This is a genomic window from Streptosporangium heterodermiicola (assembly GCF_051390675.1).
Lineage (GTDB): Bacteria > Actinomycetota > Actinomycetes > Streptosporangiales > Streptosporangiaceae > Streptosporangium.
Map to the genome: position 1 here is coordinate 114151 of NZ_JBPJSR010000006.1, position 108327 is coordinate 222477.

Here is a 108327-nt window from a genome sequence, read left to right on the forward strand (position 1 = left end):
GCAGCAGCGTGTCGGGCTTGTAGCCCTGGTTCAGGTCGATGACCTTCGCCACGGCCAGCTCGACGTCGCGCAGCACAGTGGCGGACGTGCCGGACCACACCGCGCTGGCCGCCTGCGTCGCCGTGACGGCGGAGGCGACCGCCGCCAGGGCGATGGAGTCGACCTTGGAGATGATCGTGTTGACGACCTTGCGTAGGACGCGGTCAACCTCGTTGCCGGGGTTGGCGTTGCGCTTGATCTTCTCGTCGGTCAGCTGCGTCGCCTGCCCCCACTTGGAGACGGCGGCCAGGGCGGCGGTGCCTTCGGCGGTGACGTCGTGCGGGTACTCCGACCCAGGCGGCACGGCTTCGACGGGCCGGGTGTTGGTGATCGGCTCGGACACCTGGTAGAGGATGGCACCGCCGCTGGTGCGGTACCTCTGGGTCAGGATCTGGTCGCTGACGAACCGCAGGTCTTGGAAGGTGCGGAGGCGGCGGCTGATCTGGGCGGGCGACTGCAGCATCCGGTGGATGGTGAGCAGGTCTCCGGACAGGCCGGGAGGCGCCGGGGGGTAGACGGGCATTAGGTCAGGTCCTCTCGGTTACCAGGCCATCCAGCGGACCTTGTTGCCGTCCGTGGCGGTTGTCAGGGCGGTGCCGATGACCGCTCGGGCGGCGGTGATGTCAGCGGCGGCGTTTCCGGCGGCGGCGGCCAGGCTCTTGACCTTGCCGGTGGCACCGGCCTGTACCTGGTCCATCGCGGTGATGCCGCCGTCGGCGATGCTTTCGTGGATCACGCCGCGGGGGGTGTAGGTGACGCGGGCGCCGTTGGCGGCGTCGAAGGAGGCGACGCCGATGTAGGCGGCGGATCCGGCGGCGGCGGGGGCGACGGTGCCGTTGCCGGACACCGCGAGGAGCTGGCCGCCGGTGACGGTGGCGCTGGTGGTGGCAGGGACGGCGTCAGCGGGGGTGAAGACGGGGATGTAGTCGCTCATCAGGCGCTCCGTCCGGGGGTGGAGAACAGGCTGTCGATGTCGGCGTCGATGTCGCTGCCACCGGCAGGTTCGCCGCCGGGCTCGCCAATGTCGGCCAGGGGGACGAGGCCAGGCGCCAGGGAGGCGAGGACGTCCCGGGTGCCGTCGGGGTCGGCGGCCCAGGACTTCTGCCAGTGGTCACGGCGGGCGGGTGCGGTCTTACCCGCGCGGATGGCGTCCTCGATCGCGCGGTCGCGGTCCTCGGTGAGCTGCCGGGTGCGGGCGGCGACGCCCTGGGACGCCTGCTCGCGCAGCTCGTTCAGCACCGCCTCCTCGATGACGACGGTGCCCTCGGGCAGCGGCGCGGGCGCGGCGGCGACCGGCTCGACGGGGATGGTGGGTTCGGCGCGCTCGTTCAGCGCCTCGTCCACGGCGGCGAGGATGGTGGCCTCGTCAGCGTCGGCGCCCAGGCCGAGCCGCTCACGCAGGCCCTCGTCCAGAGCAGGCATAGTGGCCTCTCCTTCGGTTGGGGTGGGCCCCGCGGCCGGCTCGACCGGGGGAGTCTGTGGGGGCGTCGGGATGATCTCCGGCGCAGGCGGCACCACGATGGGTGGGGCCGCCGGGTCGGCGGGGGTGGCCGGGGTCGGCTCCGCAGGCTGGGCAGGTGGCGGCAGCGGGGTGGAGGCTTCCGGCCGGGACTCCGCGCGGGAGGCGAACACCACCGCAGACGACGCCGCCACCGGGGTCGAGTCGCCCTTGTCGACGTACTCGACGCGCACCTCGACGGCGTCGCCGAACGTCACGTCGTCGCCGTCCACGACGACCGGCACCCGGTACCGTTTGCCGGTCTCGTCGTCCATCGTGATCAGCTGCGGTGGCTCCACCTGCAACTCGGTGATCCACACCGACCACGGTGCGGCGTCGTAATACGCCCTGCGGACGTCCTCGGTGGTGACCCCGGCGGCGACCTCGGCCGGGCGCGGGTTGGGCATCGGAGCTCCCTTGCAATGGACGGAGACGGCGTGGCCGGGCTGGCCGGTGGAGGAGGCGGCGACGCCGTACAGGGCGGCGATGTCCTGCAGCGACTGCAGGGTGCCGACGCCGGGCGCGGTGACGCCGAGCAGCGCGACCGCGGTGAGCACGAACGGGTGCGTGTGGCCGAGCTGGCATTTGAAGTCGAAGACGCCCTCGATGCTGCGGTCCGGGTAAGCGGAGGGCAGGGCGGCGGCGAGCCAGCCGGGCATGCTCGCGTAGTCGCCGATGAGGGTGTTGCCGGAGTCGACCAGGCCCATGTTGTCGATCCAGCCGATGGCGGGTTCGCCGTCGAAGCGGGGGTCGGTGTGGCCCAGCTTCAGCACCGGCCTGCGGACGGCTGGGCAGTCGAGGGCGCCGACTGCGGAAGCGAGGTCGGCGGGGGCGAAGGTGACCCGCCCGGTGCTGATGTCCCACTGGCCAGCCTGGACGAGTTCGACGCCGGGGATGGTGGCGAGGGCGGGGAGGTCGGGCACGGCGAGGTTGGGCATCATGCCTCCTCTGGCCAGATCGCGATCACGATGCCGCGGCAGCGCAGCCGCCCGTCGCAGTCGATGAAGCCACCTGTGATGTAGGTGGCTTTCGCCTCGGCGAGGCTGTCGAACACGGTCCCGTCAAGATCAGAACAGGGCTTGCAGGTGTTCGTGTCGAGCACCTCTGAGCTGGCGTATTCGGCTTCCGGCGCCACGTCGAGCACGGCGAACCGGCCGTCCGACTGCGCCGCGCTGAGCGCCCCGCCGAGTTGCTCGCGCAGCCACGCATCCGACAGCCCAGCGAGGTGGTCGACCACCGCGGCGGCGACGTCCTCACCCGACGCATCCGCGGTCGCCCGCCGGATCGCCTCCCGCGCCCCGGCCCCGGCGAGCTGGGAGGCCAGCAGTGCGCCCAGTGCGCGGGCCAGGTCGAGCAGGTGAGACTCGTTGACGGGCGGCTGGTCAACCTCCACACCCTGGGATGCGGCCTCCCCCACCATCTGGGCGGACGACTGCTCGGCAACCGCGACCATGGCCGCGCCCAGCAGTTGGATCGCGGCGCCCGGGTCGAGCACCAGATTCGCGAGGGCGGCGAGGTCTCCGCCGGAAACGATGCCGCGGATCTGCTCGGCAAGGTCGTCCCGCCAGGCGGCGGACACCCCGGCCCAGTCGGCGAGGAGCTGGGTGAGGGCATCCGACCAGACGGCTTGGATGGCGTCCGGGTCCATGCCGGAGTCGGCTTCAACGAGGGTGAGCTGCCGGTGCCCGTCCTCCGATCCGGCGGCCCGCACCGACCGGCCACGGGCCCGCGTCTTGCGGGGGCGGGCCTGCACCGAGGCGGGGGGCGGTGGAGCGGCCGGGCGTTGCGGGAGCCGCCACGCGGTGCGCACGTACGCTTCCAGCTCCGGGTCTGGGGTGATCGCGCCGGACGCGATGAGCGCTTGCAGGGCTTCGGCGTTGACCTCGTGGCGTTGGCCGACGTCGGTGGCGATGATCCGCGGCGCGGGCTCGCCTTCCCCCCAGTTCAGGTCGACGCTGGGGACGGCGGCGCCGAGGGTGGCGGTGTCGGCGAGCTCGTCGGCGACGGCTTGGAGCGACAGGAAGAACAGCTCCAGCATCGACTCGCCGAGCGCCCGGGACCCGTTGCGGGTTTCCCCCAGGTCGAGCAGGCCGGCCAGGGCGGAGCGTGACATCTGCTGGTCGAGGTAGCGGACGAACTCCATCGCGTCCGGCGCCGACCCGGTCATACCGGTGATCGCCAGGCGGAAGCCGGGCGGCAAGCCGACGCCTGCGGTGTCGCCAGCGCGCATCGCCGAGGCGAGCCGCTGCGCTTCGGTCACTTGGGCGGGAGTCGCGCCTGCCGGGGCTTCAACGGAAGGGACCCCCATCCCGAAACGCCTGATCGAGGTGGCGTGCACCCTCCACACCTCGTGTTTGATCAACCAGGCCCCGTAGGAGGCGCGCAGAATCGACCGCCCGGTCCAGGAAGCGCCTTCCCGCTCGTGCGCGTACCACAGCAGCCGATCCGCGGGGATGGGCCCGCCCGCAGCGTGCTCCTGCGAGATGGACTTGAGGGTGCCGTCCCGGTTGATGTCGATCGCCCGCACCGTGTGCGGCAGCCGCTCCCCCAGGTTGACCAGGCGCGCTAGCCCGTCCCTGATCTCGTATCGGCGCTCAAACGGGGCGAACCCGTAGACGAGGCTGAGCAGGGCAAGGCGGACGTGCTCCGCCCACCGCACGCCGCGGCGACGGGCTGGGCCGGGCCGGTTGTCGGCGCCAAGGACCGGCAGGCCGAGGTCGTCGGCGACGAGCTGCACAACCTCGTCCCGACATCCGGCCGGGTCGACGGCCCAGGTGGCTCGGCGGATGGGGAGGGTGTAGGCGGCGAGGATAGCGGTGAGCTGCGGGTCGTGGCGCATCCGCGCGTACGTCTGCACCGACGTGGGCCACATCAGGTCGGGGATAATCTCCAGCAGGTCCGCGTACAGGTGGCCGAAGTATCCGGCGTCGAGGCTGCCGATGTCCCGGGTGGGGGCGTTAATCGCCATCGGCAGGCCCCTCTTCCTCGAATGCGGCGGCGGCCTCACGGAGGAAGGCGGCGACACGGCGGCGCAGCTCCGGCCCGTCCGTCTCAGCCGTTACGGGCAGGGACACCGATCCGTCTGGCGCCCGGGTGGCGGACGTCATCTTCACGGTGAGCGGCACTTCGATGCGGCCGATCTCGGCTTCGGACTCTCCGATGCGCAACACGACGGGCAGGGTGATCGGGGTCAGCTTGGCCATGCCGCTCACCCCCTGCTCTCAGTAGTCGACGCTCATGAAGTCCATGCCGCCTGCGCCGCCGGTCGCCGCGGCGTACGCCTGGCTGATCACCCCGTCATCCACAGGCGTACGGCGGGGGCCCGGCAGCGACGCAGTCTCCGCGGGCAGCCAGTGCGCTCCCGCCACCCGGGCGGCGTAAGCGACCACGTCCACGCAGTCGTCATGCACGCCGTTTGGGAAGGCCAGCAGCTCGTCCCGCCAATCGGCCACCTCGGGCATTCGGTCCAGCGGCGGGAACCACAGCCGCCCGGAGTCTGCGCGCGCGGTCGCCGGAAGGGCCCGGGTGACCTTGTCTGCGTCGGCGTGGAGTTCCTGCACCGGCACCCCGCCCTGGGCGGCCTCGTAGACGAGGGTCGTGCCGAACATGCGGGACTCGACGAACACCACGTCCGCCGACCAGCGCTCGCGCAGCCCCCGCACCGCAGGCCAGTGGCCGGCCGGGTCGAGGCGCTCCCGGATCCCGTCCAGCATGACCAGGTCGCCGGCCGGGCCGATCGCCCACACCGCAGCCGCCGTGTAGTCCGCCGACGTTTTCACGCTGGCGGCGAGGTCGACGGTGAGGAACTTCCAGCAGTCGCGCAGGTCCACGATGCGGTCGCCGAGCCGGAGCCGCTGCTCGCCGCCCGACACCCAGTGGCGCAGGCCGGCTCGTTTGAAGAGGCCGCCGTCGGCCGGCTGCGGGCGCTGCTGGTAGAGGGCAGCCCACACGTACTCGCCGACGTCCCGGCGGATCGCGGCCCAGTCCCGATCTCCGCGGGCGGAGGTCATCGGTTCGCCGATCCGGCGGCCGAGCGGGTCATCCTCGGACTCGGCGATGGCCGGGATCGAGACGACCCGCCAGCGCTCGGGGTTCTGCGCGAGCAGCCGCCCGCCGAGGTCGGCCTCGTGCCATCGAGTCTGGATTAGAACGACGCGCGCCCCTGGGCCAAGGCGAGGCACAGCGACAGCTTGCCAGAACCGCCAGGCGCGCTCCCGATAAACCGCCGACTGCGCCTGCTCCAAGTCCTTGATGGGGTCGTCTATGACCATGACGTCGATCGGCTTGCCGGTCAGCGCGCCGGCGACGCCAACACAGTAGACGCCGCCCTTTCGCCCCTCGATCTGCCACCGGCCAGCGGCCCGGGAGTCGGCACGCAGGCGTAGCCCAAGGTCGGTGGTCTCGTCGGCGCCGTCGAACGTCTGGGCATCGAGCTTGATGTCGCTGCCCCACCGGCGAGCCATCTCGTCGGCGTACGACACGATGCCGACCCGCAGGTCCGGGTTCTCGACCAGGAGCCACTCAACGAACCGGTGCGAGATCCGGACGCTCTTGCCCTCCTGCGGGGGCATGAACACCATGAGCCGGTCCTCACGCCCATCGGCGACCGCAATGAGTTCGTCGTCGATGAGGTCCAGCGCCGGGGTCTGCACGGTCGTCGGGTCGAGTTCGGCGGCCAGGGCGCCCGGGGTGGCCCACCGCCGGGTGCGGGGCTGGAAGCGGGCAGCTGCGATCTCCCACGGGGAAGGCGCTGTCACGGTCATGACAGCACGCCGACCGTGAGAAGCCCGGACCGGCGCACCGGTTTGCGGGTGCCTGCGGTGAGGCGGGTCCACACCACGTACTCGCCCGGCGTATAGGTGTGAGGCGTACCGGGGCCGATGTGGATGGACGCCCACCCAGTGGCGCCGTCCTCCCAGGCGGCGGCGATGTAGTCGCCGTCGACCGGCTCCGCCTCGGGGGACGTCCGGGAAATGATGGCGATGCCCGCTGGGAGACCAACCAAGCCAACCCCCCAGAACACACGGATGTCCTCGTTGCTGCTCGTGGGGATGTGCGCCACCCGGTCACCTCCCGACGTGTGGTGGGCCGGCAATCCAGTTGAGGGCGGGCGGGCTGACCGATCCCCAGACGAGGGTGGGCGGGCCGACCGAGGCGGGGATGTCGACCAGATCGAGCCCGCCGAGCGTCACCTGAGCAAAAGCCGCTGCGTGGCTGACGGTTCTCGCCGACACCACCCGGCGCGCTGTGGCCATGGCGGCTACCGCGAGGGCAGCCCGGCCGGTGGCCATGGCGGTCTTACCGGTGCAGCTGGCCGCCCAGGAGGCGGCGGTGGAGCTGGCAGAGGCGGCGGACACGTGTGCAGCGACCGCGCGGCCGTACGGCGCCGCATAGGCCCGCCCGCCGCCCGTGACGGTCTTCGCCGACACCGCGTGCCCGTACGGCGCCGCGCAGCACCAGGCGGACACGGCGCGGGCGATGATCTGCGAGTGGCAGGCGGAGAAGAGCCCCCAGCAGGCGCCCGTGACCGCGACACGTTTCGCCGCCGTGGCGCTGCTGCCCGCATGGGCTGGGCACACCGCCGTGACGCCGACGCGCTTGGCTGTGCCGCTCCCCGCCAGGGCGACGGCGTAGGCGTGCGCCGCCGCCGGACTGGTCTTGGCTGCGGTGGCGTAGGAGCCCGGCGAGGCGAAGCAGATGCCGGTCACCGTGGCCGGGGCGACCTTCCCTGCGGTCGCGTACGCCTGCGGGGCAGCCGCCGCCACTCCCGACGTGGTAACCGTCTTGGCTGCGGCCCCGTACGCGCCTGCGGCTGCGGTGCAAGACGCGGTGACCGCCCTGGCGCTGGCCTGCGAGTGGTGCGCCCACACCGCTGAGGAGGACGTCCCGGCTACGGGCACCGTCTTGCGGACCACGCCGGAGGAGAACGCCAGCGTGGACACGGCGCCGCTGCTGGCGGCCGACTTCGCCGCCACCGCGCGGGCGGTCGCGCTCGAGGTGGCGGCGCCTGCCGTGGTCACGTGCTTGGCGGTCACCGAAGACGCGGCGGACAGGAGTGTGGCCAGGCCGGATGCGCGGGCTGCCTTCGCCGCTATCGCCGTAACGTCCGCCGCAGCCGTGCTCGTCGCCGCTGCAGGGATGTTCTTGGATGCTGAGGCGCGGCCGGTCACGGCAGCAGAGCAGGTAGCGGTGACAGCGACGTGTTTGACGGCTGCGGCGGTCGCGGTGGGGGCGGCGTGAGACGTGCCGGTGGCGGTGGGGGCGGTGCTGGCGGCGGGGCCGATCCAGCCGACATCGCTGCTCGCGACGTCGTCGATGTTGAACGCGGAGACGCTTGCGGTGTTCGTCACCACGCCGACGCGCAACCTGGCCGGATTGGCGGCTCCGGTGTTGACGTTCGACACGGACAGGGTTTCGTCGGCGGTGGTGCCGTCGGGGCTGGTGACGTACAGCCGTGCGGACATGGCGCCGGTGGTGGTGCCGGCGGTCAAGCTGACCTCGATACGGCACCAGGCGCCTGCGGGGATCGTGGTTGTGCTGGTGCCGCCGAGGGTGCCGCCCCCGTACAGCATGCCAACGGTGCCGTTGGTGTTGATGCGGACCGTGCCCATGATGCCGTTCGAGCTGGACAGGATCCGCAGGATGCTCATCTGAGCGCCTGGGTTGCCGGTGCAACGGACGTAAGCGCGGTGCCACACGGTGGCGGCCGACACGCCGGACGTCCACGCCAGGTAGGCGGACCCGGACGCGGCGGTCGCGACCCGGGCGGAGACGGTGCCGTGCGCGGCGTACGCCGTGTCGTACTCCAGGGTGGCGCCGGAGTCGATAGTGACCGCGCCCCACGCGTCACCAGACGCCCCGCCGGAGTTGCCGGTGGAGATCGGGGTGGCGTCGACCCCGCCCTCGAAGGAGTTGCTGAGCGACGCCACTGACACCTCCCGGCGTGCAGGCGAACGTCACGGCGCAGAAGGAGCGGTGCAGAGGTCAGGGAGTACAGGAGACGTTCGCGAAGAGCCCGCCGGTGACGACGTTCAGACGCCAGTAGGAGGCGCCGTTCAAATGGAGCGCGTAGCTGCCCTGATGGCCGTCGTTGGTGAGCTGCGCTCCTGGGCCACCGCACAGCCAGATCGGGTCCTCGGCCGTACCCGAGACGCTCGCGGCCCAGTTCCCGTCGTACACGCCGTCCTGCAGGCTGATCACGTCGCCCGGCTGGGCGGCGGCCAGCGCCGCAGCGAGCTGGCCAGGCGTGGCCACGGTGACGGTCAGCGCCGGGCACTCCGAGTCCGCGCGAGCGGAACTCGGCGAGGTGACGGCGGAGACGATGAGCGCCAGTACGGCGGCGATGACAAGGCGGCGAACACGCGGCAGCAGCACGAAGGTCCTTCGGGGGTGTGGTGTGGTCGGCCAGGAGCAGGCGTCAGATGCCGGTGTTGTCGAGCACCAAGGCGCCGCCGTCGACGGTGATGGTGCCGGGCGCGCCGAACGATTCGGGGATGAGCTTCTGGAAGAAGACCTCGCCCTGGCCGGTCACGTTGACGGAGGCGCCGCCGAGGGTGAGGGACACGTCGAACGTGTCGGTCGTGCCGCTGACGACGTAGTAGATGGTGCCCTCGGCCAGTCCAGCGGGGAGGCTCTCGCTGAAGACGTTGAAGAGCATCACCCTGTCGCCGTCGACGAGGCCGTGGGCGGCGGACTGGATGGCGTCGGACGTGATGCCCGCCGCGTCGACCGTGCCGAACCCCTTCACCGTCGAGTTGATGGGGGCGTAGCCGCGGTAGTTGCCCGTGTTACCGGAGGAGGCGTTCCAGAAGGTGAGGAACGCGTATGAGCCTGCGGGGACGGGGATTGACAGGGAGGCGCTGTTAGCCTTCTGCTCGCTTGAGGCGGCGGCCCAGGTGACGGCCTGGCGGGCGTAGGATCCGCCGGTCGCCTCACCAGAGAGGGCGTTGGTGCTCGTACCGGGGTCCGTCACCGCGTGGACGCCGATGTGCGTTATCTGGGTTGCGGACTCGTCGAGAGCGTCGAGCATGACGTTCTTCGACGCGCTGTTGAACGGCATGAGGAACCTCCGGGCGGGGCGTGATGGGGAGCCGCCCGGCGGACGGCGACAAGGGTGAGGGGTTCAGCTGGCGTAGACGGTGCCGGGCTTCAGCACCGGAATCTCAGGCTCGGCAGTGATGCGCACCCACACCTGGTAGGTGATGCCTTTAGTGAGCGGCAGCAGCGTGCCGGAGCCGATGAGGATCATCGCCTTGAGCTGACCGCCCTCGGCGATCCACTCGGCAGGAAGCCAGTCGCCGGGGACGGGGTCTTGGCCAGCTGGCAGTAACGCCACCGCAACGGGCAGAGTCGCCAGGTCCGCCGGGCCTCCGATCGGCGGTTTCAGATACTCCTTGGACTGCCACGGCATCGTTATGGACGGGCCCACCACGCACCTCCCGTCGCTCAGAGGGTCGGGGGGCCGGACGACCAGCTGCGGTGCAGCGGCAGCGCGACCACGTCGCGGTCGCGGACCTCGGCGGCGCGGAGGCTGTCGGTGACGGTGACGTGGTCGGCGAGGCTCTTGGGGATGATCTCGATGTACGTCAGGCCGTCGGTGACCGTCACCGTGTCGGCCAGGCCGGCGGCGGCCGACACGGCGAGCGTCTCGGTGGCGGTGACCGTGTCGGTGAGTACCGGCGCGGGGACAACGGTCAGGTCGTCGGTGACGGTGGCGGTGTCGGCGAGGTCGATGGGGACGCCGCCGCCGAGACCGTCCAGCGCGGTGACCGTGTCGGTGAGCGGCACGGTGACGGTGACGGTGAGCGTGTCGGTGACCGTCACCGTGTCGACGAGCGAGATCTCCCGCTGCACGGTGAGCGTGTCGGTGACGGTGACGGTGTCAGAGAGGGTTCGCTCGGCGTCGCCCGACCGGGGAATGGTCCGGTCGCGGTAGCGGGCCATCAGTCGGGGGTGGTGACCGCCCACGGGTAGGACCGGCCGGTCCCCGCGGTCTGTTTGAGGGTAACGGTCGCCGTCTGCGGCACTGGCACCGGGAGGCTGATCTTGATGGGGATGTCCTGGGCTCCGACGAACGTGGCCAGGTAGACGACCCGCTCGGTGCCGCCGGACAGGACGTTGGCCTTGATGCGCAGCTCCAGCTCGTCGGCGGTGCCGGAGCCGTGCGACATGGCGTTGGTGTCGACGTGCAGGGTGAAGGTTTTCGCGCCGGTCAGCGTGGTTAGCGTGTGTTCGGTGCCGACGGTCGCGGACTGGGTGCCGGACGCGGTGATTGTCAACATGGCGCGCCCCTTCTCAGTAGGTGAACCCGTAGACGGCGACCTCGACCGGTGTTGCGACACTGCCGGTGGTTACCGCACACCGGGCAGCGAGTCGCACCCCGGCCGGAATGCCCATGGACAGCGGGTAGAAGTCCGGCGACATCGGCTGAACGTACTCGTTGGTGTCCACGGCAACCGAATGATCGGGGATGATCACCGTTTCGGATCCCGACCCGCCTACCGCGATGTCAACGGCGTAGCTGCCCGCCAGGTGGGTGCTGGTGCTGCCTTGCACCATCACCATCAGCGCGTGGATCGGCCGAGCTGTTGACGCGGTGAGCTGCGCCCAGCTGCCTTTGACGTTGGCGGTGCCGGACGGGGTGATCGTCGTGCCGCCGGAGGAGGCGGGCGCCGTGCCGTAAGACGTAATCCGACTCGGTATGGAAATCCCGGAGTCCGGTTCCGCCATGAACGCGGTAGCGGTTGTGGGGATGATCTGGCTCGTCAGCGCGGTGGCGATCCGGGCTCGCAGAGTGGCGCCAGCGGGAACGTGCAATGGGAAGCACAGTGAGGTGTTGAGGCGGTTTCCGCACACGATGTCGGCGGCGATGATCGTTTCGGACCCTGCGCCGCCGACGGCCAGGTCCATGATCATGGCGCGGTCTCCGGCTCCCAGACTGGAGGAGAGCACGCCGATGTTGATCCACCCGACGGGGGTTGGCAAGCCGGACAACAGGGTGAGGTACGACCCTTTGGTGTTGGCGGAGCCTGACGAGGCGAGGTTGACCTGTGAGCCGACGGCGACCCGTGTGGGGTACTGCGGGATGGGCCACTGCATGATGATCTATCCGAAGGAGATGTTGGCGGTGGCGGCCCATGTCTGCCCGTTCGCCTTGGATCCTTGGGCGATCGACGTTTTGTGGTTGAACAGGGTCGCGTTCACCGTGGCGCCGCTGGTGACGGTGGGGGCGCCGATGTCGACTCCGAATTCGTTCCAGGCATGGTTCGCGTCGCTGCCGCCGAACGTGGCCTTCAGGGTGAGGACGCCGCCGGAGACTTGCGGGTAGGTGGCGTCGAGGATCTGGAACCAGCGGTTCGAACTGCCTGCGGAGGCGGATAGGTCGGTGTCGCCGACGGCGGCGGTGCCGACCCCGTTGCCGACGCCGATGCGGGCGCTGGTGGCGACGATCGCCTGCCCGCCGCCCGCGGTGAGCAGGGAGGTGAGGCGGGTCAGTCCGGCGGTGGTGGCGAGGTTGCCGTGCACTTCGGTGGTCAGGTACGGCTGGACTCCGGCTCGGGCGAAGTCGGCGACAGTCGGTGCGACCAGGCCGCTGCGGCGTTGCACCCATGCGGTTTGGTCGGCGTCGAAGCGGTCGACCTTCCAGTGGGTGGTGGCCCGCACGGTGTCGTGGGCGGTGGGCATGTGGGGTCACCCTCCAAGCAGGTCGGGGCGGGGATCAGGTCAGAGGGTGATGATGGGCGGCAGGTCATGGGCAACCGTTGGGCAGACGCCAACGGTTGCCGCGCGGGCGCCTCAGGCCGCGTTGCGGTAGGCGTCACGCCGCTCTTCGCGAAGCCGGTCCCGTTCCTCAGGGGTGTCCGGGACGGGCTCCCCCCGGTGGATGTAGCCGTCGATGGCGGCGAGGTCGGCGTAGTCGTAGTAGACGGCGCGCCCCGGCCGGCCGAGCTGGCGGGCGTCGTAGCGGCGCGCCCACTGCCGGATGGTGATCGGGCTCTTGCCGAGGCGGGCGGCGGCGGCCTGCGCGGTGACGGGATCAGCGTCCTCGGGGTCGATGGTTCACCCCCTGGAAACGCGTAATGCCCTCCGCCTGGGGCGAGAGGGCATACGTGTTCTGCTGCGCAAAGTGTTACACAGGTCCGGATATTTCACCAGTCGGCTGTCATAGAACGACGGGCGTGCAGGTCAGCGCAGTTTCTCCGCCGGTACGCCGAGCGCGGGCAACCGGGCTGCGAGTTCCCGCTGCTGCGTCGGGGTGAGGCGGATGGCGAGGAGCCCGCGGGGGATGAGGATGACGTCGCCGCTGGGGCATGGGAGGACGTCGACGGGGAGGGGTTGGGTGTCGAGCATGATGCGCCCATTCTCCCAGGCAGCAGCAGGCCGTGAAGCCCTCAGCGTGGGGACTTCACGGCCTACATCATGTTCTTCCTATATCCCGATGCTCTTGGAGACGGCGTTGCCGGCGACGCCGAGGATGACGCTCCATCCGGTGGTTCCGAACCAGTCGGCAGTCTTCTTGAGGCGGCTGCGCTTCTCCTCGTCAGGTTCGGCTTCGGCGGCGGCATGGAGTTCGGCGATGATCTTCTTGGCGAGGGTTTCAGGGGTGGGCCAGGTGCCGACGGTGCGGCGAGCGTGGCCGGTGACGTCGTAGACGAGGCCGATTTCCCTGCGCGCTTGGCTCGATGTGTCGGTGAAGTCGAAGAAGGCGGGCTCCTCCTGGGAGAGCGCCCTGATGGCGCGCTGCACCTCCTCCTCGCCGATGCCGGTGCGCTCGACGATGGATCGCCATTCGACGCGGCCGTCGCCTTCGTCGGAGAGGGCGACGATGGCCTTGAGGACGGGGAAGTCCCGGTTTTCCCATGTCATAGGGGTATCTCCAGAGTTTCGTAGGGGGATGACCCGGAGGTCCCTTCCAGGGTGACAGCTCGACGCTCACGGATATTAATGCGCAGGTCAGAGCCGTGAAGCTCGTGGCGCGACTGGGGCTCGGCGGTGTCCGGCTACGTTCGCCGCTGCCCCTGCGGGTCGGCGAGGACGGCCTGGACTACGGCGGACACGAGGGCCTGGGCGAGCTGCGAGAGTACCGGTGCACGGTTTTCGTCGGCTGCCCCCTCTTCGGCCCCCGCCGGGGCCCGGCGGGGGCTTCTTCGCGGCCTACCTCTGGGTCGACATCTGACTGCAGGACCATCCGCCGACGTCTGCGAGTCGGATGCGCCACCATGCGCCGTCTCCGCCGGGCACGGTGGAGCCGGTGATCGGGTGCGCGTTCCGCAGGTGCAGGAATTCTGCCGGTTCAGGGTCGAGGCTGTCGTCGTTGGCGAGCAGGTCGGCCTGAGCCTTTTCGCGTCGCGCGGTGGCGTCCTGGCCCATGTGCTCGAAGATGATGTCGAACCCCTTGGTGTCAGGAGAGGTGAAGTTATGCGCCCTGTTGATCTGCTGGGCGACGTTACCGGCGAACTCCTCAGCGGAGATGAGTTCGCCAGTGATGAGCGTGCCGTTGACCATCAGGGTGATGCTGATCCCCGTCTTGATGTCGTCAACGGTGTCTACGAGGACCTGGAGAGTCCTATCTGGCTGTGACATGGGGGCAGGCTACAGATCGGGACCGACAGAATCCTCTCGATCGCGACGAAGGCGCGGGCGGCCTCCCACCAGAACTGGGCTCTCGTGCGGAGGAAGTTCCACGCCGTGTTCACCGCGCCTCCGCCATCTGCGCGTCCCGGCACGGCCCGCACACAGGGATGTTCACCTGGCCGACGGTGGGTGAGACCCGCACGAGTTTGTGGACGGCGGCGTGCTCGCAGATGCCTTGCTGAGGCTTGTGGGAGACCTGGCACCAGCAGTGGCAGGACGGCGGATCCGGCTCGATCTCGCCGCACTCGACGGCCTCGATGTACGCCCGCCCCTCGGGGCTGTTGGCGAAGTCGGCGAGGTCCTGCCAGATGGGCGACGCGGCGAGCGCCTGGGCGGTGCGGGCTATCTGCTCGGCGACGGGGCGGATTGCTTCCGTGAACGCCTGCATGCTGGCGGTGACCCGCTCGGCGAACGCTCGGACCGCTTCGGGGCTGGGCCGGGCGGCGTCGACGCGGCGTCGACGATCGCCGTGAGCCCGGGCAGCAGGTCGGGCTGTTTCGGCTCGTCGGCGGTCCACTCCATGGCGTCGGCGCTGCCGTGCCAGGTGATGACGTCGTCAATCGCGGCCAAGGTGTCGTCAGGGTTGGGCATGGCGGGCCATCTCCTCGTCGGCGACCGCCGCCAACGCGGCGGCTGCGGTGGACAGTTCAGCAAGCTTGTCGGCGGGCAGTTTCGCGACCGCCCGGCGGGCGGCGGCGAGGTCGCCCCGGTACATCCACCCCATCGCCTCCTGCGCCACGAGAACGTGGCCGACCTGGCCGAACGCTTCCGCCGCTTTCTCGGCAGCGGCACGGAGGTCTTTCGCCCACTGCGGGTCGTCGCCGCTCACCGGGTCTCCAGCTTGCCCTCAACCGCACGGGTGAGGCGGCGGGTGATGTGACCGCGCCGGGTCTTCCGCTGGGCGTCCGTCATCGGCTCCATCTCCCTGATTAGCCGGTCACGCTCGGCCTGAAGCGGTTGCCCCCACAGCAGTCGAGCCGCCTCCGCTACCTTTTCCAGCGGGACGCTGAGCCGCGCGGAGAGATCACGGTCGGCCTGGTCAGGTGCCGTGACCGCCTGAGCTGCTCGGCGGGCGCGGGCGGAGATTTCAGGGCCGCCCGGGACGGTTCCGGTGAACGTGTCGCGGAGCGCGCCGAGAGTCCAGGTGGCGTCCGGGCCGAGGCTCACCGGGCCGTCGCCGGAGAAGAGTTCCACCGTGGGAACGCCAAACGCCTGCGCCACCAGAGCAGCGGTACCAACGTCGATGGACTCCCGATGGCCTCCCTCGATCGCGGCGAGTTGGCTGCGCGTCCAGCGGACGCCGACGGCTTGGAGTCGTCGCGCGGTTTCGTGCTGGGTAAGGGCTGAGGCGCGGCGTAGCCGTCTGAGGTTCCCGCCGACGACATGGCCGAGCATGGGGGCTTCGCCGGTCACCGGACCGCCTCCAGCCGGTAGGTGTGTCCGCCGTCGGAGGCGATGATGTTCAGCTCGGGGCGGTGGGCGGCGACCTCGGCGCGGAGTTCGGCGGTGACCACGACTTCGCCGCCGAGCAGGTAGGTGAGGCAGACCAGGCCATCAGTCGCTTCGCGGAGTTCTTTCTCCAGGTAGGCGATGCGCGGGTTCGGGGCGGCGAAGCCCGGCGTCGGGCGGGTGTCGGTCACCTGGTCTCCAGTCTCTTGATGCCTGCGGTGAAGTTGACGCGGGCGCGGATGCGGGCCTGACCGGGTACTCCGGCGCGCATCGCTTCCTGCACGAACGCGGCCAACTCGTCGAGCGTCATGCCCTGCTTGCCGTCTTCGGCGTCGGCGCCGACGCTACGGGTGATCGTCATGATGCGTGCGCCTCCTGCTCTTCGGCCTGCTCGGCGAACTCCCGGTCATGCTCAGCCTGGCTCATGAGCTTCTCGCAGGACCCGCATTCGTAGTAGCCGTCGTCCTTCCGCCGGATCTGGCGTTCGGAGCAGCGGGGGCAGCGGATCGGGGAACGGCGGGCGGGCGGGTCCGACTTCGTCAGCGTGCGGAGGCGCCGCTGCCAGGCGAGGGTGGCGTGTCCGAACTCGACGGAGCCAGGGTGGGCGAGGATCAAATCCAACTCGTCGAGGAGGAACGCGATCGTCAGCCGGCGGGCCTGGCCTCCGCGGGTGCGTGGTGGCCGGTTCGGGTAGCGGCGGGCGGCCCGCCAGTGGTCTTCGACTTCGAGGAGGGTCCCGTAGAGCTCGTCGAGGGTGTCGGTGACTGGGCTGAGCGAGGGCGCGCTGGTTTTCAGGTGGAACCCGGTCTTGCCGTAGCGGGCGCCCGCATCGCGGTGGCCGTCGACCTCGGCTTGGGCTTGGGAGGCGAGGTCGTCGAGTTCGGCGAGCGCGGCGCGGATGCTTTTCACGCATCCGGGGTGCCAGATGGGGTCGCCGAGGTACGGCCGGATGGTGACCGGGGCGGGCGGGACCGGCGGGGCGGGGTGGAGGAGGGGGGTGTGCCAGGCGGCGAGCACGGCAGGGTAGGCGGCGCGGGCGGTCTCGTAGGCGGCGGTCGCTTGGTCGTAGGCGTCGACGGCGGCCCTGTACGGCTTCGAGCAGACGCCGGGGCAGGTGTGCGGGTGGTACGGCAAGGTCAGGCTCCCCCTGTGGTCGTGGCGGGCTGGTCGAGGTGGGTGCGGGTCACCGTGGCCCCGCGTCGTTGTTGCGGTTGTCGAGGACGCGCTGCCATGCGGCGGCGGCTTCCTCCCATTTCTGAGCTGCGTGATCCCAGAGGTCGGTGGCGCTGCCGGACGGCGAGGACGGCGAGGTGCTGCCGTGGTAGGCGGTGTTGAACTGGGCTTGGAGTTCGGCCATGCGCGTCTGCCACTCCGGGGTGTGTTGGATGCCGCACGCCTGTTCGGCGTTGTACTGGGCGAGGGTGTCGGACTCGGGGCGCCAACGCGGGTCCGAGGGGCGGTGCAGCCAGGCGGGGAGGCGGATCACGTCGGTTCCCCGTCCAGGAGGCGGATCAGCGCTTGCGCGATGAACTCCCGGGAGGCCGTCCGGGAGCCTTTCGCGATCTGGTTGGCGAACTCTCGGACGCGGGTGATGGTGGCTTCGGCTTCGAGGGCGTGACCGTTGGCGAGGCGCGCGGCGGTGGTCATCCGCTTCAGCTCTTCGCCCGCGCGGAGCCGGGCGACCTCGGCGCGGAGCTCGGCCAGTTCGGTGGTGGGGATGAGCGTGTGGTCGGTGCCGGGCGGCCCGGGGGTGGTGCGGGTGGTGTGGTGGCCGTGCTCGTCGACGGCGCGCCACTCGATGTCGTCGCTCATGCTCGTCTCCTGCGGCTGCGCTGGTGGTAGGCGGTTTTCACGCGGCGGGCGTGCGGGGATGTGCGGCGGAACAGCACCAGATGCCCGCACCAGGTGAGGCGGGCGGCGAAGATGATGGTGCGCGGGGTCGGCGGCCACACCATGAGCGGCGGGTCGGGTTCATCGAGGACGAGGTCGCACACGGTGGTGGCGCCGATCGCTGGCTGGTTCGGCCAGCTGGTGGACGCCGCCGCTCTGAGGGTGAGGTTGCACCCGGCGGTGGCGCCGATCACTTGCCAGCTCGCAAGCTCGTCGGGGTCGGTGCCAGGCGGGGCGATGCGGAGGACGCCGGGGCCGATGTTGATGATGCCGTTCACCCGGCACCCCCGTCCCGGCGTGCGGCGTCAGCGGCTTCCTCGCGCGGGTTGAACCGGACGACAAGCTCAGCGCCAGGCTTGAGCCGCACGAGGACGGATTCTTCGATCCACCTGACCTTGGCGGCGGTGAGGCCGTCCGGCGGCAGCGCGATGACGGCGACGCCGTACGCGCGGGAGCGGGGGGCGGCGCCGACGGCCAGCGGGTACGTCTCGGCCGGGTTGAGGCCGTGTTCGGTGACCAGTTCGGCGGCGAGGGTGCGGGCGGCGGGCAGGTGCTCGGCGATCACAAGGGTCGGCCCGGACGTGCCCGTGCTCTTCGTGCTGTCGGCGGCGATCCGTTCGGTGACGGTGAAGTGTTGGGGGAGGATGCGGCGGAACCCGTCGGCCTGGTCGATGATCATGGTGGGGTGTTCGTGGAGGCCCACGAGGGTGCCGGTCCAGGATCCGCCGTTGATGGTGCCGACGACTTCGACGGTTTTACCGAGGAGCGGGATCAGGTCAGGGCGGTTCATCGGGGCACCTCGTTTCCGGCAGGAGGGCTGATGCGGCGAAGCGCCCGATCGGTGAGTGCGGTGCTCGCGGCGAGGGCGCGGACAACGAGCCGCGCGACCTGCTCAGCGTGCGCGCCATCGATATCCCCGCTGATGGGGATCACGGTTCCGAGCTCCTGCTGGACGATGCGGCGGGCATTCTCCTTGCCTGCCAGCGTGCGGTCCCGCAGGTAGGAGTAGGAGCGCAAGGCGTCCACCATGCTCTCGGCCGCCTTCTCCGATGGGGCGGAGGCGGCGCCCAGGGCCGCGTGGAAGCCCTCTAACGCTGCGGCGAACGGGGAGGGTTTGGGGGCGGTCACGTCGTCTCCTCACTGTTGTGGTTGCGCGCCCCTGTGGCGCCCGTGGCGGGGTTCGTGGGGTGTTGCGGGTGTCCGGGGTTGGGGTTGGGCGGAGAAACGCTCACAACGGCGCGCGGCGTGTGGCGGGTGGGGTCGCACCGCCAGGACGCGGCGTAGCACTCGCCGTCGCCACCCACGACCCGGCCCGCGCACACCGGGCAGCCGCCGCACGGCACCCGAGGCGGTTCGAACCACGGGTTGCACCGCCAACACCGGGGCCCGCCGCACAGCTCGCAGACACCGGCCGGCTGACCGCAACCGCACTGCGGGGCGACGGCGAGCCCGTGCTCCGTGAGCGCGGCCAGCACCGTCTCCGTGATGGCGATCCGGCCGGTGAGCGGAATCCAATGGCCGGACGCCGACAGGGCCCGGTCGGCGGCGTTGTGGACGATCGCACGGGTCCGCTGCTCAGGCGTCACGGCCAGCCTCCGGGGCATCGAGGACGGCGAGGAGGAACCGTCCCGCGTCCGACAGCACCGTGTCCTGCGGGGTGTCCCCCCAGTCGTCCGCCGGGGCTCGGCGCGCCCATTCCTCAGCGTGTTGACGGACGCGGGCGACGGCCGCCTCAGCCTTCTCAGCGCGCTGGTGCGCGGCGAGGCCCTCGGATTCAGCGGCTGCGAGTCGCCCGTTCAGCGGAGCAAGGATCTCGTTGATGATCTCGGTGGCGTTCGCGCTGTCGCCCTTGATGAGGCCGCGCAACCAGTCAGCGTCGGACTCGGCGACGTGGGATCCGCCGGATGGTGCAACGTGCAGGGTGGCGGGTTGGCCGTCACCGTCCTTGGTGGGGGCGACGTAGACGCCCCACGACTTGGAGCGGGGCAGGTCGTGTCCGTCAGGGCAGTGCGGACAGGCGTCAGTCACGACTGGTCTCCTTTGACGGCGGGAGCGGCGTGTTCGCCGCGTTCGATGCGCCCGCACAGGATCCGCACGTCCTCGAACAAAGGGTCGTCCGACGCGGCGAAGTAGTGGCGGACCATGGCGGAGATGCGGGCGCGCTCGTCGGCACGGGCCTGCTCAACCTGCTGGCGGAGTGCCGCCATCTCCTCATCACGGACGGCGAGCACGGCGTCGGCGATGGCGTACGGGGTGGTGTACGCCCACGCGACCGCCGACGCGTACCGGTCGCGGAGCGCCCGCACCTCGGACGCGCCCGGCTTGGGGGTGTCCCGGCAGGTCGCGCAAGCGTGCGGGCACGCAGCGTCTCCCCGGGGGCGCGAGGCGGAAGCGCCCGAGAGGATCGCGGCCGGGCGCCCCGCGTCCCAGCCGAGGAGGCCCGCGACGGCGACCAGCGAACTCGGGCTGACCGGTGTCCCCGACTCGACACGCTGCCACGTGTTCGGCGAGATACCGGCCCGCCGACCAGCGTCCTCCTGCGTGGGGATGCCCAGTTCGCGGCGGCGGGCCCGTACGGCTCGGGCGAGGGCAGGCCAGTCGTCCCCGCGCCGACGGAGGTCGTCAGCCACGGCTCGACCCCCCGATCACTGGCTCTTCGGTGATCCACAGGTGGCCTTCGTCGTCGGGTTCTTCGCCGCGCTCGTGTACCGCCCAGGTGCGTGCGCTCTTGGTGCCGAGTGCGCTGGGGGTCTCCGTCGCTACCAGGTCGCCGCCGTGGATGTCGTGGCCACGGAGGATGTTCAGGGCGGCGTCGAGGCTGGCGGATACGGCGATGCGTTTGCGCCCGTCCACGGGGTTGTCGCTGAACCAGATCACTTCGGCGATGTACACGGCGTCAGCCACGTCGGCGACGATGCGGGCCCGCTCCTCCGCCCGCACCTGCTCGGCAATCGTCGGGAGTGCGGCGGCGAGCATGATGCGGATCGCGTCGTCGTGCCAGGGGATGCCGTGCTTCAACGTGATGGGGTAGACAGCGTCCACCCAGGCGGCGGGAATGTCGGCGGGCTCGGCCATCAGGTCTCCTTCGGGAAGGTGGTGCGGGCGATGCGGGCGGCGTCCTGTCCGGCGCGAACTCCAGGGAGTACCGACGTGACTGGGGCAGCCAGAGAGGGCAGCCCGGCCGGGCAGCAGGCGGCGATCCACCCGCCAGCCCCGTCCGTGCGGATCGGCGTGCCGGCCGGGTAGTAGTTGCCGCACCCTGAGCAGGCGTCGTCGACCCGGGCAGGCGCGGCCAGGTCGGCGCTGTTCGGCTCCCACATCTCCGGCCACCCACACCCAGGGCATGAGCGCTGGGTGTGGGTGAGGAGCATCTGCTCAGCCCACAGGGTGTGCGAAATGTAGGCGGCCGGGTGCACGGTGTGCCGGGCCGCGTTCGGACAGGCGGTGGCGGTCACTGTCCGCCTCCCGGCGTGCGGCTGTCGAGCCACCGCAGGATGGCGACAGCGTTGGACAGCACCAGGTCCTCACCAGCCTCCACCCGGGAGATCGTGGAGAAGCCGACGCCCATCTGCTTCGCGGCAGCACGCTGCGACAAGCCGCGCGCCCGCCGCGCCTCCCGGAGGAGAAGCGGCAGCGAGGCGAGCACCTCCGCCAACTCGGGGTACGGCGTGAGATCAGCCACGGCGCACCGCCCGCCGCGCGAGCCGGACGCGCACGACCGCCAGCAGCACCCCCGCCCAAGTACGAGCCCGCCCGGACGCCACCCGCTCACCGCCCCGGTACGCGACCCACTCCCACGGGCCGAAGCCGGACACCTCGACGGAGAGCCGGTGGCCTTGGAAGCCGAGCGGGGTGGCGGGGCTCCAGGTGCCGTCGTCGTTCTGCCGCGACGTGCGCGGCGCGGGCAGCCCGGCGGTTTCCTCCTCGAACTCGAAGTTCTCCACCGAGTGGCAGTCGTGGGCGCACGCCAGATCGGTGCAGCCCTGGCAGTTCTCGAACCGGCAGCGCGTCGAGATGAACTCGGTCATCGGTTCCTCCGTCGTCGGTAGTTCGTCTTGATGCGGCTCACCCGGGCCATCCGCGCCCGCCACACCTGGTCGTAGGCGACGCGTTCCGGCAACGTCAGGTGCTGGCCGTCCGCCCACCAGACGCGCGGATCATGCAGGTCACGTATGTGCGCGGCTTCCTCGTCGAGGGCGTCCCACCAGCACGGCAGGCACTCCGGGGCGCGGCACGGCGGAAGGTGGCGGGTGATCACGAGGCGGCACCCCCGGCGGGCGGCGTCAACGCGTTGGCGATCTCCAGCAGCACAGCGGCGTGGCAATAGTCCGGCCCCGGCCGGTCGGGTAGCGGACACCAACACGCCAAATCCCGGCCAGCCAGTTCACGGCGGATCTCGTCGAGGGACGGGTACGCGTCGCCGTATCGGCCGTTCAGCAGATCCCACTCGAAGAACTTCGTGGCGAACAGCCGCGCCGTCTCGATCAGCGCGTACGCCGGGCCACCGTTACGGTCCATCGGACTGCCATGCACCCGGAACATGACCTCGCCGCGCCGATCGCCAAGCTCGGGGGTGATGCGGACCGGGTTACCCCACCGCGACGGGCGGGACACGACGACCGCGCCCTCAGGTTTCCGCCAGCCCTTCGTACGGCGGAGCTGGACGCGCTTCGTCTCACGGTTGGCGGTCATCGTCCGTTGCTCCCGCCTTGGTCGAGGATCCGCAGCAGATCGTCCGCGTACTTGGCGGCGACGCCGTACGGGCTGCACCACTGCCGGAAGTCCTCGTCGAGGAACCGGCGGAACCGGGCCAGCGTTCCGGCATCCCCGCCCGCAGCCTCCGCTTTCAGACGGCCCGCCCGCTCCTGCAACGCGCGAGCGTGCTCCGTCGCCGCCAGCGCTTCAGCTTCCGCCGCCCGCACCTCCGCGCGCCGCACATCCCACTCAGCAGACGCCACCCGGGCCAGCAGACCCGCCGCCGCCTGCTCACCGTCAACCACATCAGCGAGCAGAACCGGCGGCTCCACACCCAGCGCAGCGGCGAGGCCAGCCAGGACGGTGAGGGTGGTGTTCTGCCTCCCAGCTTCCACGTTCGCGATTGACGGCCGGGTCAGCCCGCTGGCCGCCGCCAGATCCTCCTGCGACAGGCCACGGCCCGCGCGGAGCGCTCGGACGTTACGGTCGACCGTCAGCATCAGCGACTCAGCCACGGTCGGCCTCCAGTTTGGAGGCGTACCCGATGACCTGCTCGGCGAGGTCCGCCAGCTCGGCAACCTCGGACGCCGGGTGCGGCAGGCTCCCGGCCCGGCGGATCGCGGACTCCAACTGCTCGCCCGCGGCGCGGATCCCACCGGACGCGGCGGCTAGCCAGAGGCGGGAGATCGCCTGCGAGCCGTCAGGGGTGTCGTGGTCGGTTCGGGCCGCCGCCCGCGCCCTGCCCAAGATGACCGGTAGCCGCGCCGTCAACGCCTCCGCCTCCTCCCAGCGGGACTCCACCGGCCACCGGGCAGCGCCCCGCCCGGAAACCGCGGACCGGATGAGAGGCCGGACCTGCCTGCACAACTCCTCAACCAGGTTCAGGTCACGCTCCCGACCGGCCGGGCACCCGTCCAACGTCGGGTCGCTCGCGTACACGTCGGCAACCGCCCAGCACGCCTCCGCGACCGCGGCAAGCAACGGAACCCCGCGGGGCGGAGCACTGTAGACGGCCTGGTCGGCGGAAGCCCCGAGGCGGAGGAACGCGGCGGCGCGCGGCTCCCGGTTCACCGCTCACCCCCGGCGACCGCCTCAATCTGGGCGGGCACAATCCGCTCCAACCAGCCCGGCCAAGAGCGCCGCACCTGCTCGGCGTCACCACCGCCGCTCAACACCCCGAGGACGGAGGCGAGCAGCCCGTCCGCCGTACCCCGGATGACGTCGGCGAGCATCACCCCCTGCTGCTCCGCAAGACGGACCTGCTGCTCCGCGATCCCCATGTCATGACACACCTTCGCGAACCGGACACACCGGTCACGCTCCTGCGCCTCGAGAGCCGCCAACCCGCGCACCGCCTCACCGGTCGCGTAGATGCCGATGTCCTTCACCGCACCCCGGGTAACACCGACCAGGCCGGCGCCGTGGCCGACGTCTTCGCCGGGGGCCGCGAACTCTGCGTCGCCGTCCGGCCCGCCGTCGGGGTCCGAGCGGGCGCCCTGCGCTTCCTCCACCTGCCGGCGCAGCAACCCGGCGTACAAGTGCACCCGCGCCCACGACATCTGCAGCATGCCGAGCACCGCCTCCGTCGCCGACACCGTCGACTCGCCGTGCAGGGCGGACCAGGCCGACACGGCTTCGCCCTTCGCCTTCGCCACCTCCGCCCGCTGGCCGGCATGCATCCGGCAGGCGTCGATGCCCGCGATCGCGATGCCATGGCACACCGGGACCGTCTTGCCGCGTTTCGCGCACTCCCACCGTTCGTGCTGCTCGCACCAGCGGGCGCCGCCACGCGCGGGGTCGTTCTCTCGCATGGGGCCGGTCACACGGCACCTCCGGAGACTCGCGGGCCTGTAGTGGCCTGTGAGCCTTGCGAGACCCGGGGGGGGTCCTGGACTGTCGGGGAACCCTGTTCACCGCTCAGCGTCCGCTGTAGCCCCGTACACGGCGTGCGGAGCACGTACGGTTTCCCGCACTGCCCGCTCCGCACCGGCATGGTGGAGGCGGCGCTGTGCCAGTGGGTGCGGTCACACCACGGGCAGGTGACGACGAGCAGCCGGTCGCCAGCAGCCCGCGCGGTCGCCCACCGGGCGATGAGGCAGATCTCCACCTTCGCCCGGCGGACGGGTGGCCCGCAGACGACGGAGCACGGCACGCACAGCCCGTCGTCCTCGTCCCGGCCGCACACCAGGCAGCGGGGGTTGCAGACGCCGCGCAACGGGGCGGCGAGGCCGAGGGCGTGGAAGCGCTGCGCCTTCTTGAGCGGCGGCGGAGCAGCCTGGGCGGGGACCGCCGGTGCGGGGTCGTCCCACAGGGTGTCCTGGCCCGGCGGCAGGGCGAGAGCGCGGGTCACGGGGCGACCGCCTCAATGTGGGTGAGGAAGATGCCGCCCGCAACCCCCTCGACGGACACCACCGGGGCGCCGTGTCCGAGCGTCCACGCCGGGGTGCGGGTGCGGGTCGTCAGCGGCTCGTCGTCGCGAGTGCCGGGCCACGCCAGGACCGGCGTCCCGATCGGATGGAGGGCGTTCCAGTCGTCGGCGGTCATGATCCTTCTTCCTGAAGCTGGGCGGCGATCGTGTCGGCGAGGGTGTGGCATTCGGCCCGCAGGTCTTCCGGCAGGTCGGCGAGCACCCGGCGGGCGTGCGCGTCCGTCTGGGTCGTCGAGTAGGCGACCACCACGCAGCCAGCGGTACGGCGGGTGAGGCTGCCGCCGGGGGCTTCGTCGGCGAGTTGGCGGGCGCGGGCGGCGACGGCGAGGTTGGGGGTCACGGCTTGACCTCCGGGCCGACCTCGACGAGGAACGGGGTCCCGACCTTGTCGGGGAGGTCCTCGTCGTTGTTGCGGGGGAAGGTGCTCTGCAGCGTCGTGATGAGGCTCTGGATGGGGGCGAGGTCGCCGCGCGTTTCGGAGGCGATGAGAGCCCGCTTGGCGGCGCCCAGGTGGGCCGGGCGGACGTGGATGCCGCGGTATCGGGAGTTGCCGTTGCCGGTGAAGGTTTCTTCCCGGCAGCCGTCGGCCCAGAGCCAGTAGATCGACACCCGGTTGAGGAAGTCGGTGGTCTCGATGGTGGTGATGGGGGTCAGCCAGTTCTCGCCGCGAGAGCGCAGCTGGTCGACGAGTTCGTCGCGGTTGATGCCGACGTAGAGGTGGTCGCCGCGGTTCTCGACGTCGAGGTAGGCGCCGTTGGGGAGGAGGCGGTGCTCCCAGCCAGGGGCGGCGGGGTTGGTCCGGCCGGCGATGTTGTGGCGGGGGTTCTCGTCGCGGATGGCGGTCCGCTCGGCGGTGAGCGCTTCATCGCGGATGGGGTGGTGTTCGAGGGTGACGCGGGCGACGTCACCCCACCAGTGCTTAGCACCGCGGTGCTGCTGCCAGCGGCGGCCGGGGTTGCCTCCGACACCGACGTACAGCAGGACATCTGCGGAGTCGTAGAGCCGGTAGACGGTGGTCGGGGTGGTCATGGTTTGCCTCCAGGGGGACCGAGGTTTTGGTGACTCTGCGTAGACATCCGGTACATCCGGTACATCCGGTATCTCGGGAGTCGGAGAATCTGGAGGCGGTCGCTGTACGTAGATCCTCGCCCGGTATTTCTTATACAGACAGTAGTTTGATCTTGATCTATTTATTAATAACCGGATGTGCCGTATATACCGGGCCACCTGCGACGTCCGGTATTTTTCAGACCACATCCGGTACGTCCGGTACGTCATCCGGTACATCACAGCCGGTGACATTGAAGGGGTGGTCCGACCCGCCCCCGCCAGATTCCGACTCATACCGGGTACCGGATGTACCGGATGTACCGGACGTCGCCGTTTCCGCAGCTCAGAGCGCAGGGAGACGTCCGGTACCCACATACCGGGCACATACCGGATGTACCGGATGTCCCCGCCGACATACCGGACGTCTCCCCGGACGTACCGGACGCCTCTGCGCGGAGAGTGACCCATCACACGCCCCCGCCCAGCAGTGACGGATGCACCACGAACAACGGATCCGACAGGCGGCGGCCCGCCGCGTCCACCCGGGTGACGCTCGCCAGCCACCCCTCGTGGGTGAGCGCCAGCAGCACCGCCCGAACCCCAGGCGCCCCGTGCTCCTTCACCCACCCCCGGCCGCGGAGCCCAGCCCGCGCCTGGTCGGCGGTGAACTCCCCCATCCCCTTACGGCGGATCCACGCCAGCACGTGGCCAGTGGCGTCCTTCAACCAGGCGACCTGGCCGCGCGGCCCGCCGCCGTCGATGCCGCCGAGGATCGCGATGGCGTGCGGGATGCAGTAGTCGACGATGGCGAGCGCGTCCGTCATCACCTCGGCGCCGACGGGCATCTGCGGGTCGTGGCCGCCGGCCAGGTGCAGGATCGCGGCCAGCCGGTAGGCGTTGCCCGCGGCGCGGCTCATCCACCCCTTGATGCACACGAGGTCGCCGGTGTCGGGGTCGAGGCGGCGTTCGTGGCGTTCCCGCCAGGCGAGCATGAGCTGTTCGGCGTCTTCCCCGACCTGCATGGGGGTGGGCGGGGCGGGGGCGCCGTCGTCGTCGAAGATGCGCCCCTCGGGGCAGACGGCGTAGAAGGCGCGGCGCACGCAGGCGTCCCACGCTTCGCTGAGGTAGGCGGGGATGTGTGGCGGCCGCACGTCGCGGTTCCCGGCCAGGGAGGCGGGGCGGGCGAGGAGGAACCGGTTGAGGAGGCCCTTGTCGGTGACGCTTTTGGAGGAGATGGCGTCGTCGATGACGACGGGCTGCACCGACAGGGACAGGGCGAGGGAGGGGCGTTCGAGCTCGAAGGAGTCGCGGCTGATGCGGTCGGGCCGCCAAGGTTCGGAGGCGTCCCACGCGGTGAGCACGAACTCAAGGTTCGGTTTGCCGTTGTTGTAGCGGCCGCAGATGTTGCCGAGGAACGTGCCTTCGGCGCTGATGATGCCGATGTGGCCGCCGACGCGGTGCATAAGCCGGGCGAGCGCTTCGGGCAGGACGTCGCCGACGAGGAGCTGTGGGCGGGGCGGCCCGGTCAGCTCCTTGATGGTGTCCTTGAGCGTGTCGAGGTCGGCGAGGAGGGTGCGGCGTTTGTCGCCGTGGGCGGACGCCAAATCTTTGATGATCTTGTCGCGGGCGGCTTGCGCGATTTCCAGCTGTTCGGCGTTTTCCCCGTACTCGGCGTCCCACGCGCGACGGAGTGCGCTTTCGAGCCGGTAGATGGGGGCGTTGACGGCTTTGAACGCCCGGGATTTGCCGTCGCCGGAGTCGGCGATGCTGGACAGGAACAGGGCGAGGGTTTCCTCGGTCCACTGGCCGCTGATGGTGGCGTGGCTGCCGACGGCGGTGGACAGGGCGCCGATGGTGGCGAACGCGGCGATCTCGGGTGGCGTCTGCGTGTAGACGGCGACGGCCTGGACGAACTTGCCGGTGTCGCCGGGCAGCGTGTGGAGCGGGAAGGGCGGCAGGAGGGCGGGCCGGTCGTCGCTTCCGGGGATGGTCCAGACGGCGCCGTACAGGTGGCCGGTCTCGGGGAACACGCCGGCCCAGATGGTGTCTTCGCTGGCCGCCGCCATGGTTTTACGGACGTCGCCGCCGAGGTCGGCAGGCGCGGCGGCGGGCTCCGGGTCGTCGGTGGGATCATCGTCGTGCTCGGTCGGCTCGACGGTGGGCCAAGGCGTCTCGGTCTTCCAGGAGCCGCCCGCCTGCCAGGGGCGGATGGCGCACCGCTGCCGGATGTGGTCGAGGATGTGCTGCGGAAGCGCTCGGGCGGGAGCGCTCGCGTTGGGTGATCCCGCCGCCGCCAGGACCAGGTCTTTCGCCGCGGCCTGAAGCGCGGCAGGGGCTATCCCGCCGTGGTACCAGTGGGCGAACACCTTGGCCGGGGTCAGCCGGTATCCGGCGCCGACGGGCAGGGGCGCAGTCTCGGAGTGGTTGACGAGGACGTGCGGCCAGGCGCGCACGGAGTACTCGGACGCCGGGGATGAGCCGGAGTATTTCCACAGCTCGGCCCCGTCCCGCTCCCCTCGCACGTAGTTGAACCCTTGGGGCTCCAGAAGGTCACGCGGTTCGCACACCTCGGCGAACGCGGTGAGGGGCCCGACCTGCCCGGGCGGGTACGTCGCGGGCCGCAGCCGGGGCGCCGGGGTGGTGCGGGCGGTGTGCTCGGGTTCGGGCAGGTCGATGCTGAAGGAGACGGTGGCGAGTTCGTCGAGCTGGTAGACGACGCCGGTGTCTTCGACCGTTTCGCACCGCCGCTCCAGGCCGGGCACCTTCCGGTTGATGGTGCCAGGGATGCGCAGGACCCGGTCGAGGTCGTAGACGCCTACGCCGTACTCCCAGCCGAGCCGGTTGGCGGAAGCCTTGATGATGTGCTGCCAGCGGGAGGACAGGGTGCTGATGTCACCGAGGTCGTCGCTGATGAGGTGCGGGGCCTCCAGGAACCACCACGGGTAGAGTCCGCCGCCAGAGTTGATGATCAGCGACGGTTCGGGCAGCCCGGATTCGGCGATGATCTGCCGGGCCGCGGCGGCGTCGGGCGGGAGCGGCAGCAGGGTGCAGGCGTGTCCCCTGTTCCCCTTCTCGGGGCAGGGGGCAGGGCAGAGCTCGTGCTTGTGTCCGACCGTCCCGTAGTCGACGTCGGCCCAGAAACCGGGGAAGGACAGGGATACGTCGGCGCCCCCGCGGCCTGTGGCGGGCCGCTCCCGCAGGGTGGTGCAGCGGGTGTAGATGCCCAGGTCGTTCTTCGCTTCGAGGCCGCGAACGTATTCGGCGGCGCCGCTAATCCCGGCGGTGGTGGTGGCGAAGAAGCGGCCCCTCCATTTGCCGGGAGGGCCGCTGCCAGCGGAGCCGATGTGGATCCAGCCTTCGGCGCCGCCGTGGAGGCGGGTGAGCCACCGCTGGACTTGGTCGAGGTCCAGGGCCGGGGCGCTCATGAGGCCTGCCGGTCGAGCGTGGCGACGATGTTGATGAGGCCGGGTGCCCCGCCGTGGAGCGTGGTGAGCCAGTGGCGGGCCTGGTCGAGGTCCGCCCGCTCCGTAGTCGGCGGGTCGTGCTTGGCGGTCAACCGGTCCCCCAGGGGCGTGTTCGGGTTGGTGGTCAGGGGCGGGGCGGGGCCGGTCTTCGGAGACCACCTCCGGGCGCGCGAAATAGGGCTCTTGGCGAGCCGTGTTCTGGTGTCTCGTCGGCCACTTGCCGATTTCGTGTCTGCACACGATCATAGTCTGTGTGCAGACACAGGGCTACTCCGCGCGGGCTGGTGTGCATACACGCCCGGATACGATGTGCGACGTGAGCGACTCGACCGACAACCACACGCCCCGACACGCGATCCGGGTCGAGGAGTACCTGTGGGCGGAGTTCGGGCGCCTGGTGGGCGCCCGGAACCGCTCGTCGTTGGTCCGTGATTTCATCCGCTGGTACGTGAGCGAGCCCGGCGCTGAACTGCCGGCCCGCCCTGGAGACGCCGATCTCCGTGATGAGCTTCTGGAGACGAAGAACAAGCTGAGAGTCATCCGGAACAAGGTGGTTCATGCGGACCAAAAGGTGAGCATTTCTCCCAACAAGGACGAGGCGCTCGACCCTCTGGAATTCCGCCTTCTCCTTTCCATGGCTGACGAGATTTCCGAAGTTGAACTCGCCGCCAGGCTGGAAGTTCCGTCGACGGCTGTCAGGGGCCACATCAGAAGGCTCGCGGCGAAGATCGACGCCGTCGGCGAGGTCAAGATCTGGGTTCCAGACGATCCGCTGTTTCGCCGCCCAGCTGATGGCTGACGTGTAGCCGCAGTTCAGAACAGCCCATCCTGAACCGTCCCCGCGTACGTCTCCTCCACGACGGGCCCGGCTTTCGCCGCCTTTGCCCGGTGCCGCGCCGCGCACCTGTCGCATGTCAGCGCGGTGTACAAAGTCAGGCGTGGTCTGCGCCCGGTGATGATGAGGGTGGCGGGGCGTGGGCAGCTGCTGCAGGTGGAGGTCGGCAAGGCGCTCTCCGTGTTTACAGGACATTTCCGTAAGATCGACTGACCTGCGGTGATGTGTGGCGGGGAGGCGGTCCAGCGGTGCGAATGCAGGGTGAATGCGCGGGCGGCCGCAGCGAACGTGCTGGTCGGGGCGCTGCCGGGAAATTGTCCTGAAATTGGCAAGAGCCCCGCTCACGCTGTCCACCGCCCCGTCGAAATGCCTGCCTTCTCGGCGAGGTCAGCGGTGTAGCTCGCTCCGTGTGAGCCGTGAGGCTGTGGTCGGCGGCACGCGGGTTTCACGCAGGGGGCGATGAAGGCCAGGCAGTGGTGGGCGCCGAGGGCGACCATGTGGCTGTCGCGGTGGAGGGCGGCTGCTGGGCAGAAGGTGGTTCCGTCTTTTCGGGTGCGCCGGTGCGCGGGGGTGCATTTCGGTGTGGAGCAGACGGCCCAGTTCGGGCGGTGGGGTTCGACGTGGAGGGCGATTCCGGTGTTGTCGTACCAGCCGGCTTGGTCTTCGCAGTATTCGGCGGCGTGGGTGTCCGCGCCTTCGGCGTCGCCGTGGACGACGGTGATTGTTGTGTGGCCGGCCTGGCGCGCTTGGTGGATGGTTTCGTCGAGGTAGTCCCATACGGCGGCGCTGGGGACGCCTGCGCGGGATCCGGTGACGAGGATCCGGTAGGGGGCCGGACCTGTTCCGTTCCGGTTCGTTCCGTTTCGTTCCGCGCCTTGGGGTTCTGGCTGGTGGGCGCGGCAAAGAGGCCCGACCGCGTATGGCCGGGTCGGCGTAGCCCCGCATGGCCCGGTTCCGGCTCCGCATGGCCCGTGGAGGCGGGACGGGCCCGGCCGCGGGGTGGCGGCCGGGCTGGTGGGTGTGGGCGTATCACGCATGGCTGTCCGCGCGGAGGTGTTCGGGGACGTCTTCGTGGAGCTGGTAGAGGGTGTGGAGTTCGGCCGGGGTGAGGGTGGTGGTGCGGGTGGCGCTGTCGCCTTCGAGGTAGGTCATGCCGCGGATGTCGCCGTTGGGGAGGACGGTGGTGACGAGGAAGCGGCGGCGGGTGCTGGTGCGCCCGGCCCAGATTTGGGCTCGGCTGGGTGGGGCGGGTTCAGGCATCGCGGGTCTTCCCTCTGCTGGTTTTGCGTCGCCGCGGCGGGTTGCCTGCGGCTTCGCGGGCTCGTTTCTTGGCGGCGTCGTCTTCGCGGCGGGCGTGGAGGCAGGGTTCGCAGGTGACGGTTTTCTCTCGGAGGTGGCGTCGGTAGCCGCGGACGGTGCCGTGCCTGAAGTCGTCAGCCACTGCTGTCCTCCTTGGCCCAGGTGCGGTGTGCGGCGTCCTGGACCTTCTGGAGGGCTGCGCGGGTCTGTTGTGGGGTGAGGGCGCCCTTGTCGAGGGCGTTGAGGAGGTCGTGGATGCCGACGACGTAGGTGGCGCGGACTGTTTCGAGGCGGGCTTCGGTGCGTCGCGCGCGCCAGGCCTGCTGGGTGCCCTCGGTGCAGCGGGGGCAGACATCGTGGTGGCGTTCGCACGCCAGCTCGGTTTCTGTCCAGCCGCGGCGGGTGTTCTCCCGTTCGAAGCGCAGGTATTCCTCGTGGGTGGCGAGCTTGCCGCGGACCATACTCAGGGCGGAGCGGAGGCCCAGGACGCGCTGGTACGCCTGCCAGTACGGGGAGCCGGCGCGGCGCACCCCGTCAGGGTCACTGCGGTACTCGTCGGCGATGAAGTCCGGGGTCTCGTCGGAGACCGCTGCTTCGAGGTCGGCGACAAGGCCGGCGAACAACAGCTGGCGTAGGCCTTTCGGGTCGGTCGGTTCGGCGGGCGGCTGGGTGTCGTCGAGGTCGAAGAGGGTGTCAGCCATGGGGCTCAACCTCCTCGGCGTCTTGGTCGAGGAGGTCGAAGTCGATGGCGAACGGGTCGCCGATGGCTTTCAGGTCAGCCCAGAGGTTGCGGAGGCGGCGGATCATCGGCCTGCCTCCGGTGCGTCGGTGAGGAGCCGGTAGCCCGTGCTGGTGGGCCGGAACCGGTCGAGGCGGATGCGGCTGCGGCGTTGGCGTGTCCGGCTGTCGACCAGGCCGCGGATGTCGACTTGGACGACGGTGGCGCGGGTGTCGTCGGTTTCGAGCACGCGGATTTTCCGGCCTGCGGAGCGGGGGTCGTTGTCCGCCCACACCTGGTGAGGGCGGACGGCGAGAGCGTCAGCCATGGCTGGTCACCTCCGCGGCGGCGCGGGCTTCTTCGAGGTGGGCGCGGAGTTCGTCGGGGTTGTCGGGTCGGGGTGGGAGGGGTTCGGCGCCGGGGTGGGCGAGGTAGGTGGGGACGTCGGGGAGGAGGTGGCGGTGGGGGCTTTGGCGGGCTTCGTCGTGGGCGCGGGCTTGGTCTTCGAGCCAGGCGATGGTGGGGTCAAGCACAGCCGACCCCTGGTTGGCGGCAGCCATCTCCTCGTAGGAGCCGTACAGGTCGGGCCAGCCCGCGCCGGGGGTCAGCGCCTCGACGGGCAGTCGCCGCTGGGCGACGGCGATGCGGATGCCGAGGTGGTTTTCTCCGGCGACGGCAAGCCATCCGGCGCATGCGAGGTCGGCGTTGGTGCCGGGTTCGCCCTTGTGGCAGCCGAACATGGGGGCGCTGGGCGGCGCTTCGGCGCCGGGAGCGCCGGAGGTGGAGGCGAGGGCGTCGTAGCGGCAGGCGGAGAACTGGCCGGGTTGGGCGTCGCGGCGCCAGGGGCATTCGTTGCAGGGGAAGATGCGGCGGGGGAAGTCGCTCATCAGTTGTTCACCGCCCCGGCGTCCTCGCTCTGCGCGGCTTCCTGTGCTTCGAGGACGGCGTAGTACTCGGAGAGCTTCATCCGCTGCCACACGGCGGGGTCGATCTTCACGGTGGAGTCGATGGCTTCGGGGTCGCATCCCCATTTCACGTAGAGCGCGTTGTTGTCGATGAGGGCGTTGTTGATGAGGGTGATGCCGGGCCGGAACACGTGGTGGTCGCCCCACGCCATTTCTGGCATGCCGCCGGGCAGGTTCTTGCGGGCGGACGGCATGGCCAGTTGGTCGAGCCGCTTGCCGAGTTGCTTTCCGACCCGGGTGCGGCGGGCGGGCACGATGGCGCCGTCCAGGTCGCGGTCGAGCCGCCATCCGTCGGGTATGGGCTGGTCTTCGGGGTGGGCGACGCCGATCATCCAGCGTCCTTTGGTGGCGATGCTGCGGCCTTCGAAGCCGTGTGCGGCGAGGAAGGCTTTCCGCTGGGTTGTGATGTCGGCGGCGCGCTGCTCGGCCGCGTGCCAGGCGCCCAGCACGTCGGGGTGGGTGCTGCGGTAGACGGTGAGGTCGGCGCTCATCAGGCGTTCACCGCCGCGAACACGTCGTTGAGCGTCTGACCGGTGCCGCGGATTTCGGCGAGCACCTGCTGCAGCTGGCCGGGGCTGGCGAGCACCTCGCGTGCTTTCGTGCCTTCCGCGGAGCTGACGACGCCGTGCTCTTCCAGCTGGTCCATGAGCTGTCCGGCCTTGGCGAAGCCGACCCGGGCTTTGCGTTGGAGGAAGGAGGTGGAGCCGAACTGGGCGGTGATGATGAGTTCGGCGGCCTGGGCCAGCAGCTCGGTGTCGTCCCCGGCGGCGGGCGAGTCGGCGGCCGGACTGCGGAACAGTGGCTCTTCCGGTTCGGCGCCGCCGTCCTCATCGGCCAGCTCGTTCGGCCACGGACTCCCGGCAACGGCTTCGCCTGCGTCGAGGTGTCCGACGGGCATGAGCACCCCGATGACCCGGTGCTCCACCTGGATGAGGATCGGGTCGGTGGGCTCCGGCCCGACGTGGACGGTCAGCACTTCACCGGGGGCGGTCGCCTTGGCCCACCGGCTGAGGTAGGTGGGGGTGAGGGCGAGGAGCGGCGCCGCGGGGGCGAGGTTCCGCTCCACCACGGGGCGGAGGAGTCTCCGCCAGGTCCTGAGGGGCCCGTGGCCGCGCCCGTGGAGGACGAGCCGGGTTCCGTCCTCCGCTGTGACGGTGAGGCCGAGAGATTGGACGGTGTCGCCGCGGGGGCTGGCGGGGACGGACACCTTGTCGATGACGACCTGGAGCTGCGGGTTGTCCTTCTTGCTGTGCTTGAAGAGCTTGAGCATGGCGGCGATGTCGTCTCGGCCGATGGCCACCGCGGCGTCGTCGGCGTCCTCGTCGAGGGGGTGGCGGGCGGCGGCCATGGTGTAGCGGTCGGTGGCGACGGCGTACAGGACGTCGCCGCGGACTTCGAGGAGGACGACGCCGAGTTCGGGGACTTCGGGGTCGGTGCCGGCGTGCGGCAGCACCGGTGTGATCAGGTCGTGCAGGTCTTTCGTCGAGAGGTCGATGCGGGTCATCGGCTACTCCGAAGGGTGAGGGGCCCGGCCGTGCGGCCGGGCCCGGGGTGGGTCAGGACAGGCGGAGGGCCATGACGAGGTACCGGTAGGCGGGGGTGTCGCTGTCGTCGGCGGCGGTGATGAGGGCGGGGCGGGCGCCGGTGGTCATGCCGATCCGCGCGCGGCCGTCGACCCCGTTGAGGCCGTCGAGAAGGAACTGGGATTGGAAGGCGATCTCCAGCGGCGCCCCGTCGAGTTCGGCGGCCACCGTTTCGGCGCCTCGGCCGTTGTCGCCGCCTCCGGCCTGCACCAGGACTTCGCCGTCGGTCCAGTTCAGTCGGACGGCGGTGTTGCGCTCGGCCACTAGCGAGACGCGCTTCACCGCGCTGATGAGCGACGCCGCGTCGACCTCGGCCCAGACGTTGAAGTCGCTGAGCTTCAGGCGGGCGTTGTAGTCAATGAACTGCGGGTCGAGCAGCCTGGCCGTGGTGCACCTGCCGCCGCCAGTGAAGGAGGCGAGGCCGTCGGTGAGGCCGAGCGTCACCGTGCCCGCAGGCAGCGACTTGGCGATGTCGGCGAGCACCCGCCCGGGGATCATCGCCCCGGCGGCGGCGTCCAGTCCGGAGGGCCGCCAGCCGAAGGTGCGGGCGGCGATCCGGTACCGGTCGGTGGCGGCGAGGGTGAGATCGCTGTCGTTGATGTCGAGCCGTACGCCGGTGAGCATCGGCAGGGTGTCGTCCTTGCCCGCGGCGGGCACGACTTGGGCGACCGCGGCGGCGAGGGTGTGGGCGTCGACGTCGCCGACCGACTCGGGTGGTTCGGGCAGTTTCGGGTAGTCGTCGATGGGCAGGGTGAGCAGCCCGAATTCAGCGGATCCGCAGGTGATGGTGACTTCGTTGCCGGAGAGGGTGAGCTCGACGGGCTTTTTGGGGAGGGGTCGGACGATCTCGACGAGGACCCGTCCGGGCAGCAGCCCCCGGCCCGGCTCGGCAACGTCGGCGGCGACGGTGACCCGTCGGGACGTGTCGTAGTCGAAGGCGCTCACCACCAGCCCGTCGGTGTCGGCGTCGAGGAGGAGCCCGGTGAGGACGGGGACGGCGGGCCGGGTGGTGAGTGCGTGTGCGGCCCAGGCGACGGCGTCGGCGAGGGTGGCGTGGTCGATGACGAGTTTCATGCGGCGTCCTTGAGGTCGAAAAGGGGGTGCTGGCCCGGAACCTCGGGGCAAGCGGGCGCGGCGGGCGGCAAGACGGGCTCTGCTGCGGCTGGCTGGATGAGTCGCACGCTGGGTTCGCATTCGTGGCGGTCTTGCCAGGTCTGCGCGTCGTCTTTGGTGAAGGGCCGGTCGTAGTCGTCCCACTCCTCTTCCATGGACCAGTGGCAGGTGTCGCAGGTCGCATCCCATGACGGGGCGAGGGCGGCGGGCTCAGGGGTGTGCTGTTCGAGGCAGCTCTCGCAGACCCGGTCTCCGCGCGGGTTGAGCCAGCCGGGCCCTTCCTGCGGTTCGGGGGTGGCGTGGAGCAGTTGCTCGCAGTCGGCGTAGATGTGGCCGGTCGCGCCGCCGGGCCACCAGGGGCGGATCCAGTCGGTCATGGTCATCGGGTCGCCTCCTGGCGGGTCCTGGTGCGGATGGTGCGGCGTTCCTGCGGGGTGAGGCCCGCCCAGATGCCTTCCGGTTCGGCCCTTTCGAGGGCGTAGGCCAGGCAGGCGGGGCTGATCGGGCAGGAGCGGCAGACCGCTTTGGCCTGCTTCACCTCCGGCGAGTGGCCCGCGTAGCTGATGGGGAAGAAAATTTCCCTGTTGACGGCGGGGGTGCGGCATGCGGCGTTCTTGTCCCAGCTCATGCAGCGCTCCTGTCCTCGGCCTGAGCGGCGGTGAGAGTGCGGTAAGCGTTGGCGTAGCGCTGGAGTTGCCGCTCCGACAGCGACAGCACCCAGCGGATCCGGGTCGGGGTGGCCCGTTCGGCGACGAGCGCGGCGTAGTCGGTCAGCGTCTGCCGGCCCTTCGGGGTGACGGGCATCCACGTCGCGGAGGGCTGGCGGGGGAACCGGTTGAGGGTGCCGTTGCGGGTGTGGCGGACGTAGCAGGCGTTGATGAGGCCACGGCCGCGGTGCAGCCCGTTGGCCTGGCAGCAGGCGCAGCGGATGGGGATGGTGGGCTTGGAGGTCACCTCGCCACCCCCTGGAGGCCGAGCATGTCGAGTGCCTCGGCGAGCCAGTGTCCGTTCCAGCCTCCGCGGTTGGCGATCTCGCGGACGCGCCGAGCGGCGGCGGCTTCTTCGGCTGGGGTGGGCGGGGTGAGGGGCAGGCTGGTTTTGTTGCCGTAGTCCTTGCCTCTGCGGGGGTTTCGGCGTCCGGTCTGCAGGAGGATGTCGTTGAACTGGAGCTCCCGCTGGAGGAGCCATTCGGCGTCGTGGCTGCGGGTCGCGGTCGTGTAGCCGCTCATGAAGCGACCGCCTGCCGGAGCTGGGCCATGACGGCAGAACCGATGTGGCGGGTGTACGCCGGCGGGATCGCCTCTCGCAGCGCCAGGTGGTCGTCGGTCCAGTCGATGCCCTTCGCGGCCTGCATCTCCTCGACCGTGGCTTTGCCGCCCCCCTTGCCGTACGCGGCGACGTAGGGGCCGTCGTGGTAGATGCCGTGCCGCCAGCCGCGCACCCGGCCTCGGTGCTTCGGGTGCGGCAGCGGCACCCGCCAGGCGCCGCCGCTGAACTCGAAGAACCGGTGCATGATGACGCCGAGGCCGAACATCTCCCCGCACAGGGTGAGGTCTTTCCGGAGTTTCGCCCCGGCCACGTTTTCGATCACCCACGGCCGGCCTGCCTCCAGCAGCGCCTCGCGGGTGGGGGCGATCAGGTCCGGGTGGGTGACGCCGCGTTCGGCGTTGCGGGCCCGGTTGGTGCCCTTGGTGGGTGCCGAGTTGTGCTGGCAGGGCGGGCTGGCGTGGATGAAGTCGAACCAGGCGCCGTGTTCGCGGATGAAGGCGACGGCGTCGGTTTGGATGAAGTCGTCGCCGATGTAGTCGGGCTGCGGGTTGATGTCGACGCCGACGACGTAGAAGCCGGCCTGCTGGTAGCCGCGGGTTGCGCCGCCTTGGCAGCAGAAGGCGTCGAGGAGGCGAGGCTTCATCCGGTCACCTCCGGGCGGGCGCAGATCGCGGACACCTCGATGGGCTTGCCCTGGGGCGCCGATCGATGATCGGTTCCTCCGGCTTGCAGGTACTGGTTGTAGGCCGCCCTGTCTGCGCAGTAGGGGCAGCCGGGGTCGGGCGACGACTCAGGGTGGGTGTCGCAGAAGGCGTGGACGGCGAGCTGGACGGCCAGCACGTCGGCGATCGCGCGCCACCGGGCGACGGTCATCCGGTCACCTCCCGCATCGCGACGGTGCGGGCGATGGCGAGCGCGGTCTCCAGGTCGTACTCGTGACGGTCGATCCAGGCGACGTGTGCAGAGGTGCGCGCGTTCTTGTCGTAGTCGGTGAACGGCTCTTGGCCGTCGCGCCACACGAACGGTTCGGCGGGCCGGGCGTCGCGGTCGTAACTGGTGGTGCCGCAGGTGACAGACCACTTCCCGCTGAACTCGCTGACCCGCACCCGGACGTAAGCCGGGTAGGCGGTGTCGATGGTCCCGGGTGGCGGTCCCACCCGGTATTCGACGGCGGCGACTGTGGGCGTGCCGGGGCGGATAGCGCCGAAGCGGCTGAGAAGGGTTCGGATGCTCATCCGGTCACCGCCTCGGGCCAAGCCACCTTGGCGAGCGCCTCCCGGTGTAGGGCGGGCACGGTGGCCACCGGCACCCCAGCGTGGTCGGCGCCCATGCAGGCCAGCACGATTGCGTCGCACAGGTTGTCGTCGCCGCCGGTGGAGAACATGGGCCACCGGCGGGTAACCGCTTCGATGACCTCCCCCTTCTTGCCGGCCCCCTTGCCGAGCGCGTACTTCTTCAGCAGCGACGGCGGCACCTCGACGACGGGGATGTCCTGCTCGCGCAGCCAGTGGACGACGGTCCACCACAAGCCGGCCCGTTCGGCGGCGCCGCCGTAAGCCTGCGCTGCGGCGCACCCTTCAAGGACGACGAGAGCGGGCGGTGTGGTGCCGACGCCGATCGCGGCACACACCTGTTCGGCGAGGTTGGCGATGGCGGCAGCACGGGCGTGGAGGGGCAGTTTGAGGACGCCGTCCCGGCCGACTTTCTCGCAGCGGCCGGCGTTGTCGGCGATTCCTGTGGCTGTGAGCGAGATGTCCACCCCGCAGATGCGGGGGGTGGTGTGGGTGGCGGTCATGCTCTGGTCTCCGTGACGGCGGTGGGAGCCCTCACGGGCTCGACGGCGAGGTGGTTGAGGGTGAGGAGGGCGCCCGCTACGGCGGCGGCGAGGGCGACGCCCACGGCGAGGCAGGGCACAAACAGCGGGCGGCCGAGCAGCGCGGCGGCGACCGCGACGAAGGCCGCAAGGGCGGCGAGGACGATGCAGGCGATGATCAGCGCCACGGCATCCACCTCTTCGAGCGCTGGGCGGTGCGGGAGCGGATGGTCTCGAGCGCGTCGGCGACGGGGAACCGGTCGGCGAGCCGCCTGTGGCTGAGGAGGGCGGCTTCGACGGCCGGGTCGGCTTCGAGTTCGCCGACGGCGACGAGGGTTTGCCGGGCGGCGTCGAGGCCGACACCGGTGAGGGTGAGTGTCGCCACGATGAGGTCGGTCACCAGTCCCACGGCCTCTCACGCTTGGGTGCGGGGGCGGGGCGTTGGAGTCCGCGCCGGTGGTGGCGAATGTCGATGACGAGCAGGGCGACGAGGACGGCGGCGATGAGAGCGAGCGCCATGCCGCCGACCAGGCGGAGGATGAAGTCGAGGACGTCAGCCACGCAGCTCACCCCCCTTCACGGCGCGGGCGACGCCCAGGGCCGTGTTCCAGCAGCGGCACACGTCGTCCTCTGTGCCTGTCTCCTGCTCTGCGACCTCGTGTCCGCAGAGGTCGCAGAACCGCTGCTCGGTGTGGCCGGGGCACATGCTGTAGCCGGGCCCGCAGTCGTCGCCGTGCTCGGGCTCCTCCGTGTAGGTGTTCTCGGCGTACCGCTCGGCGGCGTCCTCCAGGAGGACGGCGAGCGGCTCACGGAGCCGGTCGGGGATGTCGCGGGCGCAGACGGCCCAAGCCGCCCCGCACCGGCTGCAGGGGCCGGGGGCGAGGAGGGTTCCGTGGGGTGGCTGGACGGGGAACGAGTGCTCGCAGCGGAGGTTCGTGGCGGTCGTGCGGAGTTCGTCGGGGATGGTGAGGTCAGCCACGGCTGGCCTCCCGGGCGGCGATGGCGTCACGGGTTGCTTCGGCGATGCGGTCCCGCATCAGGTCGGGCGCCGCACGGATGTCGTCGAGGGTGAGGGCGTCGCGGCCGTGCTCGGGGGCGAGGACCATCACCTCGGGCGGCGGGGAGCCCTGAGACCAGGTCCGCAGCCCGCACGCCTTCGCCGCTTCGGTCTCGTCGTAGCGGCCAGCGGCCCAGATGTCGCCGGTGTAGCCGGACCCGTTCGGGCCCCGCCAGGTGCGCTGCTCGTTCGACCAGACCAGGTAGGTGCTGGCCTGCCGCTCGCCACCGTCCTGCTCCTGGTCGCGGATGGCGAGGAGCCCGGTGACGAGGTCGCGCATGGCGGCGGAGCTGATGCCCGCACCCCGCCACTCCTCGACCAGCGCCCACACGGCGGCCAGCTGCTCGGCGGCTTGGGCGGCGCGCCGGTCGGCGGCGTATTCCCGGTCGAGGTGCCCAGCACAGTCGCCGCAGGTGGTGTGCCAGGTGATGCGGTTCTCGTAGTCGGCGACCTGCGCGCGCAGCCGGTCCACCTCGGCCACGAGTTCGCGCCGGGCGGCGTCCAGCGTCCACACGTCAGGGTTGTATGGTGCGTCCCCTGCGGTCGAGTCCACCTGAAGGTCGCGGAACTCAGCGAGCCGCTCAGCGGTGAGCGGCGGGTTGGGGTTGTTCACAGGTGCTCCTAGGGTTGGGGGTGGAGCCCCGCCCGCTTTCCTCGGGCGGGGCTCCGTGGCGTTCACGGGGTGAGGAGGCTCATGTCGGCGGCGTACTGCTCGCACGTCTGCTCGATCGCGGACCCGTACACGACGCCCGCCCGGCTCAGCACCGCCGCGCCGCACCTCGTGCACGTCCACCGGGACACCGCCGATAGGGCGTGAGGCGGGTCGTTCTTCGCCGTGTGGCCGAGCGCTTCGGCGCGCTGCACCGGCGACAGGTCGGCGGCCAGGTCAGTGCTCATCGGGCCGCCGCCTCTCCGCTGCCGAGACGCCACTCGGTGACCTTGAAATCCAGGCCCTCGCCCGTACGCGTGACGAAGTCGAACCGTCCGCCCGGGGTGTCCTCGATGCGGCCTGTGGTGTGGTGGATGTCGGCGAGCATCACCTTGGTGATCGGCTTGTCGTGGTTCACCCTGGAGAGGGTGAGGATCGCGGAGGCCATCCACTCCAGATCGACATGGCCCAGAGCGATGACGTGGCCGCCTTCGTCTCCGAGTTCCCAGATGCGGAGGCCCTCGCAGTTGTGGCTGAAGTCGGCGTTCTGGAGCTGCTGGGGCACGGACCTTCGCGTCTCCGCCTCTCCAGAGGAGACAGACAGAGAGGCGGACTCCAGGTACCGGACGGGCTTGCCGAGCTTCTCGGCGTACTCGACTTCGGAACGCGTGGACGACCCGATGTATCCGCCCACGTTGAGGACGAGGACTTCGTCGGCCAGGTCGATCTTTCGCTTGTGCAGCTCGTCGAGGCGCGTCTTAACGTCGGCCAGGTCGCCCTCGGGCATGTCGCCGAAGACGTCGGCGTCCGACCGCATGTCGCAGCCGATCGACAGGACGATCCGCCCGGCCAAGGTCTCCTTGAGGTTCGCCTCCTGGAAGGCGGTGGAGAAGCGGGTGGAGCCGCACAGGACGACGATGGTGGGGCGGGGGCCGTGGAAGTCGCGCACCAGGTCGTGGTATCTGCCGCAGTCGGTGCTGTAGTGGGCGTAGCTCATCGGGTGGTCCTCTCGTGGTGGGGGTGGTATGGGTGGAAGGAGGCTGCGCGGCCGAGCGCGGCGAGGGTGCGGCGGGTGGACGTCCACCGGCGGGCCGCCCACACGGAGGCGCGGCGGCGGGCGGCGGGCCGGAACCGCAACCACTGGCCGGTCAGCATCAACAGCCAGAAGGCGGCGTGCACCAGGTGCGCGGTCACCGGGCGTCCCGGCGGGCGAGCATCCGCGCCTTCCGCTGCTCATCCGACGGCGCCACCCACCGGTGCCAACCCGCCTCGTCCGTCCACCGCTGGAAGTGACCACGCTGCTCGACTCCGCAGCGGGCGCACCCGTTCGGCGCGGTCACGACGCGTCCAGGACCGGGGCGTCGAACACCCGGGTCGGCGCCGGATCGTCCGGCGGGCAGGCGGCGGCGGTGCCGCCCTGCACCAGGTGCACCGGCCCGTTCAACCCCGGGAACACCTCGCGCCCGCACCCCGCCGGGCACGGCACACCGAAAGGCGCCACACCCTGGGGAAGACCGGCGGGCGGGGAGGCGGGCACCAACTCCGGGGCCGCCGGGGCAGGCTCCTCACGCAGGACGGGGAACGTCGTCGTCTCCCCCGGCGCCGCCTCCCGCACCGGCCGGTCCGGGCCTTGGCCGTCGACGATCCGCCGGTCAGCCTCCATCTCCAACACCCGGGCGGCCGTCGCCCACGCAGCAGAAACCGCCCGCGCATACACCGCGTCGTCCGCCCAATCCCGCAGCCCAGACCCGTAGTCGATGGGGATCTGCGGGCGCCCGTCCCGGACGGTCAGCTCACCGGTGCGCGGCCACCCGAGCAGGTGCGCCGTCGTCGTCTCCCGCTCGCTCATGCCGCCACCGCCTCAACCGGCGCCAGGCACTCACAGCCGAGTTTGTTGCACGCCGCCGGATGAGGCTTCGGCCACTTCCCCGGCTCCCCGGACCACAGGCCCTGGTGCTCGTCGACGACGAGGTGCCCGCACACGCACTTGGAGCGCTCGTCCTCGTCGCCCCACACCTGGGATGCGCCCTTGGCTGTGACGACGGCCTCGACGGAGTAGCCGACGCACTCGCCATCCCCGGCCTCGCCGTTCTCCAGCACCTGTACGGCGGCGTCGGCGTCTTCGGCCTTGACCCGGTACTCGAAGTGAAGGTAGGCCCGGATGATGAACTCGCGCTCGCTGCTCACAGCGCCACCTCCCGGCGCGTCGCACCCGGCATCGTCGGATCCGCCGCCGGGCCGTACCAACGCACCCGGTACGTGAGGTCACCCAACGGGACGACGAGTTCGCGGACGCAGTCGCCGGACCGCTGCTCGAACACCTCGCCCGCCGCCGTCAGGTTGCGGGCCAGCTCGTCCAACTCCGCCATCGTCGACACGGTCGCGTTGATCGCGTCCGGTAGCGGGGCACCCGCCTTGGCCAAGACGGCCAGGCGGCACAACGCCATCGCCTTACCACGGTCGTTGATCTGCACTTTCAGCTCCTTCCGAGGAGAGCCGCCCCGGGCCGGACAGCAGCCCAGGGCGGCGTGATGTCAGGGGGTAGGGGCGGCGTACGGCAGCAGCGGCCAGTCGCCCGGCACACCGTCATGCGGCTTGCCGACCCGGTCGAAGTAGGCGCGCATCTCGTCGCACTGCCGGGCCCGCTCCCGCACCTGCAACGCGTGCAGGTCCGGCAGGCTCATGGAGCCGATCTCCGGCCGGGAGCGGGCGATCCGCCACACCACCCGGGCCGCGGCCAGGGCGTCGAAGTTCGCGTCGTGCGCGCCGTCGATCTTGACGTTCCAGATCTCGCACAGCTGGATCAGCTTCCGCCCCGAGAACGGGCCCGGCCGCACGTACCGGTCGAGCACGAGGGCGTCGACCACCGGGCAGACGGGCTCACCCAGCCGGTCGTGCAGGGTGCGCAGGCCGTGGCGGCGCAGCTCCCGGTCCAGCAGGGTGAAGTCGTACACGGAATTCATGCCGACCAGCGGCCAGCCGAGCCGGACGGCGTCGGCGAGGTCGGTGGCGACCTCCTCCAGGACGGGCTCCGGCTGACGGCCTTCAGCTTGGGCTCGCGCTGTGGTGATTCCGTGAACCTCGGTGGCGCGTTCCGGAATGTCCACGCCGGGGTCGACGAGGTGGTGCTTGGACACGACCGGCTTGCGGGGTTCGATCCACACGAGGGCGGCGGTGACGATCCGCGCCGTCTCCACGTCGACGCCCGTACTCTCGGTGTCCCAGGCCAGCATCGGCTGCTGGAACCAAGGCGTGCTCACAGCGCCACCCCCTGGACCTTCGCGCACTCCCGGCAGGAGGCGGAGGCGACCGGGAGGTGATCGACGCACCCCTCCGTCCTCGTGTCGACGCCCAGCACCGCGGGCGGGGCAGCCTGGTTGGTCGCGCCCAGCGCCACGCACATCGCTTCGGCCTTGACGGGGCCGATGGCGCCGTCCCGCTCCCACTCGCCGACCAGCGCGAGGGCGGCGGCCCGCTCGGCCTGCATCTGCTTGTAGCCGTGCAGGATCAGCCGCAGGTCCAGGGCGGGGATGGCGACGTGCCCGCCGCCCGCGTAGCGGACCGCGTCGACGACCTTCTCCCAGTCGTCGGCGGACCTGTCGAAGGTGGCGTGCCCCATCAGAGCTCACCCGCCTTCAGCTTCTTCAGGAACTCGTCGAGCTCCGCCTCAGACGCGGTGTCCGGGGCTACTCCGCCCATCACCTGGGCGAACGCGGTGTTCAGCTCGCTGGTGGTGCCGGGCCAGACGGCGACGATCTGCTGCCACAGGGCGTCCGCCTCCGACGGCCCGGCAGCCGGAGCGGCGGGCGGCGTGGGCGGGGCCTGCTCGACGGCGGCCGGTGCGGCGTCCTTCAGCCGGGCGCCGATCGCCTTCATCTCCGCCACCTGCGCCTCGGAGGGCGACACCCTCGCCGCCCCAGCCTCATCCCAGATGGCCTTGAACTGTGCGAACGTCGTCGCCGTCCGGGCCTGAGCCAAGAACTCCTCCGCAGTCGGCCCCACCGGGGTAGCCGACTGGCCGCCCTCGATCGCCGTACGACTCCCGCCCGCCACCGCAGCCGCCGCCGGAACCGGCTCCACCGAGCCCGTACCCACCGGCACCACCTGAGCAGCCCCAGCCAGCACCTGGCCCGCCGTCGACCCGCGCAACTCCACCGCGACCACCGGGAACTGCTTCGTCTTGCCCTGCGCCACCCGAGTCCGCTGCTCAATCCGCAACCGGACCGGGATCAGCGCCTGCTCACCGATCGACCCCTTGAGCACGTCGACCGCGGCCGCCATCTCGTTCGCCGAGTAGAAGGAGTGCGTCTCGACACGCCAGGCGCCGATGTCCGGCATCTCCGGCAAGATCACGTTCAGCCGGGTCGTCATCTTGCACGCCTTGTCGCGGGGTGCGTTCTCCCAGAACAGCTCACCCCACTGGGCCCGGCACACGCACGGCTGGTCGCCGAGCGACTCGGTCATGCCGTCGCACCGCCGCTGCGCCCCGCCCGCAGACCAGGTCTCGTACGCCTGCGACAGCGGGTCACCGGGCGGCAGGATCGCGTCCAGCGATTCGGCGGCGGTCATGACCCGCCACTGGGCGGCGCCGTTGCCCTGCGGCTGCCACTTCTCCACCTGGCCGCCCCACACCTCGGCGGCGGCCTGCACGTAGTGCTCGGCGTGGGAAGAGACGATCCACGTCTTGGAGCGGACCGCGCGGGGGCGCTTCTTCGGGTCCTCGTTGGGGACGCTGTAGCCGGTGCGCAGGCGCCCCAGCTCGCGGGCCTGCCGCTGCAACGTGATGATGCGGGAACCCATCAGGCTGCCGCCTTCCTGGTGCGGGGCTTACGGGTCGGGGTGTTGAGCGGCTTGCACGGCTTCATATCCAGGCCGTGCAGCACGTAGGAGGCGCCCAGCAGGCCGAGGAACCCGGCGTGCACCTCCCGGGTGGCCGGCACCGGCACGAACCCGTACGCGTGCTGGCGGAGGTTGAGGATCGCGGCGCCGACGAACTCCGGGATCGGATGCTCGGAGTCGTCCGGGCCCAGCGCGAGCTCGGCGTAGCGGAGGGCGGCGAGCTGCAGCGGATGGTCCTGGTAGACGGTGCTCGCCGGTTTGGTGAGCGACGTTTTGATGTCGACCAGCCACAACCCGTCCGGCTGTCCGCCGGGCAGGTTGGCCAGCCGCATCCACAGGTCTGCGGTGCCGCCGTACCGGTTGGTGCGGTCCAGGACGGTGACCTCGACAGCGTCGATGTCCGCGGCTGGGTCGACGCCGAAGTCCTTGAGGAACAGGGCGTACTGGTCGACGAAGGGGGCCGCTTCGGCGTCGGCTTCGATGGGGGTGCCGAGGACGTGGGCTTCGGCGAGGGCGTGGACGCGGGAGCCGAGGTCGCGACGGGTTTCCCACACCGTCTTGTGCTCGGCCTTCGCCTTCTTGATGAACTCGTCCATGGCGGCCGGGTTCCGGCTGGCCTTGACCGCGGTGGGCAGGTGCTCAGCGAAGTATTCGGCGGTGACCTTGGCGGCGGCCGGCGCGAGGGCGGGCTTGTTGAGGGTGTTGATGGCGTTGGTGACCGACATGTGGAGGGCGCCCGTCTTCGGGTCCTGGTAGTAGCGGCCGTTGTCGGTGTCGCGGGCGTGCTTGGGGTCGGTCACTCGTCGTCCTCAGGCTCGTCGGCGGGTTCGTCGTGGATGTGGTCGTCCTGTTCGCGCCGGTACTCCTCCTCGTCGGAGGGGGTGAGGGGCGGTTCGTCGGGGTGGCTCACGCCGTCCTCCCGGTGCCGTAGGGCCGGGCCCCGGCCCGCCCGGAGGCGGGCGCGGGCTGGTCTGGGCCGGGGCTGAGCATGTCGACCAAGTGGCGGAGCCCGTCCGCCTCCTCAGCGGCGCCCCGGGCGCGGCGGGAGGGGAGGCGGTTCAGCAGCCGCTCCATGCGGGTGGGGTGCTCGGAGACGCTCACAGGGCGCCGCCCTCGGGCTGCACGAACCGGGCGTTGTCCGGGTAGCGCTCCCGCCACTTCGGTGGGATCACGCCGTGATCCCACCGATTCCGGGTGGTGGCCGTCCGCCCGTCGAAGAACTCGATGTCGAAGCGGCGACCGCTGAACCCTCGGAAGCCTCCGGCGCTAGCGCTGCCGATCTCGTACAGGTGGGCGTCCACGACAACCCGCGCACCGGGCCTGGATCGGTCCGCCTGACTGTCAGGCCCCCAACGTCCGTCGTGCTCGTCCACCGACTGCTCGACGGCGAGGGTCAGGGTGTACACCTTTGTCGTGCCGTCCGGCTGAGCCACCTTGTATGTAGACGTCGCGGTAGTCCTGGCGCCGTCCTCCGTGAACTCACCGATTTGGCGGGACGTGCCGCCTGTCTCTTTCGGCAGCCCGTTGATGATGGCGAGGGCGCCTGCCCAAAGGGCGGCCTGGGCGGCGGGCAGTTCGCGGTTGCTCACGCCCCCTCACCGCCCTGCTCGGCAGCCGCAGCCGCCAACTCCAAGGCCTTCACCACCTCCAGGCAGGTGCGGCGCTTCCGCCACGCCTCCCAATCCGCGAGGGTCCGGTAGCCGGAGTGGTCCACCAGGAACGCCAACACCTCCTCCGCACGGGCACGGCCCGCCGGGTCAGCACCCGCCGCCAGGCGGATCGTCGGCGCGACATCCATGACGGTGGGGGCGTGCGTACGCATCACCCGGGCCGCCTCACGCAGAACCCCAGCAACCGTCGCAGGGGCCAGCAGCTCACCCTTGCCGGAGCCACCGTGCACGGTCGGAGCCTGGCCGCCTCCCCCCGCCACGGGGTAGGTGGCCGGGTACTCCGCAGTCAGGTCTCGCAGGTGTCCAGCCCACCAGCTCACGGTGCACACCTCCGACAGGCGCCGCCCCTCGACAAGGTTGTCGATCACCGCGTTCACCACGCTGGCGCGGTCCACAAGCAGCCATTCGCGGGCCCGCCCGGCGGATGCCGCCGGGTAAGGGGCGGTCAGCGCCTCACGGATCGCGGCCAGCAGGCCGAGCACCTCGGAGGTGGGGACGGTCTCCGGCTCAGCCATGGGTCACCGCCGCGTCGTCGCGGGCGTACGCCTGCACCAGCTCGGCCGCTTCCAGCACCCAGCAGGAGCCGAGCGACCACACCTCGCGGCGCCCCTCCACGAGGGTCTCCTCGCGGGTCTCCGGGTTCAGCCTGGTGATCAGCACGTCCGTCTGGCCGCCCGGACGGCGCAGCGAGTCGCCCACCTCCAGGTCGGCGGTGGTACGGATGATCCGCAGCGGGGCGGGGGCGGGCGGCTTCGGGTTCCAGCGGGCGCGCACGTACTCGCGCAACTCCGCCTCGGAACGCACCACCAGGCGCGGCGGGGTGGGTGAGATGATGGTCACGTGACCTCGTCCTTTCAGGAGGATGGGGAAACGGCGGGCTCATTCCGGTGCATCGGGTGGGCCCGCAGCCATGCCAGGGGGCGGGAAACGGCCCAGGCCGGCAGGTTCAGGAAGCCTTCTTCGCGGGCGCGGGCCTACCGTCGGCCCGCAGGTAGCCCTTTTCGATGAGGTAGGGGCGGACCAGGTCCGCGATGGTGGCGAGCGCTGTCGGGTCTTCGACGACGGGCGGCAGCCCCTGCTCGGTGCGGGTGCGGGTGACCCAGGCGGCAACCCATTCGCGGTCGACCTGGTAGGCGGCCATTACGACGCCACCCGGTCGACCTCGAAAACGTCTTCGAACTTGAGGTCGGGGCAGGCGTCCAGGACGGCGGCGATGAACTCTCGGCCGGGCTGGATGGCTCCTTTTTCGATGCGGAGGACGGTGGTGCGGGATACGCCGATGTGCGCAGCGCGGGCGTCGTCGGTGGAGAGGTCCTTGGAGGTCATGTGCCGTTCCCAGGCGTCCGGCCGGAGCCGGATGGTGGGTCGGCCTCCCTGTAGTTCGTGCATGCACGCACTATGGCATGTGAGAGTGCATGCACGCAACGCTTTCTGTCGGTGTGCCTCTTCTTTTTGGGCAGCAGCATCAACGGGTGTGCATATACGCACACCCGTTCGGACCAGGAATAGGGGTCTCACCAGCGTGGAAGAGAGTCAAGACGCGTGTTATGGTGCGTGCGTGCACACGACTGAGTGGGATCGCGCCGCACTGCGGACTGCCCTCGACGCGATCATGGAGAAGGCGGAACTCAGCCAGACCGCCGTCGGCGAACTCGCCGGCCGGGACCGCACCATGGCCAACCGCTGGCTGAGCGGGAAGCACCAGCCCAACTACGAGGCGGCAGCACGGTTCGCTGCCGCCATCGCCCAACAGCGACCGGATCTCGCCGACCTCGCCCGACAATTCATGATCGCAGCCGGGTATGGCGACCGAATCTCAGGCAGCATGACGGCGCTCCTGCCACCCCTGGAAGCCTCACCGACCGGCACCTCGGACGTCCTCCGCCAGGCGGTACAAGATCTCCGGGCCCGGGCTGAAGCAGAAGGCCGTCCCCTCGCTGAACTGCTCGTCGAAGAGGGCATCGTCACCCCGGACGAACTGGTCGTGCCCGACGGGCTGAAGCCAGACCCCATCATCGAAGAGATCAACGCGTCTGATCTCTCGCCAGAAACAAAGGCGAGAATGATTCGCATACACCTGGACAACCGTGCTCAACACTTCGAGCGCGCCCGCCTGGAACGCAAAAAGCTGGACGGCTGAGCACCGTCCAGCTTTTTAAGCGCCTTAATTCATTTAACCCTTGTATGCCCGAAACGGCCCCGTTCCGAGCCCGTCCGCCGCATGCACGTCCGCTGCGTCACGCCGGGCGGCCTCGTTGCTGCGCGCCCCCAGCTTGAACCACCTCTCCAGGGCCAGCACCTGCCCGGCCATGATGTCGGCGTGCGCCCGGGTGATCTCCTCCATGCGCTCGGCGTGCCGGTCGAGGGCCGCCTCAATCTGCTGGCCGAGGTACTTCAACGCCGCGCACCCCGACGTCACGGCGGCGGCCCCCATCAGGGCGGCGAACATTTTGACGCTGAGCAGATCCACCAGCGCCGCTTCGACGGCGACGGCCAGCCAGCCGAGCCCGGACAGGCGGAAAGCCCAGGCCAGCGAGACGGGAGCGGCGCCAACTGTACGGATGTTCAAGAAATCCTGCTTCCCAGCCGAGGTCCCCATCGTCCCGGCTTTACCGCGAGATTCGTTCCGAGGCGAGACGCGATATCGACTCACCTTAAATGAGGTGGGCGCCGTATGGAACGCTCCGTATTGCAGTAATCGGCCAGGTCGGCGAGGTTTCTTCCATGTATCTACGCGGAGTTACCGACTGTGATTGAAATGCGAACTATGCGTACCGAAATACCCGGAACGTAGTTAAGGGTAGGCTACACAAAGTAAGTGAACCCTAACCGTACGGCCAGATTACGGGCGGCTAGAACCGCCACACAGGGGCCAGCCGCGCCGGATCGAACCTCTTACTCCCCCGCACGATCACCGGCCGCACCAACACCCGCTCCAACGCCACCGCGAGCACCGAACGGCGCCGCGACGCCTCCACCTCACCGTCCAACAAGAACGCCTCCACCCCCTCCGGGGTGTCTGGAAGCCCCTCCAGCACCCGCACCACATCGACCCGCCCCAGAGAAGACCTGGCCGCCTCAATACGCCCCTGAAGCGGTTTGCGCGCCGCCATCCACTCCGCCCGGGAAATCACCCCCGCCCCATGATCAGCAGCCAAATCCAGCAACTCCTGCTCGCACGCGGCGATCTCCGCCACCGCAGCCCCCTCATCAGCCGCCTCATCCGCCACCGCCAACGCCTCCGCGAACCCCGGCGCGGTGAGAAACTGAGCAGCCGCCGCACCGATGACCGCATCCACATACTCGGCGCGCGCCGACACCCGCCCGCACCCCGGCCGCCCCGGCTGCCCGTCACACATGTAATGCTTCCGTCCACCCGACTTCGACCGCCCCACCATCCGGTGTTTACACAGGTCGCAGTAGATGAGCCCCGTCAACAGGTACTTCCCCGTCGGCCCCGGCGACACCCGCCGCGCCGGATCCGCGAGCATCACCCGCAACCGGGCCGACTCCGCCGGGGTGATGATGGCCGGCCACTCCCCCACCCCCATAATCTCGCCGGTCCGCACCCGCTTCGTCTGATGCCGGGAACGCGGCCGGTGCTCCCGCAGCCCGGCGATGCGGGCGGAGGTGAGCATCCGAGCCAACGTCGGCGTCGACCAGCCGCCCGGCACCGGCAGGGGGACGTCGCGGCCCATCAGGTCGCGGGCGATCGCGGAAGCGGGTTCTTCGGCGGCGAGCCGGGCCCGGATCTCCTCAGCCACCTCGCCGCCGCCGACCTCAGCCGCAGAAGCAACCTGGCGGGCCGTCCAGATGCCCGTAGAGCTCGTCGGGACACCCCGCCGGTTCAGATCCCGGCAGACGGCCGCCAAGGCTTCTCCGGCCAACACGCGGCGCACACACTCCCGGATGATCTCCGCCTCCTCCGGGATCAGCTCCTCGCGCAGGAGACGGTGGGGCGGGTCGGGGTGGTCGTAGATCCGCCGGTACCCGTACGGCCTGAAGCCGCCGCCCGTCGACTTGCCGTCCTTGGCCAGTTGCAGATGCTTGGCCTTGATCCGGTCGGCCTTGTGCTCGGATTCGAAGCGGGCGACGGCGCCGAGCTGGCGGGCGACCATCCGCCCGGACGGGGTGGACAGGTCCAGCGACCCGGCCTTGAACGTCTGGGTGATGATGCCCCGCGGGTCGCACACGTTGATGTACTCCTCCAACTCGGCGGGGAGTCGGTGCAGCCGGTCGTTGTGCCAGGCGAGGACAGCTCCTGCTATGCCTGCTTGGAGGTCGACGAGCATCCGCTGGTAGTCCGGGCGGGGTTTGCCGCTGTAGGCCGACAGATCGTTGTCGATGTAGACGCCAACGACGTCCCAGTCGAGTTTGGCGGCGAGGCCGCGGAGATCGCCTTCTTGGCGTTGGACTCCGAGGCCAGCGCCGGTGCGGTCGTCGGAGATGCGGAGGTAGAGGACGCAGCGCATGCGGGGGGTCGTCATACCCCATATTGAAGCACCGCCGGAGACGACGCCCCACCCCCGCTCGCTCAGCCCCGCCCCGAGCTCCGCCGCCACATGCGTGCCATACGGCGTGGCGGCTCGGGAACCGACGACCGCGACGGATCTGAGACAGGAGAACCGCAGGTCGGCGTCGCCATGGAGCCAGAGGCCGTAGGGCCGGGAGTCTCCCAGGTCGTCGAGCTGGGTCGGCCATTCCGGATCTCCGGGAACCACCAGCCTGGCTCCTATCCGCTCCCCCTCGGCCAGGTCACGCCCGGGATCGGCCGTCTTCAACCGGGCCGCCCAGGAGGCGACCATCCGGTCCAGCCTGGCCGCGAGCCGCTCGTCCCGCGCGGCACCCGAGCCGTTGTCCGTGCCGGGCCGGTCGGTGCCGGACCGGCCGCCGGACACGCCTGGTGTCCCGTCCCGTACCGCCTCCGAGGCGTCACGCTGGAGGGGCCGTCCGCCGGATGGGCCGGGGCTGGATGGGCTAAATGGGCTGGATGAGCCGGACGCTCCGTCTCCCGGCGCCGGGCCGCCGCCGCCTCGGCCCTCACCCTCGGCACGCGGAGGGAACCGTTCGCCAGATGAGCCGGACCTCCCGCCCGGCGGCTCCGGCCTCCCGCCATGCCGACCCGGGCTCTCGCCACCCGGACCGGGATCTCCGCCATGGAGACCTGAGCCCGCCTCGCGTGGGCTGGAACCCCCGGCCAGTGGGCCAGGGCCGCCAACCGGCCGTCCGGGATCTCCGGTCAGGCGGCCGTGCGTGTCGACGAACCATCGGGTGAGACCCGCGTCCGCGGCACCCCTCCGGACCAGGGCGACGGCGGCCTCGGGGCCGCACAGGGCGACGAGGGCGCCCATCACGGCGTCGCCCGGCTCGGCGAGGCGCATCAGGGTGAGCCGGGCGAGCCTGTCGCTCATCGCTCCTCCCCCAGCCAGAGCCCCAGCGCGGAGTTGGTCTCGTGGAGCTCCGGCCGATCCTTGCCCGCGAGGTCGGCCAGGGTCCAGGCCACCTTGAGGATCCGGTCGAGGCCCCGGGCGCTCAACCGGCCGCTGTCGAGATGCCCGAGCAGCGGCGACATCGCCGCGGGCGGCGGCCGGTATTCGGAGTGGAGGGCTCGGGCGGGCACCTCCGCGTTGCACCGCCACGGCGTGTTCGCGAACCTTTTGGCGGCCCGCTCACGCGCGAGCAGGACCCGCTCGGCCACCACCCCGCTCGACTCGATGAACCGGCGGTCGGCGAGGAGCTCGCGCCTGGTCGAACGGAACAGGCCGACCTTGACGTCCACCCGGTCGAGCAGCGGGCCGGAGAGCCTCGCCAGATAGCGGCGGCGGGCCGCGGGAGCGCACGCGCACGGGTCCTCCGGGGTGGAGGGCCGCGCGCACGGGCACCTGTTGGCCGCCAGCACCAGCATGAACCTGGCGGGGAAGGTCACCGACCCCAGCGCCCTGGAGACCGTCACCCGCCCCGATTCGAGCGGCTGCCTGAGCGCGTCGAGCACGGCCGTCGGGAACTCGGGCGCCTCGTCAAGATAGTCACATTGACCACATATGTCGAGCCGAACTAGCTTGCAGGTCGTAGGGACGTACAGAGAGATAGGTGTAGGGATGCGGCAGCGCGGCGTAGGTCACAGCGCGGATAAGCGCCTCTTGGGAGTGATCCGGCTCAGCAAGAGCCGCGATGAGTCCACATCGCCGGAACGGCAACGGGAAGCCATCGAGTCCATCGCGGCCTACCGGGGAGACACAATCGTCGGTTGGGCCGAGGACTTGGACGTGTCTGGCAAGTACGTCGCCCCGATCGACCGCCCGGAGTTGGGGGCGTGGATGCGGAACCGGGCTGACGAGTTCGACGGCTTCGCCGCATGGAAGATGGATCGCATCACCCGCCGTGCGCTGCATTTCCACGAATTCATGGAGTGGTGTAACGAGCGAACGAAGTTCTTCGTTACAAAATCGGACGGCATCGACACAACCACTAAGGGCGGAAAGAACACTGCCGAAATGATGGCCATGGTTGGCCATTGGGAGTGGGAAGCCATACAAGAGCGAGCCAAAGACTCCTATGACAAGCTAATCACTACTGGCCGATGGCGCGGGGGGTTTCTCCCCTACGGATACACGCCGGTTAAGACAGCCAACGGCTGGTATCTAGAGATTGATCCAGAAACAAGCGCAGTGATCCGGGAGATTGTCACCCGAATCATTGAGGGCGAGTCCGCTAACTCACTTATCGTCGAGTTGAACGCTCGAAAGATTCCCACGCCGCTTGACATGCAACGGATCAGGACTGGCAAGACAGCTAAGGGCTCAACGTGGCGAGTAGGCAACCTGTTGAAGATGCTTCGCTCCCGCACCCTGCTAGGCCAATACGAGGCCGACGGGGCATATACGGCGACAGGCAAGAAAGTCATCAGGGGCTCAGACGGCTTGCCGCTTCAAAGAGCAGAACCAATCATCACTCTCGCCGAGTGGGAGCGGCTACAGGCCACGCTCGATGGGAACTCAAACAAGCGGGCGGGGAATCGCAAGGGTGGTTCCCCTCTGCTGAGAATCGCGTTCTGTGCCGTCTGCGGACGTTCCCTCTATCGCGTACCGGGGCGACGTGAGGGTGAGTCCCGGTATCGGTGTGCCGCTCGGGCTGAAACAAGCGTGGGATGCGGGAACGGGAGCATCAAAGCTTCGGAGTTAGAGAAGCACGTAGAGGAAACCGTCCTGCGGGAGATTGGCCATCGGGAAAGAATGATCCCGACGCATATCCCTGGAGAGAACCACAGCGAAGAACTAGCCACGGTCGCCAAGGCTATGCAAGATATGCGCGACGAACGCGACCTAGGCATGTACGACTACCCCGAAGGGGACGAGGAGTTCAAGGCGCGCATGGGGAACCTCGTAGCCCGACGCAAGCGCCTAGCCGCACTCCCTTCCCGTCCTGCGGGAGTTGAGTGGCAAGGCACTGGCGAGACGTTCGCTGAACACTGGGCGGGGCTGAACGTCGAAGGCCGGGGGCGGTTCCTGCGGGCGGCGGGTGTCCGAGTGGACTTCCTACGTTGGTCCGATCTGCGTAGCCCCGACGAGTGGCCGGACCTTGCCACCGCGACTCTCGGCGGGATCACTTGGGCGCTCGGGCCGGAGAAGACAAGCCGTGGGTGCCCGCCAATGATCGACGTGACCGTGCCGGACCTGGACGAGTTGAACAGGCAAGGCACGGGGCAACCGTTGAACGGTGCCCCCACTTGGGCCGAGTAGCTCGCAAAGCGTGTACACGCTTTCATTTCTTAAAGCGTGTACACGTAGCAAACCTATCTGGTTTGCAGTTTTTCCCGTCACGTGCTTATATGCGGCCAGGCCCCCGCTGCGGACGACACCGTTGGTATTTTGAGCACCAGGACCCCATTCCTTGTGTGCCTGCCGCAGCGGGGGCCTTTTGCATGCCCTCGCTCGCTTCATAACTCAACAGAGAAACAGGCTGTAGGCCGTGTTTACGAGCATGAGGGAAAAGCCATTAACGAACGCGTTGAGCAACAGCTTGAACAACTAGAACCGCTCGGGCCGCGACAGCGGGAAGTACTTAGAGCACTACTTAGGCAAATCCATCAGAAGAATGGTGTAAGCAACGTGAGCACAATCAATGGACCAAAAGACTTCGAAGAAGTCGGCGGCCTGGTCATCGTCGCAGACGAGGACGGGGTTCAAGTGAACTACACGGACTTCCGTGACGGGCGCTTATGGGAAGTGAATTGGAAGGTCGAAGCAGACGGCACGGCCGTTAGAAGAGCGGTCGGCTACGTGCCAAAGACAGCCATCCCCGATGGGTTTGGAGAACGGACGGAAGACGGCAGGACCTACGCGGGTTACTGGCGGGCTGCCGCATGACGGAGATTGACCAGTACGGAATGATTTATCAGCGCTATGCGGGCACTATTGCCCGCTCGGGAGATTCGCTGAGCCGAGACACACGCCTCTTACTTGCGGCTGTTTCGCGGGCGAACAACACAGGACACGCCATATTCAAACCTGGTGAACTTCGCCAGACACTCAGCACAGAACGTTCTGACGGCACACGCAAGCCTGCATCACGGTCTACGGTCTACGAAGCCCTAGGAAAGCTACGTCAGGCTGGCCTGGTGCTCGCTGGGGGTGGAGAAACATGCGTGTGGCTTCCCCATGAGTTCTGGTCCCGCAAGCTCAACCGGGGCTCGCTCTGCCCCGTGCATCGTTCATACCAGGGTGGCTATGCAACAGACGGAAGCCGCGAGCAAGAAGCGACGTGAGTCATAGGATTCCGGACTCTACGGTCCGGGAATCCTGGACTAGCACATGCCTCCTACCTGGCCTTACTCCAAACCCTCTCTATTCTTTTGTTCGCGGGCTAAGCCCGCAGCATCGGACGAGATCAGTAAGGGGTTATAGCCCAAAACCGGCTTGGCTGCTGCGGCCCTGCCGGGCCGCGCTAGTTCGGCCATCGGGCCGAGCAATAAGCCTAGACAGCTAACGTCCCAGGCCCCAAAGCCTGGGGCTACTAAGCCAACGGGGTTTGAGTGAGAAGCTAGTACTAGGCGACCTTCGGAGGGTCGCCAGCTTAGCTAGCTGCGGAATCAGGATTCCGCTCTGACCTTGTTGATTCCATTGGACTAGGGCATGCCTACGGCTGCCCTGCCCTTCTGATTCCGTTGGCTACTCGGGCTTTGGCCCGATGGCTATTAACTCGCTGCCCGACGGGGCAGCACTAAGGGCAGGTTTTTGAACGTTGGAGACCAGAGCCTCATAGAAGGCTCTGAGATGGCCTGTGCCACGTGTTCCCGTTGCCGGGAACCCTTTACCTACCCTCGCAAGCCTAAGGGTCGTAGGCGCCTCTGTGAGGCGTGCCGACAGGCACGACGAAGAGAATCAGCCAAGGAAGCAATGCGAGCCCGGCGGGCCAGGCCGTACGGGTATCACTCGTTCTACGGCCCGTGTGATGGGTGCCGAAAGGTTCAGGACCTTCGGCACCACGAGGGACACACGAACGCATGCTCGCCAGAATGCTTACGGGTCGGGGTTTCTGGCGGGCCTGAGTGGGACGACGACCTAGACAACTGGTAAGCGAGTTACCAGCATCTTGTTAGCGGAACACGACTAGATATATGTACAGCGGAATCTTGTACATCTATGGGTTAAACGATGCAAGGCCCCTCGGTGATCGGAACCGGGGGGCCTTTGTCATGCCCGGACACGTACTCAATTAAGGAAGGGGGTGCGAAATGGATCTCGCATACAGCGCACTGACGATTGCAGAGCTTGCCCAGATGCGCGCCGAAGCGGACAGCTCCGCTCAGGAGTGGCATGTAGCCGCCGCTACAGCGGACAGCGGGAACGCTTACGCCCTCGCATGGTGGGCGGCTCTCCGAGAGGTCTCACGAGAGGTGAGCGTGACCATGCACAACCGGGCAAGGCTTGACGGCCTGCCCTGTGCCTGCGGTCTGTGTGGCAAGCGGAAGCGTAAGCGGGTGACAGTCAATGCCCCCGACTCTGAATGAAATCAGGCAGCGGTATGACAGGTCCCGCCTGTCGATGCGCGCCAGTCTCGTGAGAACGGTTCTGAGGCTATGGCGAGGTCTCCCTAGCCATCGAGACGCCTCTATCGGCCCGTGGCTGGCCGACGTCGTCCCGCTTGTCCGGCAGGGTCAACGTGAGGAAGCGGCCTTCACCGTCGATCTCATGCGCGAGGTGTCACTACTGCGCACGGGGCAACCGGCCCCGGTCATCGACCTGTCGGCCATTCGTGGGCGGGTCAACGACGTCCCCCTAGAGGACGTGTACACGCGTCCTTTCCATCGGGTCTGGACGGACCTCGCCGAGGGCAAGCCGTACCCGGTCGCGGTCGAGGCGGTCGCCGACAAGCTAAGTCGGGCGGTCGAGGCCGACCTACAGCTAGCCTCACGCAGCGCAGCCCAAGCCGTCATAGAAGCCGATGAGCGAATCATCGGATACAAGCGCGTTCTCTCAGACCGCCCCAACCATTGCCCGCTGTGCGTGGTCGCTGCAACGAACACGTACAAGCGTGAAGACCTGATGCCCATTCATCCCGGTTGCGGATGTTCCGTTAACCCCGTCTATGCCGATGGGGACGATAGCGATTCCCTAGACGATGCGGTCTCCAACGCTTACAAGCGGGCTCTTGAAGCGGGCACTATCACCGTGGTTGATCACGGCGAGTACGGCCCCTACCTACAGGCCGCCTAGGCCATCAATAGGAGTATTTCAATGAATGATATTGATGAGATGTTCGCTGGTCAGCTAGATCGGGAAGACCTGAAAGGTATGACCCACGAGCAGATCAACAAGGCTCGCGATGCTGGACAGCTTGATTCAATGATGAGGTACCCGAATTGGGTTCGTCCGGGAAAGCTTGAACAGCGTATGGCGATAGCCGAAGCTGAGGACCGGTATGACGCGCTAAAGAAAGCACATCTTTCTCTCAAGCTGCAAAACGATCCGGAAGCCGTGATCCGTGAAGTCATGAACAGCGATGAGACTAAGCAGCTCACTCGGGACGACCTAGCAACTATGACGCATGAGCAGATTAACGAAGCCCGCGACGCCGGGCGGCTAAATAAGGTTCTCGGACTCAACTAACCAGCACAACCCGTAGGAGCGTAACCGTGAAGTACTCAAGCGACATCGAACGCGTCAACATTCCTCTGCCCTCGGCGACCTACTTGCCGAGCGGTGTGCGTAAGGCCGACAAGAAACTCACTGAGCTATTGAGGGCTCGTGTAATGCTCAGGGCAGACAAAGAACTAATTGAGCGGCAGATCGTTGATGCTGTAGAGGCTGACCGCTTGTCGGATGTCGAAGCTGTGGCGAAGGGCAAGGAACTGCCTCCTTCTAGCGTTCCTGAACTGGAAGCAAAGCGCGACGAGGTGGAGCGGCGTATCGCCGCAATGTTCGACCTGATTGCCGAAGCTAAGCATGCTCTAGTGGATGCGCTTGCGGAGGACCTTACCACTATTCACTCATCCGCTTTGCAGGACGTAGAAGCCAAGTCGGCTGCTTACATCAACGCCATCAGTGCTGTACTTAAAGCACGACAGGACTACAATGAAGCTCTTGGAATTGTCGATTGGGCTACCGGTCGAGGCGCGCAGGAAGTAGCCCTTTTCCAGGATCGCGAATACACGAGGGTCTTGTTCCCTGCGCACTTCGACAGCCTGAGCACTGATGGTATTCACCAGGCATTCAATACGCTACGCGATGAAGCGCTGACCCATAAGCCCTCCGAGCAGCTTGGTCACTGGAAGGGCAAGACCGATTACAGCATCATGCAGTATTAACTCACCCAGGACATCTCAGGCCCCCGTCACAACGGGGGCCTTTTCCTCGTTGTATGCCATACATACTTTACGAGTGGGAGACAAGTGGGTGTGTAGTTGAGTGGTAATGAGTGGTGGTGATGGTAGTTGGGTAGTGAGGATGAGAGGTGAATGAGGGTGTAGGTAGTGGTGGGATGAGTAAGTAATGGTGTGTAGTGGTGTGGTGATGAGTACATGGATATGTGATGAGTGTGGATGTACTCAAGGTTGTGATGAGTGTGTAGGTGTGGTGAATACATGTGGTTGGTGTGGTTGTGGTTGTAGACACAGGTCTCCCACAGAAGCCAACCAACCGAGCGCGCTCCGGCGCGCGTACCGCCCACGTCACTAACCCACGTCACCACGAGGTGACACACCACCATGGCGCACAGGCTCACGTCACGCTCTGTAGGCACGCAGGTGGGGGTACCCCCATGATCACGCGCGTAGGGAACGGTGGAGGGGCTGTCCCTCGCGAGATGTACGAATCTGGGACTTTTCTAATTACATAGCGTGAGAGCGGTTGAAGTGCGCGAATGCGAAGTTTGCCCGGTCGAATTTCTGCCCTCCGCTAGGGAGCGAAACCGAACGAGCCTTGACGGGCCATCGACCCACATGCCATCACCCAATGTGACGAACGACCGAATCGGCACAACGTCTGTGACCTGCAACGACAAGGTGCCGGCGACTCCGGACTGTGATCAGAAAAGACCTGCCATGGTTGGCTTGCTGTGGAGCCCCCGATAGGGCGCGGTCGCTGGGTGTGGACCGTCCTGGGAAGGGATTGCCCTACCGGGGGAGCTTTTCAGCCCATCGGGTGTGGTGCGGGCTGGAAGTCGTGAATCTGGACAATCAGCTGTGTGGCCAGCGCATGAGTAAGCAATGTGTCTTCGCTCAGGCTGATCTCGACGTTGTGTTCGCCCGTGTGGAGCGCTCTCCGGGACGGGCCGGGGGTGAACATGTCGGCCAGTACGGCGGCGGGTTCGGCGCGGGCGACGGTGCCAACGGCCTGGGAGATGTGAAGCTGGGGGCAGGTGGCCAGTGCTTCCGGGATACAGGCCCAGCAGGTGGGCGGGGCGCTGGTGAGGCCCCCGGTGGGGTCCTCGGGAAGCTCACGGAACGCGCTGTCCGTCGTGATCCAGGGAATGCGCCCGGTGGTCGGGTCGGTGGCGGCCTGGCCGCAGACCTGGCACAGCAGTTTTTCCATGCAGCGCCATTGACGCAGCGTGTTGAGCTTGCGCCACTGCGGCGCCCCTCGCTGGTTGTTCAGGACGCGGACCCGCAACACCCCCTTGACCCGATCGCCACGGCGTTCGTTGTTGTAAGCGAGCCGCAGCCCGCCCAGCGGGCGGCGTACGAACGTCAGGGGTTGCGGTGCGATCTCGGCGGCGTGAGCGATGACGTAGGGGACACGAAGCTGTGTCGGCACGGCCCCGGTCATCCTGTCCCCCTGTCCGGCCGGATCGACCATGCCACTCGTGCGGCCAGGCATCCCAGTTCAAGGTCTCGGAACGTCGTCGCGTTCACGTCGGCCGGGGCGTTCACAGAACTGCCCTTGCGTCGTGCCTCAAGGGTGCCGTCCGGGTTCTCGGTGACGTCGAACTCCGGTATCTCCGGTGTCATGCGACGTCCTTCGGGAGTGCGGCAAGGATCAGGTCCACGACCGCGTGAGGCTGGTCGGCATTGACCGGGTGGCACTCAACCGCAACCGTGGGAAGCGAGACCATGAAGTATCCGGAGTGCTCCCCCACGGTCACGGTCGCCACCTCCCAGCCATCACGGTCATGGGCGACCAGCTCGAAGCGGTCATCTCGTGGGAACGGGTCCGGCCGATGTCCGTAGAGACGAAGTCCCACGCGGTGAATGATCGACGTACGAACCCCGTGCACGTTCACCAACCCGGCGAGACGGCTTAACAGCTCGGGAGGTTCCTGCCCAACGGGCTTCGCCGTCTCGTTGTCCTCTTGCCCCTCCGCGCAGGGCTCTACCGCTGTCTGTCCGGAAGCCATACCTCTGACGGTATGGATTTAGAAGCGGGCTATCTAGACCGTTTCCTGTCCTGTCAACAATTCGTCTCTGGCGCGTTCGATATGTCTTCTCATTTCATCGTCGTAGATGGCTACGGCTGCGAACCCATTGAACTTGGCGGCATACGTTGCTATGTCTCTTGGTTCTGTGGTCACAACCTCAGCGTGAGGCGTTTCCACAGTCACAAGGCGCTCGTCAAAGATACAGAACGGCGTACCGGGAAAGTCGGTTTGCCGCGACGCCAAGGGCACAACCCCTATCCGCACATTGGAGAGCCGAGAGATAGATACGAGCCGGTCTAGCTGACTAGCCAGCATCGCCGCTGGCAGTATACGCCACCAAAGGACAGGCTCAGTGATGACGAAGTGAAATGATTTCCCTGAGTCATATAAGACCGATTGGCGCTCAAGCCTGGCCCCGACTGTGCGAGTCGTCTCGTCTGTTGTGAGGTTGCGCCTGCCGAGAACAGCTCTAACATATTCCGGAGTTTGAAGAAGGCCAGGGATTAGCGAGCACTGAAACAGCCGTATGACCGCTGTTTGTGCTTCGACCGCCTGAATTTGAAGTTGCTTCTTGTGGGAGCCGAGACGCCGGTACAGCCGCCAGGCGGTTGCCTCTGTCGCAGCCACGCGGGCAACCTTGATGAACTCGGCTTTGACCTCTTCTGAAACCTCTAGGGCCGTGAGGATGCGTTCAACATCGGTGAGCGACGGGGCAAGATGCCCGTTCTCGATCTTGCTTAGCTTGGATTGGGACATGACAGCACTCCGAGCAACCGCTTTGGCGGTCAGGCCGCTCGCCTGGCGTAGTTCCCGGAGTGCTGTCGAAAGATCTTCCTTGTTCAGCCGTACCTCTCCCAGAATGACACGAATGGTTCAGCGTGCTTCATCGCGAGGTCTCGGCACCGGATGTGTTCCGAAGCCTTGTCTTCGGGCATAATCTCAGCGCCTTCGAATGCGCCTTGAGGGGTGTAGAACATTCGGACAACCGTCTGTTCGTCGAACATCCAGAAGTCGTAATTCAGGAGGCCGGGTACGGGGTGTTCGGCAAGGTCAAGAATGAAGAATTCTTCACCGGCTTCCATGTTCCTGTGATAGCCCCACGCGAACTCAAAGCGGAGGTAGTCCGTAAGCGGTGTGGTCACTACATGAACCCGATACATCCGCTTACCAGATTTGGTCGCGTTCCCTACGGTCGTCACCCACGGGGATTTCTTGAACTGTTCGGGTTCTTCTTCCCCTGCGAGGAAGGCGGGAAGCCCTACACGCGTTCCTGCCGCGTCGTAGTAGTCGAGTGTTTCCAGTCGGAAAGCTTCTCGCTCAAAGTTGTCGAAGAGCTTCCCAAACTCGTCAGGCGAGATCACGAGCAACCTGCCTCAATAGCTCTTCCGGAATTTCTACGATCGTTTCGTGATCGGGAATTTCTAGTCCGTGTTCTTCGGTAACCCTGCCCCCCTGCACCACGTACGTTCCTCGGTCACTCTTGAAGATGGCTGGGCATGTCCCCTCGTCGCAGTTGTCCCCGCCAACCCTGGTGAGTCGCATGGGCGCCCCTCTCAGCTCGCTTGATCTACATGCTTCGGGGAAGGTGATTCAGGGTCAAGCACCCTGAGTTGAGAGAACAGGAAACCGACGGTTGCACGTGATCTTAGAAACGTGGCAGGCCCCCGCCGTAGCGAGGACCTGGCCGGGAGTGTCAGACGAGAGCCGGGATCAGCTCTAGCGCGTCCTGTACGGGCCTGTGAGCGGTCATGTCGGCGCGAGCCTTGTCCAGTGCTTCCCGGCGGCTACGTGCGCCGAGCCGGGGCAACACGGCTTCAAGGTCGGTTCCCGTGACCTTCGACGGATCGGGAACGGTCGCGAGGAAGGCTCGCGCTTTAGCGATGTTGGCCGGGCTCACTCGGACGGTTCCGCGCGGCCGGGCGGGCTTGTCTTCCTGGGGTACTTCGACGGCCGGGGGAACCTCGGGCGTCTCGTCGGCCCCCGGCTCGTCAGCCGGGGGCGTGTACACGGCTTCCTGCTCGACCGTGCCGGACATGGCCATGTGGAGCAGCACCGCGACACAGAGAGTGGGAACGGCGGCGACGACCAGGACAAGCCAGAGAGCTACCTGGATCGCGCCGAAAGCGACGGCTTCGGCCAAACCGTTGAGAGTGAAGCTCAGGAGGATGCCGACCGCCATGTTCCACGCTGCGGCTTTCTTCTGTGCCCGGTAGTGCTTGGGGGTTGCTGCCCATACGCGGGCCGCCATGGCGGCGTATAGCTCGCTGGCGACGGGTAGGGCGGCGGCAAGGTAGAGGTTCCAGCCGATCGCTACCGCGAGGTTCCACTGCCCGATGATGTTGGGGCAGAGGGCGGCCAGCAGGCCGACCGCGACGGCGATGCCCTTTTCCCGCTCGACCCTCGGGGGCAGGATGCTCGTAACGTTCACGGTGGTTTCCTTCGGTGCTTTTGCTGGCGTGGGCATGCCAGTGGGAGACGTGTACACGGGTTGTCTGGGGTTCGGCTCTACGCCGCGACTGCGGCGGGGCGACGGGCGGTCAGCAGCTCACGAGCTATGGCGACATGACGGGCTACGTCGGCTATGGGGCCGGGCTTCCTGTCGCTCTCGGCGACACAGAGGGAGCACACGCCAGGCCGGGCGACAGGCCGGGAGCACTCGGAGCATTCAGCAGCGGGGACCTTGACGACCTTCGGGGCTACAGCCATAGGGGCGGGCATCTTTGCCTTGAGCCGGTGAATGATCAGCGCCACGGGAGAACGAAGCTCGTCGGGCAGGCCCGTCGTCAGCGTGGCCCTGATCTGCGCTTCGGTAGCGCCGCGCCCTAGCCACTCAGCTACCAGGGGCAGCACGCGCCCCATCTCACGCTGTCCGACAGTCAGCCGGGGCTCTACGCGCCCCAGACGGGCCACCAGGGCCGCACACGCGGCCGTCTTGTCGTCGAGGGAGTTAGAACCCTCCCCGCCCTCCGTGACCACGTCAGCGGGCCGTACAGGCTCGGGAACCTCGCTCGTCGCCGTCGTAGGAGGGTTGGTGTTTTCTTCCTGAGTCTTAAACCCCTTGGGGTTCGTGACCGCGACACCGTCGATTGGGCCACCGCTGGACGGGAAGGCGTCCGTCGGCTTGAGCTGTGAGCCCTTGCCCTGAGGGGTGTCGTACACGGCCGTCTCGGTACGCACTCGGCCCGCATCGTCCCGCACAGCGCGACGAACGTAGTAGCCGTGCAAGATCAGTTCGTCCAGAGCCTTGGAGACCCCCCGACGGCCTACGCCGGGGTTGCCGTCCGCGAGGGTGTGAGCGTCGTGCCGTGCCCCATCGGGCAGCGACAGGAGGAACGCGAGGATGCCACGGGCCGTGAAGCTGAGACGGCTGTCGCGGAGAACCACGTTGCTGAGCTGAGTGAAGTGACGGACCTGCGGTGTACGGTGAACACGCACTTGGAACTAGACCTTCCGGTGCTCGCCTGACCGGGGTTGCCGCCCTGGTCAGGCATCGTCCTTCGTAGTCAGAGTTACCTCGCCGTTCGTGTGCGGTGACTCTGACTACCTGGACTCGTCCAGGAAGAGCACCCCCTGATGGGCGAGTGAGACCGCCCCCGGACGGATCATCCCGCTGCCCCCGCCGATGACGGAGGCGACGGTCGCGGTGTGGTGGGGCGCCACGAACGGCGGGCGGACCAGCAGGGGGCGGTCCCTGGGCAGCACGCCGGCGATCGAGTGGATGGCGGTCACCTCCAGGGCCTGGTCCCGCTCCAGAGCGGGGAGCAGGGTCGGCAACCGCTCGGCGAGCATGGTCTTGCCGGTGCCGGGGGGACCGAGCATCCAGAGGTTGTGTCCTCCGGCGGCGCAGATCTCCAGCGCGCGACGGGCGAGCGGCTGCCCCGCGACGTCCCCCAGATCGGGGGTGTCGCCCGAGCCATCCCCGGCGTCGTGCGCGTCTCCGGGACCGATCTCGCCGGGAAATCCCGGCGGGAGCGGGCCCACGGCACCCGAGGCCCGATCTCCGGCACCGGCACCGGCACCGGGCTCTCCTGCGCGCCCCCCTCCGGCACCTCCGGCACCCGGCGGGAGACCCGTCACCGGCTCGTCGCTCCGCAACCAGCTCACCAGCGCCCCCAGCGTGGTCGCGGGAACCACGGTCACCCCCGGCACGAGACCGGCCTCGGCGGCGTTACGGGCGGGGACGACGACGGTGCGGGCACCGGCGGCGACGGCCGCCAGCACGGCGGGGAGCACACCCCGCACCGGCCTGACCGAGCCGTCCAGGCCCAGCTCACCCAGGAAGAGCGGCTCGGCGACCCTGGCGGCGGGCACGAACCCGGCCGCCGCGAGCAGGGCCATGGCGATCGCGACGTCGAACAGGCTTCCGCGCTTGGGCAGGCTGGCGGGGAACAGGCTGACCGTGATCCGGGCGTCGGGCCAGGCGTAACGGCTGTTGACCAGGGCGGAGCGGACCCGGTCCCGGGCCTCGCTCAGCGCGGTGTCGAGCATGCCGATGAGATGGAGACCCGCCACGCCGCTGCCGACATCGGCCTCGACCTCGACGAGACGGCCGGTCACCCCGACCAGGGCGACGCAGCGCGTGCGTGCGACGGCCACTCACCCCACCTCCCGCGAGGAGCGGATGATCCACGACAGGCCGGGAGACGCCGACAGGCCGGGAGACACCGACGGTCCGGGAGACTCCGGCACGCTGGAAGACGCCAGCGCTTTGGAAGACGTCGACGAGCCGGGAGACATCGACACCCTGGAAGACATCGGCACGCCGAAAGAGATCGGCACGCGGGGAAACGTCGACGAGCCGGGAGACATCAGCACACCCCCCGCTCGTGGCGGAGGACGAAATCCCCGGCGAACCGCTCCAGCGCGACGACGTCGACGCGGATCGCGTCGAATCGCTCCTGACGCCCGGCGAGCCAGCCGGCCGCGAGCCTGCGCAGACGCGCGATCTTCGCGGCGGTGACCGCTTCGAACGCGGTGCCGTGACTGCGGCCGGAGCGGGTCTTCACCTCCACCGCGACGAGCGTGCGCCCCTCCCGGGCGACGATGTCGATCTCCCCGTCGGGACACCGCCAGTTGCGATCCAGGATCTGCAGGTCGTGCGCCAGCAGATAGTCGACGGCGAGCTGCTCACCGTGCTTGCCGAGCTCGTCTTTCGCGGCCATGGAACCACCTCCGGTTCCAGACCTTCGCTCAGCTCACCGCACCCCCGAGAAGCCGAACGCGATTCTGTGGAAAACCGGCCGGGCGTGGGGCATGGCTGTGGACAACGTCTCGCGGCCGCTCAGCCGCACCACGAGGCCTCGAAGCGCCCAGCCTCACTCCAGGGCACCCTGACCCTCCGGCCCCGTGGACGGCCCCCTCAGGGCCGTTCGGGGAAACGGGCCGGGAAAGCCCTCAGGGAAAGCCGCTCAGGAGGAGAAGCCCTCCTTTGGCATCTCCAGGTCGGGCTTGGCGAGCTCCTCGACGTTCACGTCCTTGAAGGTCACCACGCGGACGTTCTTGACGAACCTCGCCGGGCGGTACATGTCCCAGACCCAGGCGTCCTGCATCTTCACGTCGAAGAAGACGTCACCGTTCTCGGCGGTGCGCACGTCAAGATCGACGGAATTGGTGAGATAGAAGCGCCGCTCGGTCTCCACGACATAGGTGAAGAGGCCGACAACGTCGCGGTACTCACGGTAAAGCTGCAGCTCCATCTCGGTTTCGTACTTTTCGAGATCCTCTGCGCTCATACCGGTCCTCCTGTTAAACGCCCACCCCGGCCCGCCCGATCAGACGGCACCGGCCCCCACTTCATTCTCACCCATCACCTCGCCCGCTCCTGACCGCGCCACCGTCGAGAACGAGAAGCGGTGATCCGGACACGGACCGTAGGTGCTGAGAGCCCTGCGATGATCGGCGGTGCCATACCCCTTGTGCACGGCGAATCCGTACCGGGGATGGCGTTCGTGCAGCGCCACCATCATCTCGTCCCGCGTCACCTTGGCCACGATCGAGGCCGCGGCGATGCAGGCCGCGACCTGATCTCCCTTCCACACGCCCAGCGACGGCGCGGGCAGGCCGGGAACGGGGAACCCATCGGTCAGAACGTAGCCGGGGTGACAGGGTAACCGTGCCACGGCCCTGCGCATTCCTCCGATGTTGGATCTGTGGAGCCCCCGGGCGTCGATCTCACCCGGCGGGATCACCACCACGCTCACCGCCTCCGCGGTCACCGTGATCCGCTCGAACAGCGCCTCGCGCCGGGAGGCCGTCAGCAGCTTGGAGTCGTCCAGGCCGTCGATCATCCGACCGCCGAGCACCACGGCGGCGACCACCAGCGGCCCGGCGCAGGCGCCCCGGCCCGCCTCGTCGACTCCCGCCACGGGACCGAGCCCGCGTCGGCTGAGAGCCCGCTCGTAGCCGTACAGTCCAGAATCCCGCCGGACCACGCTGGGTCTGGGGCGAAACGCAACCGTCATGGCACCACGGGTGACAGAGCGACCATGACCAGAGAGTACGCCCCCTCCGGTGCATTCGGTACCGCTATCTCACCTTGAGGAAGCTCTCCGGTCTCGAAAGGATCGTGGCCCTGGAGAACGGCCAGTAGATCGCGACGGCACGGCCGATGACGTCGCTCTCCGGGATCGAGCCCTCTCCCAGCCGTTCCTCGTGGGCCCGCGAGTCCGCGGAGGCGGTGCGGTGATCGCCCATCACCCACAGCCGCCCCTCGGGAACGATCTTCTCGAACGGGTCCCCCGAGGGGAAGTCCTCGGAGTAGAGGTAGGAGCTCTCGTCGAGCGGAATCCCGTTGACCGTGATCCGCCTCTTGGCGTCACAGCACTTCACCGTGTCACCGCCGACCGCGATCACCCGCTTGATGGTGTGCTCGTTGTTCCAGCCCTCGAAGACCACGATGTCACCGCGCTCGGAGTCACCGTGCAGCTTGTTGACGACCACCCGGTCGCCCTCGACGAGGGTCCGCTCCATCGACTCGGACGGGATGTAGAACGACTGGAAGACGAACACCTGCAACAGCAGCGCCACCACCACCCCGCACACCAGCAGGAACAGCGACTCGCGCAGGCCACCGCCCTTGCCGCTCTTCTCTTTCTTCGCGTCCTCGGGTTCCACGGTCATGAGAGGGGGCTACCGCCTTGAGAGCCGACGACGACGCCACAGCACCAGCGGCACGGCGCCCGCGAAGCCCGCGAGGAGCGGGGTGGCCCCTCCCAGGGCCGCGGCGGCCTTGAGGGCCGGCTGGCCGAAGGTGTCGGGAATGGGAAGGGTCGTGGCCCTGGAGAACGGCCACACGATCACGAAGGCCCGGCCGATCACCTCGTCCACCGGGATCGTCCCGCCTCCGGGGTCGCCGAGATGGGAACGGGAGTCGAGGGAGACCAGCCGGTGGTCGCCCATCACCCACAGCCGCCCCTCGCCGACCTTGGCCTCGAAGAAGCTCTGGGACGGCACGTCGCCGGGGTAGAGGTACTCCTCGTCGAGGGGGACCCCGTTGACCGTCACCCGGCCCTTGGCGTCGCAGCACTTCACGGTGTCGCCGGCGACGCCGATGACCCGCTTGATGTAGTCCTTCTCGCCGGGGACCACGCCGAAGGCGGTGCCGATCCAGCGGAAGAACCCCGCGACCGGGTTGGGCGGCTCCTCAAGGTCGATCTCGGGGTCCCACGAGTCGACCCCGGAGAAGACCACGACGTCGCCGCGCTCGATGTCGCGGACGCGGTAGACGAGCTTGTTGACCAGGACCCGGTCGTTCGTGAGGAGGGTGTTCTCCATCGACTCGGACGGGATGTAGAAGGCCTGGATCACGAAGGTCTTGATTATGAGGGCGAGCACCAACGCCACGACCACCAGGACAGGCAGCTCCTTCCAGAAGGAGCCCTTCTTCTTGCCCTTGCCGTCCTCGGCGCTCTTCTGAGTGTCTTCGGCGACCACGTCCACCTCGTCCTCGACAGGTCGACGCGAGACTGCGCCGTACTCCCGGTCTTCGCTAGTCATCGCTGACGAGCCTAGATGATGGGCGGTACCCAGTGCTTGAGTGACGGGGTACCGCATAGCCATGCGTATTGCCATAGGAGGTCAAACCTCCTTACATGCGACTGGCCCGCTCCCCGGTGTCGGGGGCGCGGGCCAGGTCGGAAGACGCTGACGCGCCTAGCGGGCGTCGCGCTTCTCGCGGATGCGGGCGGCCTTGCCGCGCAGGTCACGCATGTAGTAGAGCTTGGCGCGGCGGACGTCGCCACGGGTCACGAGGGTGATCTTCTCGATGACCGGGCTGTGCACCGGGAAGGTCCGCTCGACACCGACGCTGTAGCTGACCTTGCGGACGGTGAAGGTCTCACGGGAGCCGCCGCCCTGGCGGCGCAGGACGAAACCCTTGAAGACCTGGACACGGGACCGGCTGCCCTCGATGACCCTGACGTGGACCTCAAGAGTGTCACCGGGCCGGAAGTCCGGGACATCGGTGCGGAGCGCGGACTTCTCGAGCTCGCTGATCAGCGTGTGCATGGCAGTGGTACCTCATTTAGGAGCGCACACGGAGGTCCATCCGGCCGCGACGGAGCGGCGTCGCGATGGACACGCGTGCTGAAGTGGACTATGTCTCGGAGCTGGCCGGCCGCGATGAGACCGGTCTGGGGACCGGATGGGCAGTCGGCGGCAACGCTTTAGTCTGCCATATTTTCCCGACCGACCGGAAATCAACCGGTCAGGACGGCCGGACCCGCGGGGTCCGCGGGGCCCGCCTCGGGGAGGTCCAGCTCCTGCAGGGTCCGCCTGTCGTGCTTGTCCAGGCTCTCCGGGTCGAGCGCCGCCAGCAGCTCGGGCCTGTTCCTGGCGGTACGGCGCAGCGCCTGGTCCCGCCGCCACCTGGCGACCTTCCCGTGGTGCCCGGAGAGCAGGACCTCCGGCACCTCGTGCCCCCGCCACTCGGGCGGCTTGGTGTAGACGGGGCCCTCCAGGAGGTTCTCCATCGCGCCCGGCGCGAAGGAGTCGTCCACGGCCGAGTTGACGTTGCCGAGCACGCCCGGCAGCAGCCGCCCGACGGCCTCGATCATCACCAGCACCGCCACCTCGCCCCCGGCGAGCACGTAGTCGCCGACGCTGACCTCGTCCACGCGCATCCGGGCGCCGTACTCGGCCATCACCCGGGAGTCGATGCCCTCGTAGCGGGCCGGGGTGAACAGCAGCCACGGCTCGGCGGCGTACTCCATCGCCAGCCTCTGGGTGAAGGGCACCCCGCTGGGGGTCGGCACGATCATCCGGGGCGGGGCGTCCGGGGCGGCGGCGAGGACCGCGTCGACGGCCTCCCCCCAGGGGCCCGGCTTCATGACCATGCCGGGACCGCCGCCGTAGGGGGTGTCGTCCACGGTGCGGTGCACGTCGTGGGCGTGGTCGCGAAGCTGGTGGAGGTGGACGTCGAGGATGCCCCGCTCCCGGGCCTTGCCGATGAGGGAGACGTCGAGGGGGGCGAAGTACTCGGGGAAGATGGAGATGACGTCGACGCGCATGTCAGGCGATCTCGTCCGGGTCGAGCAGTCCGGCGGGGCCGTCCACGACGAGGACGCCCTTGACGAGATCGACCTCGGGGACCAGCGCCTTGACGAACGGCACGTAGACCTCGGCGGCCCCGGCGGTCCCGGTCCTGCCGCGTCGTACGACGAGCAGGTCCTGGCCGTGGTGGAGCACGTCGGACACCTCTCCCACCACCTCGCCGTCGGGTTTGACCACGGTGAGGCCGACGAGCTGGTGGTCGTAGAACTCGTCGGGGTCGTCGGGGGGCGGGATGTCGTCCGAGTCGATGACGAGCATGGTGCCGCGGAGGTCCTCGGCCTGGTCGCGGCCGGTCACGCCCTCGAACCTGACCAGCAGGATCCCGGAGTGCCAGCGGCGGGACTCGACGACCAGCGGGCCCGTCGACGCGGGGTCGGTGGCCAGGGAGGTACCCGGGGCGAAGCGCCGGTCCGGCTCGTCGGTGCGCACCTCCACGGACACGTCCCCGCGGAGCCCGTGCGGGCGGCCGATCCGGCCTACGACGAGCTGCACGCCCGCCTCCTCACGTAGTGGTGTCTGTGGTGTCTGCGGAAAACGGACGGGCCACCCACACTGGGCGGGTGGCCCGTTCGCTCGATGGACGCGTCTCGCCGGCTAGCGGGCCTCGTTCAGGTCGAGAAGATCGACCCGGACGTACTTGCCGTCGCCGAGGGCGTTCACGACCGTGCGAAGCGCCTTGGCCGTACGGCCGCCGCGGCCGATGACCTTACCGAGGTCCTCGGGGTGGACCCGGACCTCAAGCACACGCCCGCTGCGGATGCGGCGAGCGTGAACCTGGACGTCGTCAGGATGCTCGACGATGCCCTTCACCAGGTGCTCGAGGGCCTCCTCGAGCACCTCAGGCCTCGCCTTCCGGCTTCTCCTCGGCGGCCGCGGTGGGCTCGGCCGGGGTCTCGGCGGCGGCCTCTTCGGCCTTGGGGGCCTCAGGCTTGGGGGCCTCGGCCTTGGCCTCTTCGGCCTTCGGAGCCTCGTCGGCCTTGGGAGCCGCCTTGCGGGTCGACTTCTTCGGCGTGGTGGCGGCCTCCAGGGAGAGCGCCTCCTTGGCCGCGGCCTCGTAGACGGCGTGACGGTCGGCCTTGGGCTCGGCGACCAGGAGCGGAGCCGGAGCCGGCTCGCCCTTGAACTTCTGCCAGTCGCCGGTGAGCTTGAGGAGCTTGAGCACGGGCTCGGTCGGCTGCGCGCCGACACCCAGCCAGTAGGCCGCCCGGTCGGAGTCGACCTCGATGCGCGAGGGGTTCTCCTTCGGGTGGTACAGGCCGATCTCCTCGATCGCCCGGCCGTCACGCTTGGTGCGGCTGTCGGCGATGACGATGCGGTACTGCGGGTTGCGGATCATGCCGAGCCGCTTGAGCTTGATCTTGACTGCCACTGGTGTGGTCTCTCCTGCATTAGAGCGTGGGTGAACGGCGTCTCATCGAGTGGGGCACGAGGAGAGGATCGTTCGAGGGACAGGCATGGCACGCGGGAGTGAGAGGGCAACCACGTGTCACGATGTTCCAACATGTCATTGTGCCAGACGCGCGGGGGTGCCCGGCCAACCCGCGGCCATCCGGTACGGCGGCCGGAGGGCAAATCTCGGTAATCCCCGTGTGTCCGGGCCCCCGGGCGGGGCGGCCTGGTGCGCTAAATGGCCGCCGTGGCAACCACCCTCAGATCTCTGCTGCTGACCGCGACCGGATCCGTCACCGTGCTGGGCGCGGTGCTGGCCATCAGGGCGACGACCCCCGCGGGCCAGGCCGACGTGTCCCCGGCCCCCGTCTCCTCCCCCACCGGAACTCCCGCCGGAACCCTCAGGGAGACCCTCGGAATCCTCGGAGGGGTCCTCGGGAATCTTGAGGGCCCCCGCGGGGATCTCGGAGAAACCGCCGGGAGCGCGGGAACCGACGGGACGACCGGAGGCACCGGAACCACCGGGGCCTCGGGAACCCCCGGGCTCCCCGGAACCGGCCGGGATCACGTCCCCGGGCACTCCCGGGCCCCGTGGGGGGCGCCCGGAGCACCCGTGCCGCCCGGAGCACCCGCGTGGCGTGGGGATCCCGTCGTGCCGGAGGCCGCGCCCGGGGCGCCGTTCCCGCGAGGAAGCGCGGTGCGGCCGGAAACACCCGGCTCGCCGGTGGTCCCCGTCCCGTTCGGGGTCTCGGTCCCGCTGAGGATTCCGGCCCTGACGACGATCCCAGCCCCGTCCGGAGCCTCGGTCCCGCTCAGGATCCCGGCCATGGCGGGACCTCCGGCCCTGCCGGGGATCCCGGTCCCGCCGGGATCGCCCATGACAGCTGTGTTCCCGCCGTTCCCGCCGTTCCCGCCGTTCCAGACGTCTCCGTCGTTCCCGCCGTCCCGGCGGTTCCAGCCGTTCCCTGCGGCCTCGTCGCCCGTGCCGTACTCGACCTCGGCGCGTGAGCCCGGAGGCGGCGGGCTCCGGTGGGAGGACTACTTGGGGCGTACCCCGAGGAGTTCGAGAACGGCGACGAGGATGAAACCCCCGACGATGATCACCCAGATCCACCTGGCGCGCGTGTGGAAGCCGTCGTCGCTCATTTCTGCCCGGGGAGCTTGAACTTCGAGGGGTCGAAGCCCGGCGGCAGCTCCAGGCCCGGCGGCAGCTGCTGCCGGGAGCCCAGCTTGCCGAGGAGGCCGTTGCCCGCGGGGGTCGCGGGCTCGTCGGTCTTGTCGGCGGCGGCCTTGCCGAGCGCCGCCTTGCGCGGGTCGCCGCTCACCCTGCGTCCCTTGGCCGCCTTCTTCTGCGCGGCCTTGCCGCCCTTGCGGCCGCCCGGCATGCCGGGGATGCCCATGCCGCCAGCCATCCGCTTCATCATCTTCTGGGCGTCGAAGAAACGGGTGACCAGCCCGCTCACCTCGGTCACCGTCACGCCGGAACCCTTGGCGATGCGGGCCCGGCGGGAGCCGTCGATCATCTTCGGGTTGTGGCGCTCGGCGGGGGTCATCGAGCGGATGATGGCGGCGATGCGGTCGAGATCGCGGTCGTCGACCTGGTTGAGCTGCTCGCGCATCTGCCCCATGCCGGGCATCATCCCGAGCAGGTTCTTGATGGGGCCCATCTTCTGGACCATCATCATCTGCTCTAGGAAGTCCTCCAGGGTGAAGCCCTCGCCCGAGGTGAGCTTGCTCGCCATCTTGGCGGCCTCGGCCTCGTCGAAGGTCTTCTGCGCCTGCTCGATCAGGGTGAGGATGTCACCCATGTCGAGGATGCGGGACGCCATCCGGTCGGGGTGGAAGGCGTCGAAGTCCTCAAGCTTCTCACCGGTCGACGCGAACATGATCGGCCTGCCGGTGATGTGGCGGACCGACAGGGCGGCGCCACCGCGGGCGTCGCCGTCGAGCTTGGTCAGCACGACGCCGTCGAAGCCCACGCCCTCCATGAAGGCCTGGGCCGTGGAGACGGCGTCCTGGCCGATCATGGCGTCGACGACGAACAGGACCTCGTCGGGCGAGACCGCGTCGCGGATGTCGGCCGCCTGCCTCATCAGCTCCTGGTCGATGCCCAGGCGGCCCGCGGTGTCGATGATGACGATGTCGTGCTGCTGCCGCTTGGCGTGGTCGATCGACTGGCGGGCCACGGCGACCGGGTCGCCGACGCCGTTGCCGGGCTCGGGCGCGTAGACCGCGACGCCCGCGCGCTCGGCCACGACCGAGAGCTGCTGGACGGCGTTGGGCCGCTGGAGGTCGGCGGCGACCAGCAGCGGCGTGTGGTTCTGCTCACGCAGCCAGCGGGCCAGCTTGCCTGCCAGGGTCGTCTTGCCCGCGCCCTGCAGGCCCGCGAGCATGATGACGGTCGGCGGGTTCTTCGCGTAGCGAAGCCGCCGGGTCTCGCCGCCGAGGATCTCGATGAGCTCGTCGTTGACGATCTTCACGACCTGCTGCGCCGGGTTCAGCGCCTGGGAGACCTCGACGCCGCGGGCGCGTTCCTTGACCTGGGCGACGAACGCCTTGACCACGGGCAGCGCGACGTCGGCCTCAAGCAGCGCGATGCGGATCTCGCGGCAGGTCGCGTCGATGTCGGCCTCGGACAGCCGACCCTTGGATCGAAGGGAGGAGAAGACCGATGTCAGCCGGTCGGAAAGCGTCTCGAACACGTGATTGGCCAGCCTCTGCGCTACAGGTCTGCGACTCGACCTCCCAGCCTATCCGCTGGGAGGTGCGACTGACGCCCTCCAGCGGTCAGCGACCCCAGCCGGGGACGGCCATCCGCATGGTGAGCGCGTGTTCCACAAGCGTGATGAGCGTGGCCTTCACCGCGTCGCGCGAGCGGGCGTCGGTCCGGGAGATGGGGATGTGCGGGGCCAGGGTCAGCGCCTCGCGCACCTCCTCCTCACCGTGGAGGTAGGTGCCGTCCCAGCCGTTGACCGCGACGACGAAGGGGAGCTTGGCCTCCTCGAAGTAGTCGATCGCCGGGAAGCTGTCGGCCAGCCGCCGGGTGTCGACGAGCACGATCGCGCCGATCGCGCCGCGGACCAGGTCGTCCCACATGAACCAGAACCGGTGCTGACCCGGCGTACCGAACAGGTACAGGATCAGGTCGCGGTCCAGCGAGACGCGTCCGAAGTCCATGGCGACCGTGGTGGTGGTCTTGTTGGGTGTGAGGCCGAGATCGTCGATCCCGGCGCTGGCGTCGGTCATCACCGCTTCCGTGGTCAGCGGCAGAATCTCCGACACCGCCCCCACGAAGGTGGTCTTGCCAACACCGAATCCCCCGGCGACGACGATTTTCGTCGATGTCAGGCCGCCGCCGCGGCTAGAGCCTGCGAAGTCCACTGAGCACCCTTTCCAGCAGGTTGAGATCCGGCTTGCCCGCGTCCAGCTGCGGCTGGTGGATCTGCACCAGGCCCTCGGCGGCCATGTCGGCCACCAGGATCCTGGTCACGCCGAGCGGGATGCGGAGCATCGCGGAGATCTCAGCGACCGAACGCACTTGCCGGCACAGGGCACTGATCCCCTGATACTCCGGGGTGCGGGTGGATAAATCATGATGTATGGAGGTCGCCGAGGAGACCAGGGCCTCCAGGGCGAGTTGGGTCCGGGGGGCGGTGCGCCCCCCGGTCACGGCGTACGGACGGACGAGGGAGCTCTGCTCCGACGGCGCCGAGTGCATGAGATGGGAAGGACCACCCTGATGCCGGTGCGGGTCGTCCATCGATTGGTAGGGATACCCGCCGTGCGGGTCGCCCTCACCGGTCCAGCCGCGGCCTGCCACGACAGCCTCCTAGCGTCATAGCCGTCACCGTGAGTGGGAAGACTGCAGTTCGGCGCGGACTGCCGGGGTCAGCACCTGACCCGCCCGCTCGACGAGCATCGTCATCTGGTAGGCCACCAGCCCCATGTCACAGTCGGCGGCGGCCAGCACCGCCAGACAGGAACCGTCACTGATGGACATGATGAGGAGCAGCCCTCGCTGCATCTCCACCACGGTCTGGGTGACCGCACCGCCCTCGAAAACCCGCGAGGCACCCTGGGTCAGGCTGATCAGGCCGGCCGCGACCGCGGCCAGCTGGTCGGCCCTGTCCCTGGGAAATCCGTCCGAGTACGCCAACGGCAGACCGTCGGCTGACACGACGACCGTGTGCGCCACACCTGGGACGTTGTTCACAAAGTCGGTGATCAGCCAATTGACCCCCCGGGCGGCCTGGCTCATTTCGCGCACGTGTCATCCTCCTTGGCGACCATGATGAGCTCGCTCACCGGTCCTCCTTGTTTCCTTCAACATCCCGGCCGAAGTCGGGATACGGCCGCCCGTCCCCGGCGCCGCCCCTGGCGGCCGCGCGGCCCTGCCGTACTCCCTGCTGGAAGCTCGCCAGCCTGCTGCGCACCGCCTCGGGGGAGACAGCCGGCCGGTGCACGGGAGTTTGGGGGGCCGCGCTCAGGTCGGGCGCGGCCGTACCGGGTACCAGGTTCGCCTTGGGCACCCGCTTGGGCAGCCCCGAACCGGTGACCCCGCCGAGCGAGGGCTCGCTGGCGGCCTTGGCGGCCTGCCAGCCCACGTCGGCGGGCGACGACCAGCCGTTCCCCGGTGCGGGGGCGGCCGGTTGCGAGAGCTGGACGGTCTCCTGGGCGGCCTGGGCCTGGGGGGCCTCCTCGACGCGCTCCTGGACGACCGGGGCCGGCTCGACCTTCTTGAACCAGTCGGACTCGACGGCCGCGAAGATCGGCAGGAACTCCTCCTTCGCCTCTTCCATGGGAGAGGCGTCGGGGATCACCGGCAGCGGGCCGGTGTTGTCCGCCGGGTCGAAGACGCGCCGCCCGAACGGCCCGGAGTTGCCGGTGGACGGCCAGCCTCCGGAGTCGCCGCGCGAGGAGGTGGACCAGACGTCGGAGCCGGTGTCCCTGCTCTGCTGACCGCCGGGCCAGACGGGGGCGTCGCCGCGCGGGGTCGCGTTCGGGCCGGTGGACCACACCCCCGCGTCACCGCGGGAACCGCCCTGTCCCTGCCGCCACCCCGAGGGGTCGGGCTGGGAGGCGTTCGGCCAGCCGTGGCCGGGGTCGGCACCGGGCGGCGGTACCTGTCCCGGCCAGGGGGTGTCGACGGGCGCCTGCCCGAACTGGCCGCCTCCGAAGGGAGGCTGCGAGGCCTCGAAGGAGTTGAACTGCTGCCCCATGTCGAAGGAGGCGAACGAGTTCTGGTGGGCGGCCTCGAACGAGGCGAAGGACGGCATCGGCGGGGAGGTGGGGCTGGCCAGCACGGGCGGGCGGTCCATGGAGGCCATGGATCCGGCCCAGTCGCCGCTCTGCATGCTGGGGTTGGTGGGCCCGCCCGGCCGGTTGGTGACGGCGAGCAGGTTCTCCGGGAGCAGGACCATCGCGGTCAGGCCGCCGCTGTCCTGCTGCCTGAGCTGGACGCGGATGCCGTGCCGCAGGGCGAGGCGGCCGACCACGAACAGGCCCATCCGGCGGGAGACGGAGACGTCCACCACCGGCGGGTTGGCCAGCCGCCAGTTGGCCTGGGAGAGCTCCTCGGCGGTCATGCCGATGCCGATGTCGGTGACCGATACCATCACTCCGCCGCCGTCGATGCGGTTGCTGGAGACGATGACCTTGGTCTCGCGGGGGGAGAAGGAGATCGCGTTCTCCACGAGCTCCGCGACCAGGTGGACGACGTCGTTGACGGAGGTGCCCACCACGGACACGCCCGCGGACAGCTGCAGGTCGACCCGCTCGTAGTTCTCGACCTCCGACAGGGAGGCGCGGACCACGTCGATGAGCGGGACCGGCTGGCTCCACCGGCGGGCGGGTTCCTGGCCGGCGAGGACCAGGAGGTTCTCGGAGTTACGGCGCATGCGGGTGGCGAGGTGGTCGAGCCGGAAGAGGCTGCCGAGCCGGCCCTCGTCCTGCTCGCCCTGCTCCAGGCTCTCGATGAGGGAGAGCTGGCGTTCGACCAGGGTCTGGCTGCGCCGGGAGAGGTTGACGAACATCGAGTTGACGTTGCTCCGCAGCGTGGCCTCCTGGCCCGCCAGCCGGACGGCCTCACGGTGGACCTCGTCGAAGGCCCGCGCCACCTCACCGATCTCGTCGTCGGAGGCGACACCGATCGGGGTGATGTCGGCGGTCGAGACCTCGCCGCTCTCGCGCATCGTCTGGACGGTCTCGGGGAGACGCTGGCCGGCGATGGAGAGCGCCTCGGTACGGAGCCTGCGCAGCGGCCTGACCAGCGACCGCGCCATGACGGCGGTGACGATCAGGACGAGGAGGAGCAGCAGTCCGCTCAGCCCGGCGGCGATCAGCGCGCCGCGCTGCTCGGACGCCTGCAGGTCCGAGCTCTGCATGATGAGGGTCTTGGCGACCTCCTCCTCCACCAGCCGCATGCGGTCGATGATGTCGGTGGAGGAGTCGAACCAGGACTGCAGGTCGCTGAGCTCGCTCTTGGAGACGTCGACGTTCACCAGCGGCCGGCCGTTGAGGGCGAGGAAGACGGCGCGGGCGCGCGTCGCCGCCGCGCGGTCCTTCTTCGGGCTGCTGACCGTGTCGTCGTAGAGCTGGCGCTGCTGGATCGAGGCCTCGGAGCGGAAGGCCGCGAGCTCGCCGTCGAACTGGGCGCGGGCGGCCAGCATGGCGTCGAGGCCCTCGGCGCTGAACCCCCTGACGACGAGGGCGGCGGCGAGGTTCGCCCGCTCCCTGGACGCCTGTTCCTTCGCCCTGGTCAACGCGGCGAACGAGGCCGCGCCGCCGGTGAGGTTCTCGTCCGAGACACCCTGGATGATCTCGTCGTGCAGGGCGATCAGGTCGACCATGGTGCGGGAGTACATGGCGATCGTGGGCTGGGCCGGCAGGCTGGTCTTGTCACCCGCGGCCAGTTCGCGCACGCTCTTGAGCTCGTCGATGCGGCGGCGGATCTGGGTGAGCTCGGTCGCGCCCCGGGTGCCGAGGGCCTCCAGGAGGCCGCTGTCGGTCATGGCGTTGTCGACGAGGACGCTCACCCGCGCGACGACCTGGTCGACGGACCCGTACTGCTTGCGCAGGGTCGTCCTGCTGCTGGCCTGCCTGCCTCCCGCCACGTGCCGGGCCGACAGGTCTCGTTCGAGCTGCAGCTCGTTGACCAGGTCACTGAGACCGGCGGTGAGCTCGGCGGTGGTGCGCACGCGCTCGTACTCGGCGGCGCTGCTGATCGAGCTGGTGACCCGCAGGCCGCCCAGCACGATCGCGGCGACGGTGGGAATGACGATGAGCGCGATCAAGCGCGATCTCACTCGCCAGTTCTTGAGCGCGAGCCGGCCGCCGTTCCTCGCGGACTTCTCGGAGTCGCGACCGTCGGGATCCTGACCCGGGCCGCTCTGCGGCCGTCCCCCCTGGTTGTCGAATCCCAGGGCAGGTGCCAGCCCGGATTCGCGTTCGCTGGGGATTGACGCTGTCCTCACTGGCCTCCGCTGCCTCTCCTCGGATCGTCTGCTTGGAGGGGATCGCGTCACGCAATGATGTGCGAGTGACGCCGACGCATCCATGGGGTAGGGGTTATTGGAGCACAGCCGGATGAGTTCGGCCAACAGCACATAACTCGCATTCTTCACGTAACAGGCACACAGCATCCGCAACCGGGCGATGACTCTCCGTCCTGTAACCGCAAACTTCCACAAAGTTGCGAAACAGATTTATTGACTTCTTTCCCTACGCCCGCTAAGTCCGCACATCCAGTGATTGATACGGGTGAGGCGACTGAGAGTCCCGTGACCGTTTTGTGGCTTAGGGGCTAAAGAGGCAATATTTGTAATTTGACTGATCTACTCCGCTACTCTGATCCGCGGTCGGCATACCCCCCTTGACCAACATGCCTCCCGGGACCCCCTCCATGTCGCCCGATGAGTTACCGCGAGTTCCGGCAGGGGCGGTCAAACGCAGCTAAGGAGACCCATGAGGTTCAAACTTGCGAGCCGTGCCGTCATCGCGGGAGTGGCCGCCGCCCTCGCGCTGAGCGCCTGCGGAGGCTCTGACTCCTCCAATGACACCACCAGCGCCGCGAACGCGGGTGGCCTGGAGAAGACCAGCATCAAAATGGGGGCTCTGCCGATCCCCGACTCGGCGGCGCTCTACATCGCCAACAAGCGGGGCTTCTTCAAGGAGGAAGGTCTCACCGTAGAGATCGAGCCGGTGCCCGGCGGCGCCCAGGCCCAGCAGGGTCTCATGGGCGGCACCCTGGACGCCACGCAGACGAACTACGTCTCGACCTTCCTCGCCGTCTCCAAGGGCCAGAAGATGAAGATCATCTCTGACCTCTACCAGGCCGCCCCGAACTCGTTCAACCTCATGGTGCCGAAGGACTCCGGGATCAAGACGCCCGCCGACCTCAAGGGCAAGAAGATCGCGGTCAACAGCAAGCAGAACATCGGCACCCTGGCGGTGACCACGGTGCTCAAGACGAACGGCCTCACCGAGAAGGACGTGGAGTTCGTCGAGTTCCCCTTCCCCGAGATGGGGGCCCAGCTGGCCAGCAAGACCGTCGACGCCGCCTGGATGACCGAGCCGGCCCTGACCGCGGTGCAGAAGAACCTCGGCGCCCAGAAGCTCGCCGATACGATGGTCGACTCCACCGCCGACTTCCCCATCGCGGGCGTGGCCGTCACCGAGAAGTTCGCCACCGAGAACCCCAAGACGGTCGCCGCCTTCCAGCGCGCGGTCGCCAAGGCCCAGCAGATCGCCGCCACCGACCGTAAGGCCGTCGAGGAGATCCTGCCGACCTACACCAAGATCGACGCCGCGACCGCGGCCGTCATCACGCTCGGGTCCTTCCCCACCAGCCTTGACGAGACCCGCCTGCAGCGGGTCGCCGACCTCATGCTGGAGCAGGGTTACCTCACCAGCCCGCTCCAGGCCAAGGCCATCCTCCCCGGAAACCTCGGGTGACGAGGCGCAACCCGCTCGACAGCAGACTGCTCTGCGGCGCCCTCGGCGTCGCGGGGCTGTTCTGCGTCATGGAGGCCGCGGGCCGGGCCGGGCTGATCGACCCGCTCGCGTTCCCGCTGGTCTCCACCGTGCTCGGCCGGGCGGTCGCCCTCGTGACGGACGGGGAGTTCCTCTCCGACGTCGTCTCGACCCTCGGCGCGTGGGCGACCGGGCTGCTGATCACGGTCGCCATCGCGGTGCCCGCCGGGTTCCTGCTCGGCAGCCTGCCCCGCGTGGAGAACGCGCTGCGGCCGATCGTGGAGTTCCTGCGCCCGATCCCGTCGATCGCGCTGATCCCGCTGGCTCTCGCCGTGTTCTCCGAGCGGTTCGACATGAAGGTCACCCTGGTCGTCTACGCGGCGACCTGGCCCGTCCTGATCAACACGATGTACGGCCTCAAGGACGTCGATCCCCTCGCCAAGGAGACGCTCCGCAGCTTCGGGTTCGGGAAGTCGGCCGTGCTGTGGCGGGTCTCCCTGCCGAGCACCGCGCCCTTCATCGCCACCGGCATCCGGCTGGCGTCGGCGATCGCGCTCATCGTGGCGATCAGCACGGAGCTGATCGGCGGCGGCGCCGACGGCATCGGCAGCTACGTCCTGGAGAGCGCGGGCGGCGTGGACGCGACGCAGTACGTCATCGCCGCCGCCATGTGGGCCGGTGTCATCGGCGTGGTCACCAACAGCCTGTTCGTGCTCGTGGAACGGCGGCTCTTCCGCTGGCACACCGCCCGTACGGAGGTGGTGTGATGAGCGGCGCGACGCGCGTCGTCAACCGGCTGTGGCCGGTCGTGGCCGTCGTGGCGCTGTGGGAGCTGTTCACCCGCTACCTGGAGATGCTGAGCTTCCCGCCTCCGTCGCAGATCGCGGCCAGCGCGTACACGCTGTGGCTCACCGGTCCCGCGGAGCGGCTGTGGCTCACCGACGCGGCGCTGGAGAACATTCCCGCGAGCGTCGGCCGGCTGCTGGCCGGGTGGGTGCTGGCCGGGGTCGCCGGGATCGCCCTCGGGGTCGCCCTGGGCCGCTCCCCGCTGCTCTTCCGCCTCGTCGACCCGCTGGTGCAGTTCGCCCGCGCCATTCCCCCGCCCATGCTGCTCGCGCTGTTCCTGGCGCTGTTCGCCATCGGTCCCCGGATGCAGATCAACTTCATCGCGTTCGGCATCGTCTGGCCGGTCCTGATCAACGCCTGCGAGGGGGCGAGGCACGTCGACCGCCAGCACCTGGACACCGCGCGGGTCTTCGGGCTGACGGGCGGCGAGCGGCTGTTCCGGGTCATCCTTCCCTCGGCCATGCCGAAGATCTTCGCCGGGCTCCGGGTCAGCCTGTCGCTGGCGCTCATCCTCATGGTGCTCTCCGAGCTGATCGGCAGCACCGACGGGATCGGCTTCCAGCTCCTGGACGCCCAGAGGTCGTACGACTTCCCCGCCGTGTGGGCGACCATCGTGGTGCTCGGCGTCCTGGGATACGCGCTCAACTCGGCGTTCCTGGCGGCCGAGCGACGTGTCCTGTCCTGGCACCGATCCGCCAAGCAGACGACCTGAGGACCTGCTGTGCTCGAAATCACGAACCTGTCCCATACCTACGGCAGCGGGCCGACCGCGCACAACGCGCTGGGCGGCGTCAATCTGAAGGTCGCCCAGGGTGAGCTGGTGTGCGTCGTCGGCCCCTCCGGGTGCGGCAAGTCCACCCTGCTGCGCTCCATCGCGGGGCTGATCCGGCCCACCGGCGGCCAGGTCACGCTCAACGGCGTCCGCGTCGAGCAGACACCCGACAACCTGGCCGTGGTCTTCCAGGACTACAGCCGCTCCCTGTTCCCCTGGATGTCGGTGGCCGACAACGTCTCTCTCCCGCTGCGCCGCAGGGGCCAGGACAAGAAGCGGCGCAGGGAATCGGCGCTGGAGGCGCTGGAGGAGGTCGGGCTGCAGGGAGCCGCGGCCAAGTACCCGTGGCAGCTGTCCGGCGGCATGCAGCAGCGGGTATCCATCGCCCGCGCGCTGGCCTACCGTCCGGCGCTGCTGCTGATGGACGAGCCGTTCGGCTCCGTCGACGCCCAGACCCGCGAGGACCTGGAGGACCTGACCCTGCGGGTCCGCGGGCTGCACAACATGACGATCGTGCTGATCACCCACGACATCGACGAGAGCGTCTACGTCGGCGACCGCGTCGTGGTCCTGTCCAAGGCCCCCGCCGGGATCGTGGGCGACCTGCGCGTGGACCTGCCGGGGCCGCGCGACCAGATCACCACCCGCGAGCACCCCGGCTTCGTGCACCTGCGCGCCGAGGTCGGCCGCCTGGTACGCGGCAGGCGGAGCCCGTCGGCCTGGACCCCCTGAAGCACCCCCGGGAAACCGGGCTCCCCGGAGCACCCCAGCCCAGGAGACCCGGCTCCCTGAAGCACCCCCTCAGGAAACACGATTCACCTCCGGAGCGCGCACCGGAGAAGAGAGGATTCGCATGAGCGACCCACAGGCACCGGTCTGGGACGCGATCGGTGGTGTCTCCCGTTTCGCCGCCCTGGCCACGATGGCCGAGCTGGGCTGCGCCGACCACCTGCGAGACGGCGCCCTAACCGTCGACGAGCTCGCGCTGCGCTGCGGCGCCAACGCGCCCGCGCTCGGCAGGGTGCTGCGCCAGCTCGCCTCCATGGGCATGGTCGCGACCGCCGCGCCCGGCACGTACGAGCTGACCGAGGCGGGTGCCACCCTCGGCGAGGACACGCCGGGCTCGCTGCGCTCCGCGGTGCGGATGATCGCCGAGGACGGCTTCTGGTACGGCATGGGCAAGATCCCGCAGACCGTGCGTACCGGCAGGTCGGGCTTCATGGAGCGGCACGGGCCTCTCTACGGGTACCTCAAGGCCAACCCCGAGGCGGGCGCGCTGTTCGACGACTACATGGTGGTCAGGGCGCAGCCGTTCGCGGAGGCCGTGGCCTCCCGCTACGACTTCTCCGGCGTGCGGACCCTGGTGGACGTGGCCGGCGGCAAGGGGCACATCCTGGCCGCCGTACTAAAGGAGCACTCAGCTGTCGGCGGGGTGCTGTTCGACCAGGAACACGTGGTCAGCGGGGCCAGGGAGTTCTTCACCGAGGCCGGTCTTGAAGATCGTTGCAAATTCGTCGACGGCGACTTCTTCGTCTCCGTGCCCGCCGGGGCGGACGCCTACATGCTGAGCAGCGTGCTCCACAACTGGTCCGACGAGGACTCGACGCGGATCCTGCGCAACATCCGGGAGGTCATCTCCGACGACGGCCGGGTGCTCATCGTGGAGTTCGTGGTCCCCGACGACTCCAGGCCGCACATCAGCAAGGACGTCGACATGCGGATGCTGGCCCTGTTCGGCGAGGGCATGGAGCGCAGCACCTCCGAGTACGCGGAACTCCTGGGCAAGGCGGGTTTCCGGCTCAGCCGGCAGATAGACCTCACCGGCGGTTCCTCCATCGTGGAGGCCCTGCCGATTTAGGGACGGCGAGGGGACGGCGGCCGGTGGCGTGAGGTTCACGCCACCGGCCGCCGCCGTTTCGCGCCCTTTCCGCGCGGCCCCGCTTTCCACCCGGGCCCGCTTTCACCCGGCCCCTCTCGCGCTCGGGCCCGCTCCGCGCGGATCCCCTTTCCAATGAGTTCGCCTGAGTCCGGCTCCGCCGCCCCTCTTTAAGCCGCCCCTCTTTCCGGCGGCCCCTCATTTCACCCGGGCCCGTTCTCCGCACGGAACGGAAACGACCGCCGTGAAATCGGTGATCGTGTGATCGATCGGCGTCGCGGGCCATTGGCGTGTCCGGGGAAATGACGCTGCGGCGCGTCCAGGCGGTCACCCAACGCGTTCACGACCGGAAGCGCGTCGCGCCGATCCGTGCCACTGCCGAATTCGAGCGGCTTTACGGAATGCTTTATCGCTTAATTTCGGGCATTCTCATCAAATGAACAAATGCCCAGCGAAAACAGGTGTGGGCCCCGTCCCACCAGGGACGGGGCCCACACCGTGACGTCAGACCCTGAGCGTCAGGACGTGCTCGACCAAGGTGATCAAGGTCGACTTCACGGCGTCGCGGGACCGGGCGTCGGTCCGGACGACGGGGATGTGCGGGGAGATCGTGAGAGCCTCCCGCACCTCCTCCTCACCGTGGACGTGCGATCCGCCGAACCCGTTGAGGGCCACGACGAACGGCAGGCCGGCCTCCTCGAAGTAGTCGATCGCCGGGAAGCTGTCGGCCAGCCTCCGGGTGTCGACGAGCACGATCGCACCGATCGCGCCCTTCACGAGGTCGTCCCACATGAACCAGAACCGGTGCTGACCCGGCGTACCGAACAGGTACAGGATCAGGTCGCGGTCCAGCGAGACACGGCCGAAGTCCATCGCGACCGTGGTGGTGCGCTTTGTCGGAATGTGCGAGAGGTCGTCGACGTCCGCACTCGCCTCCGTCATCACCGCTTCCGTGGTCAGCGGCATGATCTCGGAGACCGCGCCGACGAAGGTCGTCTTGCCGACACCGAACCCGCCGGCAACGACGATCTTCGTCGACGTCATTCCGGCGTCAGAGCCTGCGAAGCCCACTGAGCACCCTTTCAAGCAAATTGAGATCCGGCTTACCCGCATCCAGCGAAGGCTGGTGGATCTGCACCAGGCCCTCGGCCGCCATGTCCGCGATCAACACCCGGGTCACGCCGAGAGGCATGCGCAACAGAGCGGAGAGCTCGGCAACCGAGCGCACCTGCCGGGACAACGAGATGATCGCCTGATATTCCGTGGAGAGCGTGGAGGGGTCCACGCCCACGAACGTCGCCGAGGAGACCAGCGCCTCAAGAGCGAGCTGCATCCGGGGAGCGGTCCTGCCCCCGGTCACAGCGTACGGGCGAATCAAACGATCTCGCCCGCTCTTGGCCTGGGACGTGCCCAGAGATTCCTCCGGGCCACGCCAACCTGGTGCGTCCATATCACCCCCCTATCGCTGAACCGACTGCAGTTCGGCCCGGAGCGCAGGCGTAAGGGCCTGGCCGGCACGCTCTGCGAGCAATGTCATCTGGTAGGCCACGAGGCCCATGTCGCAGTCCGGCGAGGCCAGCACGGCCAGCGCGGAACCGTCGCTGATCGACATGGTCAGCAGGAGGCCCCGCTGCATCTCGATCACCGTCTGTGCCACGGGACCGCCCTCGAAGACCCGGGAGGCGCCCTGGGTGAGGCTGATCAGGCCGGCCGTGATCGCGGCGAGCTGGTCCGCCCTGTCCTTGGGGAAGCCCTGGGAGTAGGCCAGCGGAAGCCCGTCCGCGGAGACGATCACCGCGTGCGCCACTCCGGGCATCTCCTTGACGAACTCGGTGATCAGCCAGTTGAAGCCGCGCGCGGCCTGGCTGAGTTGGTTGTTCACTGCTGGTTCTCTCCCTCGACGGCGTTGGCGCGCTCGCTCATCTCAGCACGCCCCTGCCGTACGCCTTGCTGGAAACTGGACAGACGGCTGCGCACCCGTTCCGCCGAGATCGGCGGCATCGGGGGGGCCGGAGCCGCCGAGGCCGCCGAGGCGGCTCCGGGCACGAGGTTCGCCTTGGGCACCCGCTTCGGAAGGCCCGCTCCGGTCACCCCGCCCTCCACGGGCTTCTTCGCGACCTCGGCTGCCGCCCAGCCCTGGTCGGAGGGAGTGCTCCACGGCTGCCTCTCGGCGACCGGCTCGGCCTGCCTGGGCTGCTGCGCCGGCTGGGGCGTCCGCTGCGGCAACGGCTGCGCCTGCTGCGGTGCCTGCTGGGAGGCCTGCTGGGGTGCCCGCTGCGGCAGCGGCTGGTGCTGCTGCGGCGGTGGCGTGGAATGCGTGATCTGCGGGATGTTCTGGGTCTCCAGCCCCTGCGGCCCGCGCCTGACCCGCTGCTCCAGCGGCCGCGGCCTGACCTCGGCCACCGGCTCGGGAGCGACCTCCCGCTCCGGCTCGGGGACGGCCGCCGCACCGCTGCGGAACCAGTCGGACCCCACCGCCGCGAAGATCGGCAGGAACTCCTCGGGCTCCGGTTCCGTCGGCGGCACCTCGACCACGGGAAGGGCCTGGGTGTTCTCCATCGGTTCCAGCCGCTGCGGCGTCCAGGGGTCGATCGCCGGCGGGTCGGGCCAGGCCGAGGGGAACGACGGCGGCGCGGTCGACGCCAGCGGGGACGACCACAGGTCCTCCACCGCCGAGGCGGGCACCACCGGTCCCGACCACAGGTCCGCGGACGTCGGCGCCGGCACCCGGGGAGGCGCCTGGGCGGGCGGCGCCCCGGGACCGGCCTGCTGGCGGGCACCGCGCCCGGTCCCGAACGGGTCCGGGTTCGGGGCGGAGCCGAACGGGTCGGGGTTCACCGAGCCGAACGGATCCTGGCCGGACAGGTTGGACATGCTGGTCATGCTGGACATGGAGCCGAACGAGTTCGACGGGCCCCCGAAGGAGCCGGACGGCATGCCCTGCCCCGACAGCGCCATCTCGGGCATCATCGTGGACTGGGCCACCACCTGCGCCGGCAGGAGCACGACGGCGCTGAGGCCGCCGGTCTCCGGGCGCCTGAGCTGGACCCTGATGCCGTGGCGCATGGCCAGGCGGCCGACCACGAACAGGCCCATCCGGCGGGAGACCGACAGGTCCACCGCGGGGGGCTCGGCCAGGCGGCGGTTCGCCTCGGCCAGTTCCTCGTCGCTCATCCCGATGCCGGAGTCGGTGACCGCCAGGATGACGGCGCCCATCTCGTTGCCGTTGCTGGTCACCGTGATCTTGGTGTCCTGCGGCGAGAAGAAGATCGCGTTCTCGACGAGCTCGGCGACCAGGTGGACGATGTCGTTGACGGCCTGGCCGATGATCGAGATACCCGACTCGACCCGGAGGTTGACCCGCTCGTAGTTCTCGACCTCCGACAGCGAGGCGCGGACGACGTCGCTGAGCGGGACCGGCTCGCTCCACCGGCGGCTCTGCTCCTGGCCCGCGAGGACCAGGAGGTTCTCGGAGTTGCGGCGCATGCGGGTGGCCAGGTGGTCCAGCTTGAAGAGGCTGCCCAGCCGGCCCTCGTCCTGCTCGCCCTGCTCCAGGTCGTCGATGAGGTCGATCTGCCGTTCCACCAGCGACTGGGTGCGGCGGGAGAGGTTGACGAACATCGCGTTGATGTTGCTGCGCAGTCGGGCCTCGTCACCGGCGAGCCGGATGGCCTCGCGGTGGACCTCGTCGAAGGCCCTGGCCACTTCCCCGATCTCGTCGCGGGAGGCCACTCCGATGGAGGGCACCTCGACGTTCGGGGCCTGGTCGCCGGACTCCCGCAGCACCCGGACGGTCTCGGGCAGCCGGGTGTCGGCCACTTCGAGCGCCTCGCTGCGCAGCCTGCGCAGCGGCCGGACGAGCGTGCCGGCCACCCAGGCGGTGATGAGCAGGATCAGGACCAGCAGGACCAGGATCGAGGCACCGGAGATCACCGCGCTGCGCTGCTCGGCGCTCTCCATCTCCTGGCTGCGGGAGACGACCGCGGACGCCAGGCGGCGCTCGACGGTCCGCATGCCGTCCACGATCGAGGTGGAGGCGCCGTACCAGGTGTTGGCGCTCACGAGCCAGCCTCGGCCGCGCTCCAGCGGCTTGTTCTCGCGCATGAGGGACATGACGAGAGCGCGCATGGAGTCGGCCTGGTCGACCTTGGGGCCGGTGACCGCGTCGCGGAAGCCCTTGGTGTCGGCGGCGGAGGCGGTGGCGCGGAAGGCGTTCTCCTCGCTCAGCTGGCTCCGGTACGCGCCGAGGAGGTCGGCGGGGTCGTCGAAGTCGAACTTGCGGTCCAGGAAGCTGACCAGCAGGGTGCCCCGCTGCCTGGCGACCTGTTCCTTGGCCCGGGTCAGCGCGCCCAGCGCGAGCGCGTCTCCGATGAGGCGCTCGTCGCCGCCGCTGCGGCCCAGGTCGTCGTGGAGGGTGATGAAGTCGGTGATCATCCGCGTGTACATGCCGAGGGCCGCCCGGGGGAGCACGCTTCCCTCGGTCATCAGCCTGCGCAGGCCGGGGAGCCCGTCGAGCCAGCGGCGGATCTGGGCGACCTCGGTACGGACGCGGGCGGCCTGCGACGCGTCGAGGGCGTCCATGGCGGCCAGCGCCTGGTCGCCGCTCCGGTCGACCACCGCGCGCTGCTCCGTGACCCTGTTGAGGTTGGTGCGGGTGGCGACGGCGATGGACCAGGCGGTGAGGTCGCGTTCCTCGGCCATCTCGTGGGAGAGGTTTCCGAGCGACTCGACCAGCGAGGCGACCTCGGTCATCCGGCGGTACTCGCCGGCCGTGGACAGGGCCGTGGTGAGCTGGAGGCCGGTGAGGAGGACGGCCGCGGCGGTCGGGAGCAGGATCAGCGCGACCAGTCGGGGACGCACGCGCCAGTTCGCCGGCAGGAGTCGACTGCCCACCCCTGACGCGCGGTGGCTCCGGCGGTCTTGTGTCATCACTGGCCTACGTAACCCCTCGCCGGATTTGGAAGCGGCGGAAGCAATTTGAGCACATCCTTTATGTCACTTCGAATGGAGTAATTGCCGACATATCACCATAAATGGGACATACGGCGTCAAAGTTTTCAGGCGGGCCGGAAGGAATCCCTCACCTCCGGAGCCTGGTGCTTGATCATCAGATGGCGGGTCACAGAGTATTCCTGAACCGCCTCCTGACTCATGTCCTTGCCGAAGCCACTTCCCTTGACCCCGCCGTGCGGCGCCTCGGACGCGATGGGCAGATGGTCGTTCACCCAGGTCACGCCCACGTCGAGCCGGTGCGAGACGCGCAGTGCCCGCGCCACGTCCCTGGACCAGACCGAGGAGGCCAGTCCGTAGGGGGTGTCGTTGGCCAGCCGTACCGCCTCGTCCTCGCCGTCGAAGGGCAGTGCCACGAGGACCGGGCCGAAAAGCTCACCCTGAACGATCTCACTGTTCTGCGCGGCGCCGGAAACCAGGGTGGGCGGATAGTGGAACCCGGGCCCCTCGAACGGGACGCCGCCGTGCAGCACGGAGGCGCCCGCGGCGACGGACCGCTCCACGAAGCCGTGCACGCGGTCGCGGTGCCCGGCGGAGATCAGCGGGCCGATGTCGGTGGCCGGGTCCCAGGGGTCGCCCACCGTGATCTGGGCCAGCGTCGCGTGGAGCGCCTCGACGGCCTCGTCGTACACGTCGCGGGCGATGTAGACGCGGGTCGCGGCCGTGCAGTCCTGGCCGGTGTTGTAGGTGGCGCCCATCGCGACGCCTCTCGCCATCTCGGCCAGGTCCGCGTCGCCGAAGACCAGCGCCGGGGCCTTGCCGCCGAGTTCCAGGTGCACCCGCTTCAGGGAGCCGGTGGCGCCGCGCATGACGGCGCGGCCGGTCGCGGTGGAGCCCGTGACGCTCACCATGTCGACGCCCGGGTCGGCGACGAGGGCCTCCCCCACCTCGGCGTCGCCCAGGACGACCTGGAGCAGGCCGTCGGGCGCGCCGGCGCGGGCGAACAGCCGCGCCATCCTGAGCGTGGTGCCCGGCGTCTGCGGGGCGGGCTTGATGACCACCGCGTTCCCCGCCGCCAGCGCGGGGCCGATCTTCCACACCGCCATGACCAGGGGGAAGTTCCAGGGGGCGATCGATCCCACGACCCCGACCGGACGGCGTACCAGCACCGAGGTGTAGCCGGAGCTGAGCACCCCCGCGCCGGTGCCGTCCAGCGAGCGGGCCGCGCCGGCGAAGAAGCGGAGGTTGTCGGCCGCGAACGGCAGCTCGCCGTCGCGGAAGACCGCCGCGGGCTTGCCGGTCTCGCTGACCTCCAGCCGGGTGAGCTCCTCGGCGTCGGCCTCGACGAGGTCGGCGAAGCGCAGCAGCACCCTGGACCGTTCGGCCGGGGTCGCCGTGCTCCACTCCTCGAACGCCGCGCGGGCCCGCCGCACGGTGGCGGCCACCTCCTCGATCGGGGTGTCGGCCACCTCCCGCAGCAGGTCGCCGGTCGCCGGATTGATCAACTTGCCCATGGAACTTCCCTCGTCGTGGTGATGCGGAGCCGTCAGGCGCCCGCCCGCTCGATCAGGTCGGCGGCCCTGCGCAGGCCGTCCCGGCCGCGGATCTCCTCGCCCGCGGCGGCGAGGCGCTCGCGGAGCGCTGTGTCGCCCAGGAGCCGCTCCAGCGCGCCGGTCAGTTCCTCGTCGGAGAAGGCGTAGGTGGCCAGGCGCACGCCGTAGCCGAGCTCGTGGACGCGCTGGGCGTTGTCGTACTGGTCCCAGAACAGGGGCAGCAGGATCATCGGCTTGCCGAAGTGCAGCGCCTCGGTGGTGGTGTTGTTGCCGCCGTGCGTGATGACCAGGTCGACCAACGGAATGATCTTGGTCTGCGGGACGAACTCGGCGCCCCACATGTTGCCGGCCAGTTTGATCTCCTCGTGCAGCGGGCCGAGGGAGACGATGAAGCGGTACGGGGTGGTGGCCAGCACGTCGACGACCCGCTGCATGAGGGCGACGTCCGCCGAGCCGAGCGAGCCCAGCGAGAAGTAGACCAGCGGCCCCTCCCGCCCGGCCAGCGACGCGGGGAGCTCGAAGCCGCCCTCCGTCTCGCGCACCGAGGAGTCCAGGCGGTGCCAGGAGTCGCCCAGCGGCCGGGCCTCGGTGTAGTCGGCGATCTCCGGGAAGACGTACAGGTTGAGGTCGCCCTCGTGGATGAAGTCCAGGTCCGGCAGCGGGCGCGCGCCCTGCTCGACGACCCACTCGTTGAAGGCGGTCCAGATCTCGCGGTGGGTGCGGTCGTACTCGGCCTCGAAGGCGCCCCACCCGGAGCGGTCGTCGGCGGGCAGCCCGGAGAAGACCGGGGCGACGCCCTCGCCGCGCACCTCCAGCGGGTTGCAGGACACGATGCGGACGAACGGCTTGCCCGCCGTCAGCAGCGCCGGGAAGGTGATGACGTTGTCCTCGACGATGACGTCCGGCCGGACACGCTCGATAATCGCCTTCAGCTGAGGCTCGCAGTACTTGGCGCCGTCGATAAGCGCGTCCCAGATCGGCTTGGTGACCGTCTCCAGCTGCTCCAGCGTCGACTTCCGGTATTCGGGGGCGGTGTCCCTGATGAAGTCCTTCCAGAACTGCCCGGCGTCCTGCTCCTCCTCGGACGGCGGCGCGAGATCGACCAGGTCCTCCTCGAATCCGAGGGCCGTCAATTTCCCCTTCCAGGAGGCCTCAGCTGCGAAAACGACTCGATGTCCACGCTTACGAAGAATGTCACCGATGCCGATGCAGTTGTTCGTCGGCCCGTAGGCACTCTCCGGCATGAACAGGATCGTGAGGGACATCACGCCTCCTTGCGTCTAGGGGTTGCGGCTTTTGAAGAATGGTTCAATTCTTGGCTGGTAAAAACGCTGGGAAAGGGTCACTATGGACCCCGGCACAGAGCGTGGTTCTCAACGAGCGGGGGAATATGACGCGCAAGGGTCGGGCGGACCGGCGCCTGGATCTCATCGCGGCCGCACACCGGGCGATCATCCGGCACGGCACAGAGGGGGTGCACCTCAACCACGTCGCCGAGGAGGCCGGTCTCACCTCCGGGGCGGTCCTCTACCACTACCCGCGCCTCAGCGAGTTGCTGGTCGACGCCCACCACGCCGGGATGGAGCGCTTCTACGAGCAAAGGCTCAAGCGGATCGGCGGCATGCGCGACCCCGCGGAGAAGCTCGTCGTGACCATCCGCTCGGGGCTGCCGCACGGCCCGGACGACCCGGACGTCCGGCTGCTCAACGAGCTCGGCGGCGCCGCGCCCCGCAACAGGATGTACGCCCTGCTGCTGACCACGCTCTACGACCGCCAGGTCTCCCTCTACCAGAGCATCCTCGACACCGGGGCCGCCCTGGAGACCTTCAGGCTGTCCGGCGACTCGCTGCCCATCGCCCGCAACCTGGTCGCGCTGGAGGACGCCTACGGTTACCGCATAACGGCCCGCCACCCGGTGATCGGCCCGCAGGAGGCGGCGGAGCTCATCCTCGACTACGCCAGGACCGCGACGAACAACCCGCTCAAGTCTTCTCATTGAGGGATCAGCACTCCGTCCCCGTCCGCCCAGCCCAGCGCGACGAGCGAACCGGCACGCACCTGCGTGGCCCCCGGGGTGGCGGCCAGGACGGGCGTGGGACGCCCGCTCACCTGGACCGACACGTGCGAGACGCCGCCGAAGAAGCTCACGTCGACGACCTCGCCGCGCAGCACCCCCTCGGTGCCCAGCCTGAGCCGCTCCGGTCGTACGGCGAGCAGCGCGGGCGTGCCGTCGGGCAGGTTCGAGATCCCGGGAAGCACGCCGAGCCCGTCACTCGCCAGGCCGACCGAGCAGGCCCGGCCGGGGAAGATGTTGTTCGCCCCCACGAAGCCGGCGACGAACGGGGTGCGCGGGCGCTCGTACAGCTCCACCGGGGCGTCGATCTGCTCGACGGAGCCCGCGTTGAAGACCGCGATCCTGTCGGCGAGCGACATGGCCTCCTCCTGGTCGTGGGTGACCACGACGAAGGTGATGCCGACCTCGTTCTGCAGCCGCTTGAGCTCCAGCTGCATCTCCGCGCGCACCTTCTTGTCCAGCGCCGACAGCGGCTCGTCGAGCAGCAGCAGGCGCGGCCGCTTCACGATCGCGCGGGCCAGCGCGACCCGCTGCCGCTGGCCGCCCGACAGCTGCTGCGGCCTGCGCCCGGCCATGGTGTCCAGGCCGACCTTCTCCAGCACCTCGCCGACCCGGCGGCGCACCTCAGCCCTGCCCAGCCTCTCCCGCTCCAGGCCGTACGCGACGTTCTTCGCCACGGTCATGTGCGGGAACAGCGCGTACGACTGGAACATCAGGTTCACCGGGCGGCGGTGGGCCGCCTGGCCGAGCAGGTCGGCGTCGTCGAGCGTGACGGAACCCTCGTCGGGTGACTCGAAGCCCGCCAGGATCCGCAGGAGCGTCGTCTTGCCGCAGCCGCTGGGGCCGAGCAGCGCGAAGAACTCGCCCTGCCGGATCTCCAGGGAGACGTCCGACAGCGCCGTGACGTCGCCGAACCGGCGGCTGACACCTGTGATCTTCAGCATTAGGACAGCGACTCCGTCAGTCGGGTCATCCGCTGGGTCACGATCACCGCGGTGAAGCTCACCAGCAGCAGCAGCGTGGCCAGCGCGTTGATCTCGGGGGTGACCCCGAAGCGGACCATTGAGTAGATGACGATGGGCAGGGTCGGCGTGGTGGGCGCGGCCGTGAAGTACGCGATGACGAACTCGTCGATCGAGAGGGTGAACGCCAGCAGCGCGCCCGCCAGGATGCCCGGCGCCAGCTGCGGCAGCGTGACCCGCAGGAACGTGGTGAACGGCGTCGCCCCCAGGTCCCTGGACGCCTCCTCCAGGGAGGTGTCGGCGTTGGTGAGCCGGGTGCGGACCACCGCGGTCACGAACGCCATGCCGAACACCGTGTGGGCCAGCAGCACCGAGTGCAGGCCGAGGGTCGCCTTGATCATGGCGTAGAACACCAGCAGCCCGATGGCGAGCACCAGGTCGGGCAGGACCGCGGGCAGCACGCCCAGCGCGTCCAGCGCCCGCGACCTGGTGTGCCTGGCCAGGCCCACCGCCAGCAGGGTGCCGAGCACCGTGGCCAGCGCGGTGGAGCCCGCGGCCACGATCAGGGTGTTGACCAGCCCCTCGCGGATCTTGGCGTTCTGGGCGAGGACGCCGTACCAGTCCAGGCTGAAGCCCTCGTAGACGTAGGGGGACTCACCGGCGTTGAACGACATCGCGACGAGCACGACGATCGGCGTGTAGAGGAAGGCGTAGGTCACCCAGAAGGGGACGTACAGCAGGCGTGATCTACGCACGTCGGGCACTCCAGGCCTGCAGGAGCAGCAGGACGATCAGCACGGCGATCAGCGCCAGCGCGAGGGTGGATCCGAACGGCCAGTCGCGCGCCTTGAGGAACTGGTCCCTGATCAGGTTGCCGACCATGATGGAACGGCCGCCGCCGAGCAGTTCGGGGATGATGAAGTTGCCGAAGCTCGGCACGAAGACGAACAGGCAGCCGGTGAACACGCCCGGCAGGGTGAGCGGCAGCGTCACCGACGCGAACGTGCGGACCGGCGAGGCGCCGAGGTTGGCCGAGGCTTCGCGCAGCTGCGGGTCGAGCTTCTCGATCGCCGCGTACAACGGCAGGACCATCAGCGGCAGGTACGAGTAGACGAGGCCGGTGACGATGGTGCCCTGGTTGTAGAGCAGCTCCAGCGGCTTGTCGATCAGCCCGAGGTCCAGCAGGGTGCTGTTGACCAGGCCGGGGCCGCTGAGCAGGATGATCCAGGCGTAGATGCGGATCAGGAAGTTGGTCCAGAACGGCAGCACGACCGCCACCAGGGCGATCGTCTTCCACTTCCGCGGGAGCTGGGCGATCAGGTAGGCCGTCGGGTAGCCGACCAGCAGGGCGATCAGCGTGGCGATCGTGGCCAGTTTCAGCGAGCCGAGCAGGACGTCCAGATAGAGCGGGTCGAGCAGCCGGGCGAAGTTCCTGCCCGTGACCTCGTAGACCACCCCGCCGAACCGGCCCCTGCGGAAGACCGTGAAGCTGACGAGCAGGGCGAGCGGTACCAGCAGGAGGACGAGCAGGTAGGTCAGACCGGGCCCCAGGAAGACGAGCCTTCCCAGGGCACGCGACCGGCGCGCCCGCGATCTCGCGGACGCGCCGGAAACGGTGGTGGAACGTGTCACTGCTTCGCCGAGACCTCGGTCGCGAGCTGGGTGAACTTGAGCGAGTCCTCGCCCAGGTCGATGATCGACTCACCCTTGAGCAGGTCGGACGGCGTCATCTGCAGCGGGGCGTTGTCGGCCTTGAGCTTGGCGTCCATCGCGTCCATCGCGGCCTTGTTCGGGACCTTGTAGAGGATGTTCTCCGCGGCCCAGCCGTGAACCTTCGGGTCCAGGATGTAGTTGATGAAGGCGTGGCCCGCCTCCTTGTTCTTGGAGGACTTCAGCACGACCATGGTGTCCACCCACAGGTCGCTGCCCTCCTTCGGGATCACGAACTTGATGTTCTTCTCGGTGGTCGGGCACCAGCCGTCCCACGCCTCGACCATCACGGCCTCGCCGGTCTTCAGCTTCTCGCCGAAGGTGGTGTCGTCGTAGCCGAGCAGCTTCGGCTTGGCCTCAAGCAGCTTCGCCTTGACCTTGGCGATCTCCTCGTCGCTCCTGGTGTTGACCGAGTAGCCGAGGGCCTTGATGGCGGGAAGGGCCAGCCAGCGCTCGGTGGTCATCATGGTGACCTTCTTGAGCGCCTCGGCCGGCGGGTTGAGAATATCGTTCCAACTCGTCGGCGCGGTCTTCACCAGGTCGGTCCGGTAGCAGATGCCCGTGGTGCCCCAGGTGTAGGGAACCGAGAAGACGTTACCCTTGTCGTAGGACAGCTCCTTGGCCTCGGGGTAGAGGTTCGCGAGGTTGGGGATCAGCTCCGGGTGGATCGGCTCCAGCAGCCCGGCCTCGTTGAGGGCCTGGGCGTACTGGCCGGAGACGAAGGCCACGTCGAGACCGGTGTCGGTGCCGCTGGTGAGCTTCGCCATGATGTCCTCGTTGGTGGCGTGCTCCGTCACCTTGAGGGTGGTCTTGAGGTTGTCCTTGATCCGCTGGGGCAGGTCCTCGGGCGTGTAGCCCGCCCAGACGGAGATGGTGACGCTCTGCTTCGCGAGGTCGGCGTTGGGGTTCAGCTGCGCCGCCGAGGCGCTGGCGGCGGGCGCGGCGGCGGTGTCCGCGGCCTCACCGCCACAGGCCGAGGCTGCGAGCGCGAGACCGGTGACCAGGGCGGCGACCGGAAGACGACGGGTGTACCGGGTGCGGGACACGGCCGCTACTCCTTCAGAATTCAGTGTAATTGGGGTAGACCGGCCGTTGGGGACACGGCAGACCAAAGCAGGAGTGTTGCAGTCAACATTAACTTGAGCAAGACTTCCCCCGACATCACCCCTGGAAAGTTTGGTCCGTTTGTTAAATCCTGCTTCAATCTGGAACCGGATCGACACGGTTCCCCGGGCCGGCGACGGGCGGAGCAGCGAGCTCGTCGAGGCTCTGACCTGCGATGTCCCGGCCCCATTCGCCGTTCGTCGATTCCATCCGCTCCCCTTGCCGATCACCACTCTTTTCTCAATCGACACTCAATTGTCATCGAGTGACGGGGGCCTCGGAGGCACCGAGCGGGGGGTCGAGGCCGACCAGACCAACCATTCGGTGGTCGTCGGCGAGCGGTTCGTCGTGAAATGGCTCACTCCACCCGCGCCGCTCCCCCAGCCCGCGCCCGACGTGTTCGCGCACCTGACGTCGGTCGGCTTCACCGCGACCGCCACGCCGTACGCGTCCGTCTCCCGGCGCGCCGGCGACGGCTCCGAGCTGCTGCTCGCCCTCGTCACCGCGTACCTGCCGGGCGCCGCGGACGGCTGGGAGTGGTGCGTGGACGAGGCCGTCTCCGGCGGCACCTCCTTCGCCGCCGACCTGGGCGTCCTCTCCGCCGACCTCCACGCGGCGATGGCGACCCCGTCCGCGACCTTCCCCGACCCGGTGCGGCACGCGGACGCCGTACGGGCGGGAGAGGACCCGTGGCCGCCCCGAGCGGGAGAGAGCCCGTGGCCGCCCCGGGCGGGCGAGAGCCCGTGGTCGCTCCGGGCGGGCGAGGCGCTGGCGGAGGCGCTGGCGCTGACCGGCGGCGAGGACGGCGAGTGGCTCGCGGAGCGCGCCGGCGAGCTCCGCGCCGAGCTGGCCCCCCTCGCCTCGGCCCGGGCCACCCCGCTGATCCGCATCCACGGCGACCTGCACGTCGGCCAGATCCTCCGCTGGCGGGACGGCTACGCGGTGATCGACTTCGACGGCAACCCGACCGTCGCGGGCGCCGACCCCTTCCAGCCCGCGGCCCGCGACCTCGCCCAGCTCACCACGAGCCTCGAACACGTCGGCCAGATCGCGATCAGGCGCCGCGACGCGGCCCCCGAGGTGATCGCCGGATGGTCCGCCACGGCCCGCGCCACCCTGGAGGCGGCCTACCTCGGGCGGCTGGCCGAGCTGGGCCACGCCGCGCTCCTGGACCGTTCCCTGCTGCGCCCGTTCGAGATCGAGCAGGAGTGCCGCGAGCTCGTCTACGCGGCGAGGCACCTGCCGCGCTGGCGCTACGCCCCGATGGGCGTGCTGCGGTCCCGATACCGATGAGCCCGACGGGCGTGCCGTACTCCCCCACCGATGAACCCGGCGAGCGTGCCGCGCTCCCGACACCGATGAGCCCGACGGGTGTGCCACGGCCCCGACACCGCTGAACCCGACGCTTCCACGAAGGAGAGACCGTGATCCCCGAGCTGTACCTCGCCGATCTTGAGGCCAAGCCCGCCGCGCTGGCCGCGCTGGCCGACGCCCTGGAGGCGGGCGACCCCTTCGCGGGCATCCCGCCGGGGATCCGGCGGGTGCTCCTCCTCGGCATGGGCAGCTCCCGGTACGCCGCCCGGGTGGCCGCGCTGCGCCTGCGGGCCGCGGGGGTGGACGCGGTGGCCGAGTACGCCTCCGCCGCCCTGTCCTACCCGCCGAGCCCGGACACCCTGGTGGTCGCCATCTCCGCCACCGGCGGCAGCCGGGAGACCCTGGACGCGGTCGCCCGCCACCGGGGCCGGTCCTTCGTCCTCGCGCTCACCAACGCCCCGGACTCGGCCGTCACCGAGGGCGCCGACCTGGTGGTCCCGATGGTGGCGGGCGAGGAACGCGGCGGCGTCTCCTGCCGGACCTTCCAGCACACCCTCGCCCTGCTCCTGGCACTCGGCGGCCATCTGACCGTCCCCGGCTGGGGCGGGCGGGTCCCTGCCGGGGACGAGCCCGGCGGTTTCGGCCGGGACGTGCCCGAGCTGCTCCGCCGTACGGCCGAGGCCACCGCCGACCTGCTCGACCGCCGCGACGAGTGGCTGGAACCGGCGGCCGCGCTGCTCGACGGCCCGCACGGCGTCTACACGATCGCTCCCGCCGAGCACCTGTCCTCGGCCGAGCAGTCGGCGCTGATGTTCCGGGAGGGCCCCCGCAGGGCGGCCGACGCGTGCGAGACCGGCGACTGGGCCCACGTGGACGTCTATCTCACCAAGACCCTCGACTACCGCGCCATCCTCTTCCCCGGTTCCCGCTACGACGAGCAGGCCATGGACTGGATCGGGCAGCGCGGCTCCACCGTCCTGGCCGTCGGCGGTGACCTTCCCGGTGCCGGGGCCTCCGTCCGCTACCGCCACGACGACGACCCCGACGTGGCGCTCCTGACCGAGACCCTGGTGGCCGAGCTCGTCGCCGCCCGCTGGTGGCTCGCGGGAACCGACGCGAGGAGCTCGGCGCCTGAGGAGGAGCTCAGCCCCTGAGGTGGTTGAGGACGCGTTCGAGCAGGTCGGGCCCGGGCCCCGCCGCAGTGACCCGGGGGTGGTGGATCCGCACCAGGCCCTCGGACTCCATGTCGGAGACCAGGACGCGGGTGACGCCGAGGGGGACGCTCAGCAGAGCGGATATCTCCGCGATCGAACGGATGCTGCGGCACAGATCGCTGATGAAGCGATATTCCTTGATGTAGGACAGGCCGAGCGGGGTGGTGGTCGTGGTCGCGACCAGCGCCTCCATCGCGAGCTTCGAACTCGGCACGACCCGTCCCCCGGTCACGGCGTACATCCGGACCAGCGCGCTCTCCTCCTCGGCCGGCTCGTCGTGCTCCGGCTCGTACCCGAGGCGCCCGTCCCGCCGGGCCCCGAAGCCGGACGGCTCCTCCGGGGAGCCGTATCCCGGCGGCTCGGTCCCGGCACCGCGCACGGGCGGCGCGACCGGGGGCGGCGCCGCGAGCCATCGGTGTCCCGCGGGCTCGGCCCGGAGGCCGTACCTGGGTGTGTCGTCCCACTGCTCCTCCCCGGGGGAGGCGTGACCGTCGCGAAACTCGCGCCCGTGGTCCCGGTTTCCGGCCCGCACGCTACCCCTCCCGCTTCGGGAGCTCGTTGCGCGCCTTGCGCACACCCTCCTGGAAGCTCGCCATGCGACTGCGCACCCGCTCGGGCGAGAGAGCGGGCCTGACCGGCGCCGTGGACACGGACCGCTCGGATGACTCGGATGACTTGGACGGCTCGGACGGCTCGGACGGCTCGGACGGCTCGGACGGCTCGGACGGTTCTGACCGTACGGACGGCGTGACCGAGCCGGGGACCAGGTTGGCCCGGGGGGTGCGCCTGGGCAGGCCGGCCTCGGTCGTACCTCCGAGCACGGGGGCGCTCGCCGCCTGCGCGGCCCGCCAGCCGAGGTCACCGGGCGAGGTCCACTCTTCGGTCTCGGCCCGAAGCCCCTCGGAAGCAGAACCCTCGGAAAGGGAGCCCTCGGAAGCGGGACCGTCGGAGATGGAGCTCTCGGAAGCGGGGCCGGAGGAGTCCCCGGAGACAGCGGCCTCGGAGGCGGAGTCGGGGACGGAGCCGGAAACGGCCCCCTCCCCGGGGCGGGCCGTCCGCGCACCGGCGTCGCGGGAGAGGGCGGCGGTCCTGAACCAGGCGGACTCGACCGCGGCGAAGATCGGCAGGTAGTCGTCCTCCCGCTCCGCCGAGGTCCCCGCACCGGTCTCGTCCACCGGGGGAAGGCCGTCGAGGAAACCGGGCGAGCCGTCGAGCGGCCCCGGAGGACGCTCGGGGGAACCGTCGAGCGGCCCCGGAGGGCGGTCGAACGGGCCGGGCGGGAACTCCCCTCGGCTCCCCGGCGGGCGGAGCCGCTCCACGGGCGGGCTCCACACGCTCCGCGCGGCCGAGTCCGTCCTGACCCGCGAGGGCAGCGGTGCCCGCGCCGCGGGAGGTGCCTGCGCGGCCGTGGGCGCGGCGAGCAGGGGAACCCGCGACGGCCGTCCCGCGACCCCGGGAACCTCCGGGAACGGAACGGCGGCCGGGTCGTCCTCGCTCCCGGCCCCGTCCTCGTCGTCGTCCGCGGGGTGCGGGAACGGCGGGACGGGCAAGACGGGCGAGACGGGCGGACCGCCCGCGTCACCGGGGAACGGGGAGCCGCCCGCCTCCGCGGAGAAGCCGACCACCCCCGCCGGAAGACCGGCCACGCCCGTCCGCGTACCCGGGAAGGCCGGCTGAGGGTGTCCGGACGACCGGCCCACGATGGGCGGCAGGACGAGGAGCGACTCGGGAATCATGATCATCGCGGTGAGGCCGGAGTCCTGGGGGCGGAGCTGGACGCGGATGCCGTGCTTGAGCGCGAGGCGGCTGACGACGAACAGGCCCATGTTGCGGGCGATCGAGGCGTCGGCGGCCTGCGGGTTGGCCAGCCTCCAGTTGACCTGGGAGAGCTCGTCGAGCGTCATGCCGATGCCCTTGTCGGTCACCGAGACCATCACGCCGCCGTCGTCGACCCGGCTGCTGGACACCGTGACCCTGGTGTCCGGCTGGGAGAACGAGACGGCGTTCTCGACCAGCTCGGCGAGCAGGTGGACCACGTCGCTCACCGCGGGGCCCGCGACGGCGACCTCCGACTGGACCCGGTTCGTCACCCGCTCGTAGTTCTCCACCTCCGACAGCGCGGCCCTGACCACGTCCATCAGCTCGACCGGCTGCCTCCAGCGCCGCGCCACCTCCTGCCCGGCGAGGACGAGCAGGTTCTCGCTGTTGCGGCGCATGCGGGTGGCGAGGTGGTCGAGCTTGAACAGGTCCGCCAGCCGCTGGTCGTCGCGCTCGCCGCGCTCCAGCCGCTCGACCAGGGTGAGCTGGCGTTCCACCAGGCTCTGGCTCCGCCGCGAGAGGTTGACGAACATCGCGTTCACCGTGGCGCGCAGCCTGGCCTCCTCGCCCGCCAGCCGCACGGCCTCCCGGTGGACCTCGTCGAACGCCCTGGCGACCTCGCCGATCTCGTCGCGCGACAGCACCCCGATCGGCGGCACGTCGGCGGCGATCTCCCCCTCGTGCGACTCGCGGACCCGCTGGACGTACGCGGGCAGCCGCTCCCCCGCGACCTCCAGCGCCTCCCTGCGCAGCCGTCTCAGCGGCCTGACCAGCGAGCGCGCCACCCCGACGGTGATCGCCAGCACGAACGCCAGCAGGGCGGCGACGGCGGCCGCGACCGTCAGGGCGTGGTCGTACTCGGCGTCGCCGAGCCGCTGGCTGCGCGCGACGATGTCCTGGGCGTGCCGCTCCTCGACCTCGCGCATGTGGCCGATGGTGACGGTGGCCGCGTCGTACCACTCCTTGGCGTCGTCCTTCCGCTCCAGGTCCAGGCCCCTCAGCGAGATGCCGGAGGCCGCGCGGAGCAGGACCAGCTCGCGGAGGAGGTCGGCGCGTTCGGCGGTACGGCCGTTGACGACCTCGTCGAAGAGGCGGCGCTCCCGGCCGCCGGCCTCGGCGGCGAAGGTCCTGCGCTCGTTGCGCTCGGTGGAGAGCGCGCCGAGGAACCGCTCCATCTGCCCCTGCTCGAAGCGTCCCGCCACGAGCACCACCGTCAGCAGCGCCCGCTGGAACGAGGCGGCCTCCTTGGCGCGGGCGAGCGCGTCCAGGGTGATCGCCTGGCCGAACAGGACGTCGTCGGCGCCGCCCTTGCCGAGCTCGTCGTGCAGGGAGAGCAGGTCGGCGATGACCAGGGAGTAGGCGGCGATGGCCGCGTCGGGCAGCAGCGCCGATCCCAGGGCCTGCTCGCGCAGCGGGCGGAGGTCGTCCAGACGGGTGATCGCGGTCTCGACCTCGTCCCGGGTGCGGCCGCTCACCTCCTCGCCGAGCAGGGAGCCGCTCTCGCGGACGCGTGCCGCGAAGGTGTCGACCAGGTCCATCTGGGACCGTACTTCCTTCACGTCCTTCTCCGGCCGGCCGAGGGCGATGAACCAGGCGGTGTGGTCGCGCTCCTCGGCCAGCTCGTGGGTGAGCGTGCCGATGCGGGCGGAGAGCCGGGCGAGGTCGTTGACCCGCTGGTAGTCCCCGGCGGCGCGTACCGAGGCGAACACCTGGACACCGCCGAGCAGCACCGCGGCGATCGTGGGCACCAGGACGAGCGCGACGAGGCGCCGGCGTACTCGCCAGTTCCGCGGGCGCAGGCCGCTGCCCGCGTCGTGGATCTCCTGTGGACTCACCGAACGCTGCCCTCTCGGTGGATGAACCTTCCGGTCGAATTTCCCATGGTTCCTGGCAATTCGAGCACATATCAACCTGTGGGGCCAAGCGAACACAGTTCGGTAAATGGGTATTCCTGGTGAGGCAGGGACTCGACCCGGGGCTCCAGCTATGGCTGGAACCTCGGTTCCGGTCCGCTGAATACCGACGTTAGGGATTTTCCGACCCGTATGACCGTTTACACCGTTCCATTTCACGGTCATGGGGCCCGCGACGGGAGCGGGCCGGCCCACAGGCGATCACAAAATTGTGGTTCGCGATATGTACGCCATATCTTGACCCCCTACGTCCGTAGCCCGCATCGCGTCCCCGGCCCGCCGAATCCGGGCGACGAGCCCTGGAGGAGACCGTGGCCACACCCGGCGACGCCGCGAGCCACGTTCGCGGCTCCCGCCCGCCTGTCCGCGCCGTCCCGCTCCGTCCTCCGGCACTCGACACGGCCACCGCGCCACCCCTCCCGCTCGTCCTGGCGCTCGCCGTGCCGCTCCTCTTCCTCGCCGCGTGCACCGGCGGGGAGGCGCGGGAGACGGCCGCACCGGCTCCCCAGGCCTCCGGCGGGACGGTGCGGATCGCCCTCAACGAGCAGGCGGGCTACGAGGCCGGCGCCGCCGTCATCGGCCGCCTGCTGACCCAGGAGCTCGGCTACCGGGTGCAGACGGTGAGACTCACCCCGGCCGAGTCCTGGGAGGGCCTTGAGAAGGGCACCGTGGACGTGATCGTGGAGAACTGGGGGCGGGAGGCGCTGAAGCGGACCTACATCGAGGAGAAGAAGGTCGCGGTCTCCGCGGGAAAGAGCGGCACCAGGGGGGTCATCGGCTGGTACGTCCCGCAGTGGATGGCGGACAAGTATCCCGGCATCACCGACTGGCGGCGGCTCAACAGGTACGCCCACCTCTTCAAAACGAATAAATCCGGCAATTTAGGTCAGCTTCTCGACGGGGATCCCTCGTACGTCACCAACGACGAGGCCCTGGTCCGCAATCTCGGTCTCGATTACCGGGTCGTCCACGCGAGCGGTGAGAAGGCGCTGATCGACGCCGCCAGACGGGCGACCCGCGACCGGACCCCGCTGCTGATGCACTTCTACGAACCTCAGTGGCTCTTCACCCAGATCAAGCTCGCGAAGGTGAACCTCCCGCCGTACGCGATCGGCTGCGACGCCGACCCCGCCAGGGTGAGGTGCGACTACCCGCCCTACCTGCTCGACAAGATCGTGAGCCGGCGGTTCGCCGACACCGGCGGCAGGGCCTACGAACTGGTACGGAACTTCTCCTGGACGAACGAGCAGCAGAACGCGGTGGCGAACGACATGGCGGGCGGCATGGCGGGCGACGGCCTCGACGCCGCCCGCGCGGCCCAGAAGTGGATCGACGCGAACAGGATCACCTGGAAGCAGTGGATACCGGACTGAGCGGATACCGGACCGAGCGCGAACCCGCCCCGACGGCCCGGAACCACGTCCGGGGACGGGCCCGCGAGAAGCGGGCCCGTCCCCGGAGGGGAAGCGTGACTACACCGACGTGCCGTAGGCCGTGCGGACCCGCAGCACGTGCTCGACCAAGGTGATCAGCGTGCTCTTCACCGAGTCGCGGGAGCGGGCGTCGGTCCGTACCACCGGGATGTGCGGGGCCAGCGTCAGCGCCTCACGCACCTCCTCCTCGTGGTGCGGGAACTCGCCGTTCCAGCCGTTGACGCCGACGACGAAGGGGAGCTTGGCCTCCTCGAAGTAGTCGATCGCCGGGAACCCGTCGGCCAGCCGCCGGGTGTCGATCAGGACCACCGCGCCGATCGCGCCGCGGACCAGGTCGTCCCACATGAACCAGAACCGGTGCTGACCCGGCGTACCGAACAGGTACAGGATCAGGTCGCGGTCCAGCGAGAGGCGGCCGAAGTCCATCGCGACCGTGGTGGTGGTCTTGTGGGGGGTGAGCCCCAGGTCGTCGATCCCGGCGCTGGCGTCGGTCATCACCGCCTCCGTGGTGAGCGGCACGATCTCCGACACCGCCCCCACGAACGTGGTCTTGCCGACGCCGAACCCGCCCGCGACAACGATCTTCGTTGACGTCAGGCCACCCTGGCTAGAGCCTGCGAAGTCCACTGAGAACCCTTTCGAGCATGTTGAGGTCCGGTTGTCCCTCGTTGAGGTGCGGCTGATGGATGCGGACGAAGCCCTCGTCGACCATATCCGCCACCAGCACGCGGGCCACGCCGAGCGGCACCTTCAGCAGAGCCGAGATCTCGGCGACCGACCGGTACGAACGGCAGAGCCTGATGATCGCATCCTGCTCGGGGGTGAGCAGAGCCAGGTCCTCCTCCATGATGAAGGAGGAGGAGACCAGCGCCTCCATCGCCATGTGGAAGCGGGGCTCCGACCTGCCGCCGGTGACGGCGTACGGACGGAACAGGGGCTCGTCGTCCCCGGTTCCGTCAATCCCGAGCACGAGCCTCTCCCGTGCGGGAACCGGACGCGAGCGCGGTCATCACCGGCCCCGGGAGGACTGCAGCTCGGCGCGGAGCGCCGGGGTGAGCACCTGTCCCGCCCTGTCGACGAGCATGGTCATCTGGTACGCCACCAGGCCCATGTCACAGTCGGGAGAGGCCAGCACCGCGAGCACGGAGCCGTCGCTGATCGCCATGACCAGCAGCAGGCCGCGCTCCATCTCGACCACCGTCTGGGTGACGGCGCCTCCCTCGAACACGCGGGAGGCGCCCACCGTCAGGCTGAGCAGGCCCGCCGCGACGGCGGCGAGCTGGTCGGCCCGGTCGGCGGGGAAACCCTCGGAACTGGCGATCCTCAGCCCGTCGGCGGAGACGCACACCGCGTGCGCGACACCTGGCGTGCCGCGGACGAACTCGGTGATCAGCCAGTCGAACCTGCGTGCCTCATGACTCAGGGTCGTCACGAGCCCTCCTCCTCGTCCACCAGGTTCCTGGTGGTGGTATCGACTACTTCGGCGCGGCCCCGCCGTACACCTTGCTGGAAGCTCGACAGACGGCTGCGCACCCTGTCCGGTGACATGGGCGGTACGGGGCTGGACGGCACGGCGGCGGCCGTGCCGGGTACGAGGTTCGCCTTGGGGGTGCGCTTGGGCAGGCCCGCGGCGGTCACCCCGCCGAGCGCGGGCTCGCTCGCCGCCTGGGCGGCCCGCCACCCGGCGTCGGCGGGGGTGTTCCAGCTGTCCGGCTCGGCCACCGCCCTCACCTGCTCTCTCTTCGGTGAGATGTCGTGGGCCGGCATGCCGGTCGGGGGAGTCGGCCTCTCCTCCCACGCCGCCTCATGGGACTCGCCCTCCGGCCCGGAGGGCGCGGCCCCTCCCGGGGATCCGCCCGTGGCCGGGGGCTCGCCCGCCTCCTCCGCCCGGCGGAACCAGGCGGACTCGATCGAGGCGAAGATCGGCAGGTACTCCTCCTGCTCGGTCTCAAGCGGGGAGATCCCCACCGCGGGCATCGCCCCCACCGCCGTGTCCTCGTACGAGGACTGGCTCCAGGCGGAGAACTCGGGGGCGGGGATGCCTCCGCCGCCGTTGCCGTTGACCTGCCGCTTGGGCAGCGGCGGGCCGTTCCCGGCCGGGGCACCGGGCGAGCCCCCCGGGGCCGTCGGGGCGGTCGGGGCGCCGAACGGCGGGGCGGAGCCGGACGCGGGCACGTCCACGGACGTCTGCCCGAACGAGCCCTGCCCGAAAGAACCCTGCCCGTACGAGGGCTGCCCGTACGACGTCTGCCCGAAGGGATTCGACCCGAACGGGGACTGTCCCTGCTCGAACGAGGGGTGGGTGTGCCCGAACCCTGGCTGCGGCTGCCCGTACGAGGGCTGCTGGACCGGCGGCCGGCCCACGGCCGTCTGGGCGAAGAGGTCCTGCGAGGGAGCCTGATCGGTTCCCCAGGAGGGCGTCTGCACCGGCTGGACCGCCTGGACGACGAGCTCCGGCGGGAACAGGACCATGGCGACGAGACCGCCGCCCTCCTGCGGGCGCAGCTGGACGCGGATGCCGTGGCGCAGCGCCAGGCGGCCGACCACGAACAGGCCCATGCGCCGCGACACCGAGACGTCGACGACGGGCGGGTCCGCCAGCTTGCGGTTCGTCTCGACGAGCTCCTCGTGGGTCATGCCGATACCCGGGTCGCTCACCGCGAGCAGCGCGCCGCCGCCCTCGATCACGCTGCTGGAGACCACGACCTGGCTCGCCCGGGGCGAGAACTGGATGGCGTTCTCCACCAGCTCCGCGACGAGGTGCACGATGTCGTTGGCGGCGCTGCCCGCGACCGAGATGGTGCGGTGCACCTTGACCTGGACCCGCTCGTAGTCCTCGACCTCCGACAGGGAGGCGCGGACGACGTCGACGAGCTTGGCCGGCTGGCTCCGCCTGCGGGTCGGCTCGTGACCGGCGAGGACCAGGAGGTTCTCGGAGTTGCGGCGCATGCGGGTGGCCAGGTGGTCGAGCCTGAACAGGTCGGCCAGGCGTCCGCCGTCCTCCTCGCCCTTCTCCAGTCCGTCGATCAGCGAGATCTGCCGCTCGACCAGGGTCTGCGTGCGCCGCGACAGGTTGACGAACATCGCGCTGATGTTGGAGCGGAGCTCGGACTCCTCGGAGGCGAGGCGCACGGCCTGCCGGTGGACCTCGTCGAAGGCCTTGGCGACCTCGCCGATCTCGTCGCTGGTGTCGACCGAGATGGGGTCGACGTCGGGGGCGCGGGTGTCGCCGGAGACCCGCAGGCGTCGCACGATCTCGGGAAGCCGGAAGCTCGCCACCTCCAGCGCCTCGGCGCGCAGGCGGCGCAGCGGCGTCACCATCGAGCGGGCGATGACGACCGTGAGGCCGAGCACCAGCAGGAGCAGGAGCAGGATCAGCCCGGCGGTGACGATCGCGTTGCGCTGCTCGGCGTCCTCCAGGTCCCTGGCCCGGGTGACCACGTCACCGGCGACCTGGGTCTCGACCTTCCGCATCCGGTCGAGGACGGCGGTGTTGTCCGAGAACCACTGCTTGACCTCGTCGAAGTCGGACAGCAGCCGGCCGGTGCGCGCCGGGTTGCTCGCGAGCACGATCACCCTGGCCTTGGTCAGCTCGGCCCGGTGGACCCGCTCGTCGATCAGGGAGGTGACGAGGAGCTGGGCGTTGTCCGGGCTCGACTCGACACCGAAGTCCGCCTCGTACTCGTCCATGCGGGAGCGGGAGGCGATGAACTTCTCGATCTCCTGCGGGTTGATCAGCGAGGGCGCGTAGTAGCCGGCCAGCAGCCGGGCGCGCTGCTTGGAGACCTCCTCCTTGGCGTACGCCAGGGCGCTGAGCGCGCGGGTGTTGCCGATGATCTCCGGGTCGTCGCTGACCAGCGTGAACTCCTCGTGGAGCGTCAGCAGCGGGGCGATCATGGAACTGTACCGTTCCACACGGGCGATGCCCGGCAGTCCGCGCAGCTCGGGGAGGCCCTCCAGCTGGTAGCCCACGTTCCGCGCCGCCTCGACGACCCGGGCGCCGTAGGAGTCGTCGATCGCCTGGACTTCCAGCCGCACCTTCTTGACCAGCGCGTCCACGGTCTTCCGCT

At 69.4% G+C, this 108327-nt stretch carries 141 protein-coding genes and 2 pseudogenes (2 of these 143 cut by a window edge); 18 read left to right on the plus strand and 125 right to left on the minus strand.

Going from position 1 to position 108327, the window contains the following annotated elements:
- The 47 genes from ACSC1Q_RS15110 to ACSC1Q_RS15340 form a co-directional block, all read right to left on the minus strand.
- On the minus strand, window positions 1-562 hold the 5' portion of the coding sequence (locus tag ACSC1Q_RS15110; protein ID WP_436759332.1) for a phage major capsid protein. Its footprint begins 359 nt before the window's first position; 562 of the gene's 921 nt are visible here — the first part of the coding sequence; it begins with the start codon at window positions 560-562; the stop codon falls past the left edge of the window.
- Window positions 563-580: 18 nt separating this feature from the next.
- The gene (locus ACSC1Q_RS15115) at window positions 581-973 is read right to left on the minus strand and encodes a capsid cement protein (RefSeq protein WP_436759333.1); all 393 of its coding nucleotides are present in this window, start codon (window positions 971-973) and stop codon (window positions 581-583) included.
- A complete protein-coding gene (locus ACSC1Q_RS15120; RefSeq protein ID WP_436759334.1) occupies window positions 973-2475 on the minus strand; it encodes a phage protease in 1503 nt (500 codons plus the stop codon). The genes ACSC1Q_RS15115 and ACSC1Q_RS15120 overlap by 1 nt, the downstream gene beginning before the upstream one ends.
- Window positions 2475-4505 (minus strand): phage portal protein family protein, encoded by a 2031-nt coding sequence (locus ACSC1Q_RS15125; protein WP_436759335.1) that lies wholly within the window; start codon window positions 4503-4505, stop codon window positions 2475-2477. Before ACSC1Q_RS15125 ends, ACSC1Q_RS15120 begins: the two co-directional genes overlap by 1 nt.
- A complete protein-coding gene (locus tag ACSC1Q_RS15130; RefSeq protein ID WP_436759336.1) occupies window positions 4495-4740 on the minus strand; it encodes a hypothetical protein in 246 nt (81 codons plus the stop codon). The genes ACSC1Q_RS15125 and ACSC1Q_RS15130 overlap by 11 nt, the downstream gene beginning before the upstream one ends.
- A gap of 18 nt (window positions 4741-4758) precedes the next feature.
- On the minus strand, window positions 4759-6300 hold the full coding sequence (gene terL, locus ACSC1Q_RS15135) for a phage terminase large subunit (RefSeq protein ID WP_436759337.1): 1542 nt from the start codon (window positions 6298-6300) through the stop codon (window positions 4759-4761).
- A complete protein-coding gene (locus tag ACSC1Q_RS15140) occupies window positions 6297-6599 on the minus strand; it encodes a hypothetical protein (RefSeq protein WP_436759338.1) in 303 nt (100 codons plus the stop codon). The genes terL and ACSC1Q_RS15140 overlap by 4 nt, the downstream gene beginning before the upstream one ends.
- 4 nt (window positions 6600-6603) lie before the next feature.
- Window positions 6604-8466, minus strand: coding sequence for a hypothetical protein (locus ACSC1Q_RS15145; protein WP_436759339.1), 1863 nt, complete (start codon window positions 8464-8466; stop codon window positions 6604-6606).
- Between the two features lie 55 nt (window positions 8467-8521).
- Window positions 8522-8911 (minus strand): hypothetical protein, encoded by a 390-nt coding sequence (locus ACSC1Q_RS15150; RefSeq protein ID WP_436759340.1) that lies wholly within the window; start codon window positions 8909-8911, stop codon window positions 8522-8524.
- A 43-nt stretch (window positions 8912-8954) separates the two neighbouring features.
- Window positions 8955-9596 carry a hypothetical protein gene (locus ACSC1Q_RS15155; protein ID WP_436759341.1) on the minus strand — a complete coding sequence of 214 codons (642 nt, stop codon included), beginning with the start codon at window positions 9594-9596 and terminating at the stop codon, window positions 8955-8957.
- 63 nt (window positions 9597-9659) lie between these two features.
- Window positions 9660-9947, minus strand: a complete 288-nt coding sequence (locus ACSC1Q_RS15160; protein ID WP_436759342.1) for a hypothetical protein — start codon at window positions 9945-9947, stop codon at window positions 9660-9662.
- Window positions 9948-9982: 35 nt separating this feature from the next.
- Window positions 9983-10480 carry a hypothetical protein gene (locus ACSC1Q_RS15165; protein WP_436759343.1) on the minus strand — a complete coding sequence of 166 codons (498 nt, stop codon included), beginning with the start codon at window positions 10478-10480 and terminating at the stop codon, window positions 9983-9985.
- The gene (locus ACSC1Q_RS15170; RefSeq protein ID WP_436759344.1) at window positions 10480-10818 is read right to left on the minus strand and encodes a hypothetical protein; all 339 of its coding nucleotides are present in this window, start codon (window positions 10816-10818) and stop codon (window positions 10480-10482) included. Before ACSC1Q_RS15170 ends, ACSC1Q_RS15165 begins: the two co-directional genes overlap by 1 nt.
- 13 nt (window positions 10819-10831) lie before the next feature.
- Entirely contained in the window at window positions 10832-11635 is an 804-nt protein-coding gene (locus ACSC1Q_RS15175) for a hypothetical protein (RefSeq protein ID WP_436759345.1), read from the minus strand.
- Window positions 11636-11641: 6 nt separating this feature from the next.
- Window positions 11642-12220, minus strand: coding sequence for a hypothetical protein (locus tag ACSC1Q_RS15180; RefSeq protein ID WP_436759346.1), 579 nt, complete (start codon window positions 12218-12220; stop codon window positions 11642-11644).
- A gap of 501 nt (window positions 12221-12721) precedes the next feature.
- Window positions 12722-12886, minus strand: a complete 165-nt coding sequence (locus tag ACSC1Q_RS15185) for a hypothetical protein (protein ID WP_436759347.1) — start codon at window positions 12884-12886, stop codon at window positions 12722-12724.
- A gap of 78 nt (window positions 12887-12964) precedes the next feature.
- Window positions 12965-13402, minus strand: coding sequence for a hypothetical protein (locus ACSC1Q_RS15190; RefSeq protein WP_436759348.1), 438 nt, complete (start codon window positions 13400-13402; stop codon window positions 12965-12967).
- A 288-nt stretch (window positions 13403-13690) separates the two neighbouring features.
- Entirely contained in the window at window positions 13691-14119 is a 429-nt protein-coding gene (locus ACSC1Q_RS15195; RefSeq protein WP_436759349.1) for a GvpU-like protein, read from the minus strand.
- A 109-nt stretch (window positions 14120-14228) separates the two neighbouring features.
- Window positions 14229-14558, minus strand: coding sequence for a DUF6372 family protein (locus ACSC1Q_RS15200; RefSeq protein ID WP_436759350.1), 330 nt, complete (start codon window positions 14556-14558; stop codon window positions 14229-14231).
- A 189-nt stretch (window positions 14559-14747) separates the two neighbouring features.
- Window positions 14748-14999: a hypothetical protein gene (locus tag ACSC1Q_RS15205; RefSeq protein ID WP_436759351.1), complete on the minus strand. Its 252-nt coding sequence runs from the start codon at window positions 14997-14999 to the stop codon at window positions 14748-14750.
- Complete coding sequence (locus tag ACSC1Q_RS15210) at window positions 14996-15583, minus strand: helix-turn-helix domain-containing protein (RefSeq protein ID WP_436759352.1); 588 nt, start codon at window positions 15581-15583, stop codon at window positions 14996-14998. The genes ACSC1Q_RS15205 and ACSC1Q_RS15210 overlap by 4 nt, the downstream gene beginning before the upstream one ends.
- Complete coding sequence (locus ACSC1Q_RS15215) at window positions 15580-15810, minus strand: hypothetical protein (protein WP_436759353.1); 231 nt, start codon at window positions 15808-15810, stop codon at window positions 15580-15582. Before ACSC1Q_RS15215 ends, ACSC1Q_RS15210 begins: the two co-directional genes overlap by 4 nt.
- The gene (locus tag ACSC1Q_RS15220) at window positions 15807-15980 is read right to left on the minus strand and encodes a hypothetical protein (protein WP_436759354.1); all 174 of its coding nucleotides are present in this window, start codon (window positions 15978-15980) and stop codon (window positions 15807-15809) included. The genes ACSC1Q_RS15215 and ACSC1Q_RS15220 overlap by 4 nt, the downstream gene beginning before the upstream one ends.
- Entirely contained in the window at window positions 15977-16753 is a 777-nt protein-coding gene (locus tag ACSC1Q_RS15225) for a hypothetical protein (protein WP_436759355.1), read from the minus strand. Before ACSC1Q_RS15225 ends, ACSC1Q_RS15220 begins: the two co-directional genes overlap by 4 nt.
- Before the next feature lie 49 nt (window positions 16754-16802).
- Window positions 16803-17105, minus strand: a complete 303-nt coding sequence (locus ACSC1Q_RS15230; protein ID WP_436759356.1) for a hypothetical protein — start codon at window positions 17103-17105, stop codon at window positions 16803-16805.
- On the minus strand, window positions 17102-17431 hold the full coding sequence (locus ACSC1Q_RS15235; RefSeq protein ID WP_436759357.1) for a hypothetical protein: 330 nt from the start codon (window positions 17429-17431) through the stop codon (window positions 17102-17104). The genes ACSC1Q_RS15230 and ACSC1Q_RS15235 overlap by 4 nt, the downstream gene beginning before the upstream one ends.
- On the minus strand, window positions 17428-17787 hold the full coding sequence (locus tag ACSC1Q_RS15240) for a hypothetical protein (protein WP_436759358.1): 360 nt from the start codon (window positions 17785-17787) through the stop codon (window positions 17428-17430). The genes ACSC1Q_RS15235 and ACSC1Q_RS15240 overlap by 4 nt, the downstream gene beginning before the upstream one ends.
- Complete coding sequence (locus tag ACSC1Q_RS15245; RefSeq protein WP_436759359.1) at window positions 17784-18299, minus strand: LSm family protein; 516 nt, start codon at window positions 18297-18299, stop codon at window positions 17784-17786. Before ACSC1Q_RS15245 ends, ACSC1Q_RS15240 begins: the two co-directional genes overlap by 4 nt.
- Window positions 18296-18637 carry a hypothetical protein gene (locus tag ACSC1Q_RS15250; RefSeq protein WP_436759360.1) on the minus strand — a complete coding sequence of 114 codons (342 nt, stop codon included), beginning with the start codon at window positions 18635-18637 and terminating at the stop codon, window positions 18296-18298. Before ACSC1Q_RS15250 ends, ACSC1Q_RS15245 begins: the two co-directional genes overlap by 4 nt.
- On the minus strand, window positions 18634-19095 hold the full coding sequence (locus ACSC1Q_RS15255) for a hypothetical protein (protein WP_436759361.1): 462 nt from the start codon (window positions 19093-19095) through the stop codon (window positions 18634-18636). Before ACSC1Q_RS15255 ends, ACSC1Q_RS15250 begins: the two co-directional genes overlap by 4 nt.
- Window positions 19085-19537, minus strand: coding sequence for a hypothetical protein (locus tag ACSC1Q_RS15260; protein ID WP_436759362.1), 453 nt, complete (start codon window positions 19535-19537; stop codon window positions 19085-19087). Before ACSC1Q_RS15260 ends, ACSC1Q_RS15255 begins: the two co-directional genes overlap by 11 nt.
- The gene (locus ACSC1Q_RS15265) at window positions 19534-20139 is read right to left on the minus strand and encodes a helix-turn-helix domain-containing protein (RefSeq protein ID WP_436759363.1); all 606 of its coding nucleotides are present in this window, start codon (window positions 20137-20139) and stop codon (window positions 19534-19536) included. The genes ACSC1Q_RS15260 and ACSC1Q_RS15265 overlap by 4 nt, the downstream gene beginning before the upstream one ends.
- A complete protein-coding gene (locus ACSC1Q_RS15270; RefSeq protein WP_436759364.1) occupies window positions 20132-20584 on the minus strand; it encodes a hypothetical protein in 453 nt (150 codons plus the stop codon). The genes ACSC1Q_RS15265 and ACSC1Q_RS15270 overlap by 8 nt, the downstream gene beginning before the upstream one ends.
- Window positions 20584-20964: a hypothetical protein gene (locus tag ACSC1Q_RS15275; RefSeq protein ID WP_436759365.1), complete on the minus strand. Its 381-nt coding sequence runs from the start codon at window positions 20962-20964 to the stop codon at window positions 20584-20586. The genes ACSC1Q_RS15270 and ACSC1Q_RS15275 overlap by 1 nt, the downstream gene beginning before the upstream one ends.
- Window positions 20961-21191 (minus strand): helix-turn-helix domain-containing protein, encoded by a 231-nt coding sequence (locus tag ACSC1Q_RS15280; protein WP_436759366.1) that lies wholly within the window; start codon window positions 21189-21191, stop codon window positions 20961-20963. Before ACSC1Q_RS15280 ends, ACSC1Q_RS15275 begins: the two co-directional genes overlap by 4 nt.
- Complete coding sequence (locus ACSC1Q_RS15285) at window positions 21184-21537, minus strand: hypothetical protein (protein ID WP_436759367.1); 354 nt, start codon at window positions 21535-21537, stop codon at window positions 21184-21186. The genes ACSC1Q_RS15280 and ACSC1Q_RS15285 overlap by 8 nt, the downstream gene beginning before the upstream one ends.
- Window positions 21534-21767 carry a hypothetical protein gene (locus ACSC1Q_RS15290; RefSeq protein ID WP_436759368.1) on the minus strand — a complete coding sequence of 78 codons (234 nt, stop codon included), beginning with the start codon at window positions 21765-21767 and terminating at the stop codon, window positions 21534-21536. Before ACSC1Q_RS15290 ends, ACSC1Q_RS15285 begins: the two co-directional genes overlap by 4 nt.
- A complete protein-coding gene (locus ACSC1Q_RS15295; protein WP_436759369.1) occupies window positions 21764-22201 on the minus strand; it encodes a DUF4326 domain-containing protein in 438 nt (145 codons plus the stop codon). The genes ACSC1Q_RS15290 and ACSC1Q_RS15295 overlap by 4 nt, the downstream gene beginning before the upstream one ends.
- Window positions 22198-22719: a helix-turn-helix domain-containing protein gene (locus ACSC1Q_RS15300; protein ID WP_436759370.1), complete on the minus strand. Its 522-nt coding sequence runs from the start codon at window positions 22717-22719 to the stop codon at window positions 22198-22200. Before ACSC1Q_RS15300 ends, ACSC1Q_RS15295 begins: the two co-directional genes overlap by 4 nt.
- Window positions 22712-23005 (minus strand): hypothetical protein, encoded by a 294-nt coding sequence (locus ACSC1Q_RS15305; RefSeq protein WP_436759371.1) that lies wholly within the window; start codon window positions 23003-23005, stop codon window positions 22712-22714. Before ACSC1Q_RS15305 ends, ACSC1Q_RS15300 begins: the two co-directional genes overlap by 8 nt.
- A gap of 266 nt (window positions 23006-23271) precedes the next feature.
- Complete coding sequence (locus ACSC1Q_RS15310) at window positions 23272-24027, minus strand: hypothetical protein (protein ID WP_436759372.1); 756 nt, start codon at window positions 24025-24027, stop codon at window positions 23272-23274.
- Window positions 24024-24554: a hypothetical protein gene (locus ACSC1Q_RS15315; protein ID WP_436759373.1), complete on the minus strand. Its 531-nt coding sequence runs from the start codon at window positions 24552-24554 to the stop codon at window positions 24024-24026. Before ACSC1Q_RS15315 ends, ACSC1Q_RS15310 begins: the two co-directional genes overlap by 4 nt.
- On the minus strand, window positions 24551-24748 hold the full coding sequence (locus ACSC1Q_RS15320; RefSeq protein ID WP_436759374.1) for a hypothetical protein: 198 nt from the start codon (window positions 24746-24748) through the stop codon (window positions 24551-24553). Before ACSC1Q_RS15320 ends, ACSC1Q_RS15315 begins: the two co-directional genes overlap by 4 nt.
- The gene (locus tag ACSC1Q_RS15325; protein WP_436759375.1) at window positions 24745-24972 is read right to left on the minus strand and encodes a hypothetical protein; all 228 of its coding nucleotides are present in this window, start codon (window positions 24970-24972) and stop codon (window positions 24745-24747) included. Before ACSC1Q_RS15325 ends, ACSC1Q_RS15320 begins: the two co-directional genes overlap by 4 nt.
- Window positions 24969-25661 carry a GIY-YIG nuclease family protein gene (locus ACSC1Q_RS15330; protein ID WP_436759376.1) on the minus strand — a complete coding sequence of 231 codons (693 nt, stop codon included), beginning with the start codon at window positions 25659-25661 and terminating at the stop codon, window positions 24969-24971. The genes ACSC1Q_RS15325 and ACSC1Q_RS15330 overlap by 4 nt, the downstream gene beginning before the upstream one ends.
- A 488-nt stretch (window positions 25662-26149) precedes the next feature.
- Window positions 26150-29107, minus strand: coding sequence for a YfjI family protein (locus ACSC1Q_RS15335; RefSeq protein ID WP_436759377.1), 2958 nt, complete (start codon window positions 29105-29107; stop codon window positions 26150-26152).
- Window positions 29104-29238, minus strand: coding sequence for a hypothetical protein (locus ACSC1Q_RS15340; RefSeq protein WP_436759378.1), 135 nt, complete (start codon window positions 29236-29238; stop codon window positions 29104-29106). The genes ACSC1Q_RS15335 and ACSC1Q_RS15340 overlap by 4 nt, the downstream gene beginning before the upstream one ends.
- Window positions 29239-29462: 224 nt before the next feature.
- On the opposite strand from ACSC1Q_RS15340, the gene ACSC1Q_RS15345 reads away from it, so the two are divergent.
- Window positions 29463-29945: a hypothetical protein gene (locus ACSC1Q_RS15345; RefSeq protein ID WP_436759379.1), complete on the plus strand. Its 483-nt coding sequence runs from the start codon at window positions 29463-29465 to the stop codon at window positions 29943-29945.
- A 1065-nt stretch (window positions 29946-31010) separates the two neighbouring features.
- Here ACSC1Q_RS15345 and ACSC1Q_RS15355 read toward each other — a convergent pair.
- The 37 genes from ACSC1Q_RS15355 to ACSC1Q_RS15535 all read right to left on the minus strand — a co-directional run bounded on the left by ACSC1Q_RS15355 (window position 31011) and on the right by ACSC1Q_RS15535 (window position 48282).
- Complete coding sequence (locus ACSC1Q_RS15355) at window positions 31011-31241, minus strand: hypothetical protein (protein ID WP_436759381.1); 231 nt, start codon at window positions 31239-31241, stop codon at window positions 31011-31013.
- Window positions 31234-31422, minus strand: coding sequence for a hypothetical protein (locus ACSC1Q_RS15360; protein WP_436759382.1), 189 nt, complete (start codon window positions 31420-31422; stop codon window positions 31234-31236). Before ACSC1Q_RS15360 ends, ACSC1Q_RS15355 begins: the two co-directional genes overlap by 8 nt.
- Window positions 31415-31981 carry a hypothetical protein gene (locus ACSC1Q_RS15365; protein ID WP_436759383.1) on the minus strand — a complete coding sequence of 189 codons (567 nt, stop codon included), beginning with the start codon at window positions 31979-31981 and terminating at the stop codon, window positions 31415-31417. Before ACSC1Q_RS15365 ends, ACSC1Q_RS15360 begins: the two co-directional genes overlap by 8 nt.
- Before the next feature lie 102 nt (window positions 31982-32083).
- Window positions 32084-32326, minus strand: coding sequence for a hypothetical protein (locus ACSC1Q_RS15370; RefSeq protein WP_436759384.1), 243 nt, complete (start codon window positions 32324-32326; stop codon window positions 32084-32086).
- Window positions 32319-32885 carry a DUF6283 family protein gene (locus tag ACSC1Q_RS15375; protein WP_436759385.1) on the minus strand — a complete coding sequence of 189 codons (567 nt, stop codon included), beginning with the start codon at window positions 32883-32885 and terminating at the stop codon, window positions 32319-32321. The genes ACSC1Q_RS15370 and ACSC1Q_RS15375 overlap by 8 nt, the downstream gene beginning before the upstream one ends.
- Window positions 32885-33454, minus strand: coding sequence for a hypothetical protein (locus ACSC1Q_RS15380; RefSeq protein ID WP_436759386.1), 570 nt, complete (start codon window positions 33452-33454; stop codon window positions 32885-32887). Before ACSC1Q_RS15380 ends, ACSC1Q_RS15375 begins: the two co-directional genes overlap by 1 nt.
- Window positions 33454-34467, minus strand: coding sequence for a DNA translocase FtsK (locus ACSC1Q_RS15385; protein ID WP_436759387.1), 1014 nt, complete (start codon window positions 34465-34467; stop codon window positions 33454-33456). Before ACSC1Q_RS15385 ends, ACSC1Q_RS15380 begins: the two co-directional genes overlap by 1 nt.
- 52 nt (window positions 34468-34519) lie before the next feature.
- Complete coding sequence (dnaN, locus tag ACSC1Q_RS15390; protein ID WP_436759388.1) at window positions 34520-35620, minus strand: DNA polymerase III subunit beta; 1101 nt, start codon at window positions 35618-35620, stop codon at window positions 34520-34522.
- A complete protein-coding gene (locus ACSC1Q_RS15395) occupies window positions 35617-36042 on the minus strand; it encodes a hypothetical protein (protein ID WP_436759389.1) in 426 nt (141 codons plus the stop codon). The genes dnaN and ACSC1Q_RS15395 overlap by 4 nt, the downstream gene beginning before the upstream one ends.
- Complete coding sequence (locus ACSC1Q_RS15400) at window positions 36039-36287, minus strand: WhiB family transcriptional regulator (protein ID WP_436759390.1); 249 nt, start codon at window positions 36285-36287, stop codon at window positions 36039-36041. Before ACSC1Q_RS15400 ends, ACSC1Q_RS15395 begins: the two co-directional genes overlap by 4 nt.
- A complete protein-coding gene (locus ACSC1Q_RS15405; RefSeq protein ID WP_436759391.1) occupies window positions 36284-36613 on the minus strand; it encodes a hypothetical protein in 330 nt (109 codons plus the stop codon). Before ACSC1Q_RS15405 ends, ACSC1Q_RS15400 begins: the two co-directional genes overlap by 4 nt.
- Window positions 36610-36888, minus strand: coding sequence for a hypothetical protein (locus ACSC1Q_RS15410; RefSeq protein ID WP_436759392.1), 279 nt, complete (start codon window positions 36886-36888; stop codon window positions 36610-36612). The genes ACSC1Q_RS15405 and ACSC1Q_RS15410 overlap by 4 nt, the downstream gene beginning before the upstream one ends.
- Window positions 36885-37571 carry a class I SAM-dependent methyltransferase gene (locus ACSC1Q_RS15415; protein WP_436759393.1) on the minus strand — a complete coding sequence of 229 codons (687 nt, stop codon included), beginning with the start codon at window positions 37569-37571 and terminating at the stop codon, window positions 36885-36887. The genes ACSC1Q_RS15410 and ACSC1Q_RS15415 overlap by 4 nt, the downstream gene beginning before the upstream one ends.
- Window positions 37568-37801: a hypothetical protein gene (locus ACSC1Q_RS15420; protein ID WP_436759394.1), complete on the minus strand. Its 234-nt coding sequence runs from the start codon at window positions 37799-37801 to the stop codon at window positions 37568-37570. The genes ACSC1Q_RS15415 and ACSC1Q_RS15420 overlap by 4 nt, the downstream gene beginning before the upstream one ends.
- A complete protein-coding gene (locus tag ACSC1Q_RS15425) occupies window positions 37798-38163 on the minus strand; it encodes a hypothetical protein (RefSeq protein WP_436759395.1) in 366 nt (121 codons plus the stop codon). Before ACSC1Q_RS15425 ends, ACSC1Q_RS15420 begins: the two co-directional genes overlap by 4 nt.
- Window positions 38160-38723 (minus strand): hypothetical protein, encoded by a 564-nt coding sequence (locus ACSC1Q_RS15430; protein WP_436759396.1) that lies wholly within the window; start codon window positions 38721-38723, stop codon window positions 38160-38162. Before ACSC1Q_RS15430 ends, ACSC1Q_RS15425 begins: the two co-directional genes overlap by 4 nt.
- A complete protein-coding gene (locus tag ACSC1Q_RS15435; protein ID WP_436759397.1) occupies window positions 38720-38929 on the minus strand; it encodes a hypothetical protein in 210 nt (69 codons plus the stop codon). The genes ACSC1Q_RS15430 and ACSC1Q_RS15435 overlap by 4 nt, the downstream gene beginning before the upstream one ends.
- On the minus strand, window positions 38920-39141 hold the full coding sequence (locus tag ACSC1Q_RS15440) for a hypothetical protein (protein WP_436759398.1): 222 nt from the start codon (window positions 39139-39141) through the stop codon (window positions 38920-38922). The genes ACSC1Q_RS15435 and ACSC1Q_RS15440 overlap by 10 nt, the downstream gene beginning before the upstream one ends.
- Window positions 39138-39302, minus strand: coding sequence for a hypothetical protein (locus ACSC1Q_RS15445; protein ID WP_436759399.1), 165 nt, complete (start codon window positions 39300-39302; stop codon window positions 39138-39140). Before ACSC1Q_RS15445 ends, ACSC1Q_RS15440 begins: the two co-directional genes overlap by 4 nt.
- Window positions 39295-39720 carry a hypothetical protein gene (locus tag ACSC1Q_RS15450; protein WP_436759400.1) on the minus strand — a complete coding sequence of 142 codons (426 nt, stop codon included), beginning with the start codon at window positions 39718-39720 and terminating at the stop codon, window positions 39295-39297. The genes ACSC1Q_RS15445 and ACSC1Q_RS15450 overlap by 8 nt, the downstream gene beginning before the upstream one ends.
- A complete protein-coding gene (locus ACSC1Q_RS15455) occupies window positions 39713-40411 on the minus strand; it encodes a hypothetical protein (protein WP_436759401.1) in 699 nt (232 codons plus the stop codon). Before ACSC1Q_RS15455 ends, ACSC1Q_RS15450 begins: the two co-directional genes overlap by 8 nt.
- A gap of 62 nt (window positions 40412-40473) precedes the next feature.
- A complete protein-coding gene (locus tag ACSC1Q_RS15460) occupies window positions 40474-40695 on the minus strand; it encodes a hypothetical protein (protein WP_436759402.1) in 222 nt (73 codons plus the stop codon).
- Complete coding sequence (locus tag ACSC1Q_RS15465) at window positions 40692-41444, minus strand: hypothetical protein (protein ID WP_436759403.1); 753 nt, start codon at window positions 41442-41444, stop codon at window positions 40692-40694. The genes ACSC1Q_RS15460 and ACSC1Q_RS15465 overlap by 4 nt, the downstream gene beginning before the upstream one ends.
- Window positions 41441-41641 carry a hypothetical protein gene (locus tag ACSC1Q_RS15470; protein ID WP_436759404.1) on the minus strand — a complete coding sequence of 67 codons (201 nt, stop codon included), beginning with the start codon at window positions 41639-41641 and terminating at the stop codon, window positions 41441-41443. Before ACSC1Q_RS15470 ends, ACSC1Q_RS15465 begins: the two co-directional genes overlap by 4 nt.
- Window positions 41642-41783: 142 nt before the next feature.
- Window positions 41784-42296 (minus strand): hypothetical protein, encoded by a 513-nt coding sequence (locus tag ACSC1Q_RS15475; protein ID WP_436759405.1) that lies wholly within the window; start codon window positions 42294-42296, stop codon window positions 41784-41786.
- Entirely contained in the window at window positions 42293-42634 is a 342-nt protein-coding gene (locus ACSC1Q_RS15480) for a hypothetical protein (protein WP_436759406.1), read from the minus strand. Before ACSC1Q_RS15480 ends, ACSC1Q_RS15475 begins: the two co-directional genes overlap by 4 nt.
- Window positions 42631-42921 carry a hypothetical protein gene (locus ACSC1Q_RS15485; protein WP_436759407.1) on the minus strand — a complete coding sequence of 97 codons (291 nt, stop codon included), beginning with the start codon at window positions 42919-42921 and terminating at the stop codon, window positions 42631-42633. The genes ACSC1Q_RS15480 and ACSC1Q_RS15485 overlap by 4 nt, the downstream gene beginning before the upstream one ends.
- Window positions 42922-42981: 60 nt before the next feature.
- On the minus strand, window positions 42982-43707 hold the full coding sequence (locus tag ACSC1Q_RS15490; protein WP_436759408.1) for an exonuclease domain-containing protein: 726 nt from the start codon (window positions 43705-43707) through the stop codon (window positions 42982-42984).
- Complete coding sequence (locus ACSC1Q_RS15495) at window positions 43704-44066, minus strand: hypothetical protein (RefSeq protein ID WP_436759409.1); 363 nt, start codon at window positions 44064-44066, stop codon at window positions 43704-43706. Before ACSC1Q_RS15495 ends, ACSC1Q_RS15490 begins: the two co-directional genes overlap by 4 nt.
- Complete coding sequence (locus tag ACSC1Q_RS15500) at window positions 44066-45247, minus strand: recombination directionality factor (protein WP_436759410.1); 1182 nt, start codon at window positions 45245-45247, stop codon at window positions 44066-44068. The genes ACSC1Q_RS15495 and ACSC1Q_RS15500 overlap by 1 nt, the downstream gene beginning before the upstream one ends.
- Window positions 45247-46086, minus strand: a complete 840-nt coding sequence (locus ACSC1Q_RS15505; RefSeq protein WP_436759411.1) for a hypothetical protein — start codon at window positions 46084-46086, stop codon at window positions 45247-45249. Before ACSC1Q_RS15505 ends, ACSC1Q_RS15500 begins: the two co-directional genes overlap by 1 nt.
- A 106-nt stretch (window positions 46087-46192) precedes the next feature.
- On the minus strand, window positions 46193-46387 hold the full coding sequence (locus tag ACSC1Q_RS15510) for a hypothetical protein (RefSeq protein WP_436759412.1): 195 nt from the start codon (window positions 46385-46387) through the stop codon (window positions 46193-46195).
- On the minus strand, window positions 46384-46875 hold the full coding sequence (locus tag ACSC1Q_RS15515) for a hypothetical protein (RefSeq protein WP_436759413.1): 492 nt from the start codon (window positions 46873-46875) through the stop codon (window positions 46384-46386). The genes ACSC1Q_RS15510 and ACSC1Q_RS15515 overlap by 4 nt, the downstream gene beginning before the upstream one ends.
- Window positions 46872-47471 carry a hypothetical protein gene (locus tag ACSC1Q_RS15520; protein WP_436759414.1) on the minus strand — a complete coding sequence of 200 codons (600 nt, stop codon included), beginning with the start codon at window positions 47469-47471 and terminating at the stop codon, window positions 46872-46874. Before ACSC1Q_RS15520 ends, ACSC1Q_RS15515 begins: the two co-directional genes overlap by 4 nt.
- Window positions 47464-47796, minus strand: coding sequence for a hypothetical protein (locus ACSC1Q_RS15525; protein ID WP_436759415.1), 333 nt, complete (start codon window positions 47794-47796; stop codon window positions 47464-47466). The genes ACSC1Q_RS15520 and ACSC1Q_RS15525 overlap by 8 nt, the downstream gene beginning before the upstream one ends.
- A gap of 106 nt (window positions 47797-47902) precedes the next feature.
- Window positions 47903-48097, minus strand: coding sequence for a hypothetical protein (locus ACSC1Q_RS15530; RefSeq protein WP_436759416.1), 195 nt, complete (start codon window positions 48095-48097; stop codon window positions 47903-47905).
- Window positions 48097-48282, minus strand: coding sequence for a hypothetical protein (locus ACSC1Q_RS15535; RefSeq protein WP_436759417.1), 186 nt, complete (start codon window positions 48280-48282; stop codon window positions 48097-48099). The genes ACSC1Q_RS15530 and ACSC1Q_RS15535 overlap by 1 nt, the downstream gene beginning before the upstream one ends.
- Before the next feature lie 232 nt (window positions 48283-48514).
- Here ACSC1Q_RS15535 and ACSC1Q_RS15540 point away from each other — a divergent pair, with 232 nt between their 5' ends.
- On the plus strand, window positions 48515-49096 hold the full coding sequence (locus ACSC1Q_RS15540; protein ID WP_436759418.1) for a helix-turn-helix domain-containing protein: 582 nt from the start codon (window positions 48515-48517) through the stop codon (window positions 49094-49096).
- A 33-nt stretch (window positions 49097-49129) separates the two neighbouring features.
- Here the strand turns inward: ACSC1Q_RS15540 and ACSC1Q_RS15545 are convergent, their stop codons facing one another.
- From ACSC1Q_RS15545 to ACSC1Q_RS15555, 3 genes are all read right to left on the minus strand, one after another.
- Complete coding sequence (locus tag ACSC1Q_RS15545; RefSeq protein ID WP_436759419.1) at window positions 49130-49525, minus strand: hypothetical protein; 396 nt, start codon at window positions 49523-49525, stop codon at window positions 49130-49132.
- Window positions 49526-49808: 283 nt separating this feature from the next.
- Window positions 49809-51854, minus strand: a complete 2046-nt coding sequence (locus tag ACSC1Q_RS15550; RefSeq protein ID WP_436759420.1) for a recombinase family protein — start codon at window positions 51852-51854, stop codon at window positions 49809-49811.
- Window positions 51855-52363: 509 nt separating this feature from the next.
- Entirely contained in the window at window positions 52364-53056 is a 693-nt protein-coding gene (locus ACSC1Q_RS15555; protein ID WP_436759609.1) for an ATP-binding protein, read from the minus strand.
- On the opposite strand from ACSC1Q_RS15555, the gene ACSC1Q_RS15560 reads away from it, so the two are divergent.
- The 5 genes from ACSC1Q_RS15560 to ACSC1Q_RS15580 all read left to right on the plus strand — a co-directional run bounded on the left by ACSC1Q_RS15560 (window position 53055) and on the right by ACSC1Q_RS15580 (window position 58762).
- Window positions 53055-54695: a recombinase family protein gene (locus ACSC1Q_RS15560; protein ID WP_436759421.1), complete on the plus strand. Its 1641-nt coding sequence runs from the start codon at window positions 53055-53057 to the stop codon at window positions 54693-54695. The two genes, ACSC1Q_RS15555 and ACSC1Q_RS15560, sit on opposite strands and share 2 nt — an antisense overlap.
- Window positions 54696-55064: 369 nt before the next feature.
- Window positions 55065-55322, plus strand: coding sequence for a hypothetical protein (locus ACSC1Q_RS15565; protein ID WP_436759422.1), 258 nt, complete (start codon window positions 55065-55067; stop codon window positions 55320-55322).
- Window positions 55323-57146: 1824 nt separating this feature from the next.
- Window positions 57147-57671 (plus strand): hypothetical protein, encoded by a 525-nt coding sequence (locus ACSC1Q_RS15570; RefSeq protein ID WP_436759423.1) that lies wholly within the window; start codon window positions 57147-57149, stop codon window positions 57669-57671.
- Between the two features lie 21 nt (window positions 57672-57692).
- Entirely contained in the window at window positions 57693-58064 is a 372-nt protein-coding gene (locus ACSC1Q_RS15575; protein ID WP_436759424.1) for a hypothetical protein, read from the plus strand.
- A gap of 26 nt (window positions 58065-58090) precedes the next feature.
- On the plus strand, window positions 58091-58762 hold the full coding sequence (locus ACSC1Q_RS15580; RefSeq protein WP_436759425.1) for a hypothetical protein: 672 nt from the start codon (window positions 58091-58093) through the stop codon (window positions 58760-58762).
- Window positions 58763-59585: 823 nt separating this feature from the next.
- On the opposite strand, the gene ACSC1Q_RS15585 is transcribed toward ACSC1Q_RS15580, so the two are convergent.
- From ACSC1Q_RS15585 to ACSC1Q_RS15605, 5 genes are all read right to left on the minus strand, one after another.
- Window positions 59586-60251: a hypothetical protein gene (locus ACSC1Q_RS15585; protein ID WP_436759426.1), complete on the minus strand. Its 666-nt coding sequence runs from the start codon at window positions 60249-60251 to the stop codon at window positions 59586-59588.
- A 148-nt stretch (window positions 60252-60399) separates the two neighbouring features.
- On the minus strand, window positions 60400-60789 hold the full coding sequence (locus tag ACSC1Q_RS15590) for a hypothetical protein (RefSeq protein WP_436759427.1): 390 nt from the start codon (window positions 60787-60789) through the stop codon (window positions 60400-60402).
- 33 nt (window positions 60790-60822) lie between these two features.
- Complete coding sequence (locus ACSC1Q_RS15595; protein WP_436759610.1) at window positions 60823-61680, minus strand: helix-turn-helix domain-containing protein; 858 nt, start codon at window positions 61678-61680, stop codon at window positions 60823-60825.
- Window positions 61650-62171 carry a DUF6879 family protein gene (locus ACSC1Q_RS15600; RefSeq protein ID WP_436759428.1) on the minus strand — a complete coding sequence of 174 codons (522 nt, stop codon included), beginning with the start codon at window positions 62169-62171 and terminating at the stop codon, window positions 61650-61652. The genes ACSC1Q_RS15595 and ACSC1Q_RS15600 overlap by 31 nt, the downstream gene beginning before the upstream one ends.
- A gap of 332 nt (window positions 62172-62503) precedes the next feature.
- A complete protein-coding gene (locus ACSC1Q_RS15605; protein ID WP_436759429.1) occupies window positions 62504-63238 on the minus strand; it encodes a hypothetical protein in 735 nt (244 codons plus the stop codon).
- Window positions 63239-64029: 791 nt separating this feature from the next.
- Between ACSC1Q_RS15605 and ACSC1Q_RS15610 the strand changes: the two genes are divergently transcribed.
- Entirely contained in the window at window positions 64030-64275 is a 246-nt protein-coding gene (locus ACSC1Q_RS15610; protein WP_436759430.1) for a hypothetical protein, read from the plus strand.
- Between the two features lie 81 nt (window positions 64276-64356).
- Here the strand turns inward: ACSC1Q_RS15610 and ACSC1Q_RS15615 are convergent.
- The 17 genes and pseudogenes from ACSC1Q_RS15615 to ACSC1Q_RS15695 all read right to left on the minus strand — a co-directional run.
- A pseudogene (locus ACSC1Q_RS15615) lies at window positions 64357-65406 on the minus strand (ATP-binding protein); the annotation flags it as partial.
- 212 nt (window positions 65407-65618) lie between these two features.
- Window positions 65619-65972, minus strand: coding sequence for a YraN family protein (locus ACSC1Q_RS15620; RefSeq protein ID WP_436759431.1), 354 nt, complete (start codon window positions 65970-65972; stop codon window positions 65619-65621).
- Window positions 65973-66218: 246 nt separating this feature from the next.
- On the minus strand, window positions 66219-66542 hold the full coding sequence (locus tag ACSC1Q_RS15625; RefSeq protein WP_030511723.1) for a DUF2469 domain-containing protein: 324 nt from the start codon (window positions 66540-66542) through the stop codon (window positions 66219-66221).
- A gap of 39 nt (window positions 66543-66581) precedes the next feature.
- A complete protein-coding gene (locus tag ACSC1Q_RS15630; RefSeq protein WP_436759432.1) occupies window positions 66582-67271 on the minus strand; it encodes a ribonuclease HII in 690 nt (229 codons plus the stop codon).
- A gap of 64 nt (window positions 67272-67335) precedes the next feature.
- A complete protein-coding gene (gene lepB, locus ACSC1Q_RS15635; RefSeq protein WP_436759433.1) occupies window positions 67336-67929 on the minus strand; it encodes a signal peptidase I in 594 nt (197 codons plus the stop codon).
- 9 nt (window positions 67930-67938) lie between these two features.
- Window positions 67939-68805, minus strand: a complete 867-nt coding sequence (gene lepB, locus ACSC1Q_RS15640; protein ID WP_436759434.1) for a signal peptidase I — start codon at window positions 68803-68805, stop codon at window positions 67939-67941.
- 156 nt (window positions 68806-68961) lie between these two features.
- Complete coding sequence (gene rplS / locus ACSC1Q_RS15645) at window positions 68962-69315, minus strand: 50S ribosomal protein L19 (RefSeq protein WP_344746403.1); 354 nt, start codon at window positions 69313-69315, stop codon at window positions 68962-68964.
- Between the two features lie 191 nt (window positions 69316-69506).
- Window positions 69507-70316, minus strand: a complete 810-nt coding sequence (trmD, locus tag ACSC1Q_RS15650) for a tRNA (guanosine(37)-N1)-methyltransferase TrmD (RefSeq protein ID WP_436759435.1) — start codon at window positions 70314-70316, stop codon at window positions 69507-69509.
- 1 nt (window position 70317) lies between these two features.
- On the minus strand, window positions 70318-70851 hold the full coding sequence (gene rimM / locus ACSC1Q_RS15655; RefSeq protein ID WP_436759436.1) for a ribosome maturation factor RimM: 534 nt from the start codon (window positions 70849-70851) through the stop codon (window positions 70318-70320).
- Between the two features lie 102 nt (window positions 70852-70953).
- Window positions 70954-71196, minus strand: a complete 243-nt coding sequence (locus tag ACSC1Q_RS15660; protein ID WP_329091253.1) for an RNA-binding protein — start codon at window positions 71194-71196, stop codon at window positions 70954-70956.
- A gap of 94 nt (window positions 71197-71290) precedes the next feature.
- Window positions 71291-71728, minus strand: a pseudogene (rpsP, locus tag ACSC1Q_RS15665) (30S ribosomal protein S16); the annotation flags it as partial.
- 254 nt (window positions 71729-71982) lie between these two features.
- The gene (locus ACSC1Q_RS15670) at window positions 71983-72129 is read right to left on the minus strand and encodes a hypothetical protein (RefSeq protein ID WP_436759437.1); all 147 of its coding nucleotides are present in this window, start codon (window positions 72127-72129) and stop codon (window positions 71983-71985) included.
- A gap of 761 nt (window positions 72130-72890) precedes the next feature.
- Window positions 72891-74450 (minus strand): signal recognition particle protein, encoded by a 1560-nt coding sequence (ffh, locus tag ACSC1Q_RS15675; protein ID WP_436759438.1) that lies wholly within the window; start codon window positions 74448-74450, stop codon window positions 72891-72893.
- A gap of 85 nt (window positions 74451-74535) precedes the next feature.
- Window positions 74536-75096 carry a GTP-binding protein gene (locus ACSC1Q_RS15680; protein WP_031158879.1) on the minus strand — a complete coding sequence of 187 codons (561 nt, stop codon included), beginning with the start codon at window positions 75094-75096 and terminating at the stop codon, window positions 74536-74538.
- Between the two features lie 13 nt (window positions 75097-75109).
- A complete protein-coding gene (locus ACSC1Q_RS15685) occupies window positions 75110-75568 on the minus strand; it encodes a DUF742 domain-containing protein (RefSeq protein WP_436759439.1) in 459 nt (152 codons plus the stop codon).
- Between the two features lie 24 nt (window positions 75569-75592).
- A complete protein-coding gene (locus tag ACSC1Q_RS15690; RefSeq protein ID WP_326646986.1) occupies window positions 75593-76006 on the minus strand; it encodes a roadblock/LC7 domain-containing protein in 414 nt (137 codons plus the stop codon).
- A gap of 43 nt (window positions 76007-76049) precedes the next feature.
- A complete protein-coding gene (locus tag ACSC1Q_RS15695; RefSeq protein WP_436759440.1) occupies window positions 76050-79052 on the minus strand; it encodes a sensor histidine kinase in 3003 nt (1000 codons plus the stop codon).
- Window positions 79053-79710: 658 nt separating this feature from the next.
- Between ACSC1Q_RS15695 and ACSC1Q_RS15700 the strand changes: the two genes are divergently transcribed.
- From ACSC1Q_RS15700 to ACSC1Q_RS15725, 6 genes are all read left to right on the plus strand, one after another.
- Window positions 79711-80700 (plus strand): ABC transporter substrate-binding protein, encoded by a 990-nt coding sequence (locus ACSC1Q_RS15700; RefSeq protein ID WP_436759441.1) that lies wholly within the window; start codon window positions 79711-79713, stop codon window positions 80698-80700.
- Window positions 80697-81485: an ABC transporter permease gene (locus tag ACSC1Q_RS15705; RefSeq protein WP_436759442.1), complete on the plus strand. Its 789-nt coding sequence runs from the start codon at window positions 80697-80699 to the stop codon at window positions 81483-81485. The genes ACSC1Q_RS15700 and ACSC1Q_RS15705 overlap by 4 nt, the downstream gene beginning before the upstream one ends.
- Window positions 81485-82276, plus strand: a complete 792-nt coding sequence (locus ACSC1Q_RS15710; protein WP_436759443.1) for an ABC transporter permease — start codon at window positions 81485-81487, stop codon at window positions 82274-82276. Before ACSC1Q_RS15705 ends, ACSC1Q_RS15710 begins: the two co-directional genes overlap by 1 nt.
- Before the next feature lie 9 nt (window positions 82277-82285).
- Window positions 82286-83068, plus strand: a complete 783-nt coding sequence (locus ACSC1Q_RS15715) for an ABC transporter ATP-binding protein (protein ID WP_436759444.1) — start codon at window positions 82286-82288, stop codon at window positions 83066-83068.
- 121 nt (window positions 83069-83189) lie between these two features.
- Window positions 83190-84194 (plus strand): methyltransferase, encoded by a 1005-nt coding sequence (locus ACSC1Q_RS15720; RefSeq protein WP_436759445.1) that lies wholly within the window; start codon window positions 83190-83192, stop codon window positions 84192-84194.
- A 320-nt stretch (window positions 84195-84514) separates the two neighbouring features.
- Entirely contained in the window at window positions 84515-84652 is a 138-nt protein-coding gene (locus tag ACSC1Q_RS15725; RefSeq protein WP_436759446.1) for a hypothetical protein, read from the plus strand.
- 64 nt (window positions 84653-84716) lie between these two features.
- On the opposite strand, the gene ACSC1Q_RS15730 is transcribed toward ACSC1Q_RS15725, so the two are convergent.
- The 6 genes from ACSC1Q_RS15730 to ACSC1Q_RS15755 form a co-directional block, all read right to left on the minus strand.
- Window positions 84717-85256 (minus strand): GTP-binding protein, encoded by a 540-nt coding sequence (locus ACSC1Q_RS15730; RefSeq protein WP_329091233.1) that lies wholly within the window; start codon window positions 85254-85256, stop codon window positions 84717-84719.
- Window positions 85257-85263: 7 nt separating this feature from the next.
- Entirely contained in the window at window positions 85264-85662 is a 399-nt protein-coding gene (locus ACSC1Q_RS15735; RefSeq protein WP_436759447.1) for a DUF742 domain-containing protein, read from the minus strand.
- 9 nt (window positions 85663-85671) lie between these two features.
- Window positions 85672-86094 (minus strand): roadblock/LC7 domain-containing protein, encoded by a 423-nt coding sequence (locus ACSC1Q_RS15740; RefSeq protein ID WP_030906232.1) that lies wholly within the window; start codon window positions 86092-86094, stop codon window positions 85672-85674.
- Window positions 86091-89072, minus strand: coding sequence for a sensor histidine kinase (locus ACSC1Q_RS15745; protein WP_436759448.1), 2982 nt, complete (start codon window positions 89070-89072; stop codon window positions 86091-86093). Before ACSC1Q_RS15745 ends, ACSC1Q_RS15740 begins: the two co-directional genes overlap by 4 nt.
- A 197-nt stretch (window positions 89073-89269) precedes the next feature.
- Complete coding sequence (locus ACSC1Q_RS15750; RefSeq protein WP_436759449.1) at window positions 89270-90676, minus strand: aminobutyraldehyde dehydrogenase; 1407 nt, start codon at window positions 90674-90676, stop codon at window positions 89270-89272.
- 32 nt (window positions 90677-90708) lie between these two features.
- Window positions 90709-91980 (minus strand): glycosyltransferase, encoded by a 1272-nt coding sequence (locus tag ACSC1Q_RS15755; RefSeq protein WP_436759450.1) that lies wholly within the window; start codon window positions 91978-91980, stop codon window positions 90709-90711.
- A 125-nt stretch (window positions 91981-92105) separates the two neighbouring features.
- On the opposite strand from ACSC1Q_RS15755, the gene ACSC1Q_RS15760 reads away from it, so the two are divergent.
- Complete coding sequence (locus ACSC1Q_RS15760; protein ID WP_350975925.1) at window positions 92106-92714, plus strand: TetR/AcrR family transcriptional regulator; 609 nt, start codon at window positions 92106-92108, stop codon at window positions 92712-92714.
- Here the strand turns inward: ACSC1Q_RS15760 and ACSC1Q_RS15765 are convergent.
- The 4 genes from ACSC1Q_RS15765 to ACSC1Q_RS15780 are packed head-to-tail and all read right to left on the minus strand — an operon-like array spanning window position 92708 to window position 96507.
- Window positions 92708-93733, minus strand: coding sequence for an ABC transporter ATP-binding protein (locus ACSC1Q_RS15765; protein WP_436759451.1), 1026 nt, complete (start codon window positions 93731-93733; stop codon window positions 92708-92710). The two genes, ACSC1Q_RS15760 and ACSC1Q_RS15765, sit on opposite strands and share 7 nt — an antisense overlap.
- On the minus strand, window positions 93733-94506 hold the full coding sequence (locus ACSC1Q_RS15770) for an ABC transporter permease (protein ID WP_436759452.1): 774 nt from the start codon (window positions 94504-94506) through the stop codon (window positions 93733-93735). The genes ACSC1Q_RS15765 and ACSC1Q_RS15770 overlap by 1 nt, the downstream gene beginning before the upstream one ends.
- Window positions 94499-95383 carry an ABC transporter permease gene (locus ACSC1Q_RS15775; protein WP_436759453.1) on the minus strand — a complete coding sequence of 295 codons (885 nt, stop codon included), beginning with the start codon at window positions 95381-95383 and terminating at the stop codon, window positions 94499-94501. The genes ACSC1Q_RS15770 and ACSC1Q_RS15775 overlap by 8 nt, the downstream gene beginning before the upstream one ends.
- Window positions 95380-96507, minus strand: coding sequence for a polyamine ABC transporter substrate-binding protein (locus tag ACSC1Q_RS15780; RefSeq protein WP_436759454.1), 1128 nt, complete (start codon window positions 96505-96507; stop codon window positions 95380-95382). Before ACSC1Q_RS15780 ends, ACSC1Q_RS15775 begins: the two co-directional genes overlap by 4 nt.
- A 313-nt stretch (window positions 96508-96820) precedes the next feature.
- On the opposite strand from ACSC1Q_RS15780, the gene ACSC1Q_RS15785 reads away from it, so the two are divergent.
- Both ACSC1Q_RS15785 and ACSC1Q_RS15790 read left to right on the plus strand, forming a co-directional pair.
- Window positions 96821-97858, plus strand: coding sequence for a hypothetical protein (locus ACSC1Q_RS15785; RefSeq protein WP_436759455.1), 1038 nt, complete (start codon window positions 96821-96823; stop codon window positions 97856-97858).
- 131 nt (window positions 97859-97989) lie between these two features.
- On the plus strand, window positions 97990-99033 hold the full coding sequence (locus ACSC1Q_RS15790) for an SIS domain-containing protein (RefSeq protein ID WP_436759456.1): 1044 nt from the start codon (window positions 97990-97992) through the stop codon (window positions 99031-99033).
- Here the strand turns inward: ACSC1Q_RS15790 and ACSC1Q_RS15795 are convergent.
- Together ACSC1Q_RS15795 and ACSC1Q_RS15800 are read right to left on the minus strand one after the other, a co-directional pair.
- Entirely contained in the window at window positions 99023-99625 is a 603-nt protein-coding gene (locus tag ACSC1Q_RS15795; protein WP_436759457.1) for a DUF742 domain-containing protein, read from the minus strand. The two genes, ACSC1Q_RS15790 and ACSC1Q_RS15795, sit on opposite strands and share 11 nt — an antisense overlap.
- Window position 99626: 1 nt before the next feature.
- Complete coding sequence (locus ACSC1Q_RS15800) at window positions 99627-102746, minus strand: sensor histidine kinase (protein ID WP_436759458.1); 3120 nt, start codon at window positions 102744-102746, stop codon at window positions 99627-99629.
- A gap of 389 nt (window positions 102747-103135) precedes the next feature.
- Between ACSC1Q_RS15800 and ACSC1Q_RS15805 the strand changes: the two genes are divergently transcribed.
- Entirely contained in the window at window positions 103136-104197 is a 1062-nt protein-coding gene (locus tag ACSC1Q_RS15805; protein WP_436759459.1) for an ABC transporter substrate-binding protein, read from the plus strand.
- A gap of 99 nt (window positions 104198-104296) precedes the next feature.
- On the opposite strand, the gene ACSC1Q_RS15810 is transcribed toward ACSC1Q_RS15805, so the two are convergent.
- The 4 genes in view from ACSC1Q_RS15810 to ACSC1Q_RS15825 are tightly spaced (at most 39 nt apart) and all read right to left on the minus strand, a layout consistent with a single transcriptional unit that may run on beyond the window.
- Window positions 104297-104884 carry a GTP-binding protein gene (locus tag ACSC1Q_RS15810; RefSeq protein WP_329091201.1) on the minus strand — a complete coding sequence of 196 codons (588 nt, stop codon included), beginning with the start codon at window positions 104882-104884 and terminating at the stop codon, window positions 104297-104299.
- Window positions 104865-105227 (minus strand): DUF742 domain-containing protein, encoded by a 363-nt coding sequence (locus ACSC1Q_RS15815; protein WP_362840796.1) that lies wholly within the window; start codon window positions 105225-105227, stop codon window positions 104865-104867. Before ACSC1Q_RS15815 ends, ACSC1Q_RS15810 begins: the two co-directional genes overlap by 20 nt.
- A 39-nt stretch (window positions 105228-105266) precedes the next feature.
- A complete protein-coding gene (locus ACSC1Q_RS15820) occupies window positions 105267-105689 on the minus strand; it encodes a roadblock/LC7 domain-containing protein (RefSeq protein WP_386155655.1) in 423 nt (140 codons plus the stop codon).
- A protein-coding gene (locus ACSC1Q_RS15825) for a sensor histidine kinase (RefSeq protein WP_436759460.1) crosses the window boundary here: on the minus strand, window positions 105686-108327 show its 3' portion. 253 nt of this gene lie beyond the right edge of the window; the window shows 2642 of its 2895 coding nt (coding positions 254-2895); the start codon falls outside the window, past its right edge; its stop codon occupies window positions 105686-105688. Before ACSC1Q_RS15825 ends, ACSC1Q_RS15820 begins: the two co-directional genes overlap by 4 nt.

Coding starts and splice junctions, on each gene's coding strand:
- ACSC1Q_RS15115 (WP_436759333.1), bottom strand. CDS start 973: ATGAGCGACTACATCCCCGTCTTCACCCCCGCTGACGCCGTCCCTGCC.
- ACSC1Q_RS15120 (WP_436759334.1), bottom strand. CDS start 2,475: ATGCCCAACCTCGCCGTGCCCGACCTCCCCGCCCTCGCCACCATCCCC.
- ACSC1Q_RS15125 (WP_436759335.1), bottom strand. CDS start 4,505: ATGGCGATTAACGCCCCCACCCGGGACATCGGCAGCCTCGACGCCGGA.
- ACSC1Q_RS15130 (WP_436759336.1), bottom strand. CDS start 4,740: ATGGCCAAGCTGACCCCGATCACCCTGCCCGTCGTGTTGCGCATCGGA.
- terL (WP_436759337.1), bottom strand. CDS start 6,300: ATGACCGTGACAGCGCCTTCCCCGTGGGAGATCGCAGCTGCCCGCTTC.
- ACSC1Q_RS15155 (WP_436759341.1), bottom strand. CDS start 9,596: ATGCCGTTCAACAGCGCGTCGAAGAACGTCATGCTCGACGCTCTCGAC.
- ACSC1Q_RS15160 (WP_436759342.1), bottom strand. CDS start 9,947: ATGCCGTGGCAGTCCAAGGAGTATCTGAAACCGCCGATCGGAGGCCCG.
- ACSC1Q_RS15165 (WP_436759343.1), bottom strand. CDS start 10,480: ATGGCCCGCTACCGCGACCGGACCATTCCCCGGTCGGGCGACGCCGAG.
- ACSC1Q_RS15170 (WP_436759344.1), bottom strand. CDS start 10,818: ATGTTGACAATCACCGCGTCCGGCACCCAGTCCGCGACCGTCGGCACC.
- ACSC1Q_RS15175 (WP_436759345.1), bottom strand. CDS start 11,635: ATGCAGTGGCCCATCCCGCAGTACCCCACACGGGTCGCCGTCGGCTCA.
- ACSC1Q_RS15180 (WP_436759346.1), bottom strand. CDS start 12,220: ATGCCCACCGCCCACGACACCGTGCGGGCCACCACCCACTGGAAGGTC.
- ACSC1Q_RS15185 (WP_436759347.1), bottom strand. CDS start 12,886: ATGCTCGACACCCAACCCCTCCCCGTCGACGTCCTCCCATGCCCCAGC.
- ACSC1Q_RS15190 (WP_436759348.1), bottom strand. CDS start 13,402: ATGACATGGGAAAACCGGGACTTCCCCGTCCTCAAGGCCATCGTCGCC.
- ACSC1Q_RS15195 (WP_436759349.1), bottom strand. CDS start 14,119: ATGTCACAGCCAGATAGGACTCTCCAGGTCCTCGTAGACACCGTTGAC.
- ACSC1Q_RS15200 (WP_436759350.1), bottom strand. CDS start 14,558: ATGCAGGCGTTCACGGAAGCAATCCGCCCCGTCGCCGAGCAGATAGCC.
- ACSC1Q_RS15220 (WP_436759354.1), bottom strand. CDS start 15,980: ATGACGATCACCCGTAGCGTCGGCGCCGACGCCGAAGACGGCAAGCAG.
- ACSC1Q_RS15235 (WP_436759357.1), bottom strand. CDS start 17,431: ATGAGCGACGACATCGAGTGGCGCGCCGTCGACGAGCACGGCCACCAC.
- ACSC1Q_RS15245 (WP_436759359.1), bottom strand. CDS start 18,299: ATGAACCGCCCTGACCTGATCCCGCTCCTCGGTAAAACCGTCGAAGTC.
- ACSC1Q_RS15270 (WP_436759364.1), bottom strand. CDS start 20,584: ATGGCCGAGCCCGCCGACATTCCCGCCGCCTGGGTGGACGCTGTCTAC.
- ACSC1Q_RS15285 (WP_436759367.1), bottom strand. CDS start 21,537: ATGACCGAGTTCATCTCGACGCGCTGCCGGTTCGAGAACTGCCAGGGC.
- ACSC1Q_RS15295 (WP_436759369.1), bottom strand. CDS start 22,201: ATGACCGCCAACCGTGAGACGAAGCGCGTCCAGCTCCGCCGTACGAAG.
- ACSC1Q_RS15320 (WP_436759374.1), bottom strand. CDS start 24,748: ATGACCGCCGACGACTGGAACGCCCTCCATCCGATCGGGACGCCGGTC.
- ACSC1Q_RS15330 (WP_436759376.1), bottom strand. CDS start 25,661: ATGACCACCCCGACCACCGTCTACCGGCTCTACGACTCCGCAGATGTC.
- ACSC1Q_RS15335 (WP_436759377.1), bottom strand. CDS start 29,107: ATGAGCGCCCCGGCCCTGGACCTCGACCAAGTCCAGCGGTGGCTCACC.
- ACSC1Q_RS15355 (WP_436759381.1), bottom strand. CDS start 31,241: ATGCCTGAACCCGCCCCACCCAGCCGAGCCCAAATCTGGGCCGGGCGC.
- ACSC1Q_RS15365 (WP_436759383.1), bottom strand. CDS start 31,981: ATGGCTGACACCCTCTTCGACCTCGACGACACCCAGCCGCCCGCCGAA.
- ACSC1Q_RS15370 (WP_436759384.1), bottom strand. CDS start 32,326: ATGGCTGACGCTCTCGCCGTCCGCCCTCACCAGGTGTGGGCGGACAAC.
- ACSC1Q_RS15375 (WP_436759385.1), bottom strand. CDS start 32,885: ATGAGCGACTTCCCCCGCCGCATCTTCCCCTGCAACGAATGCCCCTGG.
- ACSC1Q_RS15380 (WP_436759386.1), bottom strand. CDS start 33,454: ATGAGCGCCGACCTCACCGTCTACCGCAGCACCCACCCCGACGTGCTG.
- ACSC1Q_RS15385 (WP_436759387.1), bottom strand. CDS start 34,467: ATGACCCGCATCGACCTCTCGACGAAAGACCTGCACGACCTGATCACA.
- dnaN (WP_436759388.1), bottom strand. CDS start 35,620: ATGAAACTCGTCATCGACCACGCCACCCTCGCCGACGCCGTCGCCTGG.
- ACSC1Q_RS15395 (WP_436759389.1), bottom strand. CDS start 36,042: ATGACCATGACCGACTGGATCCGCCCCTGGTGGCCCGGCGGCGCGACC.
- ACSC1Q_RS15400 (WP_436759390.1), bottom strand. CDS start 36,287: ATGAGCTGGGACAAGAACGCCGCATGCCGCACCCCCGCCGTCAACAGG.
- ACSC1Q_RS15410 (WP_436759392.1), bottom strand. CDS start 36,888: ATGAGCGGCTACACGACCGCGACCCGCAGCCACGACGCCGAATGGCTC.
- ACSC1Q_RS15415 (WP_436759393.1), bottom strand. CDS start 37,571: ATGAAGCCTCGCCTCCTCGACGCCTTCTGCTGCCAAGGCGGCGCAACC.
- ACSC1Q_RS15420 (WP_436759394.1), bottom strand. CDS start 37,801: ATGACCGTCGCCCGGTGGCGCGCGATCGCCGACGTGCTGGCCGTCCAG.
- ACSC1Q_RS15425 (WP_436759395.1), bottom strand. CDS start 38,163: ATGAGCATCCGAACCCTTCTCAGCCGCTTCGGCGCTATCCGCCCCGGC.
- ACSC1Q_RS15430 (WP_436759396.1), bottom strand. CDS start 38,723: ATGACCGCCACCCACACCACCCCCCGCATCTGCGGGGTGGACATCTCG.
- ACSC1Q_RS15460 (WP_436759402.1), bottom strand. CDS start 40,695: ATGAGCACTGACCTGGCCGCCGACCTGTCGCCGGTGCAGCGCGCCGAA.
- ACSC1Q_RS15465 (WP_436759403.1), bottom strand. CDS start 41,444: ATGAGCTACGCCCACTACAGCACCGACTGCGGCAGATACCACGACCTG.
- ACSC1Q_RS15475 (WP_436759405.1), bottom strand. CDS start 42,296: ATGAGCGAGCGGGAGACGACGACGGCGCACCTGCTCGGGTGGCCGCGC.
- ACSC1Q_RS15495 (WP_436759409.1), bottom strand. CDS start 44,066: ATGGGGCACGCCACCTTCGACAGGTCCGCCGACGACTGGGAGAAGGTC.
- ACSC1Q_RS15500 (WP_436759410.1), bottom strand. CDS start 45,247: ATGGGTTCCCGCATCATCACGTTGCAGCGGCAGGCCCGCGAGCTGGGG.
- ACSC1Q_RS15520 (WP_436759414.1), bottom strand. CDS start 47,471: ATGGCTGAGCCGGAGACCGTCCCCACCTCCGAGGTGCTCGGCCTGCTG.
- ACSC1Q_RS15530 (WP_436759416.1), bottom strand. CDS start 48,097: ATGGCCGCCTACCAGGTCGACCGCGAATGGGTTGCCGCCTGGGTCACC.
- ACSC1Q_RS15535 (WP_436759417.1), bottom strand. CDS start 48,282: ATGACCTCCAAGGACCTCTCCACCGACGACGCCCGCGCTGCGCACATC.
- ACSC1Q_RS15560 (WP_436759421.1), top strand. CDS start 53,055: ATGCGGCAGCGCGGCGTAGGTCACAGCGCGGATAAGCGCCTCTTGGGA.
- ACSC1Q_RS15570 (WP_436759423.1), top strand. CDS start 57,147: ATGCGCGAGGTGTCACTACTGCGCACGGGGCAACCGGCCCCGGTCATC.
- ACSC1Q_RS15575 (WP_436759424.1), top strand. CDS start 57,693: ATGAATGATATTGATGAGATGTTCGCTGGTCAGCTAGATCGGGAAGAC.
- ACSC1Q_RS15585 (WP_436759426.1), bottom strand. CDS start 60,251: ATGGTCGATCCGGCCGGACAGGGGGACAGGATGACCGGGGCCGTGCCG.
- ACSC1Q_RS15590 (WP_436759427.1), bottom strand. CDS start 60,789: ATGGCTTCCGGACAGACAGCGGTAGAGCCCTGCGCGGAGGGGCAAGAG.
- ACSC1Q_RS15620 (WP_436759431.1), bottom strand. CDS start 65,972: ATGGCCGCGAAAGACGAGCTCGGCAAGCACGGTGAGCAGCTCGCCGTC.
- ACSC1Q_RS15625 (WP_030511723.1), bottom strand. CDS start 66,542: ATGAGCGCAGAGGATCTCGAAAAGTACGAAACCGAGATGGAGCTGCAG.
- ACSC1Q_RS15630 (WP_436759432.1), bottom strand. CDS start 67,271: ATGACGGTTGCGTTTCGCCCCAGACCCAGCGTGGTCCGGCGGGATTCT.
- lepB (WP_436759433.1), bottom strand. CDS start 67,929: ATGACCGTGGAACCCGAGGACGCGAAGAAAGAGAAGAGCGGCAAGGGC.
- lepB (WP_436759434.1), bottom strand. CDS start 68,805: ATGACTAGCGAAGACCGGGAGTACGGCGCAGTCTCGCGTCGACCTGTC.
- rplS (WP_344746403.1), bottom strand. CDS start 69,315: ATGCACACGCTGATCAGCGAGCTCGAGAAGTCCGCGCTCCGCACCGAT.
- trmD (WP_436759435.1), bottom strand. CDS start 70,316: ATGCGCGTCGACGTCATCTCCATCTTCCCCGAGTACTTCGCCCCCCTC.
- ACSC1Q_RS15690 (WP_326646986.1), bottom strand. CDS start 76,006: ATGAGCCAGGCCGCCCGGGGGGTCAATTGGCTGATCACCGACTTTGTG.
- ACSC1Q_RS15700 (WP_436759441.1), top strand. CDS start 79,711: ATGAGGTTCAAACTTGCGAGCCGTGCCGTCATCGCGGGAGTGGCCGCC.
- ACSC1Q_RS15710 (WP_436759443.1), top strand. CDS start 81,485: ATGAGCGGCGCGACGCGCGTCGTCAACCGGCTGTGGCCGGTCGTGGCC.
- ACSC1Q_RS15720 (WP_436759445.1), top strand. CDS start 83,190: ATGAGCGACCCACAGGCACCGGTCTGGGACGCGATCGGTGGTGTCTCC.
- ACSC1Q_RS15725 (WP_436759446.1), top strand. CDS start 84,515: ATGACGCTGCGGCGCGTCCAGGCGGTCACCCAACGCGTTCACGACCGG.
- ACSC1Q_RS15730 (WP_329091233.1), bottom strand. CDS start 85,256: ATGACGTCGACGAAGATCGTCGTTGCCGGCGGGTTCGGTGTCGGCAAG.
- ACSC1Q_RS15735 (WP_436759447.1), bottom strand. CDS start 85,662: ATGGACGCACCAGGTTGGCGTGGCCCGGAGGAATCTCTGGGCACGTCC.
- ACSC1Q_RS15750 (WP_436759449.1), bottom strand. CDS start 90,676: ATGGGCAAGTTGATCAATCCGGCGACCGGCGACCTGCTGCGGGAGGTG.
- ACSC1Q_RS15755 (WP_436759450.1), bottom strand. CDS start 91,980: ATGTCCCTCACGATCCTGTTCATGCCGGAGAGTGCCTACGGGCCGACG.
- ACSC1Q_RS15760 (WP_350975925.1), top strand. CDS start 92,106: ATGACGCGCAAGGGTCGGGCGGACCGGCGCCTGGATCTCATCGCGGCC.
- ACSC1Q_RS15765 (WP_436759451.1), bottom strand. CDS start 93,733: ATGCTGAAGATCACAGGTGTCAGCCGCCGGTTCGGCGACGTCACGGCG.